General features: G+C 46.5%; 103 protein-coding genes and 5 tRNA genes (2 of these 108 cut by a window edge). 61 read left to right on the plus strand and 47 right to left on the minus strand.

Translation table 11 applies throughout. The features are described 5' to 3' along the window. Together glnE and NAF29_RS11990 are read left to right on the plus strand one after the other, a co-directional pair. Positions 1 to 1,419 carry the end of a bifunctional [glutamate--ammonia ligase]-adenylyl-L-tyrosine phosphorylase/[glutamate--ammonia-ligase] adenylyltransferase gene (gene glnE, locus NAF29_RS11985; RefSeq protein ID WP_251261819.1) on the plus strand. 1,485 nt of this gene lie to the left of the window's left edge, so 1,419 of the gene's 2,904 nt are visible here — the last part of the coding sequence; the start codon falls outside the window, past its left edge; its stop codon occupies positions 1,417 to 1,419. Beyond that, positions 1,394 to 1,885: a hypothetical protein gene (locus NAF29_RS11990; RefSeq protein ID WP_251261821.1), complete on the plus strand. Its 492-nt coding sequence runs from the start codon at positions 1,394 to 1,396 to the stop codon at positions 1,883 to 1,885. Before glnE ends, NAF29_RS11990 begins: the two co-directional genes overlap by 26 nt. On the opposite strand, the gene lpxL is transcribed toward NAF29_RS11990, so the two are convergent. After that, positions 1,879 to 2,808 (minus strand): LpxL/LpxP family Kdo(2)-lipid IV(A) lauroyl/palmitoleoyl acyltransferase, encoded by a 930-nt coding sequence (lpxL, locus tag NAF29_RS11995; protein ID WP_251261822.1) that lies wholly within the window; start codon positions 2,806 to 2,808, stop codon positions 1,879 to 1,881. The two genes, NAF29_RS11990 and lpxL, sit on opposite strands and share 7 nt — an antisense overlap. Positions 2,809 to 2,941: 133 nt before the next feature. Between lpxL and hldE the strand changes: the two genes are divergently transcribed. Then, positions 2,942 to 4,375, plus strand: coding sequence for a bifunctional D-glycero-beta-D-manno-heptose-7-phosphate kinase/D-glycero-beta-D-manno-heptose 1-phosphate adenylyltransferase HldE (hldE, locus tag NAF29_RS12000; RefSeq protein ID WP_251261823.1), 1,434 nt, complete (start codon positions 2,942 to 2,944; stop codon positions 4,373 to 4,375). An 86-nt stretch (positions 4,376 to 4,461) separates the two neighbouring features. Here hldE and tolC read toward each other — a convergent pair whose 3' ends face one another. Next, positions 4,462 to 5,787, minus strand: coding sequence for an outer membrane channel protein TolC (gene tolC / locus NAF29_RS12005; protein WP_251261824.1), 1,326 nt, complete (start codon positions 5,785 to 5,787; stop codon positions 4,462 to 4,464). Between the two features lie 196 nt (positions 5,788 to 5,983). On the opposite strand from tolC, the gene nudF reads away from it, so the two are divergent. From nudF to NAF29_RS12060, 11 genes are all read left to right on the plus strand, one after another. Further along, positions 5,984 to 6,610, plus strand: a complete 627-nt coding sequence (nudF, locus tag NAF29_RS12010; RefSeq protein ID WP_251261825.1) for an ADP-ribose diphosphatase — start codon at positions 5,984 to 5,986, stop codon at positions 6,608 to 6,610. Beyond that, positions 6,589 to 7,050, plus strand: a complete 462-nt coding sequence (locus tag NAF29_RS12015; protein ID WP_251261826.1) for a DUF1249 domain-containing protein — start codon at positions 6,589 to 6,591, stop codon at positions 7,048 to 7,050. Before nudF ends, NAF29_RS12015 begins: the two co-directional genes overlap by 22 nt. An 11-nt stretch (positions 7,051 to 7,061) precedes the next feature. Beyond that, the gene (cpdA, locus tag NAF29_RS12020; protein WP_251261827.1) at positions 7,062 to 7,892 is read left to right on the plus strand and encodes a 3',5'-cyclic-AMP phosphodiesterase; all 831 of its coding nucleotides are present in this window, start codon (positions 7,062 to 7,064) and stop codon (positions 7,890 to 7,892) included. Next, positions 7,892 to 8,494 carry a YqiA/YcfP family alpha/beta fold hydrolase gene (locus NAF29_RS12025; protein ID WP_251261828.1) on the plus strand — a complete coding sequence of 201 codons (603 nt, stop codon included), beginning with the start codon at positions 7,892 to 7,894 and terminating at the stop codon, positions 8,492 to 8,494. Before cpdA ends, NAF29_RS12025 begins: the two co-directional genes overlap by 1 nt. 56 nt (positions 8,495 to 8,550) lie before the next feature. Then, entirely contained in the window at positions 8,551 to 10,440 is a 1,890-nt protein-coding gene (gene parE, locus NAF29_RS12030; protein WP_251261829.1) for a DNA topoisomerase IV subunit B, read from the plus strand. Between the two features lie 241 nt (positions 10,441 to 10,681). Continuing rightward, the gene (locus NAF29_RS12035) at positions 10,682 to 13,057 is read left to right on the plus strand and encodes a bifunctional diguanylate cyclase/phosphodiesterase (protein WP_251261830.1); all 2,376 of its coding nucleotides are present in this window, start codon (positions 10,682 to 10,684) and stop codon (positions 13,055 to 13,057) included. Positions 13,058 to 13,148: 91 nt separating this feature from the next. After that, the gene (parC, locus tag NAF29_RS12040; RefSeq protein ID WP_285817754.1) at positions 13,149 to 15,425 is read left to right on the plus strand and encodes a DNA topoisomerase IV subunit A; all 2,277 of its coding nucleotides are present in this window, start codon (positions 13,149 to 13,151) and stop codon (positions 15,423 to 15,425) included. A 231-nt stretch (positions 15,426 to 15,656) separates the two neighbouring features. Continuing rightward, the gene (locus NAF29_RS12045; protein ID WP_251261832.1) at positions 15,657 to 16,241 is read left to right on the plus strand and encodes a lysophospholipid acyltransferase family protein; all 585 of its coding nucleotides are present in this window, start codon (positions 15,657 to 15,659) and stop codon (positions 16,239 to 16,241) included. Then, entirely contained in the window at positions 16,238 to 16,606 is a 369-nt protein-coding gene (rraB, locus tag NAF29_RS12050) for a ribonuclease E inhibitor RraB (protein WP_251261833.1), read from the plus strand. The genes NAF29_RS12045 and rraB overlap by 4 nt, the downstream gene beginning before the upstream one ends. Positions 16,607 to 16,738: 132 nt before the next feature. After that, on the plus strand, positions 16,739 to 16,993 hold the full coding sequence (gene rbp, locus NAF29_RS12055) for an RNA-binding regulator (protein WP_251261834.1): 255 nt from the start codon (positions 16,739 to 16,741) through the stop codon (positions 16,991 to 16,993). A 149-nt stretch (positions 16,994 to 17,142) separates the two neighbouring features. Next, positions 17,143 to 17,805, plus strand: coding sequence for a sulfotransferase family 2 domain-containing protein (locus NAF29_RS12060; RefSeq protein ID WP_251261835.1), 663 nt, complete (start codon positions 17,143 to 17,145; stop codon positions 17,803 to 17,805). A 51-nt stretch (positions 17,806 to 17,856) separates the two neighbouring features. On the opposite strand, the gene NAF29_RS12065 is transcribed toward NAF29_RS12060, so the two are convergent. After that, complete coding sequence (locus NAF29_RS12065; protein WP_251261836.1) at positions 17,857 to 19,200, minus strand: MATE family efflux transporter; 1,344 nt, start codon at positions 19,198 to 19,200, stop codon at positions 17,857 to 17,859. Between the two features lie 188 nt (positions 19,201 to 19,388). On the opposite strand from NAF29_RS12065, the gene NAF29_RS12070 reads away from it, so the two are divergent. Beyond that, positions 19,389 to 20,234 (plus strand): helix-turn-helix transcriptional regulator, encoded by an 846-nt coding sequence (locus NAF29_RS12070; RefSeq protein WP_251261837.1) that lies wholly within the window; start codon positions 19,389 to 19,391, stop codon positions 20,232 to 20,234. Here the strand turns inward: NAF29_RS12070 and NAF29_RS12075 are convergent. After that, the gene (locus NAF29_RS12075) at positions 20,223 to 20,963 is read right to left on the minus strand and encodes a phosphatase (RefSeq protein ID WP_251261838.1); all 741 of its coding nucleotides are present in this window, start codon (positions 20,961 to 20,963) and stop codon (positions 20,223 to 20,225) included. The two genes, NAF29_RS12070 and NAF29_RS12075, sit on opposite strands and share 12 nt — an antisense overlap. A gap of 136 nt (positions 20,964 to 21,099) precedes the next feature. On the opposite strand from NAF29_RS12075, the gene NAF29_RS12080 reads away from it, so the two are divergent. After that, entirely contained in the window at positions 21,100 to 22,257 is a 1,158-nt protein-coding gene (locus NAF29_RS12080) for a tetratricopeptide repeat protein (RefSeq protein WP_251261839.1), read from the plus strand. Positions 22,258 to 22,264: 7 nt separating this feature from the next. On the opposite strand, the gene NAF29_RS12085 is transcribed toward NAF29_RS12080, so the two are convergent. Beyond that, positions 22,265 to 23,113, minus strand: coding sequence for a DNA ligase (locus tag NAF29_RS12085; protein WP_251261841.1), 849 nt, complete (start codon positions 23,111 to 23,113; stop codon positions 22,265 to 22,267). A gap of 298 nt (positions 23,114 to 23,411) precedes the next feature. On the opposite strand from NAF29_RS12085, the gene NAF29_RS12090 reads away from it, so the two are divergent. Both NAF29_RS12090 and NAF29_RS12095 read left to right on the plus strand, forming a co-directional pair. Further along, positions 23,412 to 24,227: a hypothetical protein gene (locus NAF29_RS12090; RefSeq protein WP_251261842.1), complete on the plus strand. Its 816-nt coding sequence runs from the start codon at positions 23,412 to 23,414 to the stop codon at positions 24,225 to 24,227. 165 nt (positions 24,228 to 24,392) lie between these two features. Continuing rightward, positions 24,393 to 25,313 carry an ElyC/SanA/YdcF family protein gene (locus tag NAF29_RS12095; protein ID WP_251261843.1) on the plus strand — a complete coding sequence of 307 codons (921 nt, stop codon included), beginning with the start codon at positions 24,393 to 24,395 and terminating at the stop codon, positions 25,311 to 25,313. Between the two features lie 27 nt (positions 25,314 to 25,340). Here the strand turns inward: NAF29_RS12095 and NAF29_RS12100 are convergent, their stop codons facing one another. Then, on the minus strand, positions 25,341 to 26,180 hold the full coding sequence (locus NAF29_RS12100) for a 23S rRNA (adenine(2030)-N(6))-methyltransferase RlmJ (RefSeq protein WP_251261844.1): 840 nt from the start codon (positions 26,178 to 26,180) through the stop codon (positions 25,341 to 25,343). A 125-nt stretch (positions 26,181 to 26,305) separates the two neighbouring features. Here NAF29_RS12100 and NAF29_RS12105 point away from each other — a divergent pair, with 125 nt between their 5' ends. Together NAF29_RS12105 and NAF29_RS12110 are read left to right on the plus strand one after the other, a co-directional pair. Then, the gene (locus tag NAF29_RS12105) at positions 26,306 to 26,569 is read left to right on the plus strand and encodes a hypothetical protein (protein WP_251261845.1); all 264 of its coding nucleotides are present in this window, start codon (positions 26,306 to 26,308) and stop codon (positions 26,567 to 26,569) included. A 161-nt stretch (positions 26,570 to 26,730) separates the two neighbouring features. After that, positions 26,731 to 28,356, plus strand: coding sequence for a sulfatase (locus NAF29_RS12110; protein ID WP_251261846.1), 1,626 nt, complete (start codon positions 26,731 to 26,733; stop codon positions 28,354 to 28,356). 62 nt (positions 28,357 to 28,418) lie between these two features. On the opposite strand, the gene NAF29_RS12115 is transcribed toward NAF29_RS12110, so the two are convergent. From NAF29_RS12115 to pepA, 3 genes are read right to left on the minus strand one after another with little or no spacing between them, the layout of a single operon-like run. Continuing rightward, on the minus strand, positions 28,419 to 31,274 hold the full coding sequence (locus NAF29_RS12115; RefSeq protein ID WP_251261847.1) for a valine--tRNA ligase: 2,856 nt from the start codon (positions 31,272 to 31,274) through the stop codon (positions 28,419 to 28,421). 21 nt (positions 31,275 to 31,295) lie between these two features. Next, the gene (locus tag NAF29_RS12120) at positions 31,296 to 31,748 is read right to left on the minus strand and encodes a DNA polymerase III subunit chi (RefSeq protein ID WP_251261848.1); all 453 of its coding nucleotides are present in this window, start codon (positions 31,746 to 31,748) and stop codon (positions 31,296 to 31,298) included. Between the two features lies 1 nt (position 31,749). Further along, positions 31,750 to 33,252 (minus strand): leucyl aminopeptidase, encoded by a 1,503-nt coding sequence (gene pepA / locus NAF29_RS12125; protein WP_251261849.1) that lies wholly within the window; start codon positions 33,250 to 33,252, stop codon positions 31,750 to 31,752. Between the two features lie 228 nt (positions 33,253 to 33,480). Here pepA and lptF point away from each other — a divergent pair, with 228 nt between their 5' ends. Together lptF and lptG are read left to right on the plus strand one after the other, a co-directional pair. Continuing rightward, on the plus strand, positions 33,481 to 34,587 hold the full coding sequence (gene lptF / locus NAF29_RS12130) for an LPS export ABC transporter permease LptF (RefSeq protein WP_251261851.1): 1,107 nt from the start codon (positions 33,481 to 33,483) through the stop codon (positions 34,585 to 34,587). After that, the gene (lptG, locus tag NAF29_RS12135; RefSeq protein ID WP_285817742.1) at positions 34,584 to 35,651 is read left to right on the plus strand and encodes an LPS export ABC transporter permease LptG; all 1,068 of its coding nucleotides are present in this window, start codon (positions 34,584 to 34,586) and stop codon (positions 35,649 to 35,651) included. Before lptF ends, lptG begins: the two co-directional genes overlap by 4 nt. On the opposite strand, the gene NAF29_RS12140 is transcribed toward lptG, so the two are convergent. Next, positions 35,648 to 36,130, minus strand: coding sequence for an RDD family protein (locus tag NAF29_RS12140; protein ID WP_251261852.1), 483 nt, complete (start codon positions 36,128 to 36,130; stop codon positions 35,648 to 35,650). The two genes, lptG and NAF29_RS12140, sit on opposite strands and share 4 nt — an antisense overlap. Positions 36,131 to 36,423: 293 nt before the next feature. Between NAF29_RS12140 and NAF29_RS12145 the strand changes: the two genes are divergently transcribed. Together NAF29_RS12145 and NAF29_RS12150 are read left to right on the plus strand one after the other, a co-directional pair. Continuing rightward, positions 36,424 to 36,508, plus strand: a tRNA-Leu gene (locus NAF29_RS12145). A gap of 428 nt (positions 36,509 to 36,936) precedes the next feature. Further along, positions 36,937 to 38,202 (plus strand): ferredoxin reductase family protein, encoded by a 1,266-nt coding sequence (locus tag NAF29_RS12150; RefSeq protein WP_251261853.1) that lies wholly within the window; start codon positions 36,937 to 36,939, stop codon positions 38,200 to 38,202. 63 nt (positions 38,203 to 38,265) lie between these two features. Here the strand turns inward: NAF29_RS12150 and NAF29_RS12155 are convergent, their stop codons facing one another. Continuing rightward, the gene (locus NAF29_RS12155) at positions 38,266 to 40,857 is read right to left on the minus strand and encodes an ExeM/NucH family extracellular endonuclease (RefSeq protein WP_251261854.1); all 2,592 of its coding nucleotides are present in this window, start codon (positions 40,855 to 40,857) and stop codon (positions 38,266 to 38,268) included. A gap of 532 nt (positions 40,858 to 41,389) precedes the next feature. Here NAF29_RS12155 and NAF29_RS12160 point away from each other — a divergent pair. Continuing rightward, positions 41,390 to 43,702: a chondroitinase-B domain-containing protein gene (locus NAF29_RS12160; RefSeq protein ID WP_251261855.1), complete on the plus strand. Its 2,313-nt coding sequence runs from the start codon at positions 41,390 to 41,392 to the stop codon at positions 43,700 to 43,702. Positions 43,703 to 43,864: 162 nt separating this feature from the next. On the opposite strand, the gene mutS is transcribed toward NAF29_RS12160, so the two are convergent. After that, positions 43,865 to 46,393, minus strand: coding sequence for a DNA mismatch repair protein MutS (gene mutS / locus NAF29_RS12165; protein WP_251262099.1), 2,529 nt, complete (start codon positions 46,391 to 46,393; stop codon positions 43,865 to 43,867). A gap of 332 nt (positions 46,394 to 46,725) precedes the next feature. Here mutS and recA point away from each other — a divergent pair, with 332 nt between their 5' ends. The 12 genes from recA to NAF29_RS12225 all read left to right on the plus strand — a co-directional run bounded on the left by recA (position 46,726) and on the right by NAF29_RS12225 (position 56,972). Beyond that, positions 46,726 to 47,763, plus strand: a complete 1,038-nt coding sequence (recA, locus tag NAF29_RS12170; protein WP_251261856.1) for a recombinase RecA — start codon at positions 46,726 to 46,728, stop codon at positions 47,761 to 47,763. A 57-nt stretch (positions 47,764 to 47,820) separates the two neighbouring features. After that, entirely contained in the window at positions 47,821 to 48,252 is a 432-nt protein-coding gene (locus tag NAF29_RS12175; RefSeq protein ID WP_251261857.1) for a regulatory protein RecX, read from the plus strand. Between the two features lie 133 nt (positions 48,253 to 48,385). Next, entirely contained in the window at positions 48,386 to 51,016 is a 2,631-nt protein-coding gene (gene alaS, locus NAF29_RS12180) for an alanine--tRNA ligase (protein ID WP_251261858.1), read from the plus strand. A 32-nt stretch (positions 51,017 to 51,048) separates the two neighbouring features. Beyond that, positions 51,049 to 52,272 carry an aspartate kinase gene (locus NAF29_RS12185; protein ID WP_251261859.1) on the plus strand — a complete coding sequence of 408 codons (1,224 nt, stop codon included), beginning with the start codon at positions 51,049 to 51,051 and terminating at the stop codon, positions 52,270 to 52,272. Positions 52,273 to 52,386: 114 nt separating this feature from the next. Next, positions 52,387 to 52,575, plus strand: a complete 189-nt coding sequence (gene csrA, locus NAF29_RS12190) for a carbon storage regulator CsrA (protein ID WP_251261860.1) — start codon at positions 52,387 to 52,389, stop codon at positions 52,573 to 52,575. A gap of 169 nt (positions 52,576 to 52,744) precedes the next feature. Beyond that, a tRNA-Ser gene (locus NAF29_RS12195) sits at positions 52,745 to 52,835 on the plus strand. A 10-nt stretch (positions 52,836 to 52,845) separates the two neighbouring features. Beyond that, positions 52,846 to 52,922 (plus strand) — tRNA-Arg (locus tag NAF29_RS12200). 69 nt (positions 52,923 to 52,991) lie between these two features. Continuing rightward, positions 52,992 to 53,068, plus strand: a tRNA-Arg gene (locus tag NAF29_RS12205). Positions 53,069 to 53,130: 62 nt separating this feature from the next. Beyond that, a tRNA-Arg gene (locus NAF29_RS12210) sits at positions 53,131 to 53,207 on the plus strand. A gap of 544 nt (positions 53,208 to 53,751) precedes the next feature. After that, positions 53,752 to 54,003: an OadG family protein gene (locus NAF29_RS12215; RefSeq protein WP_251261861.1), complete on the plus strand. Its 252-nt coding sequence runs from the start codon at positions 53,752 to 53,754 to the stop codon at positions 54,001 to 54,003. 48 nt (positions 54,004 to 54,051) lie between these two features. After that, positions 54,052 to 55,827, plus strand: a complete 1,776-nt coding sequence (gene oadA, locus NAF29_RS12220) for a sodium-extruding oxaloacetate decarboxylase subunit alpha (RefSeq protein WP_251261863.1) — start codon at positions 54,052 to 54,054, stop codon at positions 55,825 to 55,827. 14 nt (positions 55,828 to 55,841) lie between these two features. After that, positions 55,842 to 56,972, plus strand: coding sequence for a sodium ion-translocating decarboxylase subunit beta (locus NAF29_RS12225; protein WP_251261864.1), 1,131 nt, complete (start codon positions 55,842 to 55,844; stop codon positions 56,970 to 56,972). 328 nt (positions 56,973 to 57,300) lie between these two features. Here NAF29_RS12225 and NAF29_RS12230 read toward each other — a convergent pair whose 3' ends face one another. From NAF29_RS12230 to nifH, 6 genes are all read right to left on the minus strand, one after another. Next, entirely contained in the window at positions 57,301 to 57,594 is a 294-nt protein-coding gene (locus tag NAF29_RS12230) for a hypothetical protein (RefSeq protein ID WP_251261865.1), read from the minus strand. A 1-nt stretch (position 57,595) separates the two neighbouring features. Next, positions 57,596 to 58,279: a NifB/NifX family molybdenum-iron cluster-binding protein gene (locus NAF29_RS12235; protein WP_251261866.1), complete on the minus strand. Its 684-nt coding sequence runs from the start codon at positions 58,277 to 58,279 to the stop codon at positions 57,596 to 57,598. Positions 58,280 to 58,288: 9 nt separating this feature from the next. After that, positions 58,289 to 58,501, minus strand: coding sequence for a putative nitrogen fixation protein NifT (gene nifT / locus NAF29_RS12240; RefSeq protein WP_251261868.1), 213 nt, complete (start codon positions 58,499 to 58,501; stop codon positions 58,289 to 58,291). Positions 58,502 to 58,564: 63 nt separating this feature from the next. Further along, positions 58,565 to 60,133 carry a nitrogenase molybdenum-iron protein subunit beta gene (gene nifK / locus NAF29_RS12245; protein WP_251261869.1) on the minus strand — a complete coding sequence of 523 codons (1,569 nt, stop codon included), beginning with the start codon at positions 60,131 to 60,133 and terminating at the stop codon, positions 58,565 to 58,567. 77 nt (positions 60,134 to 60,210) lie between these two features. Next, entirely contained in the window at positions 60,211 to 61,674 is a 1,464-nt protein-coding gene (gene nifD / locus NAF29_RS12250; RefSeq protein ID WP_251261870.1) for a nitrogenase molybdenum-iron protein alpha chain, read from the minus strand. Between the two features lie 18 nt (positions 61,675 to 61,692). After that, on the minus strand, positions 61,693 to 62,571 hold the full coding sequence (gene nifH / locus NAF29_RS12255) for a nitrogenase iron protein (protein ID WP_251261871.1): 879 nt from the start codon (positions 62,569 to 62,571) through the stop codon (positions 61,693 to 61,695). Positions 62,572 to 62,905: 334 nt separating this feature from the next. Here nifH and NAF29_RS12260 point away from each other — a divergent pair, with 334 nt between their 5' ends. Further along, positions 62,906 to 63,454, plus strand: coding sequence for a flavodoxin (locus tag NAF29_RS12260; protein WP_251261872.1), 549 nt, complete (start codon positions 62,906 to 62,908; stop codon positions 63,452 to 63,454). A 413-nt stretch (positions 63,455 to 63,867) separates the two neighbouring features. Here NAF29_RS12260 and NAF29_RS12265 read toward each other — a convergent pair whose 3' ends face one another. The 18 genes from NAF29_RS12265 to rsxA form a co-directional block, all read right to left on the minus strand. After that, the gene (locus tag NAF29_RS12265; protein WP_251261873.1) at positions 63,868 to 64,737 is read right to left on the minus strand and encodes a peptidylprolyl isomerase; all 870 of its coding nucleotides are present in this window, start codon (positions 64,735 to 64,737) and stop codon (positions 63,868 to 63,870) included. A gap of 21 nt (positions 64,738 to 64,758) precedes the next feature. Further along, entirely contained in the window at positions 64,759 to 65,196 is a 438-nt protein-coding gene (locus NAF29_RS12270) for a nitrogen fixation protein NifZ (protein WP_251261874.1), read from the minus strand. A gap of 8 nt (positions 65,197 to 65,204) precedes the next feature. Further along, a complete protein-coding gene (locus NAF29_RS12275; RefSeq protein WP_251261875.1) occupies positions 65,205 to 65,468 on the minus strand; it encodes a nitrogenase-stabilizing/protective protein NifW in 264 nt (87 codons plus the stop codon). Then, a complete protein-coding gene (nifV, locus tag NAF29_RS12280) occupies positions 65,459 to 66,688 on the minus strand; it encodes a homocitrate synthase (RefSeq protein WP_251261876.1) in 1,230 nt (409 codons plus the stop codon). Before nifV ends, NAF29_RS12275 begins: the two co-directional genes overlap by 10 nt. Then, positions 66,657 to 67,862, minus strand: coding sequence for a cysteine desulfurase NifS (nifS, locus tag NAF29_RS12285; protein WP_251261878.1), 1,206 nt, complete (start codon positions 67,860 to 67,862; stop codon positions 66,657 to 66,659). Before nifS ends, nifV begins: the two co-directional genes overlap by 32 nt. After that, a complete protein-coding gene (gene nifU, locus NAF29_RS12290) occupies positions 67,859 to 68,749 on the minus strand; it encodes a Fe-S cluster assembly protein NifU (RefSeq protein ID WP_251261880.1) in 891 nt (296 codons plus the stop codon). Before nifU ends, nifS begins: the two co-directional genes overlap by 4 nt. 302 nt (positions 68,750 to 69,051) lie before the next feature. Next, positions 69,052 to 69,492, minus strand: a complete 441-nt coding sequence (locus NAF29_RS12295) for a SoxR reducing system RseC family protein (protein ID WP_251261881.1) — start codon at positions 69,490 to 69,492, stop codon at positions 69,052 to 69,054. A 7-nt stretch (positions 69,493 to 69,499) separates the two neighbouring features. Beyond that, a complete protein-coding gene (gene fdxB, locus NAF29_RS12300; RefSeq protein ID WP_251261882.1) occupies positions 69,500 to 69,799 on the minus strand; it encodes a ferredoxin III, nif-specific in 300 nt (99 codons plus the stop codon). A 28-nt stretch (positions 69,800 to 69,827) separates the two neighbouring features. Next, positions 69,828 to 70,274: a NifB/NifX family molybdenum-iron cluster-binding protein gene (locus NAF29_RS12305; RefSeq protein ID WP_251261883.1), complete on the minus strand. Its 447-nt coding sequence runs from the start codon at positions 70,272 to 70,274 to the stop codon at positions 69,828 to 69,830. A gap of 7 nt (positions 70,275 to 70,281) precedes the next feature. Further along, entirely contained in the window at positions 70,282 to 71,646 is a 1,365-nt protein-coding gene (gene nifN, locus NAF29_RS12310; RefSeq protein WP_251261884.1) for a nitrogenase iron-molybdenum cofactor biosynthesis protein NifN, read from the minus strand. Between the two features lie 12 nt (positions 71,647 to 71,658). Next, complete coding sequence (gene nifE / locus NAF29_RS12315) at positions 71,659 to 73,032, minus strand: nitrogenase iron-molybdenum cofactor biosynthesis protein NifE (protein WP_251261885.1); 1,374 nt, start codon at positions 73,030 to 73,032, stop codon at positions 71,659 to 71,661. Positions 73,033 to 73,163: 131 nt separating this feature from the next. Then, on the minus strand, positions 73,164 to 73,427 hold the full coding sequence (locus NAF29_RS12320) for an RnfH family protein (RefSeq protein ID WP_251261886.1): 264 nt from the start codon (positions 73,425 to 73,427) through the stop codon (positions 73,164 to 73,166). Then, entirely contained in the window at positions 73,418 to 74,089 is a 672-nt protein-coding gene (locus tag NAF29_RS12325; protein WP_251261887.1) for an electron transport complex subunit E, read from the minus strand. Before NAF29_RS12325 ends, NAF29_RS12320 begins: the two co-directional genes overlap by 10 nt. Next, the gene (rsxG, locus tag NAF29_RS12330; RefSeq protein WP_251261889.1) at positions 74,082 to 74,699 is read right to left on the minus strand and encodes an electron transport complex subunit RsxG; all 618 of its coding nucleotides are present in this window, start codon (positions 74,697 to 74,699) and stop codon (positions 74,082 to 74,084) included. The genes NAF29_RS12325 and rsxG overlap by 8 nt, the downstream gene beginning before the upstream one ends. A gap of 2 nt (positions 74,700 to 74,701) precedes the next feature. After that, positions 74,702 to 75,700 carry an RnfABCDGE type electron transport complex subunit D gene (locus NAF29_RS12335; RefSeq protein WP_251261890.1) on the minus strand — a complete coding sequence of 333 codons (999 nt, stop codon included), beginning with the start codon at positions 75,698 to 75,700 and terminating at the stop codon, positions 74,702 to 74,704. 1 nt (position 75,701) lies between these two features. Further along, complete coding sequence (gene rsxC, locus NAF29_RS12340) at positions 75,702 to 77,177, minus strand: electron transport complex subunit RsxC (RefSeq protein WP_251261891.1); 1,476 nt, start codon at positions 77,175 to 77,177, stop codon at positions 75,702 to 75,704. A 9-nt stretch (positions 77,178 to 77,186) separates the two neighbouring features. Next, positions 77,187 to 77,717 (minus strand): RnfABCDGE type electron transport complex subunit B, encoded by a 531-nt coding sequence (locus NAF29_RS12345; RefSeq protein ID WP_251261892.1) that lies wholly within the window; start codon positions 77,715 to 77,717, stop codon positions 77,187 to 77,189. Positions 77,718 to 77,728: 11 nt separating this feature from the next. Continuing rightward, positions 77,729 to 78,307: an electron transport complex subunit RsxA gene (gene rsxA / locus NAF29_RS12350; protein ID WP_251261893.1), complete on the minus strand. Its 579-nt coding sequence runs from the start codon at positions 78,305 to 78,307 to the stop codon at positions 77,729 to 77,731. Between the two features lie 71 nt (positions 78,308 to 78,378). Between rsxA and NAF29_RS12355 the strand changes: the two genes are divergently transcribed. The 11 genes from NAF29_RS12355 (at position 78,379) to NAF29_RS12405 (ending at position 88,349) form a co-directional block, all read left to right on the plus strand. Next, entirely contained in the window at positions 78,379 to 78,537 is a 159-nt protein-coding gene (locus tag NAF29_RS12355; RefSeq protein WP_251261894.1) for a hypothetical protein, read from the plus strand. 74 nt (positions 78,538 to 78,611) lie between these two features. Continuing rightward, positions 78,612 to 80,171 (plus strand): nitrogen fixation negative regulator NifL, encoded by a 1,560-nt coding sequence (gene nifL / locus NAF29_RS12360; RefSeq protein WP_251261895.1) that lies wholly within the window; start codon positions 78,612 to 78,614, stop codon positions 80,169 to 80,171. Further along, complete coding sequence (nifA, locus tag NAF29_RS12365; protein ID WP_251261896.1) at positions 80,168 to 81,721, plus strand: nif-specific transcriptional activator NifA; 1,554 nt, start codon at positions 80,168 to 80,170, stop codon at positions 81,719 to 81,721. Before nifL ends, nifA begins: the two co-directional genes overlap by 4 nt. A 150-nt stretch (positions 81,722 to 81,871) precedes the next feature. Beyond that, positions 81,872 to 83,149, plus strand: a complete 1,278-nt coding sequence (nifB, locus tag NAF29_RS12370; protein ID WP_251261897.1) for a nitrogenase cofactor biosynthesis protein NifB — start codon at positions 81,872 to 81,874, stop codon at positions 83,147 to 83,149. Beyond that, the gene (locus NAF29_RS12375) at positions 83,139 to 83,417 is read left to right on the plus strand and encodes a 4Fe-4S dicluster domain-containing protein (protein WP_251261898.1); all 279 of its coding nucleotides are present in this window, start codon (positions 83,139 to 83,141) and stop codon (positions 83,415 to 83,417) included. Before nifB ends, NAF29_RS12375 begins: the two co-directional genes overlap by 11 nt. 8 nt (positions 83,418 to 83,425) lie before the next feature. Then, a complete protein-coding gene (locus NAF29_RS12380; RefSeq protein ID WP_251261899.1) occupies positions 83,426 to 84,019 on the plus strand; it encodes a nitrogen fixation protein NifQ in 594 nt (197 codons plus the stop codon). Next, a complete protein-coding gene (gene modA / locus NAF29_RS12385) occupies positions 84,016 to 84,762 on the plus strand; it encodes a molybdate ABC transporter substrate-binding protein (RefSeq protein WP_251261900.1) in 747 nt (248 codons plus the stop codon). The genes NAF29_RS12380 and modA overlap by 4 nt, the downstream gene beginning before the upstream one ends. After that, the gene (gene modB, locus NAF29_RS12390) at positions 84,749 to 85,426 is read left to right on the plus strand and encodes a molybdate ABC transporter permease subunit (RefSeq protein WP_251261901.1); all 678 of its coding nucleotides are present in this window, start codon (positions 84,749 to 84,751) and stop codon (positions 85,424 to 85,426) included. Before modA ends, modB begins: the two co-directional genes overlap by 14 nt. Beyond that, a complete protein-coding gene (locus tag NAF29_RS12395) occupies positions 85,426 to 86,505 on the plus strand; it encodes an ATP-binding cassette domain-containing protein (protein WP_251261902.1) in 1,080 nt (359 codons plus the stop codon). The genes modB and NAF29_RS12395 overlap by 1 nt, the downstream gene beginning before the upstream one ends. A 453-nt stretch (positions 86,506 to 86,958) precedes the next feature. Further along, positions 86,959 to 87,597: a hypothetical protein gene (locus NAF29_RS12400; RefSeq protein ID WP_251261904.1), complete on the plus strand. Its 639-nt coding sequence runs from the start codon at positions 86,959 to 86,961 to the stop codon at positions 87,595 to 87,597. Further along, a complete protein-coding gene (locus NAF29_RS12405) occupies positions 87,594 to 88,349 on the plus strand; it encodes a hypothetical protein (RefSeq protein WP_251261905.1) in 756 nt (251 codons plus the stop codon). The genes NAF29_RS12400 and NAF29_RS12405 overlap by 4 nt, the downstream gene beginning before the upstream one ends. Here NAF29_RS12405 and NAF29_RS18280 read toward each other — a convergent pair. From NAF29_RS18280 to NAF29_RS12445, 7 genes are all read right to left on the minus strand, one after another. Continuing rightward, positions 88,346 to 90,013 carry an ATP-binding cassette domain-containing protein gene (locus NAF29_RS18280; protein WP_285817743.1) on the minus strand — a complete coding sequence of 556 codons (1,668 nt, stop codon included), beginning with the start codon at positions 90,011 to 90,013 and terminating at the stop codon, positions 88,346 to 88,348. The genes NAF29_RS12405 and NAF29_RS18280 overlap by 4 nt on opposite strands. Next, entirely contained in the window at positions 90,010 to 91,716 is a 1,707-nt protein-coding gene (locus NAF29_RS12420) for an ABC transporter ATP-binding protein/permease (protein WP_251261906.1), read from the minus strand. Before NAF29_RS12420 ends, NAF29_RS18280 begins: the two co-directional genes overlap by 4 nt. Positions 91,717 to 91,796: 80 nt before the next feature. Next, a complete protein-coding gene (gene cydX / locus NAF29_RS12425) occupies positions 91,797 to 91,913 on the minus strand; it encodes a cytochrome bd-I oxidase subunit CydX (RefSeq protein WP_251261907.1) in 117 nt (38 codons plus the stop codon). Between the two features lie 14 nt (positions 91,914 to 91,927). After that, positions 91,928 to 93,067, minus strand: a complete 1,140-nt coding sequence (gene cydB / locus NAF29_RS12430) for a cytochrome d ubiquinol oxidase subunit II (protein WP_251261908.1) — start codon at positions 93,065 to 93,067, stop codon at positions 91,928 to 91,930. Then, entirely contained in the window at positions 93,064 to 94,641 is a 1,578-nt protein-coding gene (locus NAF29_RS12435) for a cytochrome ubiquinol oxidase subunit I (RefSeq protein ID WP_349665576.1), read from the minus strand. Before NAF29_RS12435 ends, cydB begins: the two co-directional genes overlap by 4 nt. Before the next feature lie 155 nt (positions 94,642 to 94,796). Further along, positions 94,797 to 94,964, minus strand: coding sequence for a hypothetical protein (locus NAF29_RS12440; RefSeq protein WP_251261909.1), 168 nt, complete (start codon positions 94,962 to 94,964; stop codon positions 94,797 to 94,799). Then, entirely contained in the window at positions 94,961 to 96,226 is a 1,266-nt protein-coding gene (locus NAF29_RS12445) for a dicarboxylate/amino acid:cation symporter (protein WP_251261910.1), read from the minus strand. The genes NAF29_RS12440 and NAF29_RS12445 overlap by 4 nt, the downstream gene beginning before the upstream one ends. Before the next feature lie 78 nt (positions 96,227 to 96,304). Between NAF29_RS12445 and NAF29_RS12450 the strand changes: the two genes are divergently transcribed. The 5 genes from NAF29_RS12450 (at position 96,305) to NAF29_RS12470 (ending at position 104,012) form a co-directional block, all read left to right on the plus strand. Then, a complete protein-coding gene (locus NAF29_RS12450; protein ID WP_251261911.1) occupies positions 96,305 to 97,264 on the plus strand; it encodes an NADP-dependent oxidoreductase in 960 nt (319 codons plus the stop codon). Positions 97,265 to 97,346: 82 nt separating this feature from the next. Further along, on the plus strand, positions 97,347 to 100,190 hold the full coding sequence (locus NAF29_RS12455; protein ID WP_251261912.1) for a M16 family metallopeptidase: 2,844 nt from the start codon (positions 97,347 to 97,349) through the stop codon (positions 100,188 to 100,190). Positions 100,191 to 100,310: 120 nt separating this feature from the next. After that, positions 100,311 to 101,909, plus strand: coding sequence for a glutamate--cysteine ligase (gene gshA, locus NAF29_RS12460; protein WP_251261914.1), 1,599 nt, complete (start codon positions 100,311 to 100,313; stop codon positions 101,907 to 101,909). Between the two features lie 204 nt (positions 101,910 to 102,113). Beyond that, positions 102,114 to 102,734, plus strand: a complete 621-nt coding sequence (locus NAF29_RS12465; protein ID WP_251261915.1) for a transglycosylase SLT domain-containing protein — start codon at positions 102,114 to 102,116, stop codon at positions 102,732 to 102,734. Between the two features lie 141 nt (positions 102,735 to 102,875). Beyond that, a complete protein-coding gene (locus tag NAF29_RS12470) occupies positions 102,876 to 104,012 on the plus strand; it encodes a glycoside hydrolase family 5 protein (RefSeq protein WP_251261916.1) in 1,137 nt (378 codons plus the stop codon). 61 nt (positions 104,013 to 104,073) lie between these two features. Here NAF29_RS12470 and NAF29_RS12475 read toward each other — a convergent pair whose 3' ends face one another. The 3 genes from NAF29_RS12475 to NAF29_RS12485 form a co-directional block, all read right to left on the minus strand. Then, positions 104,074 to 105,363, minus strand: a complete 1,290-nt coding sequence (locus NAF29_RS12475; protein ID WP_251261917.1) for an HlyC/CorC family transporter — start codon at positions 105,361 to 105,363, stop codon at positions 104,074 to 104,076. Between the two features lie 101 nt (positions 105,364 to 105,464). Continuing rightward, entirely contained in the window at positions 105,465 to 106,250 is a 786-nt protein-coding gene (locus NAF29_RS12480) for a cytochrome C assembly family protein (protein WP_251261918.1), read from the minus strand. 2 nt (positions 106,251 to 106,252) lie between these two features. Beyond that, complete coding sequence (locus NAF29_RS12485) at positions 106,253 to 107,362, minus strand: SO_0444 family Cu/Zn efflux transporter (protein WP_251261920.1); 1,110 nt, start codon at positions 107,360 to 107,362, stop codon at positions 106,253 to 106,255. Positions 107,363 to 107,531: 169 nt separating this feature from the next. Here NAF29_RS12485 and ffh point away from each other — a divergent pair, with 169 nt between their 5' ends. The 7 genes from ffh to NAF29_RS12520 all read left to right on the plus strand — a co-directional run bounded on the left by ffh (position 107,532) and on the right by NAF29_RS12520 (position 113,502). Next, entirely contained in the window at positions 107,532 to 108,905 is a 1,374-nt protein-coding gene (gene ffh, locus NAF29_RS12490; protein WP_251261921.1) for a signal recognition particle protein, read from the plus strand. 10 nt (positions 108,906 to 108,915) lie between these two features. After that, a complete protein-coding gene (locus NAF29_RS12495; protein ID WP_251261922.1) occupies positions 108,916 to 109,158 on the plus strand; it encodes a DUF2960 domain-containing protein in 243 nt (80 codons plus the stop codon). Between the two features lie 264 nt (positions 109,159 to 109,422). Beyond that, positions 109,423 to 109,677: a 30S ribosomal protein S16 gene (gene rpsP / locus NAF29_RS12500; protein WP_251261923.1), complete on the plus strand. Its 255-nt coding sequence runs from the start codon at positions 109,423 to 109,425 to the stop codon at positions 109,675 to 109,677. A 9-nt stretch (positions 109,678 to 109,686) separates the two neighbouring features. Further along, positions 109,687 to 110,214 (plus strand): ribosome maturation factor RimM, encoded by a 528-nt coding sequence (gene rimM / locus NAF29_RS12505; RefSeq protein ID WP_349665577.1) that lies wholly within the window; start codon positions 109,687 to 109,689, stop codon positions 110,212 to 110,214. Positions 110,215 to 110,228: 14 nt separating this feature from the next. Further along, entirely contained in the window at positions 110,229 to 110,966 is a 738-nt protein-coding gene (trmD, locus tag NAF29_RS12510) for a tRNA (guanosine(37)-N1)-methyltransferase TrmD (protein WP_251261925.1), read from the plus strand. Positions 110,967 to 110,990: 24 nt separating this feature from the next. After that, positions 110,991 to 111,338, plus strand: coding sequence for a 50S ribosomal protein L19 (gene rplS / locus NAF29_RS12515; RefSeq protein WP_251261926.1), 348 nt, complete (start codon positions 110,991 to 110,993; stop codon positions 111,336 to 111,338). 352 nt (positions 111,339 to 111,690) lie between these two features. Further along, entirely contained in the window at positions 111,691 to 113,502 is a 1,812-nt protein-coding gene (locus tag NAF29_RS12520) for an AMP-dependent synthetase/ligase (RefSeq protein WP_251261927.1), read from the plus strand. A gap of 54 nt (positions 113,503 to 113,556) precedes the next feature. Here the strand turns inward: NAF29_RS12520 and NAF29_RS12525 are convergent, their stop codons facing one another. Next, positions 113,557 to 115,343, minus strand: partial view of a putative bifunctional diguanylate cyclase/phosphodiesterase gene (locus NAF29_RS12525; protein ID WP_251261928.1) — the 3' portion only. Its footprint extends 199 nt past the window's final position; the window shows 1,787 of its 1,986 coding nt (coding positions 200-1,986); the start codon falls outside the window, past its right edge; the stop codon is at positions 113,557 to 113,559.

The raw sequence follows: 115,343 nt of genomic DNA on the forward strand, positions 1-115,343 counted from the left end.
CAAAACTTCTACGACAAGTCGCATAAACGGCAATTGGGGCCACGTGGTCGAGACGCGCTTGAACATTTGATGCCTAAGTTACTTGGTTGCGTTTGTGAATTAGCGCAACCAGCTCAGCATCTTGCGGCAATTCTAGGGGTGATTGAACCGATTTTGACCCGCGCCACTTACCTCGAATTATTGGTGGAAAGTGAGCAGGCATTGGCGCAGTTAGTGTTGCTCTGTTCAAGCAGTGGTTGGATTGCCTCGGAGCTGGCTCGTCATCCTATGTTGTTGGATGAGTTGCTCGACCCCGCTCAGTTGGTAGACACCACTGAACTGGATGCATATCAAGATGAATTGCGTCAATTCATGTTGCGTGTGTCTGAGGACGATTTAGAGCAACAAATGGAAGGCTTGCGCCACTTTAAGCAAATTCAACAACTTCGTATTGCTGCTGCTGATGTCACTGGAACTTTGCCTGTCATGAAGGTGAGCGATCACTTAACTCGTTTGGCAGAGGTGTTGTTAGGTTTTTGTATTCATGCAGCATGGTCGCAACTCAAAGAACGCTTTGGCACCCCCGAAGGGGTCAATCAGGTGGACGAATGTTTGTCAGTCATTGGTTATGGCAAGCTTGGCGGTTTGGAGCTCGGGTACGGTTCTGATTTAGATATTGTGTTCTTTCACCTCGTACCTCGTGGTTATACCAACGGAGCGAAGTCGATTGATACTGGCCAGTTCTTTGCCAAACTTGTACAACGAGTCAGTCATATTATGACTACGCGAACTCACTCTGGTGAATTGTACGAAATTGACTTAAGGTTGCGCCCCTCAGGTGCATCGGGTGTATTAGTTACGCATTTAGATGGCTTTGCCAATTACCAACGTGAAGAAGCGTGGGTGTGGGAGCATCAAGCACTCGTGCGCGCCAGAGCTGTATTTGGTCAGCACAATTTACTCAGCGCATTTGCTGACATTCGTCAGCAGATTTTGTGTTTACCACGAGTGGCCGAAGATCTTGCTCAAGAGGTCGTGAAGATGCGCCACAAAATGCGTGACCACTTGGGGTCGAATGACGCCGATGTGTTCGACTTAAAGCAAGACGCAGGTGGTATTGCTGATATTGAGTTTTTAGCCCAATTTTTGGTGCTTAATTTTAGCAATAAGCAACGGGTACTGTCTGATTGGCCGGATAATGTCAGAATATTTGAAACCGCTAATTCACTTAATATATTGAGCGATGAGCAGTCACAACAATTGACTCACGCTTACATTAGTTATCGCAATCGAGGTCATCGTCTGGCGTTGCAATGCGAAAAAGCCAAAGTGCCTAATTCGGAGTTTTTGAATGAAAGAGAGCAGGTCAAAACAATTTGGCGTTCGTTTTTTAATGATGCTGAGCAGCGTTTGCTTGAGTTGGAGCGCACTGTCGAATGAATGTCAGCATGAACTAAGCGAAGAGCGCTTTGACTATGTTGTTCAAGTGGAGTTAACCGGTTCATGTTCACGAGGAATGTATGTGTTAGGGGTCAAAGCGCCCCAAGGACAGCAGCAAACACTTTACCAAGCCTATACAGCGGCGATTAGCGGATTGTGGTTAGAGCGGCTAACGGGGCAGAGCGCCCCCGACATTGTTATGACGGCAGAGTTCAATGGTAAGCTTGAAAAGCTACAAGTGTTTAGCTGGAAAGAGGGTTACTACAGTGAGCGTTGGCTAGAGCCGCCTTCGGCAGAACAACTTTCAGGATATGTGGGGCAAGACAAGGTGTATGTGCGTTGGAATACGCTCGTGCGGCAAATCAAAACCAAAAATTGGGAAGGCGAAAGTTGGCGGCGTTTAGTGTATGACTTTGCTAAAGAGCGTTGGCAAACTGATACGTCATCCGAAGAAGAGGCTCAGTAACGCGAAGGCATTGAACGTTCGGGCCTGGTTTTGAAACGTCGATGTACCCACAAATATTGGCTAGGACATTGACGAATATTCTGCTCAATCACCGCGTTAATACGCGTTGTATCAACAATTTCATCGCCGGCCGGAAAGTTTTCGAGTGGCGCTTGAAGCACCATCTTATAACCTGAATTATCTGCTTTTCGATACTGCATAAATGGCACTACCACGGCATTGCCTTTGTCCGCTAAAGGTCCGGCAGCAGGAGTGGTTGCTGTATCTTCAATGCCAAAAAACGGCACAAATATGGATCGCCGAGGCCCCAAATCTTGATCCGGGGCATACCAAAGACGCTCGCCTTTCTTCAGCGCGCGAAACGCAGCTCGAATATTATTTCGATCGAGCATGCCTGCGCCCGTGCGTGAACGGCCGTTGTATTGGAAATATTCCAACACGAGGTTTTTGTTGGGGCGATATAAGCCATTGGCGTGATGCAGTTCAGCAAACATGCGGCATCCCACTTCTAAATTCATCATGTGGCAGGCCAACATCAACATACCCTTGTTGTTATTGAGTGCGTTTTGGATGTGCTCGTCGCCCTCAAAGTCAATGAGTTGAAGGATTCGTTTTCGGCTCCAAAACCAAGCAATGCCTGTTTCCATGAGCGAAACACCCGCTTCTTTGAGGTTTTGTTCCACTAATTGATGTTGTTCTTGGACTGACAGTTCAGGGAAACATAATCGAATATTGGTGGCCGCAACATGCCGACGGCTTTTTAGAATGCGACCCGCCAACCAACCCACGCCTAATCCGAATTGAATAATCCAACGAAATGGCATCTGAACAATGAGCCAAAGTACGCCATAGCCACACCAAATAGGCCAATATTTGGGGTGGAGCATCTTTAGTTGGAAGTCACCAGGCGATTTATTGGGCATTGAATGGATGATCTATCAGTTTGTTATCCCGCTAGTTTAGCGGAGAGCTGCGCTCTGTGAAAGTCACACGCAGGGGGATCTGATTTGAAATCCTATGTTAAACTGTGCAAGTCATTTCTTGTCAGAGATATTCATGAAATTAACCTTGCCTGATTATTCAACAGCCCGAGTTGTGGTTGCTGGTGATTTAATGTTGGACCGCTATTGGCAGGGACCAACGAGCCGTATTAGCCCTGAAGCACCGGTGCCTGTTGTGAAAGTTGAACAACTGGATGACCGTCCAGGTGGAGCCGCCAATGTTGCATTGAATTTGGCGGCATTAACGGTCCATACCGAGCTGTTAGGCATGACCGGAAAAGATGAAGCGGCAGACGCACTTGGCACCGCTTTGTCCGGTGTGGGAATTGCCACTCACTTTCAGCAAGTCGGGCATTGCCCCACCATCACAAAACTTCGCGTTTTGAGCCGCCATCAGCAGCTCATTCGATTAGATTTTGAAGACAACTTTGCTGAAGTCGATGCGTCGCCGTTGTTGGCTGATTTTGAAACTGCAATTCAAGGTGCGGGTATTGCGATTTTATCCGACTATGCCAAAGGTGCCCTCAGCCAGGTCAGCGAGATGATTGCCATCGCCAAGCGCAATGGTATTCCTGTGCTGGTAGATCCTAAAGGAAGTGAGTTCGAAAAATACCGAGGCGCAACGTTAATGACGCCGAATTTAAGTGAATTCGAGCTTGTCGTTGGGTGCTGCAACACTGAACAAGAACTTGTTGAAAAAGCGCATGCACTGCGACAGGAATTAGAGCTTGATGCGCTACTAGTGACGCGCGGAGAGCAGGGCATGACACTGATCACTGCCGATCAAGCGGAACTGCACCTTCCAGCCGTAGTGAAAGAAGTGTACGACGTGACAGGCGCTGGCGACACAGTGATCTCGGTACTTGCCGCATCACTTGCAGCAGGGGCAAGCATGCCAGCATCGTGTGCGTTGGCTAATATTGCTGCAGGGATAGTGGTGGGTAAGCTTGGCACGTCAACAGTTTCTCAAATGGAGCTTGCGCAAGCCATTGCAGAGCAATCTGAATCAGGTTTTGGCGTAGTCACTGAGGAACAATTACGTTTTGCCGTGGTGCAAGCCGCAGCGCGAGGCGAAAAAATCGTCATGACTAATGGTTGTTTTGACATTCTTCATGCGGGTCATGTTTCGTACTTACAAGCCGCCAGAGCATTAGGGCATCGATTAATTGTTGCAGTCAATGCCGATGATTCAGTGGCTCGTTTGAAAGGACCTGGGCGCCCAGTGAACCCCTTGGAACGCCGAATGGCGGTACTCGCAGCTTTAGGCGATGTGGATTGGGTTGTGCCATTCACGGAAGACACGCCGGCTCGCTTAATTGGTGAAGTATTACCGAATGTTTTGGTGAAAGGTGGTGACTACACTCCTGAGCAGATTGCCGGTGCTGATGCCGTTTGGGATAACGGCGGAGAGGTGACAGTACTGCATTTCGAGGATGGCTGTTCGACGACTCAAATTATTGATCGAATTCGACAACAAAACCAAGATTAATGAACGAGTATAGGCATATATGTTGTTGAATTAAAATAAAAAAAGGAGCGCTAAGCGCTCCTTTTTTTACGAGGTAACCCGCAAGATTAATTGGTTGGCTGTTGGGGGCGCGTTAAGCCGTTATTCACGAGTTGAATATCGCTTTCGCTTAGAGTTCCGGCTGCGAGCTTGAGGTTAAGTACCGCAAGGATATAGCTGTAGCGTGCATCTGATAATCGGCTACGTGCGTCGTACAAGTTTCTTGTTGAATCTAATACATCAACAATTGTACGCGTACCCACTTCGAAACCTGCTTCTGTGGCTTGCAATGAACTTTCACGTGAAATAACGGTTTGCTCAAACGCTTTCACCGCACTGATTGTGGCGTTGACGTCGTTGTACGAGTTAATCACATCGCGCATGGCCGCGCGGTATGTTTCATTCAACTTTTCGCTTGCGTTCACGAAGTTTGCTCGTGCGACTGCTGTTCGAGCACTTGTAGCGCCACCGGTGTAAATCGGTAAGTTCATCTGAACGCCGATGACGTTGTCGGTGTAGCTACTCTTATTATCAATATTGTCATAGTCGGTGTCAGAGAAATTCATCTGCGCGAACAATGAAAACGTTGGCCAGTGGCCCGAAGAGGCTAAATCAATGTCTTGGCGAGCAATATCGACACCCAGTTGCTGAGCAATCACTTGCAAATTCTTTTCACTTGCCATGGTCTGCCAAGCGTCAGATTGCGTCGGCTCTGGCTGCACCGGAGAAAAACGCTCAGTATTGAGAACGTTTAAGTCTTTGTGATACATGCCTGTAATTTCACGCAAACCTTCGTAGCTGTTATCAAGTGTATTTAAGGCAACAATTTCATCAGCCACAGATTGGTCGTATTCTGCCTGCGCTTCGTGTACATCAGTAATGGCGGTTAAACCCACGGCAAAACGTTGTTTGGTTTGCTCTAATTGACGCGCAATAGCGCGTTTTGTGGCCTGAGCAAATTCAACCTGGTCCATTGCAGACAATACCGCAAAGTACGCATCGCTCACGCGAAGCATTAGCCCTTGCAGCTCTGCTTCATAAGCGGTTCCAGCTTGGCTTGCTACTTTTTCAGCGCGATCTAAACCTACCCAGTTAGAGCGGTCGTAGATGCTTTGGTTTAAACCCACCTGCGCACCACCGTTGTCTTGTTCGCGAATATCGCGATTGCTCGACAGTGCGGAATAATCAGCGGTTAAACTAATTTGAGGTAATAGCGGAGCACGACTCACGCTTACAGCTTCCATAGCGGATTTTTTAGCGGCCAGAGATTGCAGCAGCACAGGATCTTTTTCTAGAGCCTTTTGATAGATTTGATAAAGGTCGTCAGCAAATGAACTCGTGCTGGCAATAGCAAGTCCCAATCCAATGGTCAGTGCGCGAAGTTTATGTGTCATAGATGCGATCCTGTTCCTGACAATTTGTTGTGTCTAAATTTTGTTATATCTAAATATAGCTTTGTGTAGACAAGTGTATATGATTTTTAAGATTTATTATGACGCGATTTGTTTAAATCCCCTACAAACAAAGTGTAAATATTTTTTTGCTAACATGCTTTTAACGCCTTACTAATCCGAATTGGAGTTTTTATTGATGGTAGCGTCTGAATTTGACAAAAGTGATGTTGAGATTGTCCGTGTTGAAAAAATGTCGGAAGGCTTTTTCACGATGAACAATTACATGTTGAAGCATCGATTGTTTGCTGGTGGATGGACACCGGTGATGTCACGCGAAATGATGGAACGTGGTCATGCAGCGGCATTATTACCGTACGATCCGGTTCGCGATGAAGTGGTAATACTCGAACAGTTTCGCTTAGGTGCGGTGGCAACGAGCGATCATCCGTGGTTGTTGGAACTGGTGGCAGGAATTATTGAGCCGGGAGAAACCGCAGAAGGTGTTGCTATTCGTGAAAGTGAAGAGGAGGCGGGATTAACGGTTGTGCAGACTGAACTCATCTGTTCGTATTTGCCTAGTCCAGGTGGTTGCAATGAACGATTGACACTGTTTGCAGGACACGTAAATAGCTCAAATGCTGGCGGATTGCATGGTCTCGCATCTGAACATGAAGACATTAAAGTACATTGTGTAAGTCGGCTGGAAGCCATGAATTTGTTACAAAATGGAAAAATAGACAATGCGGCCACCATTATCGGGTTACAATGGTTAGCATTGAATCATGAACGAATACGACAACAATGGCATCCTACGTCTCGTTGAATAAAAAGCGTTACATTCCTGACTTAGCCGAGTTGCAGGCTTGCTGCACCCGCAATTACGTCAGTTTGGATCGCCTGCTGCTTGGCTTGGGAAATGAAACATCGTTGGTGTTCGGTCATGATGGAGAGCAAAAAGTCACGTTAACTGTTGTTGAGCTGGCGCGTTACACCACCACCATTGAAATTAGTCAAAATAAAGCTCTAGGGCCCAGTTACATTAAACCATCAATGGAAGTACGCATGTATCACGATGCCCGAATGGCAGAAGTGTTAAGCAGTCAGCAGATCTCAGGTGTTCGCGCACGCTATGATTATCCTAATAGTCGGATGCATCAAAGAGATGAAAAAATACAAATAAACAGATTTCTAGCTGAGTGGCTGAGTTTTTGCTTTGAACATGGCATTAAACCGACAAACGTATTTAATAACAGTTTGAGTTGATTGGTAACATTTTGAATAATCAGGAATTTCTGGCTTTGGCTGAGTCGGCTTCTGATGCGCTAAAGGTTCTTCAAATAACGGACACGCACTTATTTGGGGATCCAGAAAAGGACTTACTTGGTTTAAACACCCGAAATAGCTTTCGGGCAATCCTAGATAGCGTAAAGAGCGACAACCAGCATTTTGATTTAGTCGTTGTCACCGGAGACATATCGCAAGACGATAGCCCGGCATCTTACCAAGCGTTTGCTGATGAAATTGCATCGCTGAACAAACCTGTCGTTTGGTTGCCAGGCAATCATGATGATGGTTTGATTATGCCCGACCTACTCAGTGCCGCACCGCTTTCATCGGTGAACCGAGTGTGCGCCGGAACATGGCAATTGCTGATGTTAGATTCTCAAGTTCGAGGGTTCACCTTTGGTGAACTTGAATCGAAGCAGCTTGAATTTGTGTCTGACTGTCTTGAGCAAAACCCCGACTTATATACCCTTGTTTTTGTGCATCACAATCCGGTGCCTGTGGGCAGTCGCTGGCTTGATCAGCACCGTATGAAAAATGGTGAAACACTACTGCAGCAGTTAAGTCGTTTCCCGAATGCACGTGGCGTGGTTTGGGGGCATGTGCATCAAGATTGGGTGCAGCAACGTGAGCAGCTGCACTTAATTGCGACTCCTTCGACTTGTATCCAGTTTAAACCGCGCTCTGAGCAGTTTTCGTTAGACAAACGTCCGCCGGGGTATCGCTACATTACGCTCGCGCAAGATGGCCAATTGTCCACGGAATTAAAGCGCCTTGCCGACAACGCGTTTGTGCCGGACTTGAAAGCTCAAGGCTACTGATGGCCTTGCATCACGTCGTTTATTTACATGGCTATATGAGCTCTGATCTGTCTTACAAAGGGCAATCGACTCATAAAGCTGCAGCCGCGTTTCCTAGCGTCAAAGTACACACGCCCTGCCTGAGCGATTACCCTCGACAGGCAATGCAACAAATGCATGGTCTGATTGATGATATTCTTGAACAAAGTCAGCCGGTTGGGTTAATTGGTTCATCCTTGGGTGGTTTTTACGCGCACTATCTGGCGGAATGTTATGGCTTGTCCGCTGTATTGATTAACCCCGCGGTAGAGCCTTACGACTTGTTGAGCGACATGTTAGGCGTGAAGACCAATCCATACACCCATGAAAGAGTTGAGCACACGGCTGAACACATGGATCACCTCAGAGCTCTCGAGCGACCCGTGACTGGACGTTCAAGGTTGCAAGTGCGACTGCAAACAGGTGATGAAACCTTAGACTACAAAAACTCAGTGCGTTACTTCGAACAAAGTGATGTGCGAGTGGAGCAAGGCGGCGACCATGCCTTTCAAGGTTATGCGGAGCAATGTCCCGAAATCATAAGATTTTTATTGGCGAGCGGGTCAGCAGTTGACTTTGCATGAGCCTTTTTGAACTATAACCTCACCGAGAACGAACATCCCAGAGATGTCTGAATATTATGTCTGAGCAATATACTTCCGATGCCATTGAGGTGCTTTCAGGGTTAGATCCTGTCAAACGCCGTCCCGGTATGTACACAGAAACGACCCGACCCAATCATCTGGGTCAGGAAGTAATCGACAACAGTGTGGATGAAGCCTTGGCCGGCCATGCCTCCAAAATCGAAATTGTATTGCACGCCGACCAATCACTCGAAGTGACGGATGATGGTCGCGGAATGCCGATCGATATCCACCCTGAACACGGGGTGTCAGGCATTGAGCTTATTTTATGTAAGCTTCATGCGGGCGGTAAATTCTCGAATAAAAACTACCAGTTTTCTGGTGGTTTACATGGTGTGGGCATTTCGGTTGTGAATGCACTCACTAAGCGTCTTGAAGTGAGTGTGCGTCGTGATGGTCAAGTTCACGAAATTGCCTTTGAAAATGGTGAAAAAGTTCAAGAGCTGACCGTAACAGGTACCTGTGGCAAACGAAACACTGGGACAAAGGTTCATTTTTGGCCTGACGCCAGCTATTTCGACTCCGGTAACTTTAGTGATTCGAGACTCCGTCATTTGTTGAAAGCCAAAGCGGTATTGTGTCCTGGCTTGCAAGTTAAATACGTCAATAAAGTCAACAATGAAACCATCGAATGGTGTTACCAAGATGGCTTAAATGACTATTTAATCGATTCGGTTAAAGAATTTGAATCGCTCCCTGAAACACCTTTTACCGGGTCGTTTGCAGCCGAAGCTGAAGCCGCAGACTGGGCGGTTGTTTGGTTGCCTGAAGGGGGGGAAGCTCCACAAGAAAGTTATGTAAACCTGATCCCCACAGCCTTGGGGGGGACTCACGTCAATGGTTTTCGCAATGGCTTACTTGAAGCCATGCGTGAGTTTTGTGAGTTTCGAAACTTATTGCCGCGAAACGTGAAGTTAACGCCTGACGATATTTGGCTGCGTTGCGCTTATATCTTGTCGATCAAAATGCAAGATCCGCAATTTGCCGGTCAAACCAAAGAGCGGCTGTCGTCACGCCAATGTTCGGCATTTGTGTCTGGAGTTGTTAAGGATTCTTTTAGCTTGTGGCTTAACGAGCACGTTGATTTTGCAGAATCCCTAGCTGAAATGTGTATTAATAATGCACAGCGAAGAATGCGCTCCCGAGCCAAAGTCACGCGTAAAAAAGTTACCAGTGGCCCCGCATTACCCGGTAAATTAACTGACTGTTCGAGTGATGACCCCATGCGAGGCGAATTATTTTTGGTGGAAGGGGATTCAGCCGGAGGCTCAGCCAAACAAGCTCGCGATCGCGAATTTCAAGCCATCATGCCGCTGCGCGGTAAAATCTTAAATACTTGGGAAGTCGAATCCGAACAAATTTTAGCATCACAGGAAGTTCATGACATTGCTGTGGCGTTAGGAATCGATCCGAATTCGTTTGATTTAAGTGGCTTGAGATACGGCAAGATTTGTATTTTAGCCGATGCCGATTCAGATGGACTCCACATTGCTACCTTACTGTGTGCGTTGTTTATGAAGCACTTTAGAACCTTGGTGGAAGAAGGGCACGTATTTGTGGCCATGCCGCCACTTTATCGAGTTGATGTGGGTAAGGAAGTGTTTTATGCGTTGGATGAAGATGAGCGCGAGGGCATTTTAGACCGTATTGCTGCTGAGAAAAAGCGGGGCAAAATTCAAGTGACTCGATTTAAAGGTTTGGGTGAGATGAACCCTCTGCAACTTCGAGAGACCACCATGGACCCCAACACTCGGCGTTTAGTGCAGTTAACAATCGAAGAATTACAACCTACCGAAGAGCTGATGGATATGCTGCTCTCTAAGAAGCGATCGCCTGACCGTAAAATATGGTTGGAGTCGAAAGGTAATTTAGCCAGTATTGATTAACCACCGTCACTCATATTAAGAAAGGGCCTTGCATTCAATGATGTGTTCAAGGGCCTTTAGGGATTTGTCTCTGGTTGCTTTGTCCCTGTTGTGACTTGGCATTTTTGATACAAAGCTAAGCTTTTAGTGTGATGTTAAGCTCACATTGCATGGCAATTGACGATTCAATCTTTCAGCTCTGAAATCGTGGGATAAGCTCTACCTACACTCACAAAACCTCGACGGATTGGATATTGTTGGAATGGTAGATTTCTTTCAAGCTAGATCATCTGGTTTGACGTACCCAATATTGGCGATTATTGCTTGTTTTTGGCTGGTCAGTGCAGCGCTTGCTATTGGGTTGAGTATTCAGGCAATCAATCAGTCTGTGCATTCAGTTGAGAAACGCCATTTGTCCGAACAATTACAGCAACTTCCTGCCTTGAGCCATCTCGCTGCGATTGCCTTGCAACCCACTACTAATAACCTTGTTGAAAAAATAGAAGCGTCAGGAAAAAGCACTCAAGTGGGTGTGTTTTTGCAGGAGTCATGGACTGCGCTCACGCAAAATTCAGCATTGGCGGTTGATTATATTTGGTTGCTCGATGGCAGTGACGCGTTGTTGAGCGGAGCAGGAACGGACTGGCGTGGGTTATATATGAATATCATTGCCAAGCAGTCTTTAGGTCAAACTTGGTTTTGCCAAGCGCGTTGCTACGCGTTGATTTCTTATCCGTTTCAGATCTCCAATCAAAATCAGACTCAAATGCAACTTGTATATGCTGTTTCAGTGATGCCTTTGATTGAGTCCATCATTCCCCAAATACTCGAACATAGAACCTTTGTAGCATTGCAATATGGTCAATCACAGTGGCAGGTAAAAGATAGCGCTGGTGATTTGGACGGGCCAACCAAGGCCGCGATTCAACACATGACCAGCCCTAACTTAACCAGTCATCAAGCGTTAGCAGTTGAAGGGAGGCTCGTTGATTTATATGCCAAGCCACTGAATGGGACTTCGGTGTGGTTGGCATCAATTACTCAACGGGTTCCTTGGAAGGTTCAATTTGCGCTGAACTTTTGGATTGGAGGGGCTGTGTTGGGTATGGGACTGGTGATTACGTTGTTGTGTGTGATGTTTCGTGTCCGGCGTCATGACAGGCAGTTGCTTGAAATAGAACATCAAATGAATCAAATTTCCACCAATAGCCAGATCATTCTGACGAATCCAGATTTTAACCATGTTCATCATACAGAGACCGCCGACCCGAAGGCCTCTCGCCTTGAGATTTCATTTGCCAATATGATGCTGCAGTTGGCACGCACGGTCGCTCGCCTTAAAGACAATTACCAAGAATCCCATTGGCTGGGTTTTCATGACCCTTTGACTGGGTGTTTAAATCGCGCATCTTTTGAAGCTGAGCTGGCCGATCAACTTGCCCTCGCTAAACGTGGCAGTTTGATGTTACTTACCGCTCACAATGTTTCCCGAATCTCTGCAACGTTTGGGTATCGCGCTAAAGATCAATTGCTAACGGATATGGCCGATATGCTGAAAGCTAGTTTGCCACAGAATGTCATGCTTGCTCGGATTGGAGATGATCAGTTTGGGCTGATCGTCAAACAAAATAGTCTCGATTCTGCCCAAAAGTTGGCCGAACATTTAGTTGATATCTTATCTGCTATTCGTATTCAAGATGGTATACGAGAAGAAATGCTGGAAGTGTCAATTGGCGCTGTTTGCTATCCGCAACATGGTGAGCAAGTCGACGAGCTGTTTTCAAGGGCTGATTTAGCCTTGTATCAAGCGTCTCATAAGGATACTCAATCGTTTCATTTTTATCCCATCACACAACCTATGCCTGCGGTTCAGGCTCGTGAATATTGGTTATCGCAGGCGCGCCAGGCAATTTGTCACGGGCGTTTAGAATTGCAATTTCAAACAGTGTGGCACCTCAATCCTGATACTCCCTTGATGACAGAGGCCTTGTTACGATTCCGGAATGAAAAAAATCAACTCTTAGAGCCGAAGCAATTGTTACTCGCAGCGGAGCGATGTGGTCAGTTAACAGCCATTGACTTGTGGGTGTTGGAGAAGGCGCTTCAGCTACTGGTAGATGAAGCGGATATGCTGTTATCGGTCAACTTGTCAGTGCATAGCTTTATTGATCGACAAGCAATGGCTGCTATTGATGCGTTAATTCGGGCTTATCCAGAGCAAGCTGCACAATTAGTTATTGAGCTCCCCGAAGCCGCAGTATTGGCCAATATGGCAACGGCCCTCCAACACTTTGAACGATTGCAACATGCGGGGGTGTCGTTTGTACTGGACGATTTTGGCACCGGCTATAGCTCCCTGCATCTGCTCAGTGAATTTAATTGGCAATATGTAAAAGTTGATGGCGCGATTATTAGGCAAGGTATGCTCGAAGAATCTGTCTTGCGTATGCTTGAAGTATTAGTCGATGCGTGTCTGCGGAGTCAATGTACTCTCATTGCAGAGCAAGTTGAGCATCCCAATGAACTGAAATTTTTGGTGCAGCTAGGCATTGAGTCTGTTCAAGGAGAAGCCATATCGGAGCATTACTCTGAGCCAAAATGGAATGATTCTTCAAGAATTAGGGTAAATCAGGAGTAATGTGAGTTTGCAGCTACCCTTTTGCTGCTAAATCTGGCATTTTTACATCACTAGTGCGAATTAAAATATGCCAAAAGAATCAATGGGTGACATGACCGACGCAGCCGATTTAAGCCTGGAAGGTATCGAACGACAGCCCCTCCATCAGTTTACTGAACAAGCCTACCTAAATTACTCCATGTACGTGATCATGGATCGTGCATTGCCGCATATCGGTGACGGTTTAAAGCCGGTGCAACGACGCATCATTTATGCGATGTCAGAGTTGGGTTTGTCCGCCTTATCCAAACACAAAAAATCAGCGCGTACAGTCGGTGATGTGTTGGGTAAATATCATCCACATGGCGACAGTGCTTGTTATGAAGCAATGGTGTTAATGGCGCAGCCATTTTCGTATCGCTACCCGCTGGTGGATGGCCAAGGCAACTGGGGCGCTCCAGATGATCCGAAATCATTTGCGGCCATGCGTTATACCGAAGCTCGTCTAGCTAAGTTCAGTGAAGTCTTACTGAGCGAACTTGGGCAGGGTACCAGCGATTGGGTTCCAAACTTTGACGGGACCATGAAAGAACCTTCGGTTTTACCGGCTCGCCTGCCACATATTTTACTCAATGGTGTGACGGGAATTGCTGTGGGAATGGCAACTGACATTCCTCCCCACAATGTCAAAGAAATTACCGATGCGTGTGTGCATCTCATTGAAAATCCGAAAGCGACGGTGACCGATTTGATGGCCCATGTCCAAGGCCCGGATTATCCAACTGAAGCAGAAATTATTACCCCCAAACAAGACATGCAGCGTATTTATGAAACCGGTCGAGGTAGCATTAGAATGCGTGCAGTTTGGAGTAAAGAAGACGGTGATGTGGTGGTCACAGCGCTTCCTCATCAAGCCTCTGGAGGCAAAGTATTAGAGCAAATAGCCGCACAAATGCAGGCTAAAAAACTCAATATGGTGGCGGATTTACGGGATGAATCGGATCATGAAAATCCAACTCGCATTGTTATCATTCCGCGCTCAAATAGAGTGGACTGTGAACAGTTAATGCAACATCTGTTTGCAACCACAGATCTTGAAAAAAGCTATCGCGTAAACATCAACATGTTGGGGCTCGATGGTCGACCCAAAGTGAAGCCACTAAACACCATTCTTAGCGAATGGATGGTGTACCGTCAGAATACGATCACGCGGCGTTTGCAGTTCCGTCTCGATAAAGTGCTCGATCGCTTACATGTGCTTGAAGCGTTGCTTATCGCATTCTTGAACATTGATGAAGTGATTCGAATTATCCGTACGGAAGATGATGCGAAAGCCGCTTTAATTGCGACTTATTCATTGTCTGAGCGCCAAGCTGAAGCCATCCTTGAGCTGAAGTTGCGTCAGCTAGCAAAACTCGAAGAAATCAAGATTCGAGCAGAACAATCTGAGTTAGACGAAGAGCGTAAGAAGCTGGAATTACTTTTGAGCTCTGACCGTCGACTTAAGACATTGATGAAAAAAGAGCTGATCGCCGATGCTGAAAAGTATGGCGACGCCCGTCGTTCACCGTTAATGGTGCGCTCGGAAGCGAAAGCTCTGACAGAAAAAGACTTGTTGCCGTCAGAGACGATAACCGTAGTGTTATCTGAAAAAGGTTGGGCGCGAGCGGCCAAAGGCCATGATGTTGATGTTAAAGGTTTAAGTTATAAATCTGGGGATCAATACTTGTCCAGTGCGTTAGGTCGAAGCAATCAGCTTGCTGTATTCATGGATAGCTCAGGACGAACATTTTCAACGGATTCTCATACCTTGCCGTCAGCTCGAAGTCAGGGCGAGCCTATGACTGGGCGTTTTACCTTAGTTGCTGGTGAAAACATTGAACATGTTTTAATGGCTACAGACGAACAACGTTTTTTAATTACATCTGATGCGGGCTACGGCTTCGTGTGTAAATTTAGCAATATGATCAGCCGTAACAAAGCGGGTAAAGCGTTACTCACGCTCCCTTCCGGGGCGAAAGTGATGACTCCTCAGCCGATCACGAGCGATGAATCGCAAGTGGTGTCTGTGACCACGGAAGGGCGCATGTTGGTATTCCCTATTGATCAATTGCCTGAGCTTGGTAAAGGAAAAGGCAATAAAATCATTCAAATTCCGGCCGCACGTCTGCAAAGTCGTGAAGAGTACGTCAAACAAATTGCGATTGTTCCGGTTGGCCAGTCTGTTGTTCTCAAAGCAGGAAAACGGAAGCTGACCCTTAAGGCTTCTGATTTGGAGCACTATCGCGGCGACCGAGGGCGTCGAGGCAATAAACTACCTAGAGGACTTCAACGTGTTGAAGAGATTTTGGTAGAAGATGTAAATACAGAAACTCCCGATACGGAATAATAACACGGCTAAAGCTGCTCCGAGTGTGCTCGGAGTGGTCTAGCATTAGTGTGATGCAGGATGCACCCGTTCTTTTCTTTTTATTTTAAACGGCCTGATATGCTCTATTTTTTTCGTGTTGTCACGGCGATCATATTCTTAATGATTTTGACCGTGCCCGTGTTACTTATGTGCTTGGCACGCCCTTTTCATCGCAATTCAGTTTTTCTGGTCTCACGGCCATTAACATGGTTGAGTCGATGGTATGGCTTCAAATTTGATGTTCGAGGAGAACATCATCTCGATGATATTGGGCCATGCGTACTGGTATGTAATCATCAAAATACCCTAGATTTAGTCGTTGCTCCCAAGCCACTGCGCCGTGGTACTGTGAGTATCGGTAAGAAAAGCCTGAAGTGGATTCCGGTATTTGGCTTATTTTATTGGATCACGGGTAACATCATGATTGATCGCAAGAACTCAAATAAAGCAGCCGACACACTCAATCAAGCTGCCGAAGAAATGATGACCAAAAAATTAAGCGTGTGGATGTTTCCTGAAGGCACGCGAAGTTATGGCCGGGGGCTACTTCCATTTAAAACTGGGGCATTTCGGTTAGCTAAACAAGTGGGTGTTCCTATTGTTCCTGTGTGTGTATCAGACACTCATGAGCTGGTGAATCTTAACCGTTGGAACAATGGTGTGGTACCGATTGAGGTGTTACCTCCGGTGTATATCGACAACGATGCTGATATTCGCAAAGTTGCGAACGAGATCCACGACCAAATGGCTGCTACAATTGCGCGAATAACTCACGAAGTGAAAGGTAAATCATGAATCAGGCGCTCGAGTCACTGAAAGAATTCAACCGAGAAATCCGTCAGGAGCTTATTTCTGATGGTAGCGATCCAGAAGGGATCTACATTATTGAACATCACTTCTCCGCAGAAGATTTTGATCAGCTTGAAAAAGCAGCAATGATTGCTTTTAAGCTAGGTTTTGAAGTCACCGATGCAGAACAAATCGAAGATGATGAAGGTGCAGTGATCTTTAGTTTCGACTTGGTGACAGAAAAGCTTTTGGATGTTGTATTGCTCGATGCCGAGTGTGAAACGATGCTCGACTATGCTCAGCAGTGGGGCGTTGAGTATGACGGTTGGGGCACATATTTCGTTGACCCTGAAGGTGAAGAAGAAGGTTAATGTTACCGTCATGAGCTTGCCATAATTCCCTTCTACCCTATTTAACACGGCGCTTAGGGCGCTGTATTTGTTAAATGAGTCACAGCCATATCCGAGTAATGCCGGTTGGCTGAATTCTATGTTGAAGGGAATATGATGAGAATCTATGTTGGTAATCTGTCGTATAAAATGACAGATGAAAGCCTAGCAGAGGCCTTTGCTCAGTACGGTGAAATTGCCTCAGCAAATATAATTATAGACCGCGACACCCAACGTTCTAAAGGGTTTGGCTTTGTTGATATGGTTGATGATGCTGCTGCACAATCAGCCATTGAACGTTTAAATGGTCAGCCGCTCGATGGCCGAAATGTAGTGGTCAATGAAGCCCGCCCTCGCGCTTCTAGATAAAACGAATTAGGTGCTAGCTCCTCGCGTTAGCACCTACCTGCTCTACCTTTTGTTGAAATATCCGAGTTGCTTTCGCGTCTTCACTAGCGCCTTTCGTCTATTATCATTAATATACGCTCAGCTTCTGACTTCCTCGGGAATTTCTTTTTATGTTGCTTTCTCATAAGCATAATTTTTTGTTTGTACACATTGCTAAAACCGGTGGGACTAGTGTTCGTACCGCGTTATCTAAGTATCGTTGGGGTCATCGTTATTCGGTACCTCAGTTCATTGCAAACAAAATGAGCCAGTTAACTGGGCATCATATTGGGTCCAAATTTCCAAGGCACTCCAAAATTATTGCGGCTAAAGAAATGCTCCCCGATGAGTATTTCGAGCAACTGTTTAAATTTGCTTTTGTACGCAATCCATGGGATTTACAAGTAAGCTCATTTCATCACATCAAGCGTGAGCGGCCACATGTGATGCAAGGCAAAGACGATTTTGAAACGTTTTTGCGGTGGAAATTCGATCCTGAACGTCCATATCAATATCACATTGATACATCCTTAGAACTTCAGTCGGACTACTTGGTTGATTTGCATGGAAAAGTGTTAGTGGATTACATTGGCCACTATGAAAATTTGCAAGATGACTTTCGCTACGTGTGTGACAAAGTTGGCGTTAGCGGGTTAGCTTTACCCCACAAACGCAAAGCGACCGATAGGGCAAAGTACCTGAGTTATTACACCGATGAAACGGCTGAATTAGTGGCGAAACATTTTGCTCGAGACATTGATATTTTAGGCTACACATTTGATCCTAAAACCTAAAGTATTCAATAAAAACCGGCATTATGCCGGTTTTTATATCTCTCTTCGATGTTAAGCCGCTAGAGTTTGCATCCACGTTTTTTGAATCAATTTACGTACAAATAGCACTGCCTTGGTGACTTCTTCGGTGTACACCATCAAGTAAATGTAGAAGAATCCCCAATCTAAATATACCGCAATAACTGTCATTGGAATGCCAATACACCACATTCCAAATGTATCCGACAATAGGCAGTACTTGTTCTGTCCGCCGGTACGAAGCACACCCATAGAGAGCGTCATATTGGTGATTTTAAGCCAACTAAACGCCGCGATTAAAATGATGATTTGGCGCGCTTGATCAATCGTACTTGTGTCTAAGTTGTTGTACGGCATAAGTACTAGATCAATATTCAATGCCAATAATCCACCGACCAACACAGCGACGATAGGGCAGAACAAGGCAAAATTCTTCGCCAAATTCCACGCTTGCTGATGGTTATTTGCGCCCAGTTGATGCCCCACCATAATGGCACTGGCCGATGCCATACCAAAGAATAGAGAAATCAATATACCTTCTACAGGCGCAAGCATGCTCGCTACAGCGAGTGCTTCGGTGCTCACTCGGCCATATAAAATTGCATAGACGAAGGTGCCGCTCGACCAAATCCCAAAATTAAGCATCATCGGCAGACTAATCGTGAGGTACCTCCGCCATGCCGATAGCGAATGAACAATGGCAAAGCTTTCGACTCTCGGAAGCACCAAATGGCGACGCCAAATCAAATACCCAACCAGCATTGCAAGGTGGAATGCACGAGCTACCGAAGTTGCAATAGCTGCACCAGCCACGCCCATAGCCGGTACAGGCCCCGCTCCAAAGATAAATACCCAGTTCATCAAAATGTTAGCAATGACGGCAATTGCGCTAATGACCAGTGGGGTTTTGACCTGACCGACACTTCGCAATGACGCTTCAAACACCATGAGCAAGTAGCTGAAAATCAATGCAGGAATCGTGAGGCGAATGTAGTCAGCCCCCAGAGCTATAACTTCGGCATCGTTGGTTCCCCACGCGATAATCGACTCTGCAAATAGAAACAAGGCAATGATTAAAGGCAGTAATAGTGCCGCCCCTGTAGTACTGGCCAGAACAATAGCGCTTCTAATGCCGTTCACATTTTTGGCGCCCCAATATTGAGATGACAAAATGCTCAAAGCAGTGCCCAAACCAGCAAAAATAACCAGAATTACAAACTGAACTCGGTTGCCAAGACCCACTGCCGCAACGGCTGAATTTCCAAGGTGGCCAACCATCATGACGTCAATCATCCCCAGCATCGTCATTAAAACTTGCTGCAATGAAATGGGCCATGCTAATTGGAAGCTCAACTTGAGCGCGTGGTTCTGTTTCAATTCTTACTCCGATTTATACTGTCTTAAAATAGTAAATGTGATATAGGTCTCTTTGTTCAAAAAGGTGGGGTCCGACACAAAATCGGAGCTTTTACCTCGTTGTTAGGGCGCATTATAGTTTTAGATGATGACAAAAAAAGAACTTAGAGTATCATTTATATGTTCAAAACTATCATTGGTTAATTTTTGTGCATGATGTTTTTCATATTCACACGGACTGCAAAGAGCATTTTATCTCCGTAAAAGATGTACCAAGACTTCGTGCAGAGGGGTTGGTGCTTGCAGGCCGCTCTGAGCTTAAAACTCATTATGAAATAGCTCGGGAGCGCCCTGAATATCACACCTTGCTTATTACCTTGTCAGGTGGCGGATTATTGGAGTCTGAGCATGCCCAGATCCCCATTACATCTGACACATTGGTGTTATTGCCTGCAGGCAAGCCTCACTATTTTCATTTAAATACAGAGCCTCAATGGAAAACGTGTTGGGTGCTGCTGGACGATAGTCCCAGATGGCAGTTCATGCATGAAAAGCAATCGCAAATTGCTTCGCTGAGTGATGAAGCTGCGCGTGTGGATTTAAATCTGTGGTTATTGAGCCGAGAAATGGAAAGTTCTGCACCAAACAACACCATTATTGATTTGTTGGCTCAAACGCAAATGACATACCTAGACCAAATGTTGGACAGAAAGCAGCAACTACCACGTCAACAGCTCAAATTGTTGCAATTATTTGATGATGTGAATAATCAACTTCATCTTGATTGGAGTGTTGCAGACCTTGCTGAGCGTATGTTTATCTCCCCCCCGCAACTGTATCGTTTGTGTCAGCAATACATGGGCACAAGCCCAATGCAGCATATCTCTAGACTTCGAGTTCAGCGAGCGTGTGATTTGCTCAGGCATTCAGATTTGTCGATTCGACAAATTGCGCAATCACTTGGTTACGATGATGGCCTGAGCTTTTCTCACCGCTTTAAAAAGCAAATGGGAGTGTCGCCTAAATTGTGGCGACATCAACAATCATTGCTTTGATAAAGCCTGAACCACGCTTTTATGGTGCAGCGATAGGAATTCAACGAAGCGCCCAAGATTTACATTCACAATATTGGCTTCATCAATACCTACGCGTTCAACGGCTTTGAGACTCTGAGTAAAATCTCCCAATTGGAAACTGATGTGAGAATCCGTTGCAATGCTAATTTTGGCATTCAGCCTCTGAGCCACTTCTAAAATCGCAATGCAGTTTGGCTCGCTACCATGGCGTGACTCAAGAAAAGAACTGTTATTGACTTCAATTGCAACGTTGTTAGCCACGGCCGCTTCAATAACTGCTTCATAATCAAATGGAAAGTTCGGATTGCCGGGGTGTCCAATAACTTGGCATCTACCCGACTCTATCGCACCAATGAGCGCATTTGTATGGGCGGCTTTGGTGCTTGGGGGAAATACAGGTTCGTGGAAGCTAGCAATGATCCAATCGAGTTTTGAAAGCAAAGGCTCTTCAACGTCAAGGTCGCCATTTTCATTAAGTATATTGGCCTCCATACCCCGAAAAATTACAATACCATCCACCGAGCGCGGAAAAATCTTCATGTTGATGAAGTGATACAGGTGTGGGCTGTCGGGCATCGCGACACCATGATCGGTAATGGCAAATGCTTCAAGGCCTCTTTGTTTTGCGACCGTCAAATAATCATGAACAGTACTAAATGCATGAGTACTGCCAATGGTATGTGCGTGGGTATCAACCAGTATTTTCACAAATCACTCCAGTGAAATTGAACAAACAACACAAAGCATAGCCCTTTTCGAACGACAAGCTAAAGTGTGAGCTATCTAGCACGGAGAAATAATTTATTTTCCTATACTGCAAGTGAGCAACAGAGGCGAACAAATTATGAGGACACTATTACTCATAGGTTGGTGCGTGTTAAGTTTTGCTTGCACAAGCACTAATGATGGTTCCATTGCAGAACGACCTATCGGTCTATCTGAGCTTCCTTTACCTGTTCATAGAGCTGGCGAAGATATTCCTGATGCCCAACAAATTTTTGCACTAAGCCCCGAAATCAAAGAAACATTGGATCACAAGTTTGCCCGATATCGACACGACCCGCATGATCTGATGTTCGCTTTTCGGAAGTGGATGACAGCGGATGATGGGTTTAAGGTTCAATACGATAACACCACCACTTATACCGCAACAGAAACCTTTCATGAACGCGCTGGTAATTGTATGTCATTGGCGTTGATGACAGTAGCATTTGCAGATCACCTCGATTTATCGGCCGATTTTTTGAGGCCCGATGTGCCGCTTTTTTGGGAACAGCGAGATGGTATTGAAACCATTGGTGATCATGTCAACGTGGTGGTGAGAGAGAATTATCAAAGACCTTATGTATTGGGATCTAATGCGTTTATCGTCGATTTTACGCCCAACAACCGTTATCAATTCGTCAAGCGCATGAAACTCAGTCGACACGAGGCCATCACGTCGTTTTATTCAAATCGAGCAGCCGAAGCACTGTCACTAAATCAGCTTGATTTAGCCTACAGTTACGCTTGGCATGCCATTCAGACATCACCTTTGGATTCTGGTATTTACTCGTTAGTGGGAGTCGTGTTGAGACGACAGGGGCAAATTGATTTAGCTGAACGAAGTTATCGAGCGGGTATGCAGCTTGATGATGTCGACCCTTTATTGCTGCATAACTTGGTCTACTTTTTGCGGTTCGATGAGCGGCATTACGAAGCTTATCTGCTCTCGTTAAAGCTTGAAAAAATTAAACTCAATAGCCCATTTGTCATGGCCAGAGAGGCTCAAAGCTTTTATGAGGCCGGGGACTATAAGCAAGCACTTGAAACCTATAATAATGCGATTCAAAGAGCCAACTACATACACGATCTGCACTTCGGAAAGGCTCGTGTTTTATTAGCTTTGGGTGAATATGAAGATGCTAAAGCCGAGTTAAACAAAGCCAAAGAGCTGAGCACAACCCGACAGCAGGCCAGTCAATACAGCGGTAAAATAGCCGCACTGAATAACCTGCTATAGTTGTGGATCATTCCATAGGCCTTTGGCGTAAAAAGCTAGCAAATCTGGGTAGACCGGTTGAGGTAAATCCAGAATACTTGTAGCTCACCTGAGCGCCTATGGGAGGCGGAGATTCGCGTTCTCGGTCGCTAAATCCGCTTCCGACCTTAATATACTGGTTGAATTGATTGCGGATCCACAAAGCACCGAGCTTGTTTTTGAACTTGCCGTGACCCGATTGATAGCCGACTACAGTGCCTTCATCATCTTCCCATAACTTGAGCTTCATTAGGTGGGAGCTACGTTTGGGCTCGTACAATGCGTGTTTTCGTTTAATCATTACGCCTTCTCCGCCATTTTCCACCACTCTAACTAACTGAGCCATCAATTTTTCTTGAGATTCAATGACAGATTGTTCAGCGACCACAAGCCAATCGACTCCAACGTCTTTGCGAAGTTGAATCATCTGGTTGTATCGCATTTGAAAGGGGGCAACGATAGTTGGTAAGTCAAAAACCACGAACTTCAGTCTCAGCCATCGGGAATCGGCCAAATTGTTTGAACGTATTAAACTTGAGGTTTGTTCGAACGTCCCTCGGCCCATCCAAAGCTCTCCATCCAATGGAATCTGAGGGAATCGTTGCGTGAACCAATCGGGGCACAGAACCACGTTTCCTGAGCGGGTGAGTAGCTGCCTGCCATTCCAGTAGGCACGGACACCATCATATTTTTCGCTCATCAAATAGTAATTCACATTCATCGATTCGCGGTAATCAGATGCCAGCATCAGAGGTGGGTTTGGAAATTGTCCTGCATAGGCAGGACAGCTGGCTAATAACGAACAGCCAAGCAAGGTCATCGTTGTTGATTTGTACATGAGTAAATCCTCCTTGATTAAAACTCATCGCAACTAGCTTAGTTGAAGATTCGAAGATTGAACAATTTCATCAATGCTATGAGTTTTACAGGTCTACCCGAGGCATGGTGTTAAGAACTTTGACGTTATTTCAATATTGGCATTATGAAAAATGTTTTTAATGTTATTAAAGTAACTTTAGCGTTAGAAAGTTATCGTTAACATTGCAATCATTCGTTTGTAACATTTTGGAAGTGTCTTAAACATAAATGCTAGCGTTCCAAGCGCTTTTGCTTGGGGTTGATTTTGAGGTTGTACAATGCGTTATTTATATAAAATTCTAATTGCTTTCGTGGCGATGATTGCAAGTAGTTTTCATGTGGGTGCGGGAATTTACACTGCCGAACATGGTTGGCTAGACACTAACCATGCGTGTAGCTCAAACCCTGCATGTCAGGGCGCCGGGATCATGGAGGACTTTTCTGTTAGCTATGATGATCTGAATGGTCAGTTAAGTTTTAGCTCAACCCTTTCTGAAAAAGATGGTCAGTATTCCACAGGCTTTTGGTTAGTGTTGAATGGCGGAGGAATGCCGGGTGGCGGCGGTCATGTCGTTGGTAATGAAGATGAGATTGCCATTATTTATGGTGATTTGACGCAGGGCGATGGCGCACTAAGTGTATACGTTTATGACGGCACTAACGGCTCTGATAGCTGGAAAGATCCAAACAACTTCATTGGTCGATATGATCAAGACTTTAACGTCAATCACGTGAATGGCCCCGATGCAAATGATGGTTCTACGTCATTCGAGTTTGACATAGACCTGGCTAAAATTAACAGCTCAGATGGTAAGCCGAATCCAGACAACTGGCGCGGCATTGAATTTAGTGACGACGTGGGAATCTGGTTTCATGCGTTTAATGGGGGCGTTACGTACAGCAACGACGGCTCGATTGATTCAATGAATTACGGTAACAATTTTGGTATGTTTGATACCGATCATTACGGTACCAACTACAGTGATTCGCCTTCATACTCTGTGCCTGAAGCACCTACTTTGATTTTGTTTGTACTGGGTTTCTGCGGTTTGCTATTGCGAGAGGGGAACCGACAGCCTTTGCAGTCAAGCTAACTGAAGTACTGTAAAACAGTGCACGCCCAGGCCGGGTTGCACTGTTTTATTCCCTCCTATGTATTGCAGCTGTGCCAATATTCATTAGTATGGATACATCTCTTGTCGAACTGACTTGCGACTTGCCTGCCGGGTTGAGTCTTGATGTCATCATAATCAGCTTAAATGATGGAATTCTTTTATTTTAAGAAATTAGTTGCAACGCTCGTTTCTCCTGTGCCCATTGGTTTTGCATTGTTAACCCTTGCAATGCTTGCGGCTTGGTTGACTGGCGCAAGCCGTTGGGTGAAATGGCCTGCGACCTTAGCTTGGGTTTTGTTGGGATCTTTGAGCGTGTACACCGTTGCCGCAAGTTGGCTACTGCGTTACGAAAGCTTGTATCCCGCATTTGATATGAACGATCCGCGTCCGGTTGAACAAATTATCGTGTTGGGGTGCTTTGGCATTGAAGATCCGCTATTGCCCGTGTCGTCACAGTTAGCTCCGTGTTCGTTAGTCCGTTTAGTTGAGGGCATGAGAATTTGGCGTAAGAATCCGCAAGCCGAATTTATTTTGTCGGGGGGGCCTACGCGATTTGGGCAGATTAGTAATGCTCAGATGGGGGCAAACCTGCTCACTGATTTAGGGGTGCCTGAAAAGCAAATTCAAGTGCTTTCAAAAGCGAGAGATACCAACAGTGAAGCGGCTGAAATTAAACCATTTCTTTCTACTTATTCGCCTGTTTTAGTGACCTCTGCGACGCACATGAAACGTGCGGTTCGAATTTTTGGGCGACATGGTATTAGCGTGATTGCTGCACCCTCTGAGCACTTAGTGCGTGCGCCATCAGGACAACAAAGTGATTGGCGACAATGGGTTCCCGATGCCAACAATTTATATCGTTCAGAACGTGCCTGGTACGCCACGCTCGGCAATACTCTTGTCACGATACAGGGAATGATGGGCGTTAACGAGAGTACGCACGTTCAGCCATCCGGTGTACTTACAGAGCCCGTTGTTGATGCTGAGGCAAATCCTGCACCAAGTCGGGAACAGGAAGTGCAAGCTGAAGAAGAGACTGCCGAGTCAGAAGCCGCAGGCCAGTAAAGTCATCAAGGCACGTAAATTACGTGCCTATTCTGCAATTAATTGTTGGATTTTATAGTGGCTCATAGTCGAGCCCAAGTGTTGCTCTAAAAACGGCATTACCACTTCAAGTTCACGTTTGAGCGTCCATGGTGGGTTCACGATCAGCATGCCTGTGCCTGTCATTCCAAATGCATCTGAGTCTGCTTGCAAACACCATTCAACCTGAAGCACATTTTTGATGGCAGTGCTGTTTAATGTGTCGATAATTTGATGCACGTAAGGGCGCTGTACGACTGGATACCATAAGCAGTAAGTGCCAGTGGAAAAACGTTTATAACCTTGTTCAATAGCCTGAATTGCTTTGACATAGTCGGTCTTTAGCTCGTAGGGGGGATCGATAAAGACTAAGCCACGTCGACTTGGTGGTGGGAGTAGCGCTTTAACACCTGTGTAGCCATCGCTTGTGTGCACTTTACTGCGTCGAATATGGCGTAAATTTTGTTTTAACAGGTTGGCGTCTGTCGGGTGTAGTTCAAAGCAGTGAGAATTATCTTGAGCACGCAAAAATTGGTGGGCAATGGCAGGGCTTCCAGGATAAAAATCAAGGTCAATGTTCGAATTAAAGTGGCGTACAACCTCAAGGTATTTTTCAACTGCATCAGGAGCTTGTTGTAACTCCCACAATTTTGCGATGCCTTGTAGGTACTCTCCGGTTTTTTGAGATTCGGAGGCCGAGAGTTCATACATACCTGCGCCCGAGTGAGTGTCGAGGTATGTGAAGGCTTTGTCTTTCTTTAAAAAATGTTCAAGACATAAGATTTGCGTGATGTGCTTAAGAACATCGGCAAAATTACCAGCGTGAAAAGCGTGACGATAGCTTAGCAATGAACAAACTCCTTGAGTGAAAACGCCATGTAGTGTATCAATCGGTGGTGGAACTTGATACGTTCAATAACAGGGATTAATAGTAATTAGAGACTATAATTAAAGACAAGGAATAGGAGTCTTCCATGAAATATTCACTCATCTTAGTGGGTGTGTTTTTATCGCTGAGCACTCATGCTGGTGTCATGACTTCAGAATGCGACATGTCCAAAGCGATGAAAAGCGCAGCAGGCAAACAAGCAATTGGCGTAGGCGGCCGATGTAACTTAAAACAAGCCGTGTCCGATGAAACTAGCGACGTGCTTGAGATTGAAGATAAAAAACATAATAAACAAGAAAAAGATGAGCGTGAGTTAGCCAAAGAATTGATGGGTAAACGCGACGATTAATCCCTCAGAGTTGGCTGACGCTATCAAAGGTAACTCCAGCGCCACCTCTAAGTTTCGGGCGATGGGGGCTTCGTGTCCTGATGACTGCTGATTAATCCATTCCGCTGTACTTTTAGCTCGTTAACATGTGTGCACACTCTTCTGTTTAGGCCTCTATAAATATGTTGAAACGTCGATTCCCTTATTCTATAGGCGTGTGCTTTGGTGCCGCTTTGGCCCTGTTATCGAGCTCGCCTGTGTGGTCAGCAGGTGATGCTATTGATTCTAAGAAACCCAATTTTCTATTCATAGCGATTGATGATCTGAATGTCTTCAATACACCCATGGGGCAATCTCCCGATAGTTTTTTACACAAAGTGTACCCTGATGATTCGGTCAGGCAGTCCGTTGTAGACCGACTCACGCCGAACCTAAACCGCTTGGCTCAACAAGCGCTTACATTTGATCGTGCGTATACCGCTTCCCCCTTGTGTGGACCTTCTCGAACCGCATTGATGACCGGAGTTCCAGCGCATGTGTCGGGCTATTACGCGCACGACAAGCATTTTCGTTTGTATGACACGCTTGAAAATGTTGTGACTTTGCCGCAATACCTTAAATCGCAGGGCTACTACACTGCTGGTGCAGGTAAGGTGTTCCACAAAGGTCGAACTGAAAAACACAATGGACACTTGAGCGAATGGGCGGATCAAACATATTCATGGAGTGACTGGATAGAGGTTCATTCAGGAACAGGAGGAGAGCCTCCAAAAGGTCACCGGCGCAAAGTAGAGGTGTCTAAATACTGGCCGCCAGGTGGTAAAAGCTTTACCAAGTTTGGTACGCACAATATTCCTACTGAACACTCAAATGACTATCTGAATTCTGAGTTTGCTGCAAAACTAGTATTAAATGGCAGTGCGACGCTCAAAAGTCATAAAGGTAAGCACCAGACCACTACCTTACCTGCGAACCAACCTTGGTTTGTTGGAGTTGGTATTTTTGCCCCTCACATGCCTTGGATTGTTGAACAACAATACTTAGATATGTTCCCGCAAGAGGAAATGGCAATTGATCGAGAGTTACTGACATGGGTGCGCGATGGCTTAGGGCAGCTTTCACCTACGGGACAACGAATTACGCGCAATACGCGTTTTTCGAAATTGACCGAGCACGGCTTAACATTAGATCCTAAAAATGGTGATGTAGCCGCTTGGAAAGCCATGTTTCAAGCATATTTAGCGTCTACTGCATTTGCTGACAAAAGCATTGGTGTATTGCTTGACGCCATTGAAAATAACCCTGAAAAAGACAATACAGTGGTGGTGTTGTGGAGTGATCACGGTTACCACGTTGGCGATAAAAACCGCAAAGGCAAAACCACACTCTGGGAAGCTTCAACTCACTCCAACTTGATCATACTTGATCCTAGAATACCGGCATCCACGAAAGGGCACCGAACCCTCAGCGGAGTCAGTTTACAAGATGTGTATCCAACCATCGTCGCTTTGGCGGGCTTGAAGCGCCCTGAGCATCTATACGGCTATGATCTGAGTCCTGTATTGATGGCGCCTGAAAAAGACTGGCGGAAACCCGTTCTGAGCACCTACCAAAAAGGCAATCATGCAATTCGGGTAGGGGATTATCGCTACATTCGTTTTAAAAATGGTGACGAAGAGTTATATCAGCTCAAAGATGATCCGTTCGAGGAGAATAATCTGGCTCAACGACCGAAGTATCGCAAACAGCTGGCACTGTTTAGTAAACAGCTTGATGCTCAGTTGAATCGTCAGCCAAATCAATTTTAGTATTTAAAAATGAAGCATAAAAAAACCACCGTGAAGGTGGTTTTTTTATGGAAACGGTTAGTCTATAAGGCTTTTAGTTGCTCGATTTGAGCTTCTAGTTTTGCCATGTCACGCTTGATCTCATTGAGCTTTTCTTGCTCTTTTGCAACAACCGCTTCAGGCGCCTTAGCAACAAAACCTTGATTGCTTAACTTGCCTTCAATGCGTCCAGCGTCTTTGCCCATTTTCTCCAGTTGCTTGGTAATACGAGCAATTTCAGCTTCTGCATCAATTAAACCAGCCATGGGGATCAGAACTTCCATATTGCCTACCATTTGCATGGTACACATGGGCAGATCCGCTTCAGCGGATGGTAATTCGATGGATTCGAGGTTTGCCATTGCTTTGAGGAATGTTTGGTTTTCATTTAAGCAACGTTGTGAATTGCCATCCACGTTCCGAAGCAATGTATTGAGTGCTTTGTTTGGAGAAATGCCTAGCTCGCCGCGCACATTACGAATGGCGACAATGAATTGTTTCACCCATTCCACATCGTTCATGGCTTGCGTGTCGTTCAGCGCGTCGTTGTATTCTGGGAACGGCTGAAGCATGATGGATTCGCCATCATTCCCCACTAAACCTTTGACGCGTTGCCAAATTTCTTCGGTAATGTATGGCATCATTGGATGCATGAGGCGCAGCAATGCTTCAAGCACAGTTACCAGCGTGTGGCGAGTACCGCGCAATTGCGCCTCTGAACCATGTTGGAATACAGGTTTGGTTAACTCTAAATACCAATCGCAGAATTGATTCCAAGTGAATTCATATAACGTGTTGGCTGCCATATCAAAGCGATAGCTGTCTAAAGCGTCTCGGTATACTTTCACCGCATCGTTGAATTGACTTAAAATCCAACGGTCGGCCAAGCTGAGTTGCAACTCACCACCATTTTGCCCACAGTCATGTTCTTCTGTATTCATCAACACGTAACGGCTAGCATTCCAAAGTTTATTACAGAAGCTGCGATAACCATCTAGGCGTGACATGTCCCAGTTGATGTCGCGCCCTGTGCTTGCGAGCGCCATAATCGTAAAGCGCAATGCGTCTGTGCCGTGGGCTTCAATACCGTCTGGGAATTGCTTACGTGTGCGAGTCGCGATTTTCTCTGCGACTTTCTCTTGCATTAAGTTCGCTGTGCGTTTGGTCACGAGCTCTTCGAGCCCAATGCCTTGAATCATGTCGATAGGGTCAAGCACATTCCCTTTCGACTTCGACATTTTTTGGCCTTGCTCATCACGAATTAAGCCGTGCACAAAAACTTTTTTGAAGGGAACTTGTGGTTTGCCGTTTTCATCTTTTAAGAAGTGCGTCGTCATCATGATCATACGCGCAACCCAGAAGAAAATAATATCGAATCCTGTCACCAAACATGAGGTTGGGTGGAAATTTTTCAGGTCATCGGTGTTTTCAGGCCACCCCAGTGTTGAGAATGTCCATAGTGCAGAGCTAAACCAAGTGTCGAGAACATCTTCGTCTTGGCTCAGAGTCACATCGTCAGCGAGACTATGGGCGGCACGAACTTCTACTTCGGTTCGACCCACGTATACTTTGCCGTTGGCATCGTACCAAGCCGGAATGCGGTGACCCCACCAAAGCTGGCGTGAAATGCACCAGTCTTGAATGTCGCGCATCCATGCGTAATACATGTTTTCGTATTGTTTTGGAACGAACTCGATTTGGCCGCTTTCAACCACTTCAGTGGCTGTTTTGGCGAGTGGAGCGGCGCGAACATACCATTGGTCGGTGAGCATTGGCTCAATGACTACGCCGCCACGATCACCGTAAGGTACGGTCATGTCGTTGTCTTCAATGCCATCGAGTAAGCCTTGAGCGTCCATGTCTGCAACAATGGCTTTACGGGCCGCAAAGCGCTCTAAACCTTGGTAAGCTTCTGGTAATGCTGAACTGTATGCGTTTGATGTTTCTCCTTTGAAGTCAAAGACTTCAGCTTCAGCACGGATAAAAGCGTCAAAGGTCAAGACATTGACCATAGGGCGCTGGTGGCGCTTGCCCACTTCATAGTCATTGAAGTCGTGAGCGGGTGTGATCTTCACACAGCCAGTGCCTTTTTCCATATCGGCGTGTTCGTCTGCAACGATAGGAATGCGACGCTCGACGAAAGGTAATACGACTTCTTTACCAATGAGGTCTAAGTAGCGTTCATCTTCTGGATTGACGGCAACTGCGGTGTCGCCCAGCATCGTTTCAGGGCGGGTCGTGGCCACAACAATATAATCTTTGCCGCCTTTAGTTTTCACACCATCGGCAAGTGGATAGCGGAAGCGCCACATTTGTCCTTTTTTGTCTCGATTTTCAACTTCAAGATCAGAAATAGCGGTGTGCAGTTTTGGATCCCAATTCACTAAGCGCTTGCCACGGTAGATCAGGTCGTCTTCGTATAAACGGACAAAAACTTCTTTAACGGCTTCAGAAAGCCCTTCATCCATGGTGAAGCGTTCGCGATCCCAGTCTACACTCGCACCTAATCGACGCAATTGTTGAGTAATGGTTCCGCCTGACTCTTCTTTCCATTCCCAAATTTTGTCGATGAAGGCTTCACGGCCATAATCTTGGCGAGTTTTGCTTTCCTCGGCTGCTATTTTACGTTCCACTACCATTTGCGTTGCAATGCCCGCATGATCGGTACCGACTTGCCATAAGGTGTTCTTTTCTTGCATGCGTTGGTAACGCACTAAGGTGTCCATTATGGTGTCTTGGAATGCATGACCCATGTGAAGGCTGCCCGTCACGTTTGGGGGCGGAATCATGATGCAGTAGCTTTCTTTGCTGGTGTCACCATGGGGCTTGAAGTAGCCCTTTTCTTCCCAAGCCTGATACATGGCTTGCTCAATCGCATTTGGGTTAAAGGTTTTTTCCATGATTGGGTCTGTTTCTAATTGTTAGTTAAAAGCGGGAAAATCCTGTTCAGAGCCATTTGTTGGCGCAATACCAAAGCCTTGATACGAGCGGTAACGGTCGCGCGCTTGTTGCTTTAACGTTGGCTCAGACGGAACAAGATCGATAATGTGGCGGCATTTTACCGCATTCATTGGTCCTTTGGCAGACAGATTAATCAGCAAAGGCACAAAGTTTTGTGGTGTACTGCTCCCAATGAGTACTGGTGCGCCATAGCGGGGCGCAAACTGCACCTGAGCATGGGCCACAAACTGTTCGGTTGGTAAGGCAAACAGTAGATCATCAATGGCCGCGGCTTGCTCGTCTGTGTCGGTCAGAACATAGAGTTTTAAACCCTTGTTCGCATAGTGTTGTGCGATGGAACAGGCTAAAACAAGATGAGCAGTCCCTTCCGTCTGCTCATCTTTCATCACGACAAAGTGGGCGCTGTGCGGCACGTTAGTCCTCGGATTGTTGAGAGCGGCTCAACAAGAACTGCGTCAGCATCGGAACCGGACGGCCAGTTGACCCTTTATTTTTCCCTGAGCGCCAAGCGGTGCCGGCCACGTCAAGGTGTGCCCAGTGGTACTTTTTGGTGAACCGGCTTAAAAAGCAAGCGGCTGTGATGGTACCTGCAGGACGACCACCAATATTGGCCATGTCGGCAAACGGGCTATCAAGCTGCTCTTGGTATTCATCCCATAGTGGCAAACGCCATGCGCGGTCGCCGCTTTGGTCAGATGCATTTTGCAATTCATGAGCGAGAGGGTTGTGATTGCTGAGTAAGCCTGTGGCGTGAGCACCCAAGGCAATGACACAGGCACCGGTTAATGTGGCTACATCGACCACGCAGTCAGGCTCGAAACGCTCGACGTAAGTTAGAGCGTCGCATAATACCAAACGACCTTCCGCATCGGTATTGAGCACTTCAACGGTTTGTCCAGACATGGTGGTTAAAATATCACCGGGCCGATAAGCATTGCCGCTTGGCATGTTTTCACATCCAGCCAAAACGCCAATAACATTGATTGGCAGGTTGAGCTCTGCCAGTGCTTTCATGGTGCCGTAAACGCCAGCTGCTCCGCCCATGTCATACTTCATTTCGTCCATGCCTGCTCCGGGCTTGAGCGAAATGCCGCCGGAATCAAATGTGAGGCCTTTACCAATGAGCACAATTGGCGCTTCGTCGGTTTGGCCACCATTGTAATGAATGACGGACATGAGTGATTCGTTGTCACTGCCTCGGCCTACAGCAAGGTAGCTGTGCATTCCCAATGCTTCCATTTGTTTCTCACCGACAACCTCGGTGGAAATTGACGGATAGTCTTGGTCGAGTTGCCTGGCCAAGTCAGCAAGATAAGCGGGGTTACAAATATTCGGTGGCATATTAGCCACGTCTTTACACACTAAAGTCCCTTCGGAGACTGCAAGACCATGCTGAATTGCTCGCTCGCCCACAGGAAGGTCGCGACGCGTTGGTACATTGAACGTAATTTTACGCAGTGGCCGGCGCGTTTCGCCTTTTTTGCTCTTCAGTTGTTCAAAGGTGTACAAAGAGTCCTGAGTGGTCTCAACGGCTTGGCGAACTTTCCAATAGGTATCGCGGCTCTTGACGTGCAACTCAGATAAAAAGCACACGGCTTCCATTGAGCCCGTTTCATTGAGGGTGCTGATGGTCTTTGCGATGATTTGTTTGTATTGGCGCTCATCCAGTTCTCGTTCTTTACCACAGCCAACGAGAAGAACTCGCTCACTGAGAATGTTTGGAACTTGATGAAGTAATAACATTTGTCCAGGTTTACCTTCCAAGTCACCTCGACGAAGCAGGTTCGATAAATAGCCTCCGCTAATCTTATCAAGCTGCTCAGCAACAGGAGTCAGGCGTCGGGGTTCAAATACACCCACAACAATACAGGCGCTACGCTGCTTTTCTGGACTACCACTTTTTACACTGAACTCCATATATGCTCCTATTATTTAAAAGACTTATGACTACTTTTGGGTAATAATCGTGTTCATAACAAACATGATGCCCAATCGTTTCAACAGCAAAGTCTTTCTTTTGGGCTGTTGCCATGTTGATTCGAGCCAAATTGGCTTACTAGTCAATTTTGTTTAAAATCTGACGTTCATCGCAGTTTATCGCGTTAGACAGTGAAATTACTAATTTTTGTTTAGTAGGAAAATCGTTTGATCGTTTTTCGTTTATTGCTACTGGAAGTTCTAAAATCCCAGTTAGCCGTATTTACAGTGCTAATAGTCGTATTTATTAGCCGTGAGCTGGTCTCAATCCTTGCTGATGCTTCAGAGGGCAAAATTGTGGCTTCAATTTTGTTCCAGCTGATTGGTCTAAATATTCCCAAACTCGCTACGATGATTCTCCCCATGAGTTTCTTTCTTGGCGTGTTGTTGGCATTTGGCAGAATGTATGCAGACAGTGAAATGGTGGTGTTGCGTGCAACCGGAGTCAGCGAGTGGTATGTCACTCGAGTGACATTATTGCTGGCTTTAGTGATGGCGGGTATCGCTGCTTGGCTCACCTTGTTTCTTAATCCTCATTCGAAAGAAAAAGAGCTTCAGATGCTGGAGCAAGCACAAGCCGATACTAATGTTCATGCCCTCATTGAAGGACGATTCCGTAAAAGTAATGACGGTTCATCGGTTATTTTTGTAGAGAAAATTAGTAAGCGGGGCAACAAGTTAACAAATGTTTTTGTGGCGCAAATGCCAGAGAATTGGAGTGCTCAAGAGCGTGGAAGCATCGTGCGGGCTTCAACCGGTGTATTTGCTGAAAAAGACACCGATTCAATCAATTTAGAACTGCATGATGGTGAGCGGTATGAAGGCTCTCCAACCGAAGCGGATTACGAGCGAATTACCTTTGAACGCTACATTGTTGATGCCCGTTCCCAAGTAACAGAGCGCAAACGACGTAAGCTTGATGCTGCGCCCACAATAGATTTATTAGGCTCGGATGATCCCGACGAAATTGCAGAGCTGCATTGGCGCTTAGCCATTCCGTTAAGTCTTCCTATTCTTGCTTTGCTGGCAGTGCCGTTGTCATCGGTAAACCCACGTCAAGGGGCTTTTGGTCGATTACTTCCCGCCATTCTCATGTACTTGGGTTATTACGTATTACTCATGGCTGGTCGAAAAGCACTGCAAAGCGAAGCGATACCAGCAAGTGCAGGATTGTGGTGGGTTCACGCAATTGGCGTGATGGCCGGGGTGAGTTTGATCGTCAATGGGCGAGAAACCGGTGCTCGGATCAAAGCCTTGGTGTGGAGCTTTAAATGATATTATCGATTGTTGATCGCCACATTGGCAAAACGCTATTGACCACTACGAGCCTAGTTCTTTTAGTGCTCATGGGGTTGTCTTCCTTACTGAAGTACATTGAACAACTCAAACGGGTTGGCCGAGGCTCTTACGATCTCATTGATGCTGCAATTTATGTGATGTTTTCAATGCCACGTGATTTAGAGGTGTTTTTTCCGATTTGTGCATTGCTAGGAGCCCTTATTGGACTGGGTATGTTGGCGTCGAATAGTGAGCTTGTTGTGATGCAAGCCTCAGGCCTGAGCAAGTTGAATATTGTGTCGTCGGTGATGAAAACAGCTATTCCTCTGGCACTGATCGTCATGGCCTTGGGTGAGTGGATTGTTCCGGCTAGTGAGAGTACAGCAAAGCAACTCAAATCGGCTGCAATTTCTGAAGGTGCAATCCTGTCAAGCAAGGCCGGAACTTGGGCGAAAGATGGCGACAGCTTTGTTTACATAGGTTCGGTATTGGCGTCTGATCAGCTGCATAACGTTACTATTTATGATTTTGATGACATGAATAAATTGTCGCATGTGGCCTACATCAAAGATGCTAATTACATTAATCGCCGTTGGGTGACCAATGGAGTACACGATACATATTTGTTTGATGATGGGGTTCGAACGCAATTTACTGAGCAGTCGGAATGGCATAGCACGCTGACACCCAGCAAGTTGAGCGTGGTGTCGATGAAACCGGAAGCGCTACCGATTAGCGGCTTGCTCGACTACATTGATTATTTGGAAGCGGGAAAACAAGATCCAACTCGATACCAGCTGGCCATGTGGCGCAAAGCCATGCAACCATTGGCCATTGCGACCATGATGCTGTTAGCTCTGAGCTTTATTTTTGGTCCTTTGCGGACCATGACGATGGGCGCGCGAATAGTCTTAGGGGTTGCCGCTGGGTTTTCATTCCATATGGCAGACCAATTATTTGGCCCTATGTCTGTGGTGTTTAACGTGCCGCCGATCATCGCTGCAGCCTTGCCGTCATTGATATTTTTATTTTTCTCAGTACAAATTCTCAGGCGAGCTTAATGTTTGGGAAGGGGCTTGTTTTCACCTTTGGGTAACACAATAACCACTGAGTCAGATAACCTGTCTTGCAGTGCTCTTTTTCTCTTGGGGTCTACGAGTATTGCAAGGTTTCCTAGCCCGCCTAGGGCAAAGCAAACCCGCACAATAGCTTGGCGCAGATGAATCGTAGAGCCATCTTCATTTTGTATTCGCAAACGCCATGCCTTCATTCCCAAAGTTTGACCTCCGTGAGTCCAAAACCAAATGAAAAACAGTGCGACCGCTGAAATCAGGTAGAGCGAATACCAAGCCTGACTCATTAAGTACGCACCAATGTCACCATTGAAATGGCTGACGTTCGGAAAACCGAATTGAGCACTAATAGCCACGGTGATAAAGCCTACAATATGAGCACTCACCCATACAGATGCGGCAAGCAATGTGTCGTAGACTAACGCTGCAAGTCTGCGAAAAAAGCCAGCATGAGGATGATTTGTCATAGCGATACCGAAATCAGTGAATTTAACAGCAACGCATTGTAGCAGGCCTGTAAAGGTTTTAAATAAAAGCGCGTTTTTGGTTGCTCTTTGAGCATCTATTCAAATCAGTTAAAAAAAGTGTTGATTTGGCTTTCGGCATTCGTATAATGCACAGCACCTCAGCCGGGGGATGAAACGTCTCAACATTAGTTGTTGGCTACCAAAACGTTTTAAAGCATGATTCTCGGTTGTACAGCTTAATATGTGTGGCCTAGTTGAAGGGCGCACTTCGATACTGAGTATTGACAATTTAAGCCTGAGTGGTGGAATTGGTAGACACGCTAGATTCAAAATCTGGTTTCTTCGGAAGTGACGGTTCAAGTCCGTCCTCAGGTACCAACATTAAAAGCCCTGTTCAAATGAACAGGGCTTTTTTGTTTGGCTAGCGTTCCTGAACCCTTCAGTAAACGTTTCTGTATTTCGTAAATGGATTCATAAATACAGCGCAATTCCACATGTTCAATCTGAGTGATTAGCAAATGCTAACCTCGTTCAGCTTTACTGTTTAAATTTAACCTGGTTAGCAAGTTTTTACCCCTTCTTAAAGTAATAAACCGATTTAAAATAGCTGGTTATAACATGCTGTGGATTTACTGCTGAACCGTGCCTAGGTCATAGTTATGGATGGTTAGTTTGGTAGTATGCGGTTGTTCGCTAAAACTTTGACTATATTGATTTTATCCACTTTTTAAAATTTTAAGGGCTGTCTGGTGTTGCTTTCGTCACCATGAACACCGTGCCTTTCTCTCATTGCTGTAGGAATTAGCATGTTAAATATCTCGCGGTACATTATTGGTTTTATTGTTCTCATGTGCATCACTCTTACCATGATCGAAATTCCTGCATCCTATTGGTTTAGTTTTCACTTCTTGAGCTTCTCGTCAGCTATTTGTAGCTTTTCGCTGATGGCGATGAGTTGCATTTTGGCCAGCCGGTGGCGTGTGTTGGAGCGTTTCTGGGGGGGGCTTGACCGCGTATACGAATCTCACAAATGGTTTGGTATTTTTGCTCTCGTTTTTGCCAGTTTACACCTGTTGTTTAAAGCACATGGCGGCAGCTGGGATGTGACCGCTTTGCTTGAAATTAGTAAACCTGTGGCGCGTTTTATTCGCCAGTTTAGCTTTATTGCCTTGATGTTCGTAGTCTTGTTAGCGTTGAACCGAAATATCAAATACAGCGAGTGGTATGGCTGGCATCGGCTGTCGGGGATTGCATTTGTGGTGATCATCATCCATTGGTTGACGGTTAAAGTGCCATTTGAATTATCATCGCCAATGGGGTACTGGCTATTAGCCATGAGTCTTTTGGGCTTTCTATCTATTCTCTATAAATGGTTTTTGTATGCTCTTGTTGCCAATCACAAATATTATGAGGTGTCCAAAATCCAGCAGCGTGATGGCTCGGTTGAAATCACATTACTGCCCATTGAAGATGCGCTGGAGTTTGAACCTGGCCAATTTGCCTTTTTATCGTTTAGGCAGAAAGAGCTGAGAGAGCCGCACCCTTTTACTATTGCGGAATCCAACCGGTTTGATGGGCAGGTTTCTTTTGTGATTCGATCGTTGGGGGATTATACAGAGCGCTTAACAAAGTCCGTAAAAGCAGGGCTAACAGCTGACATCTACGGGCCTTACGGGAATTTTCAGCGCGGTAATGAAGGTAAGCATGAAATCTGGGTTGCAGGTGGCGTGGGTGTGACCCCATTTATCGCTTGGATGAAAGACGTGGAAGCAGGGAATTTTCACGATGTAGACTTTTATTATTTCTATAACGAAGGCCATGAGTTTCCCAAAGTAAAGGATTTGCAAGCGATGTGTGATGTGGCAGGGGTGCGTTTCTATCCACTGAGTACGCGTATTGATGAGTCTAATATGAGTCATAATTTAAAACGCATTGTTGAGTTAAATGGAGCTGACGGTATTGACGTATGTTTTTGTGGCCCTAAGAGTTTGCTTTCAGCTACGCAAAAACTGATGGATAAGCACGGTGTGCCTGAAACCGCAATTCGTCATGAGATGTTTACGTTTCGGTAGTCGTTTTTAACACCATTAAACAAGGCTGCAATTGCAGCCTTGTTTAATGTGTCTATTTTGCCCTTATCGTTGTTGAGTTGCAGATTCTGTTTGGCCCGCAGAGTCCGTCACCGTCAGCTTCACATTCAACTTCTGAGAAGGTGATACGCGTTTCCAGACGATAGGGAAAGAGCCTGCATTTCTACCGTTAATCTGCCACTGATGTGCCAAGCGAGGTGTTTCTGCATCATATGACATTGAAATAATGGCAACGGAAAAGCCTAGATCCCAAATGAATATATTGGCTTGAGGCGGTGTATCACTGGCCTGCAAATCAAACTCCATTACAATTGGATCATGATCTGATGAACGGAATGCATCTGCCGCGTATAAAGAAACTTGTTGAGAGTCTGTCTTGTATTGGCGAGAGTAACCAAGAGCGCTTGGTTCATCTGTGTTGATGTGCCATTCCGTAATGTCAACCGCCGCCTTGGCGAGTTTTTCGTTTGCGAGAGCATGATCGAGCTGGCCAGTTTCTCCCTTAAATACATAACTATATGAGCTCGACTTATTTAAGTGGTCGGACAATTTCACGTAGCCAGCGGCTTCTAAGGTTTGAAGTGGTTGCTCTTTGGCATAAGCGTTGAGGTCGCCCATGATTAACACGGCATCATTTGCGAATATGTCTTGTGTCCACATCGCAATCGCTTGTGCGGCTCTGGTGCGCGTGAGGTTACAATTGCCTTGGCCTCCCAATGTTTCGTCATCATCACCTGCACCACATGATGAACCTTTAGATTTTAAGTGGTTCACTATGGCTACGAACTCTTGACCATTTTCTAAGGCAAAGCGTTGAGCCATTGCTGGTCGGTTTTTTTGATCGTTAAATAGTGGTTGCTCAGAGTCATCCAATGGTGAGTTGTTTGAATTCAATACTTGAACTGCGCCTTTTGGCGAAATTATATCAGTTCGGTACAAAAGCCCGACTGATATTTCATCTGTGCCCAGTGGGCCGGCACTTTCAATAAAGCCCCAAGGCTGTCCACTTGCAGTGGAAAGAGCCGAGGTCAGCTCTGCTATGGCTGACAATTCGCCAAAACCGTCATTTTCAATTTCCATTAAACCAACAACGTCGGCGTCAATGGCCGCTAAAGCTTCAATGATTTTTGCGGTTTGTCGCTCAAGCTCATCTGGCGTCCGGGCGCCACGCGAAGTCGGGAAACCATTGCCTTGACCATCGCCATTGAAGAAGTTCAACACATTAAAACTGGCCACACGTACATTGCCTTCGGTGAATATTTCAGGCGCAGCCATTCGAGGGTTCGTTTCAACAAATGATGGTGCAACAGTGGGGTAAACCCGATACTCATTGAAGCTGTAGTACAGCACACCCGTTGCGTTAGAGAGCGTGTCGCCTATACGTAAGGTATTCGAGGCGCTCAGTCCCGGTGCAGGAAAAGGTATAACAGCAGGGTTTTGCTGGGGACTTGCATCGTCGAGCAGGATCTTGTTCAATGCATTGGCTTGCGCGATTTGCATCGCGTCATCGCCTGGCATGGCAATTTGTGTGGGAATACTGCGTCGACCGTTTGCCAACAGGACTTCTCCGTAGCGCCCTAAGTTGTATACATCGTTGACAATTAAATTAGACAGAGTCACACGCATACCTTCTACTCGTTCCAAGTCAGCCAAGTCTGAGATAGGCAGACTGACCGGAGTTGGCAAAGGGACTGTGCCGTCACCACATACAACAAGGTCCGAGACATCTGAGAGTTGGGTATTGCTAAAATATTCTTCTGGAGTGGCAGAAAGGCGGACTTCATCACCTTCATTTAATGTGTAAGTTGTATTACCTAAGTACACAAATACACCATCAGATGTCGCTATATTGCCATCACCTTGGTCTTGGAGATAGAACCCTTTTTGAGCAGAAACAATAGACGTTACTACCCCTTGTATCTCAACACTCTGACCTTCAAATGGGGATTCAAAGCCACCTCCTTGAATGGCTCCAATGGGTTGGCTTGTGGCATCACAAGCGAGTTGCGTTGGAGGTTCTTCACCACCGTTTCCGCCGCCGTCACCTCCATTGTCACCTCCATTGTCACCGCCATTATCGCCACCATTATGGGTGCCATTGAATGCTAACAAATCTGAAAAGTCGCCATCATCAAAGCCTTGCCATTGTTCGCTGGGTTCAAATTCGTCGTATGGGTTGGTGTCGGTGGTCGTCGCGATTTTACGCAGTCCATTGTTTTGCGTGCTGGTGGGAGATGAGCCCCAACGCGAGCCGGGATCAAAACCAATTTGCCCAATTGAATCAACCACAACGTCACCTTTGACTAGTACTACCGCGTCATCACCGTTGAACAGGCTTGCACCTGATGTTTGATGCGCTTGGTCGGCAAACGCTGCACGGGTTTCGGCGAATAAAAAAGTGCTATTGGGGGCTAGGTCTCCAGAGAAGTTGATGCGAGTGCCTATGGACGTTTTACCGTTGAAATAAACGTTGATTTGGTAATCCGATAAATCAACATTTTCGGTTCCTGAATTGTAGAGTTCGATGGCTTTATCATAGCTTGCGCCTTCGATGTACTCAGAGATAAGTACGTTGCCGATAGCGGGTTGCGCAACAAAAGCTGCAATTGCGCCCGCGATTAAATGTCTGGGTGTCATAACGATTGCCTTGAATAGGATTAAATTTTTCTGCACCAACCTAGCGTTTGTTTGTTGTTATTTGGTGGCGAAAAGATGACGGTGTTGTTTTAAAAATGTGACGCAGTGGTTGATCTGTGCGCAGTGAAGCGACAAACCACAGTTTTAATGGACTCAGGATTTAAAATTCTCTTCTTTATTGGTAAGGCCAATTTTGGTTTCTTAAAATCCTGCCTATCTCCCTCGACGATAATTTTAATGCGATAAAAGCTTAGTAAAATTAGGCTTTACTCTTCTTAATTCGGTTGAGAGTCGAACTTTTTGAGCGAGACATTGAATCGAACAAGTAAATAGACTGTTATCACATTTTTTAAATTGGATAGCTTAATTGGTTTGACAGGTTTGTAATGTGGGTTCAGTTTGTTGGACTATGACGTTTTGCAAAGAAATATGTTGAGTGATGCACGTTAGCTGTCATACACAATGCTAGCTTCACCGTGCCAAGACGTTCAGGTATCCATGATTATAAATAGAAATATCCGGGGAAAAAATTATGAACGCTAAGGTATTTGCCTTGTCTGCAGTAGCTCTTGCTTTGAGTGGGTGTGGTGGCAGCAATAGCACCGCTAATTCGAGTGGTGCAGTTGCACTGACGGGTGACACAGTTGTGGGTCAAACATTAACGGCCACAGTCTCTGATGGAAATGGAACAAGCGGCTCGTCGTTCGCGTACGAATGGACCGCAAGCGGTGAATGGCTTTCTACCGTGACTGGCAGTACCTATGTGCTGACGACGGAAGAAATTGGCAAAGATATTTCAGTTCGTGTGCGGTATACCGATGACGATGGCTATTCCGAGAATGTAACGGCAACCTCAGCCGAAGTCACCGACATTGTTCCAGACAATGTGGAAGGCACTGTTGATATTTCAGGTGTGTTGGAATCCGGTGAGCAACTGACGGCGAACGTTACAGATGCTAACGGTACCAGTGGCTCTGCAATTGCGTATCAGTGGATGGCTGACGATGTAGCCATTGCAGATGCAACCTCGATGACATTTTTGCTCACCGATACGCAAATAGGAGCGTTGGTGACGGTGTCTGCAGCCTATGTTGATAACAATGAGTATGATGAGTCAGTCATATCTGCTGCTACAGTCGCTGTTGCACCAGCTCCTATTGTTCCGCCCGATGTTGATGATCCAGGCTCTGTGAGTATCGATAAAACATCCAATATTGTGATGGGCGATGTACTCACTGCATTGGTCCTCGACGGAAATGGCACCACAGCTGGCATCAACTACCAATGGAAAGCGGATGATGTTGATATTTCGGGGGCCACCGGAATGACTTATACCGCAGCGGCATCTGATTTAGGCAAAGTGCTGTCAGTGAACGCAATTTATATCGACGATGATGGATATGCTGATGACGTGAATGCCGCTGTTGAAGAGCGGGTCTATAGCGTTATTGCAACAGACGAGGCAAGCTTAGAGTTAGCGTTGGCTGGTGCGGTTGATGGTGATTGGATTGCTCTAGGCAACGGTACGTTTGCAGGCATGACGGAAAAAACCTTAAGTGTTGCGGCAACCCTGACTCAAACAGAGCTCAGCACAGCTACGATTAGCGGCGAAACATGCATCGTGATTAATGGTGATGGCGCAGTGGTCGATGGCTTACACTTTTCCGAAACTAACTTCATTTCAGGCGGCACCTGCGATAGCAACGGCAATACAACATTGTTTGTTGAAGCTGACAATGCTGTTGTTCGTAACACGACATTCTCGGGCGATATCGCAACCACTGAATATGTGTTTTTGGGAATGAAAGGCAATGATAACCTGGTTGAACGCAACTTGTTTGAGGGCCGCAATGTCTCCTTAAAGAACGGTGCCTTGTCAGTTTACAGCAATGAAACCGTTGGTGAACAAGAGCGCCTCACGGTGCAGTACAATCTTTTCAAAGATATGGAACAGGAAGATTCTTCCTCTGACAGTTCTGCCTCTGTCATCAACTTGGGCCGTTCAACAGGTCTCGATTCCATCGGACAGGCTGGCCATAAGGTTCAGTACAACCGTTTTGACAACATCAACGTTGCCAAACGTATGATGCGAGTACAAACCTCAAATGCGCTGATTCACGCTAATACTATCGTCAATAGCACCGGCATGATTGCTGTTGAGGATGGCTCGGGCAATGTGGTGACTAACAACGTGATTATTCCGTTGGGGACTGAAGACAAAGAAGGTGGGATCTTCTTCACCCCAATGGGTCATACGATTTCAAACAATTACATTGAAAACGTATCTGAAGATGACGGGGCTTATGGGGCGCTCGTGATGAATTCAGATTCAATCGACCTATCGACCTCTAAAGGCAATGGTTTCATTATCGATGCGGGAGTGGAAGATTTGACGGTGACAATTGAAGGCAACACGATCGTCAATGCCAAGCATGGTTTAAACTTTGATGACAAAGATTGTATGAACTTAGATCCCTTGGTATTAGTGAGTAATAACCTCATCGCTAATGAAGCTGCTAACGCAAATGGTGCTGAATCTGAAGCTGCACCATTCAAGGACTTTGTGGCTGAACCGTGTTCGCTGAAATCAGGTTCGGACTACAGCAACAACCACTTCTATGCCGATGAACTGTCTGATTCAACAGACTTTGATTTCAATGGTAAGGGCCAAACGGATGGCAATATTGGTGCCGATGACATGTTAGATATGGCCGATATTGTGCGTGATGCAGCTGGTTTAGCCAGTGGTCAAGGTGCTGATGCTGGAATTGGTGCCGATACATCAAGCTTGATGCTTATTACTGAAGAACAAGTGGGCCCCGGTTCTACTTGGACGGCGAATTAGTTTTCCGCTCCCTTGAGCGCATGGTGTTGCGCTCACTCTACCTCTGTTTAGCCAACTTTGTATAAGTTGGCTTTTTTTATGCCAGTGTTACTTGAACGCTTTCTCGCAGCGCGGGCAACACATCTTGCTGTGCAGGGCTTGCCCATGTAGGAGTTATGCCACTTACAACGTGTTTTTCCAGCGGTATAGCAAATCCAAAGCTTGACGTGGGCTGAGGTCGTCGACACGTAACACTTCTAACTCGTCTAGGATAGGAGAAGGCTCAGGCAGCATCGACAGTTGAATTTCAGCAGGTTGCTGAGGTGCATGATCCAATAGTGTAGGGAGCTGTTCTAACTCCTTTAATTTGTGTTTGGCTCGTTTTAATACCGCTGCAGGCACCCCGGCTAATTGGGCAACCTGAATGCCGTAACTCTTGCTCGCGGGCCCCTCTTGAACAGCATGCATAAAGGCAATTCCGTCGTCATGCTCAATGGCATCTAAGTGCACGTTGACCATGCTCGGATGTTGTTGCGGCAAAAGTGTTAATTCAAAGTAGTGCGTGGCAAACAGTGTGTAGGCTTTAATTTTTAGGGCCAGCTGCTCGGCACATGCCCATGCTAAAGACAGGCCGTCATAGGTACTTGTGCCGCGCCCAATCTCATCCATCAATACCAAACTGTTAGGTGTTGCGTGATTGAGAATGGTGGCCGTTTCTGTCATTTCAACCATGAACGTTGACCGGCCACTGGCCAGGTCGTCAGACGCGCCAATACGCGTAAATATTCGATCGATTGGGCCAATCTGAGCAGATTCTGCAGGAACAAAGCTGCCGATGTGCGCCATCAATACAATGAGAGCTGCTTGTCGCATGTATGTGGATTTACCGCCCATATTGGGGCCGGTTACCAGCAGCATTCTTCGTTCGCTATTCATGTAAAGCGGGTTGGCAATAAATGGATCGCCAGAGAGCTGCTCGACTACGGGGTGACGTCCGCTTTCAATTTGGAGGCCGGGCTTATCGGTCAGTACTGGACAACAGTAATTAAGGCTTATTGCACGTTCAGCTAAATTTTGGCATACATCCAGCTCTGCAATTGCCAGAGCCATTTCTTGTAATGGCTCTAAATGTGGCATGAGATGGTCAAACAACTCTTCATATAGGCGCTTTTCCAATGCCAGAGCTCGGCTTTGGCTAGTGAGCACTTCGTCTTCGTATTCTTTTAATTCTGGCAGAATAAAACGCTCGTTATTTTTAAGTGTTTGGCGTCGAATATAATTCGCGGGTACTAAATCGCCGTAGCTGCGACTCACTTCAATAAAGAAGCCGTGAACTTTGTTGTAGCCCACTTTTAAGCTGGGTATACCGGTTCGCTCGCGTTCGCGTTCTTCGAGCTCCGTCAGATAACCAGATGCGTTTGCACTTAAGGCGCGCAGTTTATCCAGCTCAGCATCGTACCCTTCAAGCAATACACCTCCATCTCGAATGACCACGGGAGGGTTTTCAACAATAGCTGATTCAAGTAGTTGTTGAATGGCATCTTGTGGCTTGGTTGCACTTTGAACCGCGGTCAGTTTACTGCTCGTCGGTGCGGCTAGAATAGTTTGAATATCGGTTAGCTGTTGCAGTGATGCTCTAAGCCGGGCGAAATCGCGGGGGCGGGCGGTGCGTAAAGCAACGCGGGCTAAAATTCGTTCCACATCCCCTATGTGTCGCAACACAGCGTTAAGATCGTCCCCGTAGCCTTCGTCAATAATCTCTTGGATGGCTTGCTGACGCTGAGTCAATACTTGTTGGTTCCGCAATGGTTGATGAAGCCAGCGTTTTAGCAGCCGGCTTCCCATTGCGGTGGCGGCTTTATCTAATACCGCAGAAAGGCAGGTGGCGGTGTCGCCGGATAGGCTTTGGGTAATCTCCAAATTTTTTCGTGTGGCTGCATCCAGCTGGATCGTATCGTTTTGATCCACCGGATGAATACTTCTGATGTGCGGCAATGACGTTCGCTGGGTGTCTTTGATGTACTGCAACACGCAGCCTGCCGAAGATAGACCTACGGGCATGTTTTCAACTTCAAAGGCATCGAGCGAGTGAACTTTGAATTGCCGGCACAATAAATCGCGGCAAGTCTCTAATTCAAACTCCCACACGGGCCGTTTTCGTAAGCCTGTTTGCTGTTGTAATAGCGCGACATAGGGAAAATCTTCGGAATATAGCAATTCAGCGGGTTGAGTGCGTTGTAATTGAGTGAGAAAAGCGTCGTGATCATTTAGCTCCATGACCTGAAAGCGGCCACTGCTAATATCCAATGTGGCATAACCAAATTTGCCGGAATGAAACGACACCGCGCCCAATAAGTTGTCAGAACGTTCCTGAAGCAAGGCTTCATCGCTCACCGTGCCGGGCGTAACAATACGAGTAACTTGTCGTTCCACAGGCCCTTTACTGGTGGCTGGGTCGCCAATCTGCTCACAAATAGCCACTGATTCGCCCAGTTGTACTAAACGAGCCAAATATCCTTCAACAGCATGATACGGCACACCCGCCATCGGAATCGCGTTGCCACCGGTTTTGCCGCGTTTGGTGAGTGAGATATCCAGTAGCTCTGAGGCTTTTTTAGCATCGTCGAAAAACAGCTCGTAAAAATCTCCCATACGATAAAACAGTAAAACCGTGGGGTGCTGAGCTTTAATGCGCAAAAATTGTTGCATCATGGGGGTGTGGGACGATAAATCAAGTTCAGCGGTGGCAGTAGTCGTTGTCACAAAAGGCCTCAGGCATTGCACTGCGCCCAACCATCGTCAGGCGCTTATCAGCAGAATAATTAACCTTCAAATGGTACCAAGTGAATAAAACAACGTACACGTTTTGTGGCATAAAGATCGGCTCGGTCGCCAAATATCTTTCAGAACGAAAATAGAGAGTTAGCGCCATAGTTTAAAAATTATTTTATACAGGGGTTGATACTGTATGAATGAACAGTATACTGATTCCAACGTTAAAGACATGATTTGCCGCCGAGCGGCTCACCCGGAGAAACCGAGTAATGGATACTAATAAACAAAAAGCTCTTGATGCCGCTTTAGGACAGATTGAACGCCAATTTGGTAAGGGTTCAATTATGCGCTTAGGCGATAGCAAAGTGATGGAAATTGATAGTGTCCCTACGGGCTCGCTTACCTTGGATATTGCCTTGGGTATCGGAGGTTTGCCTTATGGTCGTATCGTTGAAATCTACGGTCCAGAGTCCAGCGGTAAAACCACGTTAACCTTGCAAGCCATTGCTGAAGCGCAGAAACAAGGTAAAACATGTGCCTTTGTTGATGCAGAGCATGCGCTCGACCCTATTTATGCTGAAAAGTTGGGTGTGAACGTAGATGATCTTCTGGTTTCTCAGCCTGACACCGGTGAGCAAGCACTCGAAATTTGTGACATGTTAGTGCGCTCAAACGCCGTTGAACTCATCGTGGTCGATTCTGTTGCAGCACTGACACCTAAAGCCGAAATTGAAGGCGATATGGGTGATTCACACGTAGGGTTGCAAGCGCGTTTGATGTCGCAAGCGCTTCGTAAACTAACGGGTAATATCAAGAAAACTAATTGTATGGTGATCTTCATTAACCAGATTCGTATGAAGATTGGGGTTATGTTCGGAAACCCTGAAACCACAACGGGTGGTAATGCGCTTAAGTTCTACTCATCGGTTCGTCTTGATATTCGCCGCATTGGTGCAATTAAAGATGGTGACGAGGTGGTCGGTAACGAAACTCGCGTTAAAGTTGTGAAGAATAAGGTTGCTCCGCCATTTAAAGAAGCCCACTTCCAGATTATGTATGGCCAAGGTATCAGTAAAGAAGCAGAGCTGCTCGACTTGGGCGTGAAAGAGAAATTGGTCGAAAAGTCAGGAGCTTGGTATAGCTACAATGGCAATCGTATTGGCCAAGGTAAAGCTAACTGTGTGAAGTACTTAAAAGAGCACGTAGAGATTGCGCAAGAAATTGAGAAACTTGTGCGTGATCGTTTGTTGGTGAAAGCTGTACCAGAAGAAGACTTGGTTGAAGACGAGCAAGAGCCAGCTTTGTAAACACTTTACGTTACATTGATTCCTAAACAGGCTTCAGTTCCTGATTTGCAACAGGCGGTGAAAACCGCCGTTGATCTATTATCGCGCCGAGATCATTGTCGGCGCGAACTTCTTACAAAACTACATCAACGTGGTTTTCCTCAAACTGTTGCTGTTCAAGCATTAAACCGCTGTGAGAACGAACGTTGGCTGTGTGAAACTCGCTTTGCCGAGAGTTATGTTCGGATTAAGGCCGGTAAGGGCTACGGGCCAAGCCGAATTCGCCAAGAATTGCTGATGAAAGACGTCTCGGAGTTAGATGTAGAGGCAGGTTTTCGAGCGCTGTGTGATGATGAGCATGACTGGTTTGAATCCGCAAAGAATCAGCGTATTAAGCATTTTGGCCACATGCCAGCGTCAGAATCTAAGCTGCGGCAAAAGCAACAACGTTATTTGTTTAACCGAGGATTTACCTCTGAACAGATACGCTATGCATGCAATGACGAATAAAAATTCATAGTCGGCGAGATTATACAGTAGAAACTTTGTTCGAGCGTTGCGTATAATACGCAGTCTTTTTTCGGGTATTGCGCTTTTATTGAAGGGCAGTGCTCACAAGTTTCAACTATTTCGGGAACGACGCATGCACATGTCCAGCGCAGATCTTCGCGAAGCATTCTTAGAATTCTTCCGCAAGCAAGGTCACCAAATCGTACCATCAAGCTCTTTGGTGCCACACGACGACCCAACGCTTTTGTTCACTAATGCTGGTATGAATCAGTTCAAAGATACCTTTCTTGGTACTGAAAAGCGCAACTACACTCGAGCCACATCATCGCAACGCTGCGTCCGTGCTGGCGGCAAACATAACGATTTAGAAAACGTTGGTTACACGGCTCGCCATCACACGTTTTTCGAAATGCTAGGCAACTTTAGTTTTGGTGATTACTTCAAGAAAGAAGCGATCCACTACGCATGGCAGTTTTTAACAGAAGTATTAAAGTTACCGAAAGAGCGCCTGTTGGTAACTGTTTATGCAACTGATGACGAAGCATTCGGTATCTGGGAAAAGCAGATTGGCGTCCCCAAAGACCGCATTATCCGTATTGGCGACAAATCGCCAGAGAAACCATATGAATCAGATAACTTTTGGCAAATGGGCGACACCGGCCCTTGTGGCCCGTGTTCTGAGATTTTTTATGATCATGGTGAGCACATTTGGGGGGGGCCTCCAGGCTCGCCAGAAGAAGACGGTGACCGTTTCATCGAAATCTGGAACCTAGTATTTATGCAGTTCAATCGCCAAGCGAGTGGCGAGATGCAGCCTTTGCCTAAGCCTTCTGTTGATACTGGCATGGGTTTAGAGCGTATTGCTGCAATTCTGCAAGACGTGCACAGCAACTACGAAATCGATATTTTCCAAAATCTCATTAAGGCGGCTGCCACGATATTAGACGTTAAGGATCTGGAAAATAAATCCTTGCGAGTGATTGCCGACCACATCCGTTCATGTGCGTTCTTAATCACCGACGGAGTTATGCCGTCGAACGAAGGCCGCGGCTATGTATTACGCCGAATTATCCGACGCGCGGTAAGACACGGCAATAAATTAGGCGCAAGCAAGCCATTTTTCTTCCGGCTAGGATCGGCATTGGCGCTTGAAATGGGGTCAGCTTTTGCTGAATTGCACCAACAAATGCCAGTCATTGAGCGTGTACTTCAGGTTGAAGAAGAGCAGTTTTTACGAACGCTGGATCGCGGTTTAACATTGCTTGACGCTGAATTGGAAAACCTGAACGGTAAAATAATCCCAGGTGAAACAGTATTCAAACTCTATGATACATACGGTTTTCCGGCTGACTTGACGGCTGATATTGCGCGTGAACGCGAACTCGAAATTGACCAAGAAGGTTTCGACAAAGCGATGGAAGCGCAGCGCCAACGCGCGAAAAAAGCGAACCAATTTGGTGTTGATTACAATCAGGGCGTTGTGATTGAAGAGAAGTCGGAGTTCGAGGGCTATGATGGTGTTTCAAACCTCGCGACAGTGACTGCCATCTTCAATCAAGAGGGTGAGTCTATTCAGCAACTGACCAACGGCCAAAATGGTCAGGTGGTGTTAGACCGCTCATCGTTCTATGCCGAAAGCGGCGGGCAAACCGGCGACACCGGCGAACTCATTATGGGGGATGGCGCGTTCACGGTGACTGACACGCAAAAGTCGGGTGAAGCAATTGTTCATATGGGTTATGTTGCGCACGGCGAAATTCATGTGGGCGAAGAATTAACTGCACAAGTTGATGAAGTTCGTCGTCAATCGATTCGCTTAAATCACACGGCCACTCATTTGTTACACGCGGCATTGCGCAAAGTTCTTGGCGACCATGTTCAGCAAAAAGGCTCGCAAGTCGGGCCCGACCGTTTGCGTTTTGATTTCAGCCATTTCGAACCTATTAGTTTGTCCACCACTCGTCACATCGAGCAATTGGTAAACGAGGAAATCCGCCGCAACGTTGCCGTTGGCACAGAACTGATGGATTTAGATACGGCCAAGCAAGCCGGTGCCATGGCTCTGTTTGGTGAGAAGTATGATGATGAAGTTCGCGTTGTTTCTATGGGAGAATTTTCTACTGAACTATGTGGTGGTATTCACGTAGACCGTACAGGTGATTTGGGAACATTCAAAATCACATCAGAAGGTGGCATTGCTGCGGGAGTGCGTCGTATCGAAGCCGTTACTGGCGCCCATGCTTGGAATCATTTGTACGATATTGCTGACACCTTACTTGAGGTTAGTGGCTATGTGAAAGGTGATTCAACCAACGCCAAAGATAAAGTTCGCCAATTAGCAGAACGTCAGCGCTGGTTGGAAAAAGAAGTTGAGAGACTCAATGCCAAATTAAGTGCAGCTGCCGGTAGTGAACTTGCAGAGCAAGCAATTGATATTTCGGGCATAAAGGTCTTGGTTGCCAACCTTGAAGGTGTTGATGGCAAATCATTACGTAGCACGATGGATGAGCTTAAGTCCAAACTAGGCGCATGTGTGATTGTGTTGTCGGCCGTGAATGACAACAAAATATCGCTCATCACAGGCGTCGCTAAAGAAGTGACGGGCAAAGTAAAAGCCGGTGAGTTGGTTAACATGGTTGCACAGCAAGTGGGAGGGAAGGGCGGTGGACGTCCAGATATGGCCCAAGCTGGCGGTAGTGATGTGAATGCATTACCAGCAGCCTTAGAGTCAGTGACGCCTTGGTTGCAGGAGCGTTTGGGTTAAGCAACTCGATAAGATGAGATGGAGTATTAGATATGGCGTTATACGTCCTTAAGTTCGGTGGTACCTCTGTAGGTACCGTAGAGCGAATTCAAGCGGTCGCAGAGCGACTGAAGCGCTATCGTGATGAAGGACATCAAGTGGTTGTGGTTGTGTCCGCTATGAGTGGTGAGACCAATCGCTTGGTGGGTCTTGCGAAGGCCATTAATGACCAACCCGTTAACCGAGAGCTGGATGTACTGCTGTCGACGGGGGAGCAAGTGACGATTGCGTTATTGTCGATGGCTCTGATGGCTATTGGTGTACCAGCGTGTTCAATGACTGGTGACCAAGTTCAGATCACTACAGATAGCAAGCACAGCAAAGCACGTATTACTGATATTGCTCAAGATGCAGTGATGGACGTGTTGAACAGCGGGAAAGTTGCAGTTGTTGCCGGATTCCAAGGCCGAGATGAACTTGGCAACATCACCACTCTTGGTCGAGGTGGTTCTGATACCACTGCCGTAGCGGTTGCTGCTGCTATTAAAGCTGACGAGTGCCGTATTTATACCGATGTTGATGGTGTGTACACCACAGACCCCCGTGTTGAGCCCAATGCGCGTAAAATGGACACCATCACCTTTGAAGAAATGCTTGAACTTGCAAGTTTGGGCGCCAAAGTTTTGCAAATTCGTTCTGTCGAGTTTGCTGGAAAATATAATGTACCCCTTCGTGTTCTATCTTCGTTTGAAGAAGGTGGCGAAGGTACTCTGATTACGTTTGAGGAGCAGGATATGGAAGCGCCATTAGTATCTGGCATTGCGTTCAACCGAGATGAAGCTCGATTGTCAATATTAGGTGTTCCGGATCAGCCTAACATGGCAGGCTCCGTATTGTCGCCAATTGGGCGCGCCGACATTGACGTGGATATGATTATTCAGAACTCGGTAGGTGACAACACTGCTGACTTTACCTTTACTGTCCCTCGGAGTGATTACAATCGAGCACAAGAGGTGCTGAACCAAGTCGCAGCAGACCTCGGCGCGCGTGAAGTACGTGGTGATGACAAGATTGCAAAAATCTCAGTTGTTGGTGTCGGTATGAAAAGCCATGCAGGTGTTGCATCAACGATGTTTGAATCATTAGGCAGTGAAGGAATCAACATTCAGTTGATCTCAACGTCAGAAATTAAAATTTCTGTAGTTGTTGAGGAGAAATATCTGGAATTAGCTGTCAGAACGTTACACAGTGCGTTTAAGTTGGACGAACAAGGCTAAGTTTGGTGGTCGTTCAATAAATGCAAATTTTTCCGAGCGTTAGAGTAGAACCATGTACTATAATCGTGATCTACCCAGCGCCGGATAGTGGAATAGTATAAAAGGAGCTAGCGAATGCTGATATTAACCCGTCGAGTCGGTGAGACTTTGATGATTGGCGATGATGTGACTGTAACTGTCCTCGGTGTGAAGGGCAACCAAGTACGAATAGGTGTTAATGCACCAAAAGAAGTCTCTGTACACCGTGAAGAGATTTATCGACGCATTCAGGCCGAAAAGGGTCCTGAAGAAGGCGAATATTAAGCTTTAACGAGTTTTTTATACGTTTTAAGTGATACTGCCGGCATATTGCCGGCTTTGTTGTTTTGGGTGACTTTTGATCCACTTGTTTAAATAGTCGGCAACTAGTAAAAAAGCATCAAAAATCATTTGACTTAATCCCTCGTTCTAGTAATATCCGCCTCCGAAATGTGGTGAGGTGGCCGAGTGGCTGAAGGCGCTCCCCTGCTAAGGGAGTATACCCTAATCCGGTATCGAGGGTTCGAATCCCTCCCTCACCGCCATTTCCAAAACGGACGCGTAGCTCAGCTGGATAGAGTACCTGGCTACGAACCAGGCGGTCGGAGGTTCGAATCCTCCCGCGTCCGCCACTTTTTTAAGTGGACTGGCTATAGTTACTAGCATTACAAATAAAAGTCGTAGATTATTTCTCGATGTACGGACGCGTAGCTCAGCTGGATAGAGTACCTGGCTACGAACCAGGCGGTCGGAGGTTCGAATCCTCCCGCGTCCGCCACTTTTTAAAGTGGTTTCGAAAAAAATTCCCATCTTTTGCATATTTGTGATTTCTTGATATACGGACGCGTAGCTCAGCTGGATAGAGTACCTGGCTACGAACCAGGCGGTCGGAGGTTCGAATCCTCCCGCGTCCGCCATTTCCTTCGGAAATGGTCATTCCCAACAATCCCCCGTGTATTTTTAATCTCCAATGTTGTTCTATGCTCTTTGTGCCAATGACGCTCTTTGTCGCAAATAATATTTTGATGCGCTTTGTTTAATTGATACCAATCAATGCAGTGATGGTTGCAAAAAATGGCAATAGAAAAATGATAACTAGATCACTTTTTTGTGTTGCGAAATAATTTGTCATTCAGGATGCTGCGCTGCGGTTATTACCGCTAAGCTATTCAAGTGATTCGATTCATTGTGCTGAATTACTTCGGATGTTGCTCGATTTGCATAAGTAGTCACTAAGAAAAGTTGTAAACAAACAAGCAATGTTTCGACAATTAATGTAAAATTCGCAGGTTTTTGGTCGTTGGTGCTCTTCAGGAAAGCGTCAAGGCTTGCCACTTAATGCTTTAGGAATAAGAGCATACGTGGTGTAAGGCGACATTCGTAGGTATAAAGCCAGAATGGATTGCCATCCGTATAAAATGAATGATTATGTAAAATAATTACATAAATATAGGGGTGACTATGGACAATTTGACTGAAATCTTGGTCCACGCAGGGAATACCATGTTGTTAGGCATGGTCATTGTTTTTTGCTTTCTAACGTTTTTGATTGCGTGTGTAAATTGCATGTCGTTTGTGATTAGTCGTTACTTCCCAGACGCACCGGTCCAGCCTAAAAGCAAACCCGTAATTTCTTCCAAAGCTTCAACGCCCGCGCCAGCAACACTTGCAGCTGTTGCCGCAGCGGTGCATGCACACCGTGGCAAAGCATAAGAATAATATTGGCGAGTTAACTGAATTTATAAAAACGAGACTTCAACTATGAGCAAACCACTAGCTATTACTGACGTTGTTCTGCGTGATGCCCATCAATCGCTACTTGCGACACGTATGCGTATCGAAGATATGCTTCCTATTGCTGAGCAATTGGACAAAATCGGATATTGGTCTGTTGAATCATGGGGCGGCGCTACATTTGATTCATGTATTCGCTACCTTGGCGAAGATCCATGGGAGCGCTTGCGCCTGCTTAAGCAGGCTATGCCAAATACAAAACACCAAATGTTGTTACGTGGCCAAAACCTTTTAGGCTACCGTCATTATGCCGATGACGTGGTGGAAAAATTTGTTGAACGAGCGCATGCGAACGGCATGGATGTATTCCGAATTTTTGATGCCATGAACGATCCTCGCAATTTCCAAACTGCGGTGAAAGCAGCTGTTCAAGTCGGTGCTCATGCTCAAGGCACAATTTCTTACACCACATCTCCTGTGCACACTGAAGAAACTTGGGTTTCTTTGGCGCGAGAACTTGAAGATATGGGTTGCCACTCTATTTGCATTAAAGATATGGCGGGCTTACTTAAGCCATATGAAGCTGAAAGCCTCATTAAAGCGCTTAAATCTGCTGTAGACGTGCCTCTGGCACTGCATTGCCACGCTACCACTGGTTTGAGCTTAATGACTCACCAGAAAGCCATTGACGCAGGTATCGACATTTTAGATACAGCGATTTCGTCAATGAGCATGACATACGGCCATTCACCCACAGAATCTATTGTTGCAGCGTTGCAAGGCCAAGCCCGTGATACTGGCTTAGATCTGGTGAAGCTCGAAGAGATCGCAGCTTACTTCCGTGAAGTACGTAAAAAATATGCCAAGTTTGAAGGAAGCCTAAAAGGCGTTGATTCTCGAATTTTGTTGGCGCAAGTGCCTGGTGGCATGCTCACCAACATGGAAAGCCAGTTACGAGAACAAAACGCAGCTGACAAACTTGATGACGTATTAAAAGAAATTCCTCGTGTTCGCGAAGATTTGGGTCACATTCCATTAGTGACACCTACATCGCAAATTGTGGGGACCCAGGCCGTCATCAATGTGATGATGGGCGAGCGTTATAAGAGTATCACCAAAGAAACGGCAGGTGTGCTGAAAGGCGAATACGGCGCAGCACCAGCTCCAGTGAATGCTGAATTGCAAGCTCGGGTGCTTGATGGCGACAAAGTTATTACGTGTCGCCCTGCTGATTTGCTTGAGCCTGAGCTGGACTCTTTGGTTCAGTCAGTTCAAGAGCAAGCCAAAAGTGAAGGCATTACATTGTCTGACAACTCAATTGATGATGTGTTGACGGTTGCCTTGTTCCCACAAGTGGGTCTGAAATTCCTGAAAAATCGTAACAACCCTGATGCATTCGAACCTGCTCCAGGTCAAGAGCCTGAGGTGGTTGAGTCTGCGCCAGCGAAAGCTAAAACTGGCGAAGCATCGGTTTACACTGTGCGTGTTGAAGGCCAGAACTTCACTGTGCAAGTGGCTGAAGGCGGAGAAATCAGCAGTATTGCTCCTGCTTCAGCGGCAGCTCCAGCCGCTGCGCCTTTAGCATCGGCTGGCGAAGTGGTTGAAGCACCTTTGGCGGGTAATATTTTCGCCATTAACGTGAACGCTGGCGATACAGTTAAGTCAGGGGATGTACTATTGGTTCTTGAGGCGATGAAGATGGAAACAGAAATCCGTGCGTCTCGTGATGGTCAAATCAGTGAAGTATCAGTCAGTGTGGGTGATGCTGTCGCCGTTGGCGAAGCACTACTAACACTTGCTTGATAGGAGTTTTTTGAATGGAAGGCTTGACCTTACTATGGCAAGAAACAGGTATAGCTAATTTCACACCAGGGCAGATCGGAATGGTCTGCGTTGGCTTGATATTATTATACCTAGCGATTGCTAAAAAGTTTGAACCGTTATTGTTATTGCCCATTGGTTTTGGTGCTGTATTGGCCAATATCCCAAATGCCGGCTTTAACGATGAAGGCGGAATTTTATATTACATTTTCCATATTGGTGTTGAGACTGGGGTATTCCCGCTTTTGATCTTTATGGGTGTGGGCGCGCTGACTGACTTTGGCGCGTTAATTGCCAATCCTCGTACCTTATTGTTAGGCGCTGCGGCTCAGTTTGGTATTTTCGCCACTCTGTTTGGCGCTATCTTGCTGAACCTGATCCCTGGTTTTGAGTTCTCAATTCAAGATGCAGCAGCAATCGCCATTATTGGTGGTGCAGACGGCCCCACAGCTATTTTTGTGGCCTCGCGATTAGCGCCAGATTTATTGGGAGCAATTGCGGTTGCAGCCTACTCATACATGGCATTAGTTCCAATCATTCAACCGCCGATTATGCGCGCGTTAACCAGTGAGAAAGAGCGCCAAATTCCAATGGGACAATTACGCGCAGTTTCGCGTAAAGAAAAAATTGTATTTCCATTGGCAGTGCTGTCTTTAGCCATCTTGTTTTTACCGGCAGCCACACCATTGGTTGGAATGTTCTGCTTAGGTAACTTGATGCGTGAATCGGGCGTGGTGGATCGTTTATCTAAAGCCGCTCAAAATGAAATTATCAACATCGTTACCATCATGTTGGGCTTAGCTGTCGGTTCAAAATTGTCAGCAGATAAGTTTTTGACGGTTGAAACTCTCGGTATTTTACTGCTCGGTGCTGTTGCTTTCTCTATTGGTACTGCATCAGGCGTATTGATGGCGAAGTTAATGAGCCGCTTAAGCGGAGGTAAAATTAACCCCCTCATTGGAGCAGCTGGTGTTTCAGCGGTACCAATGGCCGCGCGAGTGGTGAACAAGGTTGGTTTAGAATCAAATCAACATAACTTCTTGTTGATGCATGCAATGGGACCGAACGTAGCGGGTGTATTAGGCTCAGCGGTGGCTGCCGGTGTATTGCTTGCACTTGTAGGTTAATGCAAGCGGCGTTATTCGTCGTGTTCAACGCAGATAAAGCCGGAGCCATGTCTCCGGTTTTTTTATGGGCGATTTTTACTGGGTAACGCTGAGGGCTAACATTAACGGTCCTTCTTGATTTTGGGAAGTAGGAGCAAAATGTGGCGGTAGAAGGAAATTTGCTGAACGCTAGAGCGATCTCTGTGGATGGCTACGATCAAGGTAGATATGTTTTGAATGTCCAGCTCGCGGGTTGGACGGAGCGCGATGGCGACTGTCACGATTTTTTGGCTCCGATTCAGTTTTTAAACTTCCAAAGAATCGCTTCATAGGCGGATTCTCCGAACCGTTACCACTCGGTCTCATGCTCAGCAATAATGAGCCCAATCGCCTGCTGCGGAGTGTGGGTCAAACGCGCACACCCCATGCCAGCAGCCATCAGAAATACCGAAAACCCTTTGTATTCTTTGTAAGCTGTCTTGTCTTCCATGTCGTCTTCACTACAAAAAATAAACCGGAATTGAGGCCAATGTTCGAGTAGGCGAGGCCGAATGACTTCGCGACACCCTCTCGCTTCGACGAATTCCGTTATTTTTTCAATAGTCGACTCGTCCAGACATGTCATTTCAGTTGTGCTTTGCATGTCACGTAAGTCCCTGGTTGTTAACGCTGCTATCCAATATTTTTGTTATCCATGGTGGTGGATCCCCTGCAATGACTGCTTTAAGCTCCTTCAATAGCATGTCACTTTGACAAGGCTCGATTCTCTTTAGTGGATGAATGTTTGCCCGAGTCACTTTGGCTGCGGCAGGCCCACCTATTGATAGAGTGGCAAGCAGGTCACAGTCGCTTATTAAATCAACCATATAGTCAGTGCGCTTGCTGCCTGACTCGGTACAGTCCACAGGGCGAACGTCGACCAAGTGCCAACCGTCAGCATTAATCTCGTATATTAGCGTGCGCAGACAGCTGCCAAAATGACCGTCTATCAATTCCTGGTTATTTGATGTGACCGCCAATCTCAATTTTTTCCCAGCTAACAGCTGGGGGTGTTTTACAACGGGCCCATCTAATGTCTGCACAGTGTCACTGGTTAACATTGCAAAAACTTGATTAGCCTGTCCTTTCTCTACGCCCTGATATTCCGAAGAGAGTATTTTATATATGCTTTTGGGGCTCAGGGAACGCAGTTTTTTTTCCGTTAGTGGCGCGTCCAGCGCTTTTAATAAACACTGAATAAATTGTTGAAGTGGCAGTTCAGGTAAGGCTTTTGCGGCCATTCCCAGACGTAACGCCATACTCTCGTCGATGGGGGCATATTGTGTCATAAAATCCTCTTAAGCTCTGCGAGCACGCAAGGTGATAGGCAATTTGGGGGCTTTATCTAAGGGCTCTATTTTCCAAGAAGAGCCGTCTGCTAGATCGATCTTTCCCCCCCACTTGTCTGGTTGATTAAATTCTAGGGAAGTGACGGCTTCTTCCTGATCTTTCTTGGCGATATAACAGCTTAATTTGCCGTTGCCTTCATCGCGGATCATTACATTTGGCACTGTTTCACCTTTATGCTGAGTAAATGGAGTAACCCAGCCAGTTCGACTGGGTTACTCGCGTGGTTAACGGACCAAGTCGTATGAATAGTCAGTTTTGCCCATCACACGCCCATCGCTGTCGAGCTTTTCTAGCACTGCGTTGACCAACGTTGTCAACATGTACATAGCGCCTTCATAACCTAAAGTAGTGTTGCGGTGTAGATGGTGACGATCGAAGATTGGGAATCCTAATCGAATAAGGGGAACTTGAAATTCCTCACCTTTCTCCTTTGTATCCCGTTGAATAAACTTTGCGTAAGAATTGCCGATGATAAAGTCCGGCTTGTCTGTGAACACCAACGAACGGAAATGCCAGAGATCTTTACCTACATGGACTTCTGCATTTTCGGTGCTGGGGCATTGCTCAAGCAGTGCCTTTATTTTTTTACCCCAGCGTTTATTGGCGTTGTTACATAACAGGTGTTTAATTTCACACCCCAATTCTTGCAAGAATTTGGTCAGGCCGTACAGATAGTCCGGATCGCCATAGATTGAAAAGCTCACTCCGTGTAACCACGTATGTGAATCGGTCATCATATCAACCAAACGACCCCGCTCTTTTTCCAGCGATGCGGCAATGGGTTTACCGGAAAGTGCAGCGATTTCCATCAAAAAGTCGTCGGTGAAGTCCAACCCCATGGGAATGTTCAGCTTAGGGACAGTGTGACCCCAGGTACCTTCGACAAACTTTTTAGTTTTCACGAGATGATCAGGCTGCAGTAATACAGTGGTTTTTGCATTCGGTGCATCTTTCATTTCATTCAATGGCGTGCCGCCCGCATACATGCGGTACTCGCCATCAGCCGGAGTATCCAGCACTTCTGATGGGTCGGATAGCAGGCTGTATTCCACTCCCATCTCTTGCATCATGCGATGAATCACTCGGTAGTTACCCAAATAGGTTTCGAATCCCGGAACAAGATTTATCTTGCCATTACTGCCGACTTCTTTGTTGTCCATTTCTTTGAGGGTGAAATAGCGTGCAAAGCCTTCGAACATATTGTCCCAGCCCGTGGTGTGACTGCCCACGAAGCTCGGCGTATGGGCAAAAGGTGTAGGGAAATCTTTTGGAATATATCCCTCCGCTTTTGCATTACCTATAAAGGCATTGAGGTCGTCACCAATGACTTCCGCCATACAGGTAGTCGACACAGCGATAGCATCTGGCTTGTAGAGTGCAAGAGCATTTTCCAGCCCATCAAACATATTTTTTTGGCCACCGAATACAGCCGCATCTTCGGTCATAGAATCAGATACACAGGCTACGGGCTCTTTAAAATGACGATTAAAATAGGTGCGGAAATATGCGACACAGCCCTGAGAACCATGCACATACGGCAGTGTGTTCTCAAAACCCAATCCACATAAAACTGAGCCTAGCGGCTGACAAGCCTTAGCCGGATTAATGGTTAGGTTTTTGCGTTCGAAGTTTTTCTCTTTGTACTCTTCGGTGGTGGTCCACTCGAATACTTGTTTAACTTTTTCGGCATCATGACCTTCTTCAAACTCGAGTTTGCGGGCCATCATGTCTTGATATTCGGTCTGTTTAAATAGCGAATATCCAGGTTCGATATTTTCTACATCTTGACTCATAACATCTCCTCCCCGCGCCACTCATACGTGAACAAACGGGTGATTGTTAGTTGGCTGAATCTGTCAGCCGCAAAAAATTAAGCACTCTGCGCCAGTTCGGTTTCACTGACTTTTTTCCAAGGGGCCACTAATTTGTCCCAGCAAGGATTGTTAAGGGTCATGTCCATATCGCGGGCAAAAATAGCAAAACCATCAAAGCCGTGATAAGGGCCTGAATAGTCCCAACTGTGCATTTGTCTGAAAGGAATTCCCATTTTCTGGAAGATGTATTTCTCTTTCACCCCGGCACCGATAAGATCCGGTTTGATTTTTTCCGCGAACGCTTCCAACTCATATCCTGTTACGTCGTCATAAATCAGCGTTGACTCTTTTACTTCCGGAGTGGTTTTGGTGTAGTCGTCATTATGCGCAAACTCGTAACCCGTCCCCACGATTTCCATACCTAAGTCTTCATAGGCACCAATCACGTGGCGGGGGCGTAAACCACCGACGTAAAGCATGACTTTTTTGCCTTGAAGACGTGGCTTGAACTTATCCACAATGGGCTGCCATTGAGCGCGGTATTTTGCAATGACCTGCTCTGTTTTGGCCTGAATTGACTCATCAAAGAAGGCGGCGATCTTGCGCAATGACTCTTCGCATTTGGTTGGCCCAAACAGGTTGTACTCCATCCACGGAATACCGTATTTCTCTTCCATATGACGAGAGATGTAGTTCATTGAGCGGTAACAATGCACTAGGTTCAGTTTTACTTTCGGTGTGTTTTCCATTTCGGGCAGGGTGCCATCGCCAGACCATTGTGCAACGACGCGCAAGCCAATCTCTTCAAGCAATATACGTGAGGACCAGGCATCACCACCGATATTGTAATCACCCAAAATTGCAACATCGTATTGACCGGCTTCAAATGCCTTGCCTTCTGACTTATCCAGCACATAATCACGTATGGTGTCATTGGCAATGTGGTGGCCCAATGATTGGCTGACTCCACGGAAACCTTCGCAACGCACCGGCACGATGGTTTTGCCAATTTCTGCGCCTTTTATTTTTGCCACTGCTTCAATGTCATCACCGATCAGACCAACAGGGCACTCTGATTGAATTGAAATGCCTTTGTTTAGAGGAAACAGTGTTTCAATTTCGTCGATCATCGCGTTGAGCTTTTTGTCACCGCCGAAGACGATGTCCCGCTCCTGAAAATCGGAGGTAAAGTTCATGGTGCCAAAGCTATTTACCCCGGTCATACCAACATAATAGTTACGTCGACCGGCTCGGGAATATTGACCACAACCTACGGGACCGTGGGAAATATGTATCATGTCCTTGATTGGGCCCCATACCACCCCTTTTGAACCCGCATAGGCACAGCCTCGGGCGGTCATAACCCCAGGCAGGGATTTACGGTTAGCCGTGACGCATTTCGAACCCTGCGCTTCTGAACTGCTTTTCGCCAGGTGCTTTGTTCGGTCTTTTTTGGCTTTCGCTGGATAAACCTCGAGCACCTCATCGATAACAGCCTGTATTTCTGTTTTGTCTGTCATAACAGTATCCTCAACACATTAAGCGACCACTTCGTCGACAGTTTGACCAATGATGGATTCATCCTCTGCTTCCATAATGCCGAATTCCATTAGCAAGTCTTCCAACTCATCCATTGTTACGGGTTCAGGGACGACAAACAGTTTGTTAGCAATGATCTTTTGCGCGAGTGCGCGGTATTCGTTTGCCTGATTACATTTAGAATTGTATTCAATGACCGTCATGCGACGGATCTCAGCTTGTTGCACGACATTGTCGCGAGGAACAAAGTGGATCATCTGTGTACCAATCTTGGCAGCAAGTGCTTCAATCAATTCATCTTCCCTATCACATTTACGGGAGTTACAGATCAAGCCAGCGAGACGGACGCTGCCGGTAGCGGCGTATTTACAAATACCTTTAGAAATGTTGTTTGCGGCATACATCGCCATCATTTCACCTGACACAACGATGTAGATTTCCTGAGCTTTGTTTTCGCGAATTGGCATTGCAAACCCACCGCATACCACGTCGCCTAATACATCATAAAAAACAAAGTCCAGATCTTCCTCGTAGGCGCCTTCTTCTTCGAGGAAGTTGATTGCCGTGATTACACCACGACCTGCACAACCCACGCCTGGTTCCGGACCTCCGGATTCGACACAACGCACGTCTCCATAACCGATTTTAAGTACATCTTCGAGTTCCAAATCCTCTACTGAACCAGCCTCAGCAGCCATTTCCATAATGGTGTTTTGCGCTTTGGCATGAAGGATCAAGCGCGTCGAGTCGGCTTTCGGGTCGCAACCAATGATCATGACCTTTTGCCCAGCCTCGGCTAACGCTGCGACCAGATTCTGTGTTGTTGTGGACTTTCCAATTCCACCCTTACCGTAAATTGCACATTGACGTATTGTCATAATTCTTGTCTCCGAATGTTGGATGACGGTTCCCAACTGCTTAGTTGCGAAAATCAGACCAACCCATTGATAATTCTATGTTACTGTTTTTATGGGTTTTATTTTTTAAGTGGGGGCAGCGTGTCGGTGTCTTTGTAGGATGCAGACGTGACAAATGTCGCGAGTGCGACACTCATGGTCGCTTTCTTTGTTGTGTAGCAAACCGAACAATTGTTCAAGGCAAACAATGCGACTTTAGTTTTTTTTGTTTTTAGGACAATGAGTTATCTAGATTTCTCTTTTGGCAAAAAAGTTGCAATACAACTGTGTGGGCTAAACAACTTGGAGTGAAACCATGAGCAAAATTGGAATCTTTTTCGGTACTGATACGGGTACCACACGCAAAATTTCAAAACTAATTGCTAAAGAGTTAGGAGAGCTGGCTGCTAAGCCGCTGAATATTAATCGTGCTGAACCCGATGCGCTAACCGCATATGAATACCTTATTCTCGGTACACCGACGCTCGGGGAAGGGCAGTTGCCCGGTCTAAGCTCGGATTGTCAGACAGACAGTTGGGAGGAATACATGGATAACTTCGAAGAACTGGATCTGACCGGGAAGAAGGTCGCACTATTTGGATTGGGTGATCAGGTCAATTATCCAAACGAATTCGTTGATGCGCTGGGTGAGCTTTACGACGCAGTTGCTGAGACGGGGGCTGAAATGCTAGGTCGTTGGTCTGTTGAAGGCTATGAATATGAAGCAAGTTGCGCAGAAGACGGCGAAGAGTTTGTTGGTTTGGTGATCGACAATGATAACCAAAGTGACAAAAATGCAGCACGAGTTTCACAATGGGTCGAACAAGTCCTGGCTGAAATGGAACTTGAAGCGCTGCCAGCCTAATAAACGAACCCTTGGTATGGTTATACTCCTGAAAAATAATTGACGTCAAAAGTAGAGTTTTCTCGTCCCTTGCTTACCAAGTGATTCTGTCGTAATTGCGGGTGACCAAGGGAATCTTCGATCTCTTTGCTCGTTATTTGGTCAATTGCTCAGCACTGATGGGAATAATCATGCCATCTAGCGAAAGGGGTATAAAACAGTGAAACCCTTCGAAGAGGGTGACGTTAAGCGTGTTATTAAAGTAAGCTAGTCGGATAAGTCGCCCCTACATTTTGGGGCCCAGCCAATCATAATTAACGTGTCGAAGTACTCGCTAAAAACTGAGCCTCGATTGAGGCTCCTCCGGCTTTTTTGATGTCCCAGTAACAGCTTTACGATAGAAAGTTGAGTGAGCTCAATTGCAATTGATACAGCTAGCCCAAAAGGCTGGCAATCCATGCTTTCTGCTTTCTTTTTTGTCGCAGTTGCGTGTGTTGTTCGATGATTTTAGGTTTCGCTTGCTCAAAAGGTACTAAATGCTGAACCTCGACGGATTGGCACATCAGTAAATGAAAGCCTGCTTCACTTTCAATCACCTCTGAAAGGCTGTTCGGACTCATCTTAAATAGTATGGCATCTAGTTCCGGGTGCAAGGTTTTAGCTTCAACTAATCCAAGCTCACCACCGTGCATCGCTGTTGGACACTCTGAGTGGCGACGAGCTAAATCAGCAAAATTGTGGATCTGTGCTACCTCTAACAAGTCTTGTATTCTTTTTAAAGCTGCTTCTTTGGTGTTTTCGGCAAACTCTGGGTTTATGGTGATCAGGATATGTGAGGCTCGTCGACGCTCAGGCTGCTTAAACTTGTCAGCTTGGTGTTGATAGTAGTGATAGGCATCAGACTCGCTAAAATGCTCGATATCCTTTGCCGCAAATTCTAGGGTTTTTTGACTGAGGTTTTCTAATTGCAGTGCCTGTTTCAAACTAATTTCAGTTAGTTTGTTCTCAGCTAGGGTTGCTTCAAAATCCGAGCGACTAGGAAAGCGCTGGACTAATTCTAAAAATACTGCGCTTGTTTGACTGTTTGAAAGGTGTACCTGGCTGGCCTCAGAGGAGGATAACACTGCTTTGTGCAGTTTAAGCGAATTGTTGAGCACCTTTTGTAATTGCAACTCTTGCGATTCATCAAGTTCACTTCTAACTTTGGCAAATTTATTCATGCTCAGTCGCATGGCTAAATAGTGAGACAAGGCCTGATAACGTTCATCATTGTCCTGGACATCTTTGGATTTGATCGCTGCCATAATTCTTTCCTCTACATAAGGCTAGCAGGAAGCCAGCGCTCGCTCAGGTACATCGACGTCTTGGCCATTAACCTGAATTCGGTAACAAATTGCACTGACGTCTTCCCTGTTTACACCCAGCACTGATACTAAATCGTTCTTTTCGGCGATAACCTGGCCTCCCATTGACAGGCTCAGATTAAGCCTTGCAGAGTCGCCGTACTCGAATTGATTATCCACCCATGGCTCAAGGGCTGAGATAAGCTCGCTTTCCTTGCAGCCAATGAGGGTGTTTTGCTCAATAAAGTGGACCTGATACACAATGGTATCCTGCTGGAAAAAGCCCGATTGCCTGACGTAGCCAGCAGTGCCACGGCGCATAAGCAATACGCCTTTTGCTGCATTTTCTACTGTGCCATCGCTGCGTATGTTCTTGACTAAGCGAACCTTGGCACCATATTCGTATTTCGGTAGTTGCATAATCTCTCCTAATGACAATCGTTGCACTGCCCACATTTGCTGGCATTGAGCGCCATAGATTCGCCTCGCTGTAACAGGCAATAGGCCTTGGTGAGTGCCGTTTGATAGTCGTCCCGACTATGCGGGACATCAAACCATTCAAGATTTTTGCGAAACAGGCGCAGTAACTGTACTCGTTTGTGTTTAAGAAACTCTGCGTCGTATTGCACCTCAAAGGCTTCTAAGAACGCCTCTGCGCTGTTCAGGTCTTCCAATAAAGCGTCTAGTTCCATCCAGCAAGCACCCCTGTATGTTGTTTCGTTGTTTGAGCAATGCTGTTTTGCCAAAAGCCCAATAAGTCACTTTCATTAGGGCTGCGCTTGTTAATTTCAGCCCAACTCACCAACTGTTCCTGAATGTTGTCCAAGGCACTTTGTTGAAGGGAAATTCCCAATGCAGCAAAACGCTGTTTAATGGCTTTTTGACCGCTGTACTTGCCTAAAACCAACGTGTGCTGCCTGCCTAATATTTCCGGATCAAAATTTTGATAATTGCGCTTGTCTTTGCGCAATCCATCCAGGTGCAAGCCACTTTCGTGAGTGAAGACGGAATCGCCAACAACACATTTTTGTGGTGACAATTGTCGCCCAGAATAGCGGGCGACCAGCGCAGCAATTTCTGGTAAATGTTCTAGCTGAATATCTGAGTGACAATTCATTACGCTAAATTCAGGTTGAACATGAGTCGCCAGAAGCAGTTCTTCCAATGCGGCATTACCAGCGCGCTCTCCCAAGCCATTGACCGTGGTATTAACAGAGTCAAACCCGGCCTTTAGCGCCACCAGTGAATTGGCCGTTGCCAAACCAAGGTCATTGTGGGCGTGTATTTCCAACTGTAAGTCAGTCAATGTGCGCACCTGCTTGAAGCGATGAAACGCGCTCAGTGGCTCCATAATGCCCGTGGTATCAGCATAACGTAATCGATCAGCTCCATAGGTGGCGGCCAGTTCAGCCACCTTGGCGATGGTATCAAGTTCAGCTCTGGAGGCGTCTTCCATCCCAATACAAACCCTGAGCCCGAGATTTTTTGCTTGCTCAACTGCTGGTTTTATCGTTTGCAGCATGTTGTCCTCGCTCATTCTGAGCTTGCTCTTGCGCTGTTGTATTGACACCGGTAATGAGAGATCGACCCAGTCTAGCCCTAGACCCTTGCAATGGCTGATATCGCTTTCCAGCATCCGACACCAGCCCATCGATTGAGTCGTCTTTAACGTAGTCGTGATCGCCTGAATACCGTCTCTTTCTCTGGCGCTCATTGCGGGGATACCAACCTCGAGCTCTGGAATCCCCGCACTTTGCAAACGTGTTGCTATATCGATTTTTTCTCGCAGTGAAAAAGCCACTCCTGCAGTTTGTTCACCATCTCTGAGTGTCGTGTCATTGATAATCATCCTGCCACCTTGTCTCTTATATGCTGAATGGCTAGGTAAATGCTGGCTCAAACTGATTGACATTGTTTTCATCCGGTTGCCAGTAAGGAGACATCAATCTTAACTTTTTAATGATACTTGGTAGGTGCTGTAACACTGCGTCGATATGTTGTTCCTGATTGAAACGGGAAAGCGAGAATCGGATTGCCCCATGCGCAGCGGTATAAGGGATATCCATTGCCCGCATGACATGTGATGGCTCAAGGGAGCCGGATGTGCACGCGGAGCCGCTGCTGGCTGCAATCCCTAACTGGTTAAGCATGAGTAATATTGCTTCGCCTTCAACATATTCAAACGCGATAGTACTGGTGTTCGGCACGCGATTAGCGCGATCCCCGGTGACAAAACAGTTAGGGATCTTTGCAATCAAGCTTTGTTCAAGTCGGTTACGCATCAGTGTGATACGCGCCGTGTCAGTTATAGTGGATTGTTCTGCCAATTCTGCTGACTTACCCATAGCAATGATGCCTACTGCATTTTCGGTTCCTGCGCGTCGCCCACGCTCCTGATGGCCGCCTCTTAGCATCGGGCGAAACTTCGTCCCGCGTCTTATATAGAGCGCGCCAATCCCTTTAGGTGCATGAAACTTATGGCCAGAAATTGACAGAAAATCGATTGCAGTTTCTTTGACATTGAAAGGAATTTTCCCGGCCACCTGCACGGCATCACAGTGAAACAGAATGCCGTGTTCATTAGCTAAAGCGGCAAGTTGTTTAATCGGAAACAGGGTTCCGGTCTCATTATTTGCCCATTGAATACTGACAATAGCTGTTTCAGTGTTCAGTGCATTGGCATAAGCATTAAGGTCAAGACGACCGTTTCTATCTACACCTATGTAATGAATGGTGTAGCCTTTTCTTTCTAACATTTGGCAAAGCTGCAAAGTTGCTGGATGCTCAACAACTGAGGTCACAATTTCTTTTTTTGCAGGAAAGGCCTCGATCGCGGACAAGATTGCGGTATTCGTGGCTTCCGTTGCGCAAGAGGTAAACACAATTTCAGAACTGTGCTGCGCTCCCAAAAGGGACTGCACTTGCCCACGGGCTTTTTCAATGGCCTTGCCCACTTCGTGACCGAAACTGTGGATGGAAGAAGGGTTGCCATAATGTTCAGTTAAAAATGGCATCATCGCGTCAACTACTTCTGGTGCTACCTTGGTTGTCGCATTATTATCGAGATAGGCATTGAACGGGTTCATGCGACGCCTCCTACTAAATGATTCTGGTGACCCACAGGATAAACAGTTATCTCCTCGTCTAGGGCTTCACTAAGGTGTTGCTCAACCATCGCCAGCGTTGCCCCCGCCATACCACAACCACTGCACGCGCCTGTCATGGAGACAAACACCATGTCGTCTTCAACATCGCTCAATTGAATGTCGCCACCATCCGCTCGAATACCGGGACGAACGTCATCAAGCACCTGCTCAATGACCTTGATACGTTGCACTGTTGTCCGTTTCTTGGTGTTTTCTACCGCAACACATTTTCCGCTACTTTCACCTGGTTCACGTCCTTCGGCCGCTAAAATGTCTTCAAGCACCCACTCTATTTTTTCGTGACAGGTAGAACAGGCTCCCCCGGCTTTTGTGTACTGAACAACCTGTTCCAGGGTGTTCAGTTTGTTTTGACTGACCACCCTTTTTATTAATTCATCATCAATCGCAAAACACTTGCAGATTAATTCCCCTTCTTCGTGATCATCCTCTAACTGCTCACCACGATAACTGGCAATAGCAGCATGAAGCGCTTCCATTCCCATGACTGAACAATGCATCTTTTCTGGAGGTAAACCATCCAGATAATCCGCAATATCCTGATTGGACACCGCCATAGCCTGCTCTATGGTTTTGCCTTTGATCATTTCTGTTAGTGCAGACGATGATGCAATGGCGGAACCGCAGCCAAATGTTTGAAAGCCCGCATCCTCGATAATCTCACTGTCATCATTGATTTTAAGGGTGAGTCGCAAAGCATCACCACACGATAGTGAGCCAACATCACCTGTTGCATTGGCCGCTGCTACCGCTTTGGCATTGCGCGGCGAAAAGAAGTGTTCTTTTACTTTATCTGAATAATCCCACATATAATTTGCCCCTCTTAGTCAGTGTGCAGTGGTTATTGAGAACGGATGCTACTCGGTGGGAACCGGCTATTTGGGGCGCAGCACCCATTCTCAACAACCACCGCTTAACTCCATGCTGCAAGTGTGGTGCCGTGATTAAAAATCATCTGCAGGCCAATAAATTCGGGGTGTTGTCGTTTTTGCGACAAAAAGAAAAAGCGCTACAAACCACAGAGTTCTGTAGCAAACCTAACAAAAGAGACAAAATCGAAGCTGCAATTCTCAATACCGCTGCGCAATTGTCTTTTCGTGAAGAAATGCTGTCAGTTGAGTTTGCTGTTTGGTACAACGTGTTTCAGTGAGATCTGCTGGCGCCAATGACGAACTTTTCTAGCTAGCAGCAGTTTGGTGAGCAGTGTTGACAAAGAAAGTAAACCAAACGCGATAGCCGTAATAAAAATAGGAGACAAGTGTTGTGTGTGGGGCAATGCGCTAATCACCGCAAGTAACAACAAAGCGAGTAGTGTTGGCATATACAATATGGCCTGATAATTCAGTAATAGCTTGTCTGGACAAGACACCTCTGCAGCGCTGCCCGCTTTTTCTGTAGGCGATGTAGCTTTCAACAAGAAAGGTTTGTTTGGTTGAAACTGCAGTGCACAGCTTTTTTCATGTTGGCACCCTGCACATTGACCTTTGCGACTGGCAGTAAGCTCAAGCTTGCCGTTACTGTTGTGCTGCCAGTTTGCAATAATTTTTGCCATAACAGAGCTAAAGTTGCATTGCAGGTGTATGCCCATGACAGCTCTTGGGGCAGACTTTTGAGCATGATCCACAGCCGATACAATCCGCTTCATTTGCAAGCGCCATGACCATTACGACATCATCGTCGTAATCATCAAAATCTTCATCTTCATCATCTATTTCCCGCTCTATCAAGTCAAACACATCACGTGAACATACTTTGTAGCAACGGCCACAACCAATGCAGGTGTCTTGATTGATTGAGGTAACAAATTGCGGTTCCCATTGTTCACCGCCACGGGTGGTCCCTAAATAATTTGATGTCATCACTTTGTCCTGGTTTGTTGTTAAATTTTTACCATTTCTCATCGAGCATGGATGCAAGGCGCTCCGCGCGGTTCAATTGACTTTTTGCTGGCTTCACTAGAGCCGCCTGACTTTTCAATTCAACCAAAATAGGTTGAATACTTACGCCGTTAGGTACGGTGAGTGGTGTTATACCTGCACGCATCAGACTGCGCATTGCAGAGCCGCCAACCGCATTGCAAACGACTCTATTGGTGTCTTTTAGTAATGCAATGCGTTGATTTATCTTGTTCTCACTATGTCCACCATGGGGAGACTCAAGTCTCAGGATTTGCAGTAACTGCCAATCGTTTTTAATAAGGCTGTACACCAAAAACTGAGTTGCGTTGCCAAAATGCTGATCCACCGTTTGTCTATCTGAACTGGCAAAAGCGGCAGTGATCACGGCCTGCTGTTCCGGCGAGTAAACAAGTGAAAGTTGATGTGTTGAATTCATTTCTTCCTCATTGCTGTTCAAGCGATTGTGACTCTTTATATTCACGATAAGGACTTTTGAAACTGGCCACTTCAGGCTTGTGGTTTGACATCACTAAATTTGCCATTTCAAACAAAATAGTTCTTGCTCCTTCATACCCGCAAAACAATCGATCAGAATTGCCAAAACGATCGTGGCAGGGAAAACCGGCCCGCAATACGGGCACTAAATGTTCGTAAAATTGCGCGCAATGGGTATTGCCAATCAGTAACTCAATATTATTCATCACTGCGTCGAGATCGCTTAAATCACCCTGCAGCCATTTTTCCACTGCTTCTAATTCACTTGCTTTTGCGATAGAGGGGGAGACTGCTAGGAGTATGGAGATGCCTACCTCTTTGCAGATCGCAGCGAAACCAGCAACAAGATCACTTTCTGCGGCGATTGCCATCGAACAGCCGCTCAGACTAAAGTGCACGTCGAGCAGGCAGTCTTGCAGGCGCATACGTTGCCGACCCAGTCGCTCCGGTACAGGCTTTCCGGATAAACGACTTAGTTGCAATAGCAATTCGTCGGTCGCATCCATACCTATCAGGTGTTCAAAATGAATGTGTTCAATGCCGAATTGATCCGCCAGCCAATTTGCGCTGCCGAACATTGATTGCCCAACCGACAAACACGCTTTGCTGGAGGGAATTGTGCGGATAGCCTGTGTGCTCGCACCACCGGTACTGGTGGGCGAAAAACTTTCGACTGCAAGGTGCCCATCCAGCGATAAAGATAAATCTGGAACAAAAATCACCTCTAGCTCAAAAGCTGCGACATAGTCTTTAATCAGCGCTACATCAGCGGGCGTCATTGCAGAAGTACCCAGTACAGTAATCCGATTACTGACTTGTTTTATCGAAGTTGCAGGGGGCAATATCTGTTTCAATAACGAATCGACAACAGCGGCAAACCCGCTTTGCATACTTCCGATGAAATCCGGCGTATTGACCGCGATAACATCTATGTTGGAGAATTCGGGAAATGCCTCTCGAAACTCCTTGATATTAAGGCGAATATCACAGCCTTGAAGCTCGGTTAAGCCCGTTGTCATTAACGTGATCAATGCAGGTTGATGCTTTTGGCAAAGAAGAGCGAGGGCCTCGATGACGTTTTTGTCTGACCCCATGACAGCTGAAATATGATCGACAGCGGTATTTTGAAACGGCATGGGCTCGCGAAAATGCTGGATCAAATAGACCTTAGAAAATGCGCCGCAGCCTTGAGAGCCATGCATTAGCGGGATGCAATCAGCTAACCCCATTGCTGCCAGTGCAGCACCCGTAGCCTGACTGGTTTTAATGGGCCTTTCGGCTAACGCACGATTGGTTTTGATGATGGTCGTCATAGTGATAATTTCCTACTTTTCCCAAGGAGCATTGGAGCGAACCCGCTGCCATACCGGACTGTTCAAAGTTCGATGTATTTCACGCGCAAAATTAAGCATTCCCCGATAGCCTGCGTAAGCATGTACACGTTCTTGATTCACATCCACAAAAGGCAATCTTGCCTTCAGTGCAGTGTATTGGTTACGTCCTCCCGCGATAAGAAAGTCGGCGTTGTTTTCTTCGACGACTTTAATTAATCCGGCACCACCTTCGTCTAACATAATGGCGTCAGTGCCCATTATTTGTTCGATTTTGGCCTTGTCTGCTTCAGTGGATTTTTTCGTGCCGGTCGCAACGGTTTCAATCCCCAGTTCACTCAGAGCCAATACGATTGACCATGCTTTGACGCCACCGGTATACAGCACTGCTTTTTTGCCTTTTAGGGATTTTTTATAGATAGCTAATGCTGCTCTAACCTTGGCTTCCTCACGCTTAATAATCGCTTCAGTGTGCTCTACCAATACGGGATCGCCAATCAAAGATGCAAATTGACGCAGCGCGCTGGACGTTTCCGCCATACTGTAAAATGAGCCTTCAAACCAAGGGATATCCCACGACTGCTGAAGTTTACGAGCGACATTAATCTGAGCTCGGGAACACACCACCATGGATGCTTGTGCGCGGTGCATGGTCTGAATTTGATGAAACTGGCTGTCGCCGGATAGGGTGCATAAAATACGATATCCCAACTCCGCAAACAGTGGAGCGACATACCAGAACTCACCGGCTATGTTGTATTCACCGATGAGCACAATGTCATGTACAGGTTGTTCTGGTCGATGCAGCATCATAGGCTTTTGAGAGGGCTCGGCAGTACCGACAACCTGGTCAATTATGACCTCACCGGCAATGCGGTTTCCTAGATTTTTACTGCCATAGAATCCCGCCGAATCAACCATGATAACGGGAATAGACCACTTATCCTGGGCCAGTTTACAGATGGCTGCAACGTCATCGCCTTCTAGAGCGGGAATACAGGTTGTGTAAACAAAAACAGCAGGGGGCGCGTGCTTTTCTACAACCGTCCGAATGGCATGCAGCAAGCGCTTTTCTGACCGCCCCATAATGACGTCCTGCTCATTGAGATCCGTAGTAAAACCATAACGAAAAAGCTCACGCCCATTCGCGTGCGTGCCTCGGTTGTTCCACGAATTGCCTGCACAAGCGATTGGGCCGTGAACGATATGTGCCACATCGGCAATGGGAAACAACGAAATCTGTGCGCCATCAAAGGCGCAACCGCCCGCTGTGGCTCCCGGCGTAGGGCGACTACAGCCACTTTTTTCACCTTTGTTGTGCTCACATGCCGGCTCATCTATCAATTCTGCTAATTCAACATTGCGCATTACTTTCCCCTTTAGTGCGACTCATATGAGCTACTGCATAACCTGTTGCAAGCATCATTCCTGCCTGCAGGCCTTGTTTTTAAAGGGGGTAGCTTTGTCGGTTTTGCGACAATGAAGGACAGATTACATTGTTAGTCATCTTCATCCTCGTCGTCTGGAGCGGGTGTCCAAGTTGTTTGGCGGTAGATTTCTACCCGGTCTCCTTCGCACAACAATGTGTCTTGAGTGATCGGACGACCAAAGATGCCGATTTTTTGTTGGTCTAGCTTGATATCTCGATGTATATCAAGAATGCCACTTTTATTTATTGCTTCGAACGCTGTTGCACCCTGTGGAACTTCCACATCCAACCACCATTGATCGTCGGGTAAAGCATAAGCCACACTTACGCGCATGTTTCACCTCCAAGCGCTTTACTGGGGTGTTGCCATTTTGTTTGCAAAACCCGCTGTGCTGCCAGAATAGCGCCGAGGACTAAAAAGCCACCAGGTGGCAGAATAACCAGCAAATAACCGCGATATTCGGGAATAATAGTAATTTGCAGAAAAGAGAATGTGCTGCCCAATAGCAAATCCGCGTCGGCGAACAGCGTTCCGGCACCAATGACTTCTCGGATCCCTCCTAGTACAACCAATACCCAAAGAAACCCCAATCCCATTGCTAAGGCATCAATTGTTGCGGGTAGCACCGAGTGTTTGCTGGCATAGGCTTCTACTCGGCCCAGAATGGCGCAATTGGTGACAATCAATGGAATAAACAGGCCGAGCACTTTGTGAAGGCTGTGAAGATAGGCGTTTAACAACAAATCGGTAATGGTGACCAATGTGGCAATCATTAAAATGTTCACGGGTATGCGAACCGCTCTATTGATAATTGGATTAAGCAGGGCACTGAGCAGGTTTGCCCCAAGCATCACAAATAGTGTTGCCAATCCTAGCCCTAAACCATTGGTGGCGCTGGATGTTACTGCAAGCAATGGGCAAAGGGCGAGACTCTGTGCGAGTACAACATTATTGCTCCAAAGGCCATCTTGCCAAATATGCTTAAATTTACTCATTTTCCCGTTCCACTAGTTGACCTTGAGAGATGAGCGTTAGCACGGTATGCACCTGATGAACTATTGCTCTTGGAGTGATTGTTGCGCCAGTGAATTGATCAAAGCTACCGCCATCCTTTTTCACCGCCCATTGTGTTTTCGTCAAGGTAGACAAAGATTGTTGGTCAAAGGACAAGATCCACTCGGCTTTTGCCAGCTCGATTTTATCCCCTAGACCTGGCGTCTCGCTGTGACTTAATACCCGCACGCCTAAAATGGTATTGCTTGTGTCAACACCGATTAGCAGTTTGATGGGGCCAGCGTATCCTTGTGCATGGGTAACAATAGCCCAGCCAACCGGCTTTCCATTGTTATCCATCGCGCGGTGCACCGCATAAGAATTAGAATCCAGCTGAATGTGGGTCACGTCTGTAATAAGGTCATTAGCATAGCTGTCTGAAGCAATAACCTGATTAAAGCCTTCCAACTGATCCATGCGATTGTTGGTCTTAATGGTGGTTTCTGTTGCCGCTCCTACTATCAGCAATAGTGCTGCCGCCGCGAGTGCTGCAAGCCCCAGCAACAGCGACGAGTAAGTTATATTATCTTTTTTAGATGCAGTCACAGACATACTCACCCTCCTCTGTGTAACAAAGGTTTTTCGCTGCCAAAGATCCTTGGGCGTAAATAGTGATCAATAAGTGGTGTTGCTGAATTCATGATCAACACGGCAAATGCCGCTCCTTCTGGATAATTACCAAAACTTCGGATCAGCCAGGTGATGGTTCCCACACCAAGACCAAACACCCACTGCCCTTTGATACTGGTCGGTGACGTCACCATATCAGTGGCAATAAAAAACGCGGTGAGCATGAGCGCTCCACTGAACACATGCTGCAATGGTGACAGGTAGCTTTCAGGCCAAATAAGGTGGAATACAGCTGCGGGAATAACAACACCGGCGATTACCGCCAGTGGCAGCACATAGCGAATGACGCCTTTGCCAATGAGAAATAGGCCTCCAAGTAAGATTAACAGTGAATTGCCTTCTCCTATGCTTGAAGCGTGATAGCCATTGAAAAGTTGCATTGGGGTAAAGGGATCGCTATCAGAAGCCAACGGAGTGGCGGAAGAAATAGCATCAACACCCAGCCATGCCTGACTAAAGACTAGGTTTCCATCGACAAGTTGAGGTGCTGCAATGGCTGTCCAATCAGTCATTTCAATTGGAAAACATATGAGCAGCATCACCCGTGCCAGCATCGCAGGGTTAAATAGGTTCTGACCCAAGCCTCCGTATACCTGTTTGCCAATAACTATCGCAAATGTCGCTCCTATGGCGACTAACCAGACGGGTGAGTCAGGAGGCAAACTTAACGCAAGAAGCAGCGCGGTAAGGATGGCTGAGCCATCAAAGACTGCATGGCGTTTGCGATTTAGCAGCAGCAAACACACCCATTCGCAAATGAGTGCGACGGCGATAGCGACGATGATTGTTGTCGCAGCAGAAAAACCATAGCAATAGATGCCATAAAAAGTGGTAGGCAGCAAAGCTGCGACAACCAGATACATAATCGTTGTGGTGGAGTTTCCCCCATGCGTGTGCGGACTGGCAACCGGGTGATATTTCATACTACACCTCCTTTTCTTTTGCTCGGCGGGCAGGACGCCGGCGCTTGGCTGTTTTTGCTGCCTTGGCTGCTTTTTTCGCTTCGGCTTCTTTTTCAAGGCGATCTGATCGAGCAACGGCGAGCTTTCTGGTCACGGTTGACTTGTTCGCCATTTGCCGAATTGCATTAATTGCCCCTTTGGCGTGATGAAAATACTGCGTGAGTGGGATCCGCGACGGACAAACGTATGCGCAAGCTCCGCAGAGAAGGCAATGGTCGATACCGTAGTCCTGTGCACCTTCAAAATCACTGATGCGCGTGTGGGATGCCATTTGAAAAGGCATAAGACCCATAGGGCAGGCTGTGACGCAACGGCCACAGCGGACACATTCATGGCTCTGTTGAGGCTTTACCTCCGTGTCAGACAGAGCGAGTACAGCGCCAATACTTTTATCGACTGGGGCAAAAGTTGATCTGATGATCTGTCCCATCATGGGGCCACCAGCAATCAACCTTTCTGCATTCACTTTAAGGCCGCCTGCGGCCCCCAATAAATCGGCAATAGGCGTGCCAATGGGGACCACAAAATTGCCTGGTTGTTCGATTCCGCCACCAGAGATGGTGATGACCCGATCAATTAAAGGTCGCCGATAACTCACGGCGTGATAGACCGATTTTGCGGTTGCTACATTGTGAACCAAAATGCCCAAGGCGACACTGAGTTGACCCGGCGGAATGAGTCGACCGGTTACGGCTTTTACTAGGTGACGCTCGGAACCCATAGGGTAAAGGCTAGGCACGGCTTGAACAGAGATCGTATCAAGGTGATCGCATGCTGTTTTGATAACCTCGATACTGCTGGGTTTGTTATCTTCAATGGCAATGATTGCCTGCTTTGCCCCTGTGATGGTTAACATGATGTCGACACCGGCAACGATGTCGGCGGCGCTCTCTTGCATTAAACGGTCGTCACAGGTTATGTAAGGTTCGCACTCGCCGCCGTTAATCAACAAGGTATGAATTTTCTTTTGGCGGGCCAGTCGCAGCTTTATACCACTGGGGAATCCAGCACCGCCCAAGCCGACAATACCCGCATCTAGAACCCGTTGCAGCATTTCCTGTGGACTCAGTTTGGTCACATTGCATGGAGGATATGCCACAGCCCATAGAGGATTGTCGTTGGATTTAATCACCAGTGTTTTACATTTCAACCCTGAAGGGTGTGCAGTAACATGCTGTTTAATATCCTCTACAATGCCATTCACGGGTGAGTGCAATGGCACACACATATCACTGATCCCCTTGGCTAACAGCTGGCCTTTACCAACACTCTCGCCCACCCCAACTAGAGGTCTTAATATCGTTCCATTGCGCTGCTGCAAGCTGAGAAAAAGACGTTTTGGCTTAATGTCTTTTCTGATTTTGTTATGGGCGGTAAGGTCTTTGTGACCATCTGGGTGAATACCGCCTGGGAATGGTCGTTTAAGCATTGTTATCATCTTGAACTCCTACGCCACTCGAGGGTTTGGCCATTGCCAACTGGTTGCCGAGCTGCTTACTGGTATCATGCTCAGGCAGTCTTGTGGGCAGGCCTTTTCACATAAACCACAACCGGTGCATACCGATGCAATTACGGTATGCATTTGCTTATTGGTGCCGATAATGGCGTCGAATGGGCACGCCTTAAAGCAGCGGGTGCAACCACTGCACTGTGATTCATCAATGTAAGCCACTAATGGACCTGTATCCTTACTTTCACCGAGGCTAACACCAAGGATTTTCGCGATGGAGTGTGCCAGCGCACGCCCCCCCGGAGGACAACACTCTGCAGTCAGCCGCCCTGCGACCATCGCCTCTGCAGCTTGTTTGCAACCGGCTTCGCCACACTGGCCACACTGGCCTCCAGGAAGTAGGTCTGTTATTTCATCCACACGTGGATCGCCTTGGACGGCAAAGACTTTTGCTGCCCAACCAAGTAAAGCACCAAGACTGGAGCCTAAGACTAAAAAAACCAGGAGCGAAATTAGAATGTTCCACATACGTTATCTCCTTACTTGACCAGCCCAGCAAAGCCCATAAAAGCCATGCTCAACAGGCCTGCGGTAACAAAAGCGATAGGGCTGCCTTGCCAAGCCGAAGGTACATTTGCTAATTTCAGGCGCTGTCGCATTCCGGCAAATAGCACTATGACTAAACTGAACCCCAATGCTGAACCAAAAGCATAAAAAATGGACTGAGAGAAACTCATTTGTTCCTGTACCACCAATAAGGCCACCCCTAACACAGCACAATTGGTGGTAATCAAAGGTAAAAAAATGCCCAGTGTTTGATACAAAGACGGAGACATTTTCTGAATAAATAACTCAGTGAACTGAACCACTGCAGCTATGACTAAAATAAACGACAAGATCCGCAACGTTTGCAGATTGAAAGGAATCAAGATTGCACGTTCAATCAGCCAAGCAGCAATACACGCTATGACCAACACAAAAGTCGTGGCCAGCCCCATGCCTACCGCGCTGTCGACTTTACCTGACACGCCCATAAACGGGCATAAGCCGAGAAACTTGGCAAGTACCACATTGTTGACGACCGCAGTACCAATGATGATCAATAAATGTTCACTCATATATTTAAGCCTCAGCATCGTTAGTAGAACTTGATTAATGGCGACTGCAGGCGTTGTGCCAGAGTGGTGGAATGACCTTCATTTGGGCGGTAGCCCTGTTTTGGCGCGACTTTTCTGCTCAACGAGAGAAAGGAGGGGGGGGCCAATCGGGGCCGGTTTACGACAATCAAGCCAACAAAAAAGACATAAGTTGTCGTAAATCAAACAAAGATGTAGCCGTAAGCCCCTGATCTGTTTAATTCGTGAAGCAGGAACATTTTTTGCAGCAGCTTAAGCTTTAGAAGTGTTGATTCAGTAGGGACGCATGGAAAACAGTCAAATTTCAAACTCATTAATTGAAGCCGGTCAACAGTCAATTGTTGCGGGAAAGTTCTCTATAGCCCATTTTTCACAGATTGTTGAACAAGCACCGGTAGGTATTTCAATCACAGACTCAACCGCCCAGATTCTCTATGTCAATAAACATTTTTGCGAGATAACTGGCTATTCACAGAGTGAGATTGAAAATAAAAACCACTCTGTGCTGTCATTTAAAACCACGCCAGTAGAGGTATATCGGGAGCTGTGGGAGACCATTCAGGCAGGTAATGCCTGGAGTGGAAACTTGGTCAATCGTCGTAAAAACGGAGAACGTTACCTTGCGGAGGTTAGCATCGCACCACTGATTGACACAGATGCTACTCACACCTATTACATGGGCATTCAACGTGATGTTAGCGAGCGCTTTGCCCGTCAAACTGAGCTATCCAACCGCGGAAAGCTGTTGCAAGGCGTGTTTAACACTGTGCACACAGGTATCGCCCTGTTAGATGATAAACAGCGTGTAGTGATGGACAACCTAGCATACAAAACGCTTGCCAGTGATATCGGTGAAGAGCCTGCGCCGCTTCTATTGAATCAAATCAAACTTCAACTAGGTATTGCGGAAACGGAAAGTATCGACAAAGGCTATTTTCGAGAACGTACTCAGATTGTGGTTGAATTGAAGACCGCAGAGTATCAGCGGTGGTTTTCCTGCCGACTTAGCAACTTAGAAATGAATGATTCAGAAGTCGATGACTTTTTTGCTCCCAAGACCAGAGATTACACCGTGCTGACTGTTGCAGATGTCACTCAGTCTCACCGGCAAACAGAGAAAAGGCGACTGGCAGAATTGCAATATTCAACGGCTGAATCTGAGCGTCTGCACGCAATGCAGGAAACGGTGCACGCAGTTATTCATCAGATGCAAGCGCCGGTGAATATGATCGAGTCTGCTGTGAACATGCTGAATGGGCATAATCAAACCTGCAGCGGAATTGAAGCCATGTCCATAGCATTGGATGCCGGAAAAAACGCATTACAACAGCTTCGAGATGCTCGCCCAGAGCGCCCACATGAAGCTAAGACATCGGTTAATTTGAATCAGATAGTCCATGAATTGTCGATGATGACTTCTGAACGCATGCTGCAGCGTTCAATCTCCTTTCGTCTCGCATTGACCGGTACCTTACCCGCAATTAACGGTAAACCTGCTCGTTTGCGTGTGGCCATTAAGCAACTGATCGATAACGCGATTGAGGCGATTGATTTCTCCAAATCAACGCTGCGGGAAATCATTATCAGTACATCTTTGCTGGATGGTGAAATTCAAGTCAGCATTGATGATACTGGGCCGGGGATCAGTTCTGATCTGAGGTTAAAGGTGTTTCAACCACTTTACTCCACTAAACCCGACCATAGTGAAGGTTCTCGAGGTATCGGTTTGTGCATCGTACAGCAAGTCGTGAGCGAGCACGGCGGCATCGTTGAGTTCTCAAGCAATCAAAGGGGGGGATGCCGAGTGCAGGTTAACCTACCGTTGAGAGAGAAGGGGGCCGTATGACATTTAGCGAAACGGATAGCCTAGCAGACATTCAACTGGCCGCGTTATATCAGGTTTGTGCCATCTTGGGGAATAGCCTTAACTATCAGCAAACTATCTCTCGAGTGCTTAAAATCCTGCATGAAGAAGCCTTGTTGGAGCATGGCATGCTCACATTGGTAGACAAACAAGATTCAATGTTGGAAATCGACTTTGTGTACAGCCCTAATGAAGCACCGCAGCACGCGGCAATCAAATACAAGACTGGTGAAGGCATTGTTGGAGCAGTTCTCGCACAAGGAGAGCCCGTGGTGATCCCACTGATAGCCGATGAATTAAGGTTTGCTGATAAATTGTCACTGTATGATTTGAGCAAGCCATTTATCGCCGTACCATTGCGCAGCGCCGACGCCAATGTGATTGGCGTATTGGCAGCGCAGCCTGCTATTGCAAACCCGACTATGTTATCTGCATTTAACCGCTTTTTGGAAATGTGCGGGAGTTTGATTGCGCGCAATGTGGTGTTAGCTCGGGGTATTGAGGAACAAACAGACGACCTTCAGCAACAACGAGATCGGTTACAACGCAAAGTTCGCTCCAATTACAATATGGATAATATGGTGGGGCATACTCAACCAATGCGCAAAGTGTTTGACCAGATCCGATTGGTCTCTAAGTGGGACAGTACAGTACTGATTCGAGGAGAGTCGGGCACAGGTAAAGAGCTGGTCGCCAATGCCATCCATTACAACTCACCACGAGCCAAAGGCCCGTTTGTAAAATTAAACTGTGCGGCACTGCCGGACAACCTGCTCGAGTCTGAGCTGTTTGGACATGAAAAGGGCGCATTTACCGGAGCTGCTAAGCAACGAAAAGGACGTTTTGAAGCTGCTCATGGCGGTACTCTGTTCTTGGATGAAATTGGTGAAATATCTGCCGCCTTTCAAGCCAAGTTGTTACGTGTGCTGCAAGAAGGTGAGTTTGAACGGTTAGGAGGAACGCAAAGCCTTAGCGTCGATGTACGCATTGTCGCAGCCACCAATCGCCACTTAGAAGACGATGTTCGCGACGGAAAATTCAGGGAAGATCTCTATTATCGGCTCAATGTTATGCCTATTCAATTACCCACTTTACGTGAGCGTATTGAGGATCTGCCTGAATTAGCAACCTTCCTGGTGGACAAGCTCAGTAAGCATCAGAAACGCCCGTTGAAACTGACCGATGGGGCTATCCGGCGTTTAATGTCATATCACTGGCCAGGTAATGTGCGTCAACTGGAAAACCTGCTTGAGCGCGCTTCGGTCATGAGCGAAAGCGGTAATATTGACCAAGACTTAATTGTTATTGAAGACTTTTCGGCGCAGCGTTCATCTTCCGCATCAGGCTTAAACACAAGGTCTCTGCCAACCACTTTGGATATGGATGGAGAGATGGATGAGCGTGAACGTGTGATTGCAGCACTAGAACAAGCCGGTTGGGTGCAAGCAAAAGCGGCGCGTTTGCTGAACATGACCCCAAGACAAATTGCCTACCGTATTCAGACTATGAATATTAATGTGCGACAAATGTAATTTTGTGACAATAAAAATTGTCGTATTCACGACAATCCTCAGGAGATATTCACTTTAACCCCCCGAATAACAGGGGGTTATGTTTGGAATAGGATTTGCAAGTGTCATCAAAGCATCGATATTCAAAACAATTTTACATGAGGCTGCTTCATGACTTGCAACTCCAATCCTACGACACAGCATACTCTTGCTGACGACGAGCGAATCAAAACGCATCCTTGCTACTCCAAAGATGCCCATCAATATGCTCGGTTGCATTTGCCGGTGGCACCTGCATGCAATATTCAATGCAATTATTGCAATCGTAAATTTGACTGTAGTAATGAATCGAGACCCGGTGTCGTATCGCGAGTCATGTCGCCTCTTCAAGCTATTGAACGCTTTAAAAAAGTCAAAGCGCGAATGCCAGAATTAAAAGTAGTGGGCATCGCTGGCCCCGGCGATGCCTTAGCAAATCCCAACGCTACTTTTACAACATTAAAAGGGGTGTCAGCATTAGACAGCGATTTACATTTGTGTATTTCAACCAATGGACTGGCTCTTCCTGAACACGTCGATGAATTAACTCGATTGGGGGTCAATCACCTCACGGTGACTATTAATACAGTCCGGCCTGAAATTGCAGCTGACCTTTATCCGTGGATCTACTTTAAAAACAGACGTTTGTTTGGAATGGAAGCTGCTGAGATCTTGATAAATCGACAGTTAAATGGGTTAGAAATTGCCGCAAAGGCAGGGATGTTGGTGAAGGTTAATACCGTTTTAATTCCTGGTGTGACAGACCGACACGTTGAAGCATTGTCGACAGAAATAAAAAAACGAGGGGCGCTTTTGCACAATTTAATGCCGCTGATTTCTGAACCTTCTCACGGTACTTTTTTCGGTATGCATCATGTGATGGGGCCGAGTGCATCCGAGCTTGAATACGCAAGAACTCGAAGTGCCATAAGTATGCCGCAGATGAGCCATTGCAAACAGTGCCGAGCCGATGCCGAGGGGCGTTTGGAAGAGCAGTCAGATCAGCAAGTTAATGCAGTGACTGTTGAAAATCAGGTCATACGCGTTGCTGTTGCCCAAAGCCAGCAAAGTCTCATTAATGTGCACTTTGGTCACGCCAATGGGTTTGATATTTATCAATTGTTCGATGGTAAATATAGGTTTCTTGAGCATCGTTCACTACCGCAGTTCTGCACGGGCGGAAGTGAGTGTAATGATGTCGAAGACAAAATTAACAAAATGATCATCACTTTGTCTGATTGTTCTATGGTACTGGCTAGCCGAGTCGGAATTAGTCCTTGGGTGGCGCTGGAGAAAGCAGGTATCAGGCCTAATGTAGAATACGCGATGTGCGACAGCCATACAGCGCTTGCCGCCTTAGCGACCCAACATAAGTCTGAGGTACTGGCGGAGGTGAGTAATGGCTGTTGAAATAACTCAAGCATGTATTCATTGTCAGGCCTGTAAGCAGGTTTGCCCGCAGCATGCGATAAAATCAAATGGCAAAACGACAGCCGTTATCGTTCATCGCTGTGACGAGTGTCAGTCAAGCTGGTCAGCCCCACAATGTGCCTCTATCTGTCCTATAGAAGAAGCCATCGTCTCTGCAGATGGTCAACCGCTTAACCCCAAAGGCAGCTTAAAACCGGATCTATCAGTACTTGATCGTATTGCGGCTCGGTTGAGTGCTGAGAGGTAAGAGCCATTATGCGAGAGACAAATGAAGCCGTCAGCTACCTTGTGCATAAGGGTGAAATGGATGCCATCAATCAAACATTGTTGGCAAAAGTGTTGCTCGCTCAATTACAAGGCATAACTGTACTCCCTTACGGATTGGGGTTATCTCCAAATGCCTATGCAAACGTGTTAAATGCATGCAGGTTGCCTGCATTAGTTCAATTAGACCAACAATGGCACTCGCCTCAGTGGCAGGTTTTTCGTGCTCGCGCCGAGGTGTGTAAGGAAATACAAAAGCTTAGGGCTGATGAACAGACCCAATTGGTCAAACTTTTACGACACTGTGCCAACCCCAGTGTTTGCTATGCCTCACATATAGCGACTGTGATTGCCACTGCTTGTTTAGGTCATGCCCACTTGTATGTAGCCCTTGGGCTGGAAAGCCGGCATGAATTGAAGCAACTTTTCGCCCACAATTTTCCCAGTCTTTGTGCATTGAATACCAATAATATGCGTTGGAAGCGTTTCCTCTATTTGCAATTGTGCAAAAGTGGCGGGGATTACGTTTGCAGAGCTCCATCATGTAATGAGTGCAGTAGCAAAAAAGAGTGTTTTGTAGCGTGAAGAAACAAACCATATTAGGCTTTGTGATGTTGTTAGGCCTTACAACAGTGGCCGGAGCAGCTTGGGCAAATAATGCGTCTTTGAAGATTGCGGTGGCAGCCAATTTCAGAACAACGCTGGCGCAGCTGGTTGCTTTATATCAGCAACACCATTCGCAAGAGATTGAGATCTCCAGCGCTTCAACTGGGGTTCTTTTTGCACAAATATCCCGTGGCGCACCGTTTGATTTGTTCCTTTCTGCCGATGCCGTTCGCGCCCAAATGCTGGCCAAACAACTGAATAACGGGCAGCGCACTCACGCCTATGCATTAGGTAGGCTGGCGCTTTGGTGTCCTGCTGGCCTTAAACATTTTTCGCCCGTTGAGTTAAAACGTTTTGCTTATGCTAATCCCAAGGTAGCCCCTTATGGTGCTGCCGCGCAGCAAGCTCTAGCCCGCTTGCCGTTTTTTCGCCAAGCAAAGACCATCAAGGCGAATAATGTTGCACAGGTGCTTAGCTATGTTGAAACCGGTAATGTGGATTGTGGTTTTGTGGCATTAAGTCTGTTACTCACTCGGCAAAACTCACTTAACTGGCAGGAGATCCCCAGCGATTGGTATACGCCGGTAGAGCAGCATCTGTTGATCATTAAGCCAGACAATTCTATCGCAGTTCATTTCGCCGAGTTTTTGTTGGGTTCTAAAGGTCAGCAAGCGATCGCAAAGGCTGGTTACTACCCTGGAGTGCGCGATGAATCCCAATGATCTCCAGGCGTTATGGTTAAGTGTACGTCTAGCTACGTTGTCCACACTTGTGCTGATGGTGATTGGCCCTTTGTGCGCCATTTGTATAGAGAAAACAAAAACACCTTTTCGCCCCTTACTGGAAGCAACTGTGGCGTTGCCATTAGTGCTTCCGCCCACGGTACTCGGCTTTTACTTGTTGGTTTTATTATCACCAGACAACCCGTTGGGTGGCTTTCTTGCCAGTATCAATGGCGAGTCACTGACCTTTAATTTCTCTGGATTACTTTTTGCCTCAGTTATCTATTCGCTTCCTTTTGTTGTGCAACCTATGCAGTCTGCGTTTGCTGCCATCGACAAGCGTTATATGGATATAGCTGCAACTATGGGTATGAAGCCTTTAGAGCGCTTTTTCAGAATATTGTTACCAATGACCAAACCCGCACTTATTTCTGCTGCGCTATTAGCATTTGTGCATACCCTAGGTGAATTTGGTGTCGTGCTAATGATTGGCGGCAACATACCAGGAGAAACCCGAGTCGTGAGCATCGCCTTGTTTGACCATGTTGAAACACTGGATTTCGAGTCAGCTCATCGTTTGTCTTTAATCCTGTTATGCTTCAGCCTCAGTGTGTTGACAATGGTGTATGGCTGGCTGAAACCCAAACATGTGATACCCGCCTAATGCTCTACTGCGATTTGACTCTCAACCGCCAGAACTGGCGGGGCCATTACCAACTTTCGCTACCAGAGCTGACGTCGCTGGGTATCGTTGGTGAAAGTGGTAGCGGAAAATCCACATTGCTGCGCTGCCTTGCAGGATTGGAATCCACTTGTTTTGGTGAGCTAAAAATTGCAAAAAAAACGCTGCAAAGTGTCCATTATTTTGCCCCAGCAGAGCAACGCCAGCTTGCCTTTGCGACACAGTCCAGCATGCTGTTTCCGCATATGACGGTACAGAAACTGTTGACGCTGGCTGCATCCAAAGGGGAAGTCGATCCCACGACACAGACTGAATTAATGGGACGTGTTGGCGTGCTCAGTTGGTTACACAAAAAGCCTGCGCAATTGTCTGGCGGTCAACAGCAACGCGTTGCCTTTGCCCGCACCTTACTGCAATCCCCCGCTCTTTTGCTAATGGACGAGCCTTTTTCAGCACTGGACCCGATCAATAAACGCGACATGCTGGAAATACTTAAGGATTACATTGAAACCACGCCTACCCAGCTTATTTATGTCAGCCATGCGTTAGAAGAAGTGGCGTATTTGTGTGAGCACATGTCTATCCTTGCGGATGGCAAGGTACTTAAAACTGGCCCTACAGCGACCTTAATGAGCGACAGTTCATTAAGCCAAGCTTACTCCGACCTTGAATTTGGTGCAGTGGTGAGGTGCTTTGCAGAACAATGGAACCAAGACTATCAACTGATGCGATTGTCTATCGGTCAATCTGACTCGTGCGCTCAACAGCTTTGGATGAAAATGGATAAACAGCTGCAAGGAAAACCGGTATTCGTAAAAGTTCCCGCGCAGGAAGTCATTGTGGCACGCAGGCCTATCGTCGATGCCAGTATTCAAAACTCACTCGCTTGCCAGATCTCGGGGGTTGAGCCAGGACCGAACCAAAACTGCCTAGTTAAAATGGACCTTGACGGGCAGGGTATATTTGCTGAAATTTCTAACCGGGCTCAAGAAAACTTAAAGTTGCAACAAGGCGAACGGGTGTATTGTCACGTTAAAGCCATGAGTCTTCACGCTAGATAGCTCTTCAGCGGGCGGCAAACCTTTGTTCACTGTACGAAAAATCATATTAATGTAAGTGCCCACTACTGTTTTAGTTGAATTTTACTCTTGTTCTTGAAATTGTTTTTCTGCTGAAAAACGGAACACGAAATGGGCTAACTATATATACCAAAGGCGCGCGCGGTGCATATTTAGTAGCGACACCACTGCAGCTTTGATGAGTCATGGCGTCGGTTGCCGCTCTGTTATTACTCTGAAACAGCGTCATAGCAGAGCATGCATTGAGTGGAAGTACACTATTAGCAGTTGGAGTAAAGCCAAACAATTCATGAGGAACTCACACAAAGCTGAGGGCTACCATTGATCTTGATTATTTTATAGCAACCGATTATGGTTCCTTTATATTTTGGTTCCATATTTGGTTCCTAATTAAATTAAGACCATTAACGGTTCCTGCTTGATTTGGGGAAATGCATGCAAAATGTGGCGGTAGTGACTGGCGATCTGGTGAACTCTAGAGCGATCCCTCCGGATCATTACGATCAAGTTAGATATGTGTTGAATGCTCAGCTTGCGGACTGGACGGAGCGCGATGGCGACAGTCACGAGTTTTTTGGCGGGGATTCATTTCAAGCTGTGATACTTACGCCCGAAAGTGCGATGAGAAAGTCACTTTTGCTGCGCCTAGCGCTTCATTCAGAAGCCATAGGTGAGCGCAAACAAGATATTCGACTGAGTATTGGTTTGGGTAAGGTGGACGCAATACGGACGCATACAGCAAGTTCTACAGGTAAAGCGTTTGAGTTGTCCGGGCTTGGCATTAAAAACTTGAAACAACAACGTCTGGGGATCTTTAGCGATAACCCGACGTTTCAGCTGATTTTTGAGTTACTCACCCGCTTTGTTGATGCGCGCTTGCAAGAAAATACGGCTAAGCAATCGGAGGCTCTGTACCACTTTATTGCCTCAAATTTTCAGTCACACGACATCATCGCCAACAAGCTCCAAACCAGCCGTTCGAATGTGAGCAAGCTACTTCGCCGCAGTCATGCCACATTGATTGCCGACTACATTAAACTCTATGAGCAACAAGTCAGAAAGGAATTCGGATGAGCTCGGTTATATTGTTACTTGCCCTTTTAATGTCTCATGTGTTGGGCAGTTTTTACTCGCCAAGTGTCGCCCGTGGTACTCAGTTCAACGCGGCATTACTAAACCAGCCAAGGTTGTACATTCGCATCTTACTGTCACCTATTCTGATGATGACCTGTTTTATCAGCCAAGAGGTGACATGGGGCTTTGCGCTCTTGAGTGCTGTTATCATTGCGATGATGAATATTGGGGCTTTGCGGCTCAACCTTATTGAGCCTCAACGAACACGTTATTTTATTGCCATACAGGCCTGCTACCTGTGTGTGCTGATTATGATTTGGTGTATGGCCATTGGTGTGACGTGTGCTGATGCATGGTTATGGATTGATGAGCACTGTAAACGTGAATGGATCGTGGGGGCTGCAGCTTACTTAGTGATTGCGCAGCCCGCGTCGAAATTAATTGCATTGATATTGAAGATCGCGCCGCTGGAAGTGGGAGCTGACAATCAGGGCAATACTCCAAGGTTGGCCTTCTCTGCCGGAGAAGCGATCGGCATATTGGAGCGCTTTTTAATCCTCACATTTGTGCTGTTGAATGAGTTTAGTGGTGTAGGCTTTTTATTAGCCGCCAAATCAGTGTTTCGATTTGGAGACTTAAATGATGCTCATTCTAAAACAATGACCGAGTACGTCATGCTCGGCACTTTGCTGAGTGTGTCTATTGCATTAGCTGCAGGCTTAGCCGCTCAATATTTGATGGCGCAAGTCTAGTCATCCAAATCGATGGTGATATCAGGCTCTGATTGGTGGGGCCAAATATGAGACGCGATAATGATCAAGCGATTGTTCTTCATTGCTTGTAATTGCGTCTGTATGTGTGTGATTGAAGCCGTATCTAAACCTTCAAAAGGCTCGTCTAATAGCCAAATCGGAGCGTCCCACAAAAACGCGCGAGCTAATCCGACTCGTTTCATTTCTCCGCCCGATAGAGGTCGGCCTGCTTCGCCTACCCATTGTTGTATCTCGTGGGGTTGCCACGTTAAACCGGCAAATTCAAGCGCTTGAGTCAGTTGCTCTGCCTGGACAATGAGTTGAGTCTCTTTGCGTTGTTGATCGCTTACTCGGGCATGGACGGGTTGCGCAAGCACGATGTTTTGCTTAATCGTGTCCGACAATATATAGGGCATTTGCGGTACATAATGAATCAACGCTAAGCGTTGCCGCGGGAGAAGATGTTCTAAACTTTCCCTATTAATCGCGATGTTACCCCGAGATTGAATGAGCCCCGCCATAGCCTTCAACAGCGAGCTTTTGCCGCTGCCGGAACCGCCTTTGAGCCAGATCATTTGGCCTGCATTGAACCGGCCGTTAATCGACTTTCCAAAACGAACCGACTGCTGACCATCGTAATGCCACTGAAAGCGTTTGAGATGCAAGCTGATGGGCGGCTCGAACACCGCATTCGGTTGACCTTGAGGGGTGCCGAGATAAACAGTGTAAGAGGATCCGACATTGGATTCTAATGCGCTGTTCTGGGTCGTTGTGACCATTGCTGCCTTCGCCGCGCGAGCATGCGTAGCAGGCTGTATTGAGCGAGTGCTATTGCCAAACCAGTCGGGAAAGGCCAGCAGCAACATCACAGGCAACATCAAAAGTGCACTGCCATGCATCGATGAAGAACCCAATATCAGCAGAACACATATCGCTAGCCCTGAACTTAGAATCAAAAAGCTTTCTGAAATAGCATCAATGATACGTGCGATAAAACGATGTTGAAGCCATGTTCGCGAGCGTCCCTTCCAGCGAGCAGCGCTTGCTAAGTGGGTGCTTAAAGGCCAGAGAGAAGCACTTTCAAGATGGTATTCAAGTTCGCTCCGAGCGGCGCGTTGACCTTGGTAAAATCGCTTTGTATTTGCATCGTGAGCAAGCCACATCCAAATGATGACGACACCATTCAATGCCACCATCGCCACCCAAATTGGCAGCGTGTTTGGGGCAAGCCACCCCAGTATGACGGTCGATCCGACGATGATTGCCATGTTGGAAACATTGGGATGGAATACAGTAAGCCACCAATTAGCGTGTGCCTGAGCGCCTTGATCTAAATGTTCAATAGCCTCACCACGTAAATCATTCGGTGACTGTTCGGCAAGTTGTCGAGAAAATATGCGCAAGCGTATTTGATTTAATCGCGTCAGCAAAGATGAATGCCCAACAGCTTTCTCGCCATAACCGGAAGCAATGCGCGAAATCGCCAAAAATCGGATCACCGCAGCGGGCACCACATAGTTGAATAAAATGGCTGTCATGCTCAGGCCGGCCAATGCACATGCAGCAATAAACCAGCCGGAAACCAGCAGCAAGCCAATTGCGGTAATGGCATTTGTAATGGCCAAAACAATGGCGCTGCCATGGAGTACTTTGTGACTGGTCATGAACGGCCCTTGTTGGAAACTGGCACAACGCAAGCGTTTTTATCGATCTGCCAACGTTGTGAAAACCAAGCGTCGTCCACGGGTTTGTGAGTGACCCAAATAACTGTTTTATCGGCCAATGTTGTTTGTAACAATGCGCTCAATCGGAGGTGTTGATCGTGGGTTAAATGGGCTGTGGGTTCATCCAACATCACAATCGGTTTATCAAACAGTAGCACGCGAGCAAGCGCTAAACGCTGGGCTTGGCCACCGGAAATAGGCGGTTTCTCGCCGAGTTTAAAGTGAAGCTGGCCGGGTAATTCCGCGACCCAATTACGCATATCAACGCGTTCTAACACCTGCCAAATTTGGTCATCGGAAAATGCGCAACCGAGGGTGAGATTGTCACGAATTGAATCGGCTCGAATGACGGCCTGTTGTCCCAGCCAACTTACATCTTCACGCTTAAAGGCAACAAATTCCGAGTCTGGATTGCGAGGCTGAATAGGGCGCAGCCCCAACAGCGCTTCGAGCATGACTGACTTCCCACTGCCTGATGCGCCTTGAATGATGACTTTATCGCCAGCAAGGATACGCAACGATTGATTTTCAAGAATGGACTCACCGTGTCTATCATAAATAGTGGACTTGGGAATTTTGAGCGCCTTGAGATGGGCATCAAAGGTATCAAATACATGCGCAGGAGAATCGATTATGGAATGTAGCTCATGGGCGGCTCCAATGGCTTCTGATTTGGTGTGGTAAAAACGCCCCAGCAATTTTAATTCTGCAAAAAATAGCGGAGTCATGAGCAGTAAAAAAAGTCCGTGTTGAAAGTCCAAGCCTTGTTCCCAACTCCCAAAACGTACTTCGCCAAGTAAGCTGAAGCCGACTAGAACCGCAACCAACGCCATGGCTACGGTGCTTAGAAAGTCCAGTACAGTGGCCGACATAAATGCAATGCGAACGACTTTCATGGTGCGATGTTTGAGCTCCACAGATGCGCGCTTAAAGCGTTTGTATTCAGTGCTTGAGCGATCAAATAAATACAAGACTTGCTGCCCTCTCAGCCGGTCTAGAAACATATGGTTGAGGCGGTCAATCGCAGTAAAATGATGGCGATGTGCTGTGGCTGCACCCATCCCCATGATCCACATAAAAAAAGGAATGAGCGGAGCAGAAATAATGAGAATCAGGCCAATGAGCCAGCTGATTGAAAAGACCACCGCAGTCACCAATATGGGAACTAGGCTAGCAATGGTTTTCTGCACCTGATAGTCGGTGTAAAAAGAGGCGAGTGCAGGGATTCGCTCTAAAAAGAAAGACTGCCAATTCGCAATGGGATATTGCCGAATCAATGCCAAACTTTGCTGGTTAAGCTCGGATTCCAATGTTGCAAAGTAGTGGAGGTTGATACGTTTTTCGGTAGACGCTTGGTACGAATTTTTACTGAATACCAGCATGCTCTGGGCTACAAAGCACAGCATTAATGGAGCAATGGCAGACGATTCTAAAGGGCTACGCGCAATGATGATGTCGGACAGTAAAGATGCGAGCAGCCACATTGCGCCTACTTTAATCGCAAATATCATGACGCCAAGCAACACCAATATATTTAGCCGCTTCTTGAATTGTTTGCCTTGTTGCTTAATCCAACCGAGCAATTCACGTTCTTCATCAGGTGATACGTGCGAGCCTTTGTCAGCTATATTTTGTTCTGCCATTACAACACTTCAAGTACCACGAAGGGCCGGACAAACCGGCCACAAAAAAATGAAAAATGCAGGGATGGAGCTATCCGCAATTAATCGTCATCATTCGCTGGGCGATCCATATCTTCGGTAGACTCTAGCCACAGTGCGTTAATAATGCCAAACGAACAAGCCAGCAGCACACCTAAAATCCAAGTGAAATACCACATGTTGTGATTCCTTTTTAATACAGCGAATGGCTGTTTTCGACAATATGAGACTCTTTAATGCGTCCACGCATGACCCAGAAACTCCATGCGGTGTAGCTCAAAATAATAGGCACGAAGATCAGCGCCACCCAAAACATAATTCCCAATGTCATTTCACTGGAGGTCGAATCCCAGACCGTGAGCGAGGCGTTGAGCTGAGTAGTGCTAGGCATCAAGAATGGGAACATTGAGAACCCTGCGGTTAAAATAATACCGGCAATGGAGACCGAACTGCTGACAAATGCCCAGCCCGAGCGATGCATTAAAGACATTGTGCTGGCTGCAATCGAGCCCAAAATACCCAAAGCAGGCGCGATCATCATCCACGGGTAGAGTCCATAATTGTTGAACCAGCTATTGTTGCCGACTTCAACAACCTTATTGAGTGGGTTTGACGGTCCAGACGTGTCGATGCTTGAGGTGAGCACGTAGCCATCAAGTCCAACATGAACCCAGACTCCTGCCGCCACAAATAATCCAGCAGTGGCGAGCCCTAAAATACTCGCGACTTGAGCGGAACGTGTGTAAAGCGCACCTTCTGTTTTCAGTTGCAGCCATGTTGCGCCATGCATGAGTAACATACAGACACTAATTAAACCGGCCAGAATTGCGAACGGATTCAATAATCCAAAAAATGAACCTGTGTAAGTTGATTTTAAGGTGGTATCAAACTCAAACGGCACCCCTTGCAGCAGGTTACCGAACGCGACGCCAAAAATAAGTGCAGGGACGAGGCCGCCAGCGAATAGTGCCCAATCCCAGCCCGCACGCCATTTAGGGTCGTCAATTTTTCCTCGGTAGTCAAAGCCCAGCGGGCGCATCCACAGTGCTGCGAGCGTGAGCATTAAGGCTAGATAAAAACCAGAAAATGCGGTCGCGTAAATGATGGGCCAAGCCGCAAAAATTGCGCCACCTGCAGTAATAAACCAAACTTGGTTGCCGTCCCAGTGAGGGCCAATGGTGTTAATCATGATGCGGCGCTCATTGTCGGTGCGGCCCACTAATGTGAGTAGTGCTCCCACTCCCAAATCAAAACCATCAGTCACGGCAAAGCCAATGAGTAGTACGCCAATCAAGCACCACCATACGAGGCGAAGTGTTTCGTAATCCATCATGATTCAGCTCCTGCGGTCAGTGGTTTTTGAGGGGATGATTCTCGGCTTGTGTCACCATCATGTTGCGGTCCTTTGCGGGCATATTTCATCATCAACGAAAAGGCGATGATAAACATGATGGTATAAAACACGCCAATTGCGATAAGCGTGAGCACAATGTCTGTAATGCTTAAATTAGAGACCGCCGTGTGTATTGGCAAAATTTCGGCAATCGCCCACGGTTGTCGACCATATTCAGCCACAAACCAGCCCGCTTCACAGGCGATCCAAGGCAGTGGCAAGCTCCACAGGGCAACTTTTAAGAACCACCTTGGTTTGGCCACTTGATGGCGAGTGCTAATGATAAAGGCGTAACCGAATACCAACAGCATAAAGAAGCCTGATGCGACCATGATGCGAAAGCTCCAAAACATGGGACCCACCGAGGGAATAGAGTAATCAGTGGCGGCATCCAGTTCAGCCGCGGTTGGATTGTGAATGTCTTGGGCAAAGGGTTCTAGCAGCAAGCCGTATCCCAAGTGTTCAGATATTTCATCAAAACGCTGTTGCTCTGCTGCGGACAAACCTCCATCTTGACGTTTTTGAAGCAGTGCATGGGCTTCAGAGCCTGCAATAATTTTTTCACGATTCATGGCTTTTAAATCGATTAAACCTGTGACTGTTTCATCCAACGAACGAGTTGCGATAATCCCCATCAAATAGGGGATTTTCACTGCATAGTCGGTTCGTTCTTCGGCTGAATTTGGAATCCCGAATAAAGTAAATGCGGCGGGCGCGGGTTCGGTATGCCATTCTGCTTCAACGGCTGCGAGTTTCACCTGCTGAACATCGCCCATTTCGTAGCCACTTTCATCACCTAATACGATGACCGAAATGCTCGACGCCAAACCAAAGCAGGCTGCAATCGCAAATGACCGGCGAGCAAACGCCACATTTTTATTTTTCAGTAAGTAATAAGATGAAATAGCGAGCACAAACATAGCGCCCGTGACGTATCCAGCAGACACGGTATGAACAAATTTTACCTGTGCGACGGGGTTAAAAATGAGTTCTGAAAAGCTGCTCATTTCCATTCGCATGGTGTCGGGGTTAAATTCTGCTCCGAGTGGATTTTGCATCCAGCCGTTGGCAATCAAAATCCATAGTGCTGAGAAGTTGCTGCCAATTGCTACAAGCCAAGTCACCATCAAGTGCTTCACTTTAGATAAGCGATCCCAGCCAAAAAAGAATAACCCGACGAATGTTGATTCAAGGAAAAAGGCCATCAGACCTTCAATGGCGAGCGGAGCGCCGAAGACATCACCTACATAGTGTGAATAATAGGCCCAATTCATACCGAACTGGAACTCCATGGTGATCCCAGTGGCCACACCAATGGCAAAGTTGATACCGAAAAGTTTGCCCCAGAACTGGGTCATTTCCTTGTAAATTTTCTTGCCGGTCATGACGTAAACCGATTCCATGATGGCAAGTAAAAATGCAAGACCTAACGTGAGCGGTACAAAAATAAAGTGGTACATGGCTGTGAACGCGAATTGGAATCGCGACAGCTCGACGAGTGTTTCGTTAATCACATCATTCCCCCAGCATTCCTGCTGTTCAGATTGGCTATCTCCCAGATTAGACCGAGTTAAAGCTAATCGCTTGGAAAATGAAGTATTTGATCTAGATCAATTAATTATATTAGAAGTCGTGAATATAACAATATAGCTACATTTAGCAGGGAACTTTATTGCAAAAGCCACATCACCGTCGTTAAAAATACGGCAAATGCGCCACAAAACCCGAGTATTAGATAAAAGCCTTTGGCGCCTTGCTTGATAGTAAGCTTATGGTGCTGAAGAAATAACCACCACATTACACATAGCAAAATAGGAATTAGAAATAGTCGTGTCATAGCGAATCCTTACTGCTATTTGGCGTGAACGCTTTGGATTCCGAGCCTATGTCGTTTTCCATTAAGCCTTGGTGTTTTGCGATAGCCAACGCAACTGCGGCATCGCCGGTAATATTCGTAGTGGTGCGCATCATGTCGATAATTCGATCGATGGCGGCGATGAAGGCAATACCTTCAAGTGGTAGTCCAACCACATTTAACGTGACGGTAAGCATGACCATGGCGGAGCCCGGAACTCCTGCGGTACCCACCGATGCTAATACAGCGGTGGTCATGATTAGTATGTAGTCGCCGGTATCGAGTGAGATTCCATATATTTGAGCAATGAAAATGCTGGCTATTGCAGGATAAATACCCCCGCAGCCATCCATATTAATGGTAGCTCCTAATGGTAATACAAAACTGGAATATGATTTTGATACGCCCAGATTCTCGGTCACGCACTGAGTGGTAACGGGTAGCGTACCGTAGCTCGACGACGAGGAGTAAGCGACCAATTGGGCAGGAAAAATCGATCTGAAAAATTTAATCGGTGAGGTTTTGCCAATGAACTTCACAATACTTCCATACACCACAAGCATGTGAAATAGGCAGGCTAGGTAGATCGCACCAACAAATTTGGCCAGTGGAAGCATTGCATCAAAACCGAAGGTGCCAACCATCCACGCAATGAGCCCAAACACTCCAAATGGCGTTAACTCCATTACGTACCGAGTAATTTGAAACATGACCTCGGCACCACCATGAATGGTATCTTTCAACGTTTTGGCTTTGTCGCCCACAACATTGATCGAAATGCCCACCAGAATTGCAAAAAACAACACTTGAAGAATATTGCCTTCGGCCATCGCAGCAATTGGGTTACGAGGAATGATATCAATGAGTACCGAAGCAACGGTTGGAATGTCTTTGTATTTCACACTTTCAGAAGCGGTGAGTTCAATTCCTGCCCCCAGATCAAACATTGTGCCGACAAACAGTCCCAAGCACGATGCGATGAATGCAGTGAATAAAAACAGTCCCACGGTTTTGACGCCAATTTTTCCAAGATTTTTACCTGAGTATGACGTCAATGCGACAATGAGGGTGCAAAACACTAAAGGCACAATTAACATGCGAATGGCGTTTACAAAAATATCGCCCAATGGTTTTAAGGCGGTTGATGCATCTCCCAGAACAAAGCCAGCAATTGCACCGAGCACAAAACCCGCTAAAACGCGTTGCCAAAACGGAATTGCAAACCAGATTGAGAAAATCTTCATGAATATCAGTTTATCTTCTTAGTATCATGGGTATTCTAGCCAACTATAACGACAATCGAATAAGCGAGATAGAAATCTATGCGTAATTTTCAAAGGATAGATCTAACAGCTTTTGGCGGAGTTGACCATCTGAAGCTTAGTACGATTGCCAAGCCAGAGCTTTGCCACGGAGAAGTCCTGGTGAAGGTACACTATTCAGGGCTTAATCCGATCGATGTGAAAACCCGTGCAGGACTAGGTTGGGCGGCAGCACAAAAAGCCAATGCATTGCCTTGGTCTCTCGGCTATGACGCCGCCGGAGAAGTAGTGGCGGTGGGGCAGGGCGTAGATTGTGATTGGATCGGCAAACCCGTCTGCGGCATGTTCGGGTTTCCGCTAGAGGCGGGATGTTACAGTGCTATTCGAGCCTGTCATATCAATGAACTCGTTTCGGTGCCTGTCGGAGTGCATCTTGCACAAGCTGCAGCATTACCCTTGGCTGGACTCACCGCTTACCAAGCATTGTTTGAGCATGGCAAATTACAAAGCTCACAGTCTGTGCTTGTTGCTGGCGCGTCCGGTGGTGTAGGGCATATTGCGGTGCAGTTGGCGAAAGCCCGAGGCTGCCATGTGGTGGCGCTTGCATCCGCGGGACGCAGAGAAACCTTGTTGGCGCTGGGGGCTGATGTGGTGCTCGACTATGCACAAGACTGGCTGGCTCAGTTACCCAACCAAGTGGACTTGCTTGTTGACCTAGTCGGCGGTGACAGTGGAGCTCATGCGCTTCAAGCCGTTCATGCAGAAGGTTTTGTTGTGACGCTGCCAACGCTTTCTGCTGAGCGCATCGTAGAAACCGCCAATCAACATGATTTAGCGGCTACCGGAATGCTGGTTCATCCTGAGACTGAACAGTTACAAGAAATGTTACAACTGATCGCACAAGGCTCTCTTACCATTCATGTGCAGGATTGTTACCCTGCCAAAGAGATTGGTGTCGCACATCAAGTGCTTGAAGAAGGTCATGTAGCTGGCAAACTGCTGCTAAATTGGCGTTCGTAACTGGGCACTCCAATTGGCTCAGTTAAACGTAGAACACGATTGGTATTATACTTCGATCGTGAATTGAAAATAAGGATATAGAATGTTTCGTGTTTTGTTCGTCGCAGCGATTGTGACTGGCCTCGTTTCATGTTCAACCGTTGAACCTATTTCTCTACCAAACGGCGTGAAATTCATTGAATCTCACTCACCGAAAGACGATGAAATTGGCGTAGCGTACAACAAGTATCAGCTCGACAATGGCCTGACCGTTATTTTTCACGAAGACAATTCAGACCCCCTGACGTATGTGAACGTGACCTATCATGTTGGTTCTGCGCGTGAAGAGCCGGGTATGTCTGGTTTTGCACACTTTTTTGAACACATGATGTTTCAAGGATCTGTGCATGCGCCAAACGACCTACACACTAAGCTTGTGGATGCCATGGGCGGCAACATTAATGGCGGCACCAACAGCGATAGCACACGCTATTACAATACGGTACCGGCCAATGAGTTAGAAAAAATGCTCTGGCTTGAAGCCGACCGAATGGGTTTTTTACTGCCAGCAGTGACGCAAGAGAAATTTGAAGTGCAACGTGCCACAGTGAAAAACGAGCGCGCTCAACGTTACGACAACGCACCTTATGGCATGGTTTGGGAAACCACATCACGAGCCATGTATCCACCAGAGCATCCATATGCTTGGCCAACCATCGGTTATGTCGAAGATTTAAACCGAGTGGGCTTAAATGATTTACGCGCTTTTTTCTTACGTTGGTACGGCCCAAACAATGCAACGCTTGTGGTGGGTGGTGATTTTAACCAACAAGATGCATTGAATTGGGTGGCTAAGTACTTTGGCTCCATTCCCCGAGGCCCAGAAGTTGAGCAAGCGCCAAAGCAGCCCGTTGTGTTAGAGCAAGATCGATACGTGACGCTGCCCGACAATATTCATTTACCGTTATTGCAGATGTCTTTTCCAACGGTATATGTGCAACATCCTGATGAAGCGCCATTGGACTTTTTATCTCAGCTCTTAGGCGACGGAAAGACGTCTTTATTGTATGAAAAATTAGTGAAAACAGGATTGGCTGTTCAAGCTGGAGCATCGCATCCATGTCAAGAATTGGCTTGTACATTCAATGTATACGCTATTGCCAACCCTGCTTCGGGGGCAAGTTTATCTGATTTAGAAGGCATTATTCGAAATACTTTAGACGAATGGGCACAACAACAACTTGAACCTCAAGCGCTGGAAAAATATCAGCGTATGTTTAAGGCTGATACCGTGTTTAGTCTAGAGAGTGTGGCGGGTAAATCGTCGCAATTAGCAACCAATCAAACGCTTTTCAATAACCCTGATACCGTCGCGTATGACCTGAACCGATATGGCAGTGTTACGCCAGAAGATGTCAAACGAGTATTCTCTGAATACCTTGTTGATCGCGGTGCAGTGGTGTTGAGTGTGGTGCCAGAAGGGCAAATAGAATCCGCCGCTAAACCTCAAAACTATATGTTGCCAGATGCATTGAAACCCACTGATGCGCAACTGGCTCATTCTGAAGTGAAGGCGCCAGAAATTAATGACAGTTTTGACCGCAGTGCGTTGCCGCCCACAGGCGGGCCCATTGAGGTGACTCCGCCAAAGAGTTGGGATTTACAACTGAAAAATGGCATTGCAGTGAAAGGTGCGTCTAACTCTGAAATCCCTATTGTATCGGTGCTGTTGAGCATTGAAGGTGGGCCGCTGTTAGATCCGAAAGACAAAGCGGGCGTGGCTGCATTTACAGCAGCAATGATGACCGAGTCGAGCCAAATACGTAGCTCGGAAGAGTTGGCAGACGCGCTAGAGAGCATGGGCAGCAGCGTGCGTTTTAGTGCCGCAGGGCGTAGCACCAATGTTTCGATTACCAGTCTTGTGGAGTTTCTTCCTGAAACGCTAGAAATAGCAGAAGAAATGTTGTTTACACCAGGCTTTACAGAAGCCGATTTCATGCGATTAAAGCAGCAAAAATTGCAGCTTTTGAAGAATGCTGAAACCAATCCTAAGTCAGTTGCGGGACAAGCGAAACGCCAATTGTTGTGGGGTAAACAGACTCGCCTCGGAACACCCGATGGGGGTACGTTAGCATCGGTACAAGGTATTTCTTTGGATGATGTGAAGGCTTACTACCACGCCAATTATTCGTCAAAAATGGCATCTATTGTGGTGGTGGGGGATATACAACCTTCTCAAACAAAGAACGCATTGGCATTTTTAGAACAATGGCAAGGTGAAACACTTGCGTTGCCAGAGGCTACTGCTGGAGTCACTTCGCACCAAGGTAAAATAATGCTGGTGGATCACCCCGGAGCAGCTCAGGCTGTCATGGTGGTGAGTCGCCCGTCATTGCCGTTTGATGCCACTGGAGACTACTTTAAACTGGGCTTAGTAAACTACCCATTTGGTGGTAGTTTCAGTAGCCGAGCTAACCAAGTGTTACGCGAACAAAAAGGCTACACATACGGAGCTTTTTCAGGATTCAGTGGTGGCAAGCAGCAAGGTAATTTCAGTTTGTCGGCGAATTTGTTACAAGAGCAAACAACCGAAGCGGTGCTCGAAACGTTAACGCTGTTGAGTGATTATGCGCAACAAGGGCCAACGGACGTAGAAATCGAAAACATGCGTTCAGCAGTCACTCAAGGCGAAGCGCTGAGTTATGAATCTACGCGTCAAAAAGCATCGTTATTACGTCGGATCCAATTGTATGATTTAGCTGATAACTTTAGTGCTCAGCAAACACAAATTATTGAGACGATTCCAAATGAAGTGTTGGCAAAGTTAGCGCAACAATGGATGGACCCTAAACAGATGTTTGTGTTGATCGTTGCCGATGCTAAGACCGTGGAAGCCGATTTGCATCAGATCGAAGGTTGGACTGTTGAGCGTTGGAGCGTGAAATAGCTCATCAGGCTAGAGTCATTATTTATGGGCTTTATGGTGACTTAAGTCCAATTGTCGCGAAATAAATATAAGGTGAACCGGGTCTGTCCGGTTACACCTGAATAAGTTGGGAATTGCATTTTGAATCAAGATATTTCGGAGCGTTTAGCGCTTTTGTCTGAGACTGATATCAGTCGCACACTGCAGCCGCTTCAACGTGGTATTGAAAAAGAGAGCTTGCGCATCGATGCCGCGGGCAGTTTGTCTCGAAAGCCGCATCCGAAAGGACTGGGCTCAGCGCTCACGCATCCTGCGATTACCACAGATTTTGCAGAGAACTTGGTTGAGTTTATTACGCCGGTGAGTTCCAACATTGACGACAGCTTGTCGTTACTGACCGATGTGCATAAGTTTGCGCTCAGCAATATGCCAGATGAACAATTTTGGCCGATGAGCATGCCCTGCTATGTCGATGGAGAGCAGACTATTCAACCCGCCCAATACGGCACATCGAACATTGCGCAGATGAAGACCCTTTATCGCAAAGGGTTGCACCTCCGTTATGGCAGCATGATGCAAATTATTTCGGGTGTGCACTACAACTTTTCGATGCCCGATGAGTTTTGGCCGGAATGGCAACGCATTAAAGACCAAATGGATATGAGCGCCGATGAGTTCCGTTCTCATAGTTATATGGGCTTGTTGCGCAATTATTATCGTTACGCGTGGCTTATTCCTTATCTATTTGGAGCATCGCCAGCTTTATGCAGCTCTTTCATTAAAGGTAAAGAGTCGGTTCTACCATTTAAAAAAGTGGGACAGGGCACCCTATATTTACCGTATGCAACGAGTTTACGTTTGAGTGATTTAGGGTATACCAATAGCAGTCAGTCTGAACTATACGTGTGTCATAACTCACTTGAAGACTATGTAAAATGCCTTCAAAAGGCGATTTCAACGCCGTCGAAAGAGTATGATTCATTGGGCTTGAAAAATGCTCAAGGCGAGTATCAACAGCTCAACACCAACGTGCTTCAGATTGAGAATGAACTGTATTCTCCTATTCGCCCGAAAAGAGTTGCCAAGTCAGGAGAGACACCAACGCAAGCACTGCGCCGCGGTGGCATCGAGTACATTGAAGTTCGCTCGCTCGATGTGAATCCATTTTCACCCATTGGTATCGACAAACTCACCATTGCATTTGTCGATTTGCTGTTATGCATGTGCTTGTTTGAAGACAGTGGCCCAAGGGATCAGGACGATCAGCAACGCGCCAAAGATAACTTAATGAAAGTCGTGCTTGAAGGTCGTAAACCTGGACTTATGTTAACTCGTAAAGCTGGAGAGGAAAGTTTGCAAAGCTGGGCTTTAGATATTTTCGATCGCCTAGAGCCCATCGCTAAGATGTTGGATCGCGACCAGAAAACGCCTATCTACCAGCAAGCGTTGCATGCTCAGCGTCGCAAAGCTCAGCACTCAAATTTAACGCCCTCGGGTCGCATTTTGGAGCGTTTGTTGTCATCAGGCGAAGATAACGGCAAGTTTGGTATTGAGTTAGCCCAAAATTACCGTAACTTACTAAGTAGCATTCCTTATGGTGCCAATACCGAAGATTACTGGAATAGTGTTGCGGCTGAATCATATGTGCAACAACAAGCGATCGAAAAGTCGGATGATGTGTCGTTTGAGGATTTCTTAAAAGACTATTTTGAGCGCAACCAACAACCCTTTACGGGTTAAATATACCGAAGCGTATGTGCTGATCATTAGGCAAAAAAAAAGGGCCTCTTTTTCAAGCGGCCCCTACATACCCAGGGGAAAATGATAGGGATATAAAGATGAACAATGCGATAAATTCCGTTCATTAATTAAGACGTTAGATATCAACGAAAGTTCAAATAAAAATAAAATAAATTTGGATCGCAGCTAGCTAAATAAGAAATTATGAAAAAAAGCCTTTTTCAACATGTAGTTATCGTAGTTGTTATGGTGGCAATGAGCGGTTGTTCAACCACTCCGCCTGCGAACCCAGAAAACCTGTGCGATATATTTCGTGAAAAGAGTGATTGGTACAAAGACTCTGTGCGAATGAGCGAAAAATGGGGCGTACCCATCCAAGTACCTATGGCAATGATGTATCAAGAGTCGAGCTTTAGACACGATGCTAAGCCCCCTAAAGATTATATCTTCTTTGGGCTCATTCCTTGGGGGCGAGTGAGTAGTGCCTACGGTTACTCTCAAGCCAAGACCATGACTTGGGCTGATTACCAGCGCGAAACTGGACAATCGGGTAGCCGCTCTGATTTTGGTGATGCCATTGATTTTATGGGCTGGTTTATTACCAAAACCCACAAGATCAATGGTGTATCTAAATGGGATGCTTACGCTCAATACCTGAACTACCATGAAGGCTGGGGGGGATACCGCCGTAAAACTTATAACAGAAAAGCATGGTTAAAAGATGTGGCTCGCAAAGTTGAACGACGCGCTAGCACTTACGGAACCCAGTTGAGAAGTTGCAAAGACGAACTCGACGGCGGTTTTTGGAACTGGCTATTTGGTTAAATAACTTTTTCTCTAATCTAGCAATGTCATTTCGACAATAAGTGTCGATGCCTTCACATTTGTCCTGAAAATAAGTGTCTATTGTTTCCCTCTCACCTTAAAATGAAAGCGCTTACAATTTTTAACAGAGGACAGTTAAATATGAGGTTCTTTCGTGCATTAGCGATACTTGCGGTAGCGAGTGTTGCATTGACGAGCGGTTGCTCCCAATCAGATTCTAATTCAACTTCTGGATCAGACCTTACTCCATCGTATATCGCCAATCAATTTCGCGTTGAGCGCGGCGTGAACGTGAGCCATTGGCTTTCTCAGTCTGATGTTCGCGGCGAGCAGCGTGATCAATACATGCAGGCTGAAGACTTTAAGCTCATTTCCGAGCTGGGATTTGATCATGTTCGACTGCCGGTAGACGAAGAACAGCTTTGGAATGAGCACGGAGAGCGTCAACAACAAGCGTTTGACTTAATGCACCAAGGTATCCAATGGTCATTGGAGCAGGGGCTTAACGTGATTGTTGACCTTCATGTACTCAGAGCTCATCATTTTAACCGGCCTGATTCACAAAAGATTTGGACCGACGCGAAAGCGCAACAGCAGTACATTCAATTTTGGCAGCAACTATCTGAAGAGCTGAAACAATATCCTTTAGATCGTGTTGCTTACGAGCCACTTAATGAAGCCGTAGCGGACGACAACGAAGATTGGAATAAGCTGATCAACTGGGTGATCTCTGAGGTGAGACAACTCGAGCCGAATCGGACTATTATTATGGGCTCGAATCGTTGGCAACAAGTGGAAACCTTTGAAGCACTTCAGGTGCCGCAAAACGATCCGAATATCATGTTGAGTTTTCACTATTACACGCCATTTAACCTCACCCATTATCGTTCACCGTGGACAGCCAATAAAGATTATACCGGACCTGTGTCATATCCGGGGCAGACGGTATCGAACGAAGACTTAGCTGCACAACCTGCTGAATTAGCGGCCCATCTAACTGGCAACAACGGCACCTTTGATCGTGAGGTTATGGCTAAACATATTGAACAAGCTGTTCGTGTTGCGCAAAAGCATGGCTTAAAGCTCTATTGTGGTGAGTTTGGCGCATTCCCTACAACGGACTTAAGCATGCGCCAAGAGTGGTACCGCGACTTGATGTCTATATTTAACCAATATGACATCGCATGGGCGCATTGGAATTATAAGAACGATTTCCCCCTAGTCAGTGAGCAATTAGAACCAGATGATAGCCTGTTGGATATCCTACTTGAGAAGTAAGAATGTAGTTGGTTGAACACAAGCAGTAATATAAAAGCCCGCAAATGCGGGCTTTTTATGGCTAGCGTAAGTCGGGTAGCAGCCGTTTGAATTTCACCGGAGGGGTAATGCGGGCTTGCTTCACCATGTTTTCAGACACCTCAGTAATATCAATGGTGTAGAGACCAATCTTAACGGTGATCTGTGAGTCGGGAATGTCTTCCAAGTGCTCCAGAATAAGTCCGTTGAGCGTTTTAGGGCCGTCGGTGGGCAAGTCCCATTTGAGCTCTTTATTGATGTCTCGAATATTTGCAGTGGCGTCCACCAAGAAACTACCATCACCTTGAGGCTTCACTTCATCACTTAATGTTGGGCCCGTGCTAGTGGTAAAGTCGCCCACAATCTCCTCGAGAATATCTTCAAGTGTTACTAATCCTTGAATGTCACCGTATTCATCGACGACTAAACCAATGCGCTCTTTATTGCGCTGAAATTTAAGGAGCTGAACGTTAAGCGGTGTGCCTTCAGGAATGTAGTACAAGGGACGAACGGCTCGAAGCATTGAGTCTTTCTCAAATTCTCCCTTAGCCAGCAGGCGGAGCGCATCTCGGCTATGAATAAAACCTACTGCATCGTCAATTGTATCTCGATACACCAATACTTTGGTGTGCGATGTGGATACCAGTTGACGAGATAACAGTTTCCAGTCGTCATTAATGTCAAAGCCCACAATGTCACTGCGCGGAATCATAATGTCTTCAACGGTGACTTTTTCCAAGTCTAGAATCGACAGCAGCATATCTTGGTGACGTCGAGGAATCATTTTGCCTGCTTCGTGCACAACGGTGCGCAATTCTTCGGAGCTCAGGTGTTCATCTGAATTTTGATCGGGGCGAATACCAAAGAGCAGGAGTAAACCATTGGAAATGGCATTGACTGCCCAAACAAATGGGTAGAACACCACCATCAGTGGCCGAAGAATAAAAGACATTGGAAAGGCCACACGCTCGGGGAAAAGTGCAGCAAATGTTTTAGGCGTCACTTCGGCAAAAATAAGGACGAAAAAAGTCAGTACAAAAGTTGCCACTGCAATCCCGTAATCACCGTACACCCGCATACCGATAATGGTCGCAATGGCCGACGCCGATATATTGACAAGGTTATTACCAATAAGGATTAATCCTAGCAGTCGATCGGGACGATCTAACATACCTAATACGCGTTTAGCCGAAGGGTTATTGTGCTTTGCTTGATGGCGAAGTCGATAACGATTAATCGACATCATGCCTGTTTCAGAAGCAGAAAATAGCGCTGATATAAAAATCAGACCAAAAAGTAGCCCGAGCAGGGTACCTGTGGATATGCCGTCCAAGTATGGCGTTCCTATATAGCGTATGAAGCATGATTTAGCAGTATCTGGCCCACTGCTGTCAAGTGTTACCCATCACAATCAAGCATGAAGTCTGAAATTGTTCAGTTTAACAGCACTTCTTTAATGAAACGGCTGCCAAAATACGCAAGTGTCAGCACTCCTGCAGCGATAATGCTGAGTATGGCCATACGGCGAGAAGAAACACCGGTACGAAATTTTTGCACCAACATGATGGCATATAACAGCCAAGCAATGATGGTGAGAATCGCTTTGTGCCCTTGCCCCTGTCCGAAGAAGCCTTCCAAAAATATAGAGCCCGTCATGATGCTTGCAGTCAGTATGGCAAAACCAAGTTTCAAAATTGCTTCTAATTGACGATCAACCACCATCAGCGGAGGCAGACCACTGAGCGACGCATGTTGTTTCAAACGATAGTCGATCACCCACACTTGTACCGCCATTAATGCGGCCACCATCAAAATACAATATGCAGCTAACGCCAGGCTTACATGCACGGCCAAGCCGGTGTGCTGGCCCAAGTGAGTCACGTAGTGAGAGGTTTGTACCAACTCAGGAAGTTGTGCTGCAGCGGCAAGGAGATAAACAGGCGGCAACAATAGCAGCGAATTAAATGTTCGGTGGCCAATGGTGAGCCCGGTTGCTATTAGCAGTGTGACTAATGAAATCAGATTGGTAATGCTTAAGTCGAGCCCGTTTCGGTATGCAAGCCCCGACACAATAAGAGTAGCGTGAAGCACTAATACTGGGGACGCGAGCAACACAGGGTTGGCGAGTTTGGCTTTTGGCCTAAACCACTGTTGCCAGAAAAAAGCTGAAATCAGCACATACCCTGCCATTACAACGGCGCCTAATATCGATTGATCCATGGCTATTTTGTGTGCTCCAAGCTTGCAAAGACTGCTGTTCGAATGGGTTTAATCGTACTCAATAACAGAATACCAAGGCTCAATGTGCTGAGCCACATTGGCAATAGTGCTGCATGAGCATGTTGTTGTTCTACCAAATCAAGTGCGCCATCGGCAAGCATTGAATCGAGCAATACGCCCGATAGCAATGCGCCTAACATCACAGTAATGATGTATTTCCACATCACGCTGTTGCCGAGCTCGTTGCGAAGCACAGCAATAGTAGACACATTTGTTGCAGGGCCTGCGAGTAAAAATACCAAAACGGTGCCCGGTGATACTCCGGCTAACATGAGGCCCGCTGCAATTGGGGTTGATGCACTGGCACAGATATACATAGGGATGCCTATCACCAACATGATTCCCTTCGCCACCCAGCCACTGCCCCACGTTGCTAACCACTCGGTGGGCACGAACGTTTGTACCGCTGCTGCAATCAGCAACCCAACCGCTAGCCAAAGAAGAATGTCGTCGAAGAGCTGACCAAATGCGTATTGAATCCCGCTGAGTGCTTTGTGTGTCTTACTTTGAGTGCGCCCAGACGCGTTTTTAGGTGAGCAGCAACTTGAAGTGGGCGGCTCTTTAGCTTCGGTCTTAGAAGCGCAACAACTTGTGTTTGATGAGTGATGAGAATGCCCATGCGATGATGTTGATGACGATGCAACTGTTTGCTCGGACTCAGTTTTATTCACCCAAATACCCGCGCTAAGAGCGGTAAGCACAGCAGCCACGGGCCTGACGATAGCCATCACAGGCCCCATCATGGCGTAGGTCAATGAAATCGAATCAACGCCAGTTTCTGGCGTTGAAATTAAAAATGAAACTGTTGACCCCTTGCTCGCGCCATTGCGGCGTATTCCTAATGCCACTGGAATCACGCTGCAGCTACACAGCGGCATAGGCGCGCCCAATAAGGCGGCTTTCGCGACAGGTACAGAGCCCTTGCCTGCAAGTTGTTGGCGAACCCAACTTTCCGGTAAAAAAGCTTTGATCAGGCCTGCAATCACCAAGCCCAATAATAAATAGGGCGCAGCATCTAAGCTAAGGCTCAGTAAATGATTGAGAAATTCCATTTGTTTCTCCTTGCATCGAAGGGTCGAGTATACCTTAACATTTACTTTAAATAATCGGGCTCTTGATAGGGTTAATGACTGGCCCCATGTCATCAGTATATAAATTGGCGTATAATCGGTCGGCTAAGACTTATGACCGTTTTCTATTTCGTTTAATCCGGACTTTACGATGTTTGACAATTTGACCGAGCGTTTATCGCAAACTTTAAAGAATGTCACCGGCCGTGGCCGCTTGACAGAAGATAATATCAAGCAAACGTTGCGTGAAGTTCGCATGGCATTGCTTGAAGCCGATGTTGCTTTACCTGTGGTCAAAGACTTCGTCAATCGTGTGAAAGAAAGAGCGGTTGGTCAAGAAGTCTCAAAGAAATTGAACCCTGGCCAAGCCTTTATCAAAATTGTTCGAGATGAGCTTGAAGCCACCATGGGTGAAAGTAACGAAGGTTTGGACCTTCGTGCTCAGCCTCCTGCGATTGTATTGATGGCGGGTCTACAAGGTGCGGGTAAAACCACAAGTGTGGGTAAGTTAGGGCGCTTTTTAAAGGAGCGTGAGAAAAAATCTGTATTGGTGGTCTCCGCTGATGTCTATCGTCCAGCGGCGATTAAACAGCTTGAAACCGTGGCTGGTGAGGTTGGCGTTGATTTTTTTCCATCAACGGTTGAACAGAAGCCTATCGACATCGCCACTGCGGCCATCGAACATGCACGTAAAACATTTGCTGACGTGGTTCTGATTGATACCGCCGGTCGCCTTCATGTTGATGAAGATATGATGGGCGAGATTAAAGATCTACACGCGGCAGTGAATCCCATCGAAACGCTGTTTGTCGTTGATGCAATGACCGGACAAGATGCCGCTAACACGGCAAAGGCATTTAATGATGCGTTGCCGCTTACAGGGGTGATTTTAACCAAGACCGATGGTGATGCCCGTGGCGGTGCTGCTTTATCTGTCCGTCATATCACAGGCAAGCCTATTAAGTTCTTAGGTGTGGGCGAAAAGCTCGATGCACTAGAACCTTTCCACCCTGATCGTGTGGCCTCTCGAATCTTAGGAATGGGCGATGTGTTATCGCTCATCGAAGAAGTTGAGCAGAAAGTTGATAAAGACCAAGCCGCTAAAATGGCTGCCAAACTCAAAACTGGTAAAGGCTTTGATTTGGAAGACTTTCGTGATCAACTCGCTCAGATGCGCAACATGGGCGGCATGATGGGCTTGATTGATAAAATGCCGGGCATGGGCAACATGTCTGAGCAAATTAAAAACAAAATGGATGACAAGATGACGGTTCACATGGAAGCGATTATTAGCTCCATGACGCCGTTGGAGCGTCAGCGCCCAGATATTATCAAAGGTTCGCGCAAGCGCCGTATTGCTGCCGGTTGCGGATTACAAATTCAAGACGTCAACAAGCTGCTGAAGCAATTTACGCAAATGCAGAAAATGATGAAAAAAATGTCAGGCAAAGGCGGTATGCAAAAAATGATGCGTGGCATGAAAGGCATGATGCCCCCGGGAATGGGAGGCATGCCGCCTCGCTAGGCGCAATGTTATGGCTAAACGCATTCATTACACGTATCGCTCAGAAGATAAGGTCATTGCCTTTGCGAATGACCGCTTTACTAACATGTTTGAGGCGATCGCTGCTGCAGAAGGAATCGATTTAACTTCATACTTGCGCATGGAGCAACAAGTTGAAATGACTTCCAAAGACAGCAAAGCCGTTCGTGACTATCGAGACCAAGAGTTCAAACGGATGGGATTTAAAAATATCCGATTCGTGAAAGAAAAGTAGTCACGTTGAGTGGCGAAAGGCTTCCTGTTTTGGAGGCCTTTTTTATCTCAACAGGATTCGCCCAATGACGCTGTAAAGCGATGGCGGCCAAGCCCCGCGTAAACCTCAAACCTTGTCGCGATGCTGACTGAATATTCCCTTTCTCGGTTTTGCTTGCATTATGACCAGTTTCTAGTAAAATTCGTCGGCTTCCCGCAGGGGGTAGATTCCTTTGTGGGGAAACACTGGAACCGCAAACCCCTATTTTAAGAGATAGAGGACGGTATGGTAACCATTCGTTTACAACGTGGCGGCGCTAAAAAAGCACCGTTTTATCAAATCGTAGTCGCAGATAGCCGCCGTGCTCGCGATGGCCGTTTCATCGAGAAAGTGGGTTTCTTTAACCCAGTTGCTCGAGGTCAAGCAGAGCGCTTGCGTTTGTCTTTAGACCGCGTAGATCACTGGATCGGCCAAGGTGCGCAAGCATCTGATCGTGTCGCTCAGTTGATCAAAGAACTACGTAAAGCTCAAGAAGCTTAAGGTTTAGGAGTGGCTATGTCCGCTGATACGATTGTTGTAGGGAAAATTGGTACTCCTTACGGCATCAAAGGTTGGGTGAAAATCCACTCTTCGACCGATTCGATTGAAAACATTTTCGACTACAAACCCTGGCTGATTCAGCACGGTGGTAGCCAATTGGAAATGACTATCGAAACTTGGCGCTGGCACAATAAGGGCCTAGTCGCAAAGTTTGATGGTATTGATGATCGCAATGAGGCAGAGCGCCTGACAAATGCAACAATTACGGTGCATGAGTCTGTTTTGCCTAAACTCGAAAACGAGTTTTATTGGCGTGACCTTATTGGTTGCGAAGTGATCACCACCAAAGGTTACAACTTGGGGAAAGTCGAAGGACTGCTAGAAACCGGCTCAGCAGATGTGCTGCGTGTGAAAGCAAATCCAAAAGATGCATTCGGTCAAACAGAAAGATTAATCCCCTACATTGACGGGCAATTTGTGTTGGACATTAACATGGTCGACAAACAAATTACCGTTGACTGGGACCCTGGCTTTTAAGCCGGGGGATTATTATGTGGTTTGGTGTAGTCAGTTTATTTCCGGATATGTTCCGGTCAATTTCTGAATACGGAGTAACTGGCCGAGCGATTCGCAATGAAATCATTGAACTTCATTGCTGGAACCCTCGTGATTTTACTCATGACAAACACAGCACAGTGGACGATCGCCCTTATGGTGGTGGTCCAGGAATGCTGATGATGGTTCAACCCTTACGTGATGCAATTCATGCAGCGAAAGCTGAAGCAGGTAAGGGGGCCAAAGTGGTGTATTTATCACCACAAGGGCGCAAATTAGATCAGCAAGGCGTGAGTGAGCTTGCTCAACACGACAAATTGATCTTGGTTGCCGGTCGCTATGAAGGCATTGATGAACGTCTTATTAAGGCGGAAATCGATGAAGAATGGTCGATTGGTGATTATGTGCTTAGTGGCGGCGAGTTGCCGGCAATGACTCTTATTGATGCAGTGTCTCGTTTCGTTCCAGGAGTTCTGGGCAAGCAGGCATCGGCAGAACAAGATTCATTTACCGAAGGCTTGTTGGATTGTCCTCATTATACTCGCCCAGAAGTGTTAGATGGGATGACGGTGCCCTCAGTTTTATTGAGTGGCAATCATGAACATATACGTCGTTGGCGTTTACAGCAGGCTCTTATTAGAACCTACGAAAGACGTCCCGACTTAATTGAAGGTCTAGCTCTGACTGACGAGCAAGCCAAGTTGCTTGCATCCTATCTCGAAGAGAAGGAATAGCCTCGGTTACCTAGGGTGGAAAATATGAGTAATATTATTAAGCAGCTCGAAGACGAGCAATTAAAAACAGACGTCCCAGGCTTCGCGCCAGGCGACACTGTTGTTGTACAAGTAAGAGTTAAAGAAGGCGACCGCGAACGTCTACAGGCGTTTGAAGGTGTAGTGATTTCTAAGCGTAATCGCGGCCTGCACAGTGCTTTTATCGTTCGTAAAATCTCAAACGGCGAAGGCGTTGAGCGTACTTTCCAGACTCACAGCCCACTGATTGATAGCATCAGCGTTAAACGTCGCGGTGCAGTACGTCGTGCTAAGCTGTACTACCTGCGTGAACGTTCAGGTAAGTCTGCGCGTATCAAAGAAAAGCTCAACTAAGACTTTGTTTAATTCGGTTTCCGGTTCCAGTACCAAACAAAATAGCCCGCGAATGCGGGCTTTTTTGTGTCTAAAATTCAGCTGAGATCGATGTTTAGATCGGACGCCCGCTTTTCCCCTAATTTTTAGCTTAAATCCTCATCGTTGCTTGAGCTATTGCTTCCTAATACCAGTTCATAATCGCTTAAGGTTGAGTGAAATAATTGTTTAACGGAGTCTGTGAATGATGAGTGAATGGTCACGATAGTAAATCACGATTCTTTGATTTGGTTCAGCCTAGATTTACATTCGAGCTTTTACTCCAAACGCTTTCAGCGTACAATTGTTAGCTCAAATTTTAGAGTAACCTTTCGTGAGTGATCCAATGGCCCACGTCCATTTAATTCATCAACTGTGGCAGCGCATTGACGCGCAGCCAAGCCGACCCGCATTACGTTGGCAAGAAGCGAATCAATGGATGAGTATGAACTGGCTTGAATTAGGCGATCAAGTTTGCCGATGTGCAGATGCGATAAATCTAAGTCACTATATCCACAAAGCGCATATTGGGATCTTTTCTCGCAACATGCCTCAATGGACGTTGGCCGACTTAGCGATTTTAGCCGCGGGCCATGCATCGGTACCCGTTTATCCAACGAACACTTTAGAGCAAACACGCTATATCTTAAAGGATGCGGGTGTTCGCGTGTTGTTTGTGGGTGAAATAGAACAATACCATAGTGCGCTTGAGTTGCTTGACGAGGGCACACTCGACCAGATCATTACATTCGACGTGCCTCGCCACGAAATCGATCACCCCAAAGCCATTAGTTTTGAAGACTTTTGTCAATTGGCCAATGCCGGCTACATGAATCGCACGCGAGCCGTCACAGCAAAGCAATCCACTGATGAGCTACTGACCTTGATTTATACCTCTGGCACCACCGGAGAACCCAAAGGTGTGATGCTCGACTATGCAAACTTTGGTGCTGCATTTGAAATGCATGATCAGCGTATTCGCGTCACCGAAAAAGATGTGTCGTTGGCGATGTTGCCGTTAAGCCATATCTTTGAGCGAGCTTGGCATCACTATATATTGTATCGCGGTGGAGAAGTCGTTTATATACGAGATCCACAATCGGTGATGGATGTGATTGAAACCGTTCAACCGACTTGTATGTGTTCTGTACCTAGGCTTTATGAGAAGGCCTACGCCATGATTCATGGCCGCTTAGAGCAAGCATCATGGTTTAGAAAAGCGCTGTTTCGATGGGCGACCCAAGTTGGCGAAGCTGAATTTGATGCGCAAGTGAAAGGTGTTCAAACGGGGTGGATACACCGACTGAAACATAAAATTGCCGACCGCCTTGTGTTGCGTAAAGTGCGAGCTCGATTTGGAGGTAGAACTCGTTTGCTTCCTGCTGGTGGCGCGCGTTTAGCCGATGATGTGAATTGTTTCTTCCAAGCGATGGGAATGAATATTATCCACGGTTTTGGTTTGAGTGAAACCACAGCAACCGTAACTTGCTATCCGGGGCCTCAATTTGAAATGGGCTCCATTGGCACCCCGCTTGATGGTATTGACGTTAAAATAGCGAGTGATGGTGAAATGTTAGTTAAGGGGCCAACGGTAATGCGTGGTTACTTTAATAAACCTGAAGCCACCGCCGAAGCTTTTACCGAGGACGGCTATTTTCGAACAGGCGATGCGGGTATACGAAATGAGTATGGCACGCTGTTTTTTACCGAGCGCCTAAAAGAGTTGATGAAAACTTCCAATGGTAAATACATTGCGCCACAACGTGTGGAAGGGGCTATTTCCAAAGATCCAATGATTGAACAAATTGCTGTGATCGCAGATGCGAGGCACTTTGTTTCTGCATTGATTGTTCCCTGTTACACCTCGCTGGAAGCGTATGCCATTGAAAAAGGCATTCAGTTTCGAGCGGTATCCGATTTACTTGATCATGAAGCCATACAAGACTATGTGAGGCAGCGAATTCAAGCGGTGCAGCAAGAGCTGGCAAAATTTGAACAAGTCAAACAATTCACCTTGTTACCGCAAGCATTTTGTATGACTCGAGGAGAAATAACGCCCACTCAAAAGTTACGTAGAAAAGTAATTGAGTCGCGTTTCTACCAAGAGATTGATGCGATGTATACATCTTCTCCTATGGCACGCTAAGTACTATATGGCTCGTTTGGGAGCGAGCCATATAAGTTAATGATGAAACATAAGTTAATGGGGAAGTCGAGTGAGTGGGTTCACTGTAATATCTGGCTCTAAATCATCACTGAGCATCGGTTTACCATACAGATATCCTTGTGCGTATTGGCAGCCGTTATTGACTAGCCAATAAGATTGCTCTTCGGTTTCCACGCCTTCTGCAATAATCTTTAAATTGAGCTGCTTGCCCAATTCAATAATGACTTTTGCAATTGCTTGGTCGGTTTGGCTTTGATTGAGTTCGGTAATGAAGCTTCGATCAATTTTGAGTTTGTCGATGGGGAACCTGTGTAAATATGACAACGATGAATACCCCATACCAAAATCATCAATAGCGAGTTTCACGCCAAGCTCTTTGAGCTTGTTTAATACTGCAAGCCCGCTTTGAGCATTTTTCATTAACACACCTTCGGTGATCTCCAGCTCAATATACTCGGGTGGTAGTGCTTCATTTTTCAGCATTTGTTTGAGTTCACCAACGAACTCTGGATGCTCAAATTGACGAGGAGAGATGTTAATGGCAATGACGATAGGACGGTCATTGTGGTACCAGAAAGAAGCTTGCTGAATAGCGTTGTAAGTCACCCAGTGACCAATCTGTTGTATTAAGCCACATTGCTCTGCTACGGGAATAAACTCTGCTGGGTTAACGTGCCCTAATTCCACATTATGCCAACGCAGCAATGCTTCTGCGCCTACAATCCTTTTCTCTTTTAAATCAATTTGAGGTTGATAGTGCATTGTCAATTCGTTTGACTGAATTGCATGCGTAAGCGCCTGTTGAATGGCTAATCGTCGATGACGTTTACTTTTCATTTGTGGCGAGAAAAACTGCAGCGAATCCTGTCCCTTATAACCCGCTTCAGCCAGTGCGGTATAGAGCTGATCCAACGCTTGTTCAGGCGTTGTGCTGGGGTCAATTAAAGTTGCGCCACGTTTCCATTTGGGATGGTAGTCTCCCACTTGAGTTTTAATTGAACGTGAAACTTTTTGTTGAATAAGATCAGTGGTGATATCAACATCCGTTTCATCACTTACACTTCCTGATAGTAAGTACACACCTTTACCACTTCGGTAGATTTGAAACGAATGAAATTTCAATACGTTTAGAATGCTTTGAAGATGCTCAGAAAAAGCGACATGAATTTGCTCAACAGTATTGTAGCCTTGTCCTGCTGAGTAAATATCTAGGTTGCTCAATTCAATCGCAGCGAGCAGCAGCTTGCCTTTTCTTCGGCGTCCTAAATCGAGCAATAATTTTGATTGATTGGGTAAGCCAGTAACTCGGTCATGGAAGGCTCTGTGGCGGAAGTAACGACTTGCTCTCCAATATCGGCGTAGTGCTAGAAATGCCAGATATAGCATGAATAGTATAGCGACAGCTAAATACACAGAACGCAACTGTGCTGCTACTAAAAGCTCTAATGTTTGTGCTTCTTGAGATTCGACAGTGTTAATCACTTGAATTATTTTTTGTTCAGTAAGCGTTGATATTTGTGCATTTTGCAGGCTAATACTCTCGAGTAAATCGACCGGTTTTGTTCGTGTTGACGTGTCAGACATCGAAGCGTAGCGCAAACGTTGTACATCGGTTTTTATGTCATTCCACAACTTATCAAATTTTGGATCGTCCACGCTTTCAATGATTTCGTCGAGTGAATTTTGAATGCTTTTTAATCGGCTGCCCCCCGATAGTTTCGGGCCACCATACCAAGCCAATAGTTCATGATGGTGCAGTGTTAATTGCGCTTTAGCGTCGTTCAAGTGATGCAGTAAAGGCAGCCGTTCACTTAACATAG

This window comes from Echinimonas agarilytica, assembly GCF_023703465.1.
Lineage (GTDB): Bacteria > Pseudomonadota > Gammaproteobacteria > Enterobacterales > Neiellaceae > Echinimonas > Echinimonas agarilytica.

Bases quoted from the DNA above. Each gene is read 5' to 3' on its own strand.
- lpxL (WP_251261822.1), bottom strand. From the start codon at position 2,808: ATGCCCAATAAATCGCCTGGTGACTTCCAACTAAAGATGCTCCACCCC.
- hldE (WP_251261823.1), top strand. From the start codon at position 2,942: ATGAAATTAACCTTGCCTGATTATTCAACAGCCCGAGTTGTGGTTGCT.
- tolC (WP_251261824.1), bottom strand. From the start codon at position 5,787: ATGACACATAAACTTCGCGCACTGACCATTGGATTGGGACTTGCTATT.
- nudF (WP_251261825.1), top strand. From the start codon at position 5,984: ATGGTAGCGTCTGAATTTGACAAAAGTGATGTTGAGATTGTCCGTGTT.
- NAF29_RS12015 (WP_251261826.1), top strand. From the start codon at position 6,589: ATGGCATCCTACGTCTCGTTGAATAAAAAGCGTTACATTCCTGACTTA.
- NAF29_RS12025 (WP_251261828.1), top strand. From the start codon at position 7,892: ATGGCCTTGCATCACGTCGTTTATTTACATGGCTATATGAGCTCTGAT.
- parE (WP_251261829.1), top strand. From the start codon at position 8,551: ATGTCTGAGCAATATACTTCCGATGCCATTGAGGTGCTTTCAGGGTTA.
- NAF29_RS12035 (WP_251261830.1), top strand. From the start codon at position 10,682: ATGGTAGATTTCTTTCAAGCTAGATCATCTGGTTTGACGTACCCAATA.
- parC (WP_285817754.1), top strand. From the start codon at position 13,149: ATGACCGACGCAGCCGATTTAAGCCTGGAAGGTATCGAACGACAGCCC.
- rraB (WP_251261833.1), top strand. From the start codon at position 16,238: ATGAATCAGGCGCTCGAGTCACTGAAAGAATTCAACCGAGAAATCCGT.
- rbp (WP_251261834.1), top strand. From the start codon at position 16,739: ATGATGAGAATCTATGTTGGTAATCTGTCGTATAAAATGACAGATGAA.
- NAF29_RS12060 (WP_251261835.1), top strand. From the start codon at position 17,143: ATGTTGCTTTCTCATAAGCATAATTTTTTGTTTGTACACATTGCTAAA.
- NAF29_RS12080 (WP_251261839.1), top strand. From the start codon at position 21,100: ATGAGGACACTATTACTCATAGGTTGGTGCGTGTTAAGTTTTGCTTGC.
- NAF29_RS12085 (WP_251261841.1), bottom strand. From the start codon at position 23,113: ATGTACAAATCAACAACGATGACCTTGCTTGGCTGTTCGTTATTAGCC.
- NAF29_RS12090 (WP_251261842.1), top strand. From the start codon at position 23,412: ATGCGTTATTTATATAAAATTCTAATTGCTTTCGTGGCGATGATTGCA.
- NAF29_RS12095 (WP_251261843.1), top strand. From the start codon at position 24,393: ATGATGGAATTCTTTTATTTTAAGAAATTAGTTGCAACGCTCGTTTCT.
- NAF29_RS12105 (WP_251261845.1), top strand. From the start codon at position 26,306: ATGAAATATTCACTCATCTTAGTGGGTGTGTTTTTATCGCTGAGCACT.
- NAF29_RS12110 (WP_251261846.1), top strand. From the start codon at position 26,731: ATGTTGAAACGTCGATTCCCTTATTCTATAGGCGTGTGCTTTGGTGCC.
- NAF29_RS12115 (WP_251261847.1), bottom strand. From the start codon at position 31,274: ATGGAAAAAACCTTTAACCCAAATGCGATTGAGCAAGCCATGTATCAG.
- pepA (WP_251261849.1), bottom strand. From the start codon at position 33,252: ATGGAGTTCAGTGTAAAAAGTGGTAGTCCAGAAAAGCAGCGTAGCGCC.
- lptG (WP_285817742.1), top strand. From the start codon at position 34,584: ATGATATTATCGATTGTTGATCGCCACATTGGCAAAACGCTATTGACC.
- NAF29_RS12140 (WP_251261852.1), bottom strand. From the start codon at position 36,130: ATGACAAATCATCCTCATGCTGGCTTTTTTCGCAGACTTGCAGCGTTA.
- NAF29_RS12150 (WP_251261853.1), top strand. From the start codon at position 36,937: ATGTTAAATATCTCGCGGTACATTATTGGTTTTATTGTTCTCATGTGC.
- NAF29_RS12155 (WP_251261854.1), bottom strand. From the start codon at position 40,857: ATGACACCCAGACATTTAATCGCGGGCGCAATTGCAGCTTTTGTTGCG.
- NAF29_RS12160 (WP_251261855.1), top strand. From the start codon at position 41,390: ATGAACGCTAAGGTATTTGCCTTGTCTGCAGTAGCTCTTGCTTTGAGT.
- mutS (WP_251262099.1), bottom strand. From the start codon at position 46,393: ATGATGCAACAATTTTTGCGCATTAAAGCTCAGCACCCCACGGTTTTA.
- recA (WP_251261856.1), top strand. From the start codon at position 46,726: ATGGATACTAATAAACAAAAAGCTCTTGATGCCGCTTTAGGACAGATT.
- alaS (WP_251261858.1), top strand. From the start codon at position 48,386: ATGCACATGTCCAGCGCAGATCTTCGCGAAGCATTCTTAGAATTCTTC.
- NAF29_RS12185 (WP_251261859.1), top strand. From the start codon at position 51,049: ATGGCGTTATACGTCCTTAAGTTCGGTGGTACCTCTGTAGGTACCGTA.
- csrA (WP_251261860.1), top strand. From the start codon at position 52,387: ATGCTGATATTAACCCGTCGAGTCGGTGAGACTTTGATGATTGGCGAT.
- NAF29_RS12215 (WP_251261861.1), top strand. From the start codon at position 53,752: ATGGACAATTTGACTGAAATCTTGGTCCACGCAGGGAATACCATGTTG.
- oadA (WP_251261863.1), top strand. From the start codon at position 54,052: ATGAGCAAACCACTAGCTATTACTGACGTTGTTCTGCGTGATGCCCAT.
- NAF29_RS12225 (WP_251261864.1), top strand. From the start codon at position 55,842: ATGGAAGGCTTGACCTTACTATGGCAAGAAACAGGTATAGCTAATTTC.
- NAF29_RS12230 (WP_251261865.1), bottom strand. From the start codon at position 57,594: ATGCAAAGCACAACTGAAATGACATGTCTGGACGAGTCGACTATTGAA.
- NAF29_RS12235 (WP_251261866.1), bottom strand. From the start codon at position 58,279: ATGACACAATATGCCCCCATCGACGAGAGTATGGCGTTACGTCTGGGA.
- nifK (WP_251261869.1), bottom strand. From the start codon at position 60,133: ATGAGTCAAGATGTAGAAAATATCGAACCTGGATATTCGCTATTTAAA.
- nifD (WP_251261870.1), bottom strand. From the start codon at position 61,674: ATGACAGACAAAACAGAAATACAGGCTGTTATCGATGAGGTGCTCGAG.
- nifH (WP_251261871.1), bottom strand. From the start codon at position 62,571: ATGACAATACGTCAATGTGCAATTTACGGTAAGGGTGGAATTGGAAAG.
- NAF29_RS12260 (WP_251261872.1), top strand. From the start codon at position 62,906: ATGAGCAAAATTGGAATCTTTTTCGGTACTGATACGGGTACCACACGC.
- NAF29_RS12265 (WP_251261873.1), bottom strand. From the start codon at position 64,737: ATGGCAGCGATCAAATCCAAAGATGTCCAGGACAATGATGAACGTTAT.
- NAF29_RS12270 (WP_251261874.1), bottom strand. From the start codon at position 65,196: ATGCAACTACCGAAATACGAATATGGTGCCAAGGTTCGCTTAGTCAAG.
- NAF29_RS12275 (WP_251261875.1), bottom strand. From the start codon at position 65,468: ATGGAACTAGACGCTTTATTGGAAGACCTGAACAGCGCAGAGGCGTTC.
- nifV (WP_251261876.1), bottom strand. From the start codon at position 66,688: ATGTCAATCAGTTTGAGCCAGCATTTACCTAGCCATTCAGCATATAAG.
- nifS (WP_251261878.1), bottom strand. From the start codon at position 67,862: ATGAACCCGTTCAATGCCTATCTCGATAATAATGCGACAACCAAGGTA.
- nifU (WP_251261880.1), bottom strand. From the start codon at position 68,749: ATGTGGGATTATTCAGATAAAGTAAAAGAACACTTCTTTTCGCCGCGC.
- NAF29_RS12295 (WP_251261881.1), bottom strand. From the start codon at position 69,492: ATGGCAAAAATTATTGCAAACTGGCAGCACAACAGTAACGGCAAGCTT.
- fdxB (WP_251261882.1), bottom strand. From the start codon at position 69,799: ATGACATCAAATTATTTAGGGACCACCCGTGGCGGTGAACAATGGGAA.
- NAF29_RS12305 (WP_251261883.1), bottom strand. From the start codon at position 70,274: ATGAATTCAACACATCAACTTTCACTTGTTTACTCGCCGGAACAGCAG.
- nifN (WP_251261884.1), bottom strand. From the start codon at position 71,646: ATGACGACCATCATCAAAACCAATCGTGCGTTAGCCGAAAGGCCCATT.
- nifE (WP_251261885.1), bottom strand. From the start codon at position 73,032: ATGCGCAATGTTGAATTAGCAGAATTGATAGATGAGCCGGCATGTGAG.
- NAF29_RS12320 (WP_251261886.1), bottom strand. From the start codon at position 73,427: ATGCGCGTAAGTGTGGCTTATGCTTTACCCGACGATCAATGGTGGTTG.
- NAF29_RS12325 (WP_251261887.1), bottom strand. From the start codon at position 74,089: ATGAGTAAATTTAAGCATATTTGGCAAGATGGCCTTTGGAGCAATAAT.
- rsxG (WP_251261889.1), bottom strand. From the start codon at position 74,699: ATGTCTGTGACTGCATCTAAAAAAGATAATATAACTTACTCGTCGCTG.
- NAF29_RS12335 (WP_251261890.1), bottom strand. From the start codon at position 75,700: ATGAAATATCACCCGGTTGCCAGTCCGCACACGCATGGGGGAAACTCC.
- rsxC (WP_251261891.1), bottom strand. From the start codon at position 77,177: ATGATAACAATGCTTAAACGACCATTCCCAGGCGGTATTCACCCAGAT.
- NAF29_RS12345 (WP_251261892.1), bottom strand. From the start codon at position 77,717: ATGTGGAACATTCTAATTTCGCTCCTGGTTTTTTTAGTCTTAGGCTCC.
- rsxA (WP_251261893.1), bottom strand. From the start codon at position 78,307: ATGAGTGAACATTTATTGATCATCATTGGTACTGCGGTCGTCAACAAT.
- NAF29_RS12355 (WP_251261894.1), top strand. From the start codon at position 78,379: ATGACCTTCATTTGGGCGGTAGCCCTGTTTTGGCGCGACTTTTCTGCT.
- nifL (WP_251261895.1), top strand. From the start codon at position 78,612: ATGGAAAACAGTCAAATTTCAAACTCATTAATTGAAGCCGGTCAACAG.
- nifA (WP_251261896.1), top strand. From the start codon at position 80,168: ATGACATTTAGCGAAACGGATAGCCTAGCAGACATTCAACTGGCCGCG.
- nifB (WP_251261897.1), top strand. From the start codon at position 81,872: ATGACTTGCAACTCCAATCCTACGACACAGCATACTCTTGCTGACGAC.
- NAF29_RS12375 (WP_251261898.1), top strand. From the start codon at position 83,139: ATGGCTGTTGAAATAACTCAAGCATGTATTCATTGTCAGGCCTGTAAG.
- NAF29_RS12380 (WP_251261899.1), top strand. From the start codon at position 83,426: ATGCGAGAGACAAATGAAGCCGTCAGCTACCTTGTGCATAAGGGTGAA.
- modB (WP_251261901.1), top strand. From the start codon at position 84,749: ATGAATCCCAATGATCTCCAGGCGTTATGGTTAAGTGTACGTCTAGCT.
- NAF29_RS12395 (WP_251261902.1), top strand. From the start codon at position 85,426: ATGCTCTACTGCGATTTGACTCTCAACCGCCAGAACTGGCGGGGCCAT.
- NAF29_RS12400 (WP_251261904.1), top strand. From the start codon at position 86,959: ATGCAAAATGTGGCGGTAGTGACTGGCGATCTGGTGAACTCTAGAGCG.
- NAF29_RS12405 (WP_251261905.1), top strand. From the start codon at position 87,594: ATGAGCTCGGTTATATTGTTACTTGCCCTTTTAATGTCTCATGTGTTG.
- NAF29_RS18280 (WP_285817743.1), bottom strand. From the start codon at position 90,013: ATGACCAGTCACAAAGTACTCCATGGCAGCGCCATTGTTTTGGCCATT.
- NAF29_RS12420 (WP_251261906.1), bottom strand. From the start codon at position 91,716: ATGGCAGAACAAAATATAGCTGACAAAGGCTCGCACGTATCACCTGAT.
- cydX (WP_251261907.1), bottom strand. From the start codon at position 91,913: ATGTGGTATTTCACTTGGATTTTAGGTGTGCTGCTGGCTTGTTCGTTT.
- cydB (WP_251261908.1), bottom strand. From the start codon at position 93,067: ATGATGGATTACGAAACACTTCGCCTCGTATGGTGGTGCTTGATTGGC.
- NAF29_RS12440 (WP_251261909.1), bottom strand. From the start codon at position 94,964: ATGACACGACTATTTCTAATTCCTATTTTGCTATGTGTAATGTGGTGG.
- NAF29_RS12445 (WP_251261910.1), bottom strand. From the start codon at position 96,226: ATGAAGATTTTCTCAATCTGGTTTGCAATTCCGTTTTGGCAACGCGTT.
- NAF29_RS12450 (WP_251261911.1), top strand. From the start codon at position 96,305: ATGCGTAATTTTCAAAGGATAGATCTAACAGCTTTTGGCGGAGTTGAC.
- NAF29_RS12455 (WP_251261912.1), top strand. From the start codon at position 97,347: ATGTTTCGTGTTTTGTTCGTCGCAGCGATTGTGACTGGCCTCGTTTCA.
- NAF29_RS12465 (WP_251261915.1), top strand. From the start codon at position 102,114: ATGAAAAAAAGCCTTTTTCAACATGTAGTTATCGTAGTTGTTATGGTG.
- NAF29_RS12470 (WP_251261916.1), top strand. From the start codon at position 102,876: ATGAGGTTCTTTCGTGCATTAGCGATACTTGCGGTAGCGAGTGTTGCA.
- NAF29_RS12480 (WP_251261918.1), bottom strand. From the start codon at position 106,250: ATGGATCAATCGATATTAGGCGCCGTTGTAATGGCAGGGTATGTGCTG.
- NAF29_RS12485 (WP_251261920.1), bottom strand. From the start codon at position 107,362: ATGGAATTTCTCAATCATTTACTGAGCCTTAGCTTAGATGCTGCGCCC.
- ffh (WP_251261921.1), top strand. From the start codon at position 107,532: ATGTTTGACAATTTGACCGAGCGTTTATCGCAAACTTTAAAGAATGTC.
- NAF29_RS12495 (WP_251261922.1), top strand. From the start codon at position 108,916: ATGGCTAAACGCATTCATTACACGTATCGCTCAGAAGATAAGGTCATT.
- rpsP (WP_251261923.1), top strand. From the start codon at position 109,423: ATGGTAACCATTCGTTTACAACGTGGCGGCGCTAAAAAAGCACCGTTT.
- trmD (WP_251261925.1), top strand. From the start codon at position 110,229: ATGTGGTTTGGTGTAGTCAGTTTATTTCCGGATATGTTCCGGTCAATT.
- rplS (WP_251261926.1), top strand. From the start codon at position 110,991: ATGAGTAATATTATTAAGCAGCTCGAAGACGAGCAATTAAAAACAGAC.